Source organism: Burkholderia sp. NRF60-BP8 (assembly GCF_001522585.2).
In the GTDB taxonomy this organism is placed as follows: domain Bacteria; phylum Pseudomonadota; class Gammaproteobacteria; order Burkholderiales; family Burkholderiaceae; genus Burkholderia.
Genome location: NZ_CP013372.1, coordinates 2059003 through 2171550 on the forward strand (window position 1 = coordinate 2059003; position 112548 = coordinate 2171550).

At 66.7% G+C, this 112548-nt stretch carries 104 protein-coding genes, 1 tRNA gene and 4 pseudogenes (1 of these 109 only partly in view); 45 read left to right on the forward strand and 64 right to left on the reverse strand.

What is annotated here, in order from left to right; genetic code table 11:
* Positions 1–276: 276 nt before the first annotated feature.
* A complete protein-coding gene (gene blaPEN-B, locus WS54_RS09560) occupies positions 277–1215 on the reverse strand; it encodes a PEN-B family class A beta-lactamase (protein ID WP_059786019.1) in 939 nt (312 codons plus the stop codon).
* A gap of 135 nt (positions 1216–1350) precedes the next feature.
* Here blaPEN-B and penR point away from each other — a divergent pair, with 135 nt between their 5' ends.
* Positions 1351–2241 (forward strand): beta-lactamase transcriptional regulator PenR, encoded by an 891-nt coding sequence (gene penR / locus WS54_RS09565; protein WP_059786022.1) that lies wholly within the window; start codon positions 1351–1353, stop codon positions 2239–2241.
* A 483-nt stretch (positions 2242–2724) separates the two neighbouring features.
* Here penR and WS54_RS09570 read toward each other — a convergent pair whose 3' ends face one another.
* The 4 genes and pseudogenes from WS54_RS09570 to WS54_RS09585 form a co-directional block, all read right to left on the reverse strand.
* Positions 2725–2976: a hypothetical protein gene (locus tag WS54_RS09570; RefSeq protein WP_006482135.1), complete on the reverse strand. Its 252-nt coding sequence runs from the start codon at positions 2974–2976 to the stop codon at positions 2725–2727.
* Between the two features lie 96 nt (positions 2977–3072).
* On the reverse strand, positions 3073–5295 hold the full coding sequence (locus WS54_RS09575; RefSeq protein WP_059786025.1) for an amylo-alpha-1,6-glucosidase: 2223 nt from the start codon (positions 5293–5295) through the stop codon (positions 3073–3075).
* A 158-nt stretch (positions 5296–5453) separates the two neighbouring features.
* Positions 5454–5811, reverse strand: a pseudogene (locus tag WS54_RS09580) (autotransporter domain-containing protein); the annotation flags it as partial.
* A 94-nt stretch (positions 5812–5905) separates the two neighbouring features.
* On the reverse strand, positions 5906–6940 hold the full coding sequence (locus WS54_RS09585; protein WP_059786030.1) for a rod shape-determining protein: 1035 nt from the start codon (positions 6938–6940) through the stop codon (positions 5906–5908).
* 273 nt (positions 6941–7213) lie between these two features.
* On the opposite strand from WS54_RS09585, the gene WS54_RS09590 reads away from it, so the two are divergent.
* The gene (locus tag WS54_RS09590) at positions 7214–9613 is read left to right on the forward strand and encodes a patatin-like phospholipase family protein (protein WP_059786212.1); all 2400 of its coding nucleotides are present in this window, start codon (positions 7214–7216) and stop codon (positions 9611–9613) included.
* 102 nt (positions 9614–9715) lie between these two features.
* Here WS54_RS09590 and WS54_RS09595 read toward each other — a convergent pair whose 3' ends face one another.
* Together WS54_RS09595 and WS54_RS09600 are read right to left on the reverse strand one after the other, a co-directional pair.
* Positions 9716–10846, reverse strand: coding sequence for an ATP-binding protein (locus WS54_RS09595; RefSeq protein ID WP_034204363.1), 1131 nt, complete (start codon positions 10844–10846; stop codon positions 9716–9718).
* Between the two features lie 64 nt (positions 10847–10910).
* On the reverse strand, positions 10911–11621 hold the full coding sequence (locus WS54_RS09600; RefSeq protein WP_034204362.1) for a response regulator: 711 nt from the start codon (positions 11619–11621) through the stop codon (positions 10911–10913).
* Positions 11622–11842: 221 nt separating this feature from the next.
* Between WS54_RS09600 and WS54_RS09605 the strand changes: the two genes are divergently transcribed.
* From WS54_RS09605 to WS54_RS09615, 3 genes are all read left to right on the forward strand, one after another.
* Positions 11843–12757, forward strand: a complete 915-nt coding sequence (locus tag WS54_RS09605) for a glutaminase (protein WP_059786033.1) — start codon at positions 11843–11845, stop codon at positions 12755–12757.
* 122 nt (positions 12758–12879) lie between these two features.
* Complete coding sequence (locus WS54_RS09610) at positions 12880–13695, forward strand: hypothetical protein (protein ID WP_159086661.1); 816 nt, start codon at positions 12880–12882, stop codon at positions 13693–13695.
* Positions 13696–13887: 192 nt separating this feature from the next.
* The gene (locus WS54_RS09615; protein ID WP_080747633.1) at positions 13888–14262 is read left to right on the forward strand and encodes a cytochrome c; all 375 of its coding nucleotides are present in this window, start codon (positions 13888–13890) and stop codon (positions 14260–14262) included.
* Between the two features lie 134 nt (positions 14263–14396).
* On the opposite strand, the gene WS54_RS09620 is transcribed toward WS54_RS09615, so the two are convergent.
* Positions 14397–14879 carry a cupin domain-containing protein gene (locus tag WS54_RS09620; protein WP_034204359.1) on the reverse strand — a complete coding sequence of 161 codons (483 nt, stop codon included), beginning with the start codon at positions 14877–14879 and terminating at the stop codon, positions 14397–14399.
* Positions 14880–15167: 288 nt separating this feature from the next.
* Here WS54_RS09620 and WS54_RS09625 point away from each other — a divergent pair, with 288 nt between their 5' ends.
* Positions 15168–15803 carry an isochorismatase family cysteine hydrolase gene (locus WS54_RS09625; RefSeq protein WP_059786038.1) on the forward strand — a complete coding sequence of 212 codons (636 nt, stop codon included), beginning with the start codon at positions 15168–15170 and terminating at the stop codon, positions 15801–15803.
* Between the two features lie 265 nt (positions 15804–16068).
* Here the strand turns inward: WS54_RS09625 and WS54_RS09630 are convergent, their stop codons facing one another.
* The 3 genes from WS54_RS09630 to WS54_RS09640 form a co-directional block, all read right to left on the reverse strand.
* A complete protein-coding gene (locus WS54_RS09630) occupies positions 16069–16800 on the reverse strand; it encodes a ribonuclease T2 (RefSeq protein WP_034204357.1) in 732 nt (243 codons plus the stop codon).
* Between the two features lie 126 nt (positions 16801–16926).
* Positions 16927–17499: a hypothetical protein gene (locus WS54_RS09635; protein WP_059786041.1), complete on the reverse strand. Its 573-nt coding sequence runs from the start codon at positions 17497–17499 to the stop codon at positions 16927–16929.
* Between the two features lie 94 nt (positions 17500–17593).
* Positions 17594–18997: an HdeD family acid-resistance protein gene (locus WS54_RS09640; RefSeq protein WP_034204355.1), complete on the reverse strand. Its 1404-nt coding sequence runs from the start codon at positions 18995–18997 to the stop codon at positions 17594–17596.
* A gap of 246 nt (positions 18998–19243) precedes the next feature.
* Between WS54_RS09640 and WS54_RS09645 the strand changes: the two genes are divergently transcribed.
* Positions 19244–19810: a helix-turn-helix domain-containing protein gene (locus WS54_RS09645; RefSeq protein ID WP_059786043.1), complete on the forward strand. Its 567-nt coding sequence runs from the start codon at positions 19244–19246 to the stop codon at positions 19808–19810.
* A gap of 78 nt (positions 19811–19888) precedes the next feature.
* Complete coding sequence (locus WS54_RS09650) at positions 19889–20470, forward strand: HD domain-containing protein (RefSeq protein WP_059786044.1); 582 nt, start codon at positions 19889–19891, stop codon at positions 20468–20470.
* Positions 20471–21264: 794 nt separating this feature from the next.
* Here WS54_RS09650 and WS54_RS33850 read toward each other — a convergent pair.
* Positions 21265–21531, reverse strand: coding sequence for a hypothetical protein (locus WS54_RS33850; RefSeq protein WP_162499606.1), 267 nt, complete (start codon positions 21529–21531; stop codon positions 21265–21267).
* Here WS54_RS33850 and WS54_RS09655 point away from each other — a divergent pair.
* The 5 genes from WS54_RS09655 (at position 21523) to WS54_RS09675 (ending at position 28009) form a co-directional block, all read left to right on the forward strand.
* Entirely contained in the window at positions 21523–22308 is a 786-nt protein-coding gene (locus WS54_RS09655; RefSeq protein WP_236872712.1) for a DUF3658 domain-containing protein, read from the forward strand. The genes WS54_RS33850 and WS54_RS09655 overlap by 9 nt on opposite strands.
* On the forward strand, positions 22298–23056 hold the full coding sequence (locus tag WS54_RS09660) for a DsbC family protein (protein ID WP_082725192.1): 759 nt from the start codon (positions 22298–22300) through the stop codon (positions 23054–23056). The genes WS54_RS09655 and WS54_RS09660 overlap by 11 nt, the downstream gene beginning before the upstream one ends.
* A gap of 328 nt (positions 23057–23384) precedes the next feature.
* Complete coding sequence (locus tag WS54_RS09665; RefSeq protein ID WP_059786050.1) at positions 23385–24575, forward strand: efflux RND transporter periplasmic adaptor subunit; 1191 nt, start codon at positions 23385–23387, stop codon at positions 24573–24575.
* A 2-nt stretch (positions 24576–24577) separates the two neighbouring features.
* Entirely contained in the window at positions 24578–26623 is a 2046-nt protein-coding gene (locus tag WS54_RS09670; protein WP_059786051.1) for a MacB family efflux pump subunit, read from the forward strand.
* Positions 26624–26629: 6 nt separating this feature from the next.
* Positions 26630–28009 (forward strand): efflux transporter outer membrane subunit, encoded by a 1380-nt coding sequence (locus tag WS54_RS09675; RefSeq protein WP_059786054.1) that lies wholly within the window; start codon positions 26630–26632, stop codon positions 28007–28009.
* A 30-nt stretch (positions 28010–28039) separates the two neighbouring features.
* Here WS54_RS09675 and WS54_RS09680 read toward each other — a convergent pair whose 3' ends face one another.
* Entirely contained in the window at positions 28040–29578 is a 1539-nt protein-coding gene (locus WS54_RS09680; protein WP_059786057.1) for an MFS transporter, read from the reverse strand.
* A gap of 179 nt (positions 29579–29757) precedes the next feature.
* Here WS54_RS09680 and WS54_RS09685 point away from each other — a divergent pair, with 179 nt between their 5' ends.
* Positions 29758–30687, forward strand: a complete 930-nt coding sequence (locus WS54_RS09685) for a LysR family transcriptional regulator (protein ID WP_059786059.1) — start codon at positions 29758–29760, stop codon at positions 30685–30687.
* Between the two features lie 37 nt (positions 30688–30724).
* On the opposite strand, the gene WS54_RS09690 is transcribed toward WS54_RS09685, so the two are convergent.
* The 6 genes from WS54_RS09690 to WS54_RS09715 form a co-directional block, all read right to left on the reverse strand.
* Positions 30725–31864, reverse strand: a complete 1140-nt coding sequence (locus WS54_RS09690; protein WP_059786062.1) for an enoyl-CoA hydratase/isomerase family protein — start codon at positions 31862–31864, stop codon at positions 30725–30727.
* Complete coding sequence (locus WS54_RS09695) at positions 31861–32652, reverse strand: enoyl-CoA hydratase (protein ID WP_034204346.1); 792 nt, start codon at positions 32650–32652, stop codon at positions 31861–31863. Before WS54_RS09695 ends, WS54_RS09690 begins: the two co-directional genes overlap by 4 nt.
* On the reverse strand, positions 32652–33551 hold the full coding sequence (mmsB, locus tag WS54_RS09700; RefSeq protein WP_059786065.1) for a 3-hydroxyisobutyrate dehydrogenase: 900 nt from the start codon (positions 33549–33551) through the stop codon (positions 32652–32654). Before mmsB ends, WS54_RS09695 begins: the two co-directional genes overlap by 1 nt.
* Before the next feature lie 18 nt (positions 33552–33569).
* Positions 33570–35099 carry a CoA-acylating methylmalonate-semialdehyde dehydrogenase gene (locus WS54_RS09705; protein ID WP_059786067.1) on the reverse strand — a complete coding sequence of 510 codons (1530 nt, stop codon included), beginning with the start codon at positions 35097–35099 and terminating at the stop codon, positions 33570–33572.
* A 112-nt stretch (positions 35100–35211) separates the two neighbouring features.
* Positions 35212–36918 carry an AMP-binding protein gene (locus tag WS54_RS09710; RefSeq protein ID WP_059786070.1) on the reverse strand — a complete coding sequence of 569 codons (1707 nt, stop codon included), beginning with the start codon at positions 36916–36918 and terminating at the stop codon, positions 35212–35214.
* Between the two features lie 200 nt (positions 36919–37118).
* Positions 37119–38252, reverse strand: coding sequence for an acyl-CoA dehydrogenase family protein (locus WS54_RS09715; protein ID WP_034204342.1), 1134 nt, complete (start codon positions 38250–38252; stop codon positions 37119–37121).
* A gap of 137 nt (positions 38253–38389) precedes the next feature.
* Between WS54_RS09715 and WS54_RS09720 the strand changes: the two genes are divergently transcribed.
* The 8 genes from WS54_RS09720 (at position 38390) to WS54_RS09755 (ending at position 46837) form a co-directional block, all read left to right on the forward strand.
* On the forward strand, positions 38390–39424 hold the full coding sequence (locus tag WS54_RS09720; RefSeq protein WP_034204341.1) for an AraC family transcriptional regulator: 1035 nt from the start codon (positions 38390–38392) through the stop codon (positions 39422–39424).
* Positions 39425–39545: 121 nt separating this feature from the next.
* Positions 39546–41078, forward strand: a complete 1533-nt coding sequence (locus WS54_RS09725) for an NfeD family protein (RefSeq protein WP_059786072.1) — start codon at positions 39546–39548, stop codon at positions 41076–41078.
* Positions 41075–41848: a slipin family protein gene (locus WS54_RS09730; RefSeq protein ID WP_059786075.1), complete on the forward strand. Its 774-nt coding sequence runs from the start codon at positions 41075–41077 to the stop codon at positions 41846–41848. The genes WS54_RS09725 and WS54_RS09730 overlap by 4 nt, the downstream gene beginning before the upstream one ends.
* A 300-nt stretch (positions 41849–42148) precedes the next feature.
* Entirely contained in the window at positions 42149–43048 is a 900-nt protein-coding gene (locus WS54_RS09735) for a M24 family metallopeptidase (RefSeq protein ID WP_059786077.1), read from the forward strand.
* Between the two features lie 44 nt (positions 43049–43092).
* Positions 43093–44880 carry an SDR family oxidoreductase gene (locus WS54_RS09740; protein WP_059786078.1) on the forward strand — a complete coding sequence of 596 codons (1788 nt, stop codon included), beginning with the start codon at positions 43093–43095 and terminating at the stop codon, positions 44878–44880.
* A gap of 35 nt (positions 44881–44915) precedes the next feature.
* Positions 44916–45821, forward strand: a complete 906-nt coding sequence (locus WS54_RS09745; RefSeq protein ID WP_059786214.1) for a metal-dependent hydrolase — start codon at positions 44916–44918, stop codon at positions 45819–45821.
* 102 nt (positions 45822–45923) lie between these two features.
* Positions 45924–46211, forward strand: coding sequence for a hypothetical protein (locus tag WS54_RS09750; protein ID WP_059502430.1), 288 nt, complete (start codon positions 45924–45926; stop codon positions 46209–46211).
* A 251-nt stretch (positions 46212–46462) separates the two neighbouring features.
* A complete protein-coding gene (locus WS54_RS09755) occupies positions 46463–46837 on the forward strand; it encodes a DUF2917 domain-containing protein (RefSeq protein WP_034204333.1) in 375 nt (124 codons plus the stop codon).
* Between the two features lie 170 nt (positions 46838–47007).
* Here the strand turns inward: WS54_RS09755 and WS54_RS09760 are convergent, their stop codons facing one another.
* Positions 47008–47286 carry a hypothetical protein gene (locus WS54_RS09760; RefSeq protein WP_034186190.1) on the reverse strand — a complete coding sequence of 93 codons (279 nt, stop codon included), beginning with the start codon at positions 47284–47286 and terminating at the stop codon, positions 47008–47010.
* A gap of 791 nt (positions 47287–48077) precedes the next feature.
* On the opposite strand from WS54_RS09760, the gene WS54_RS09770 reads away from it, so the two are divergent.
* Positions 48078–49379 (forward strand): NCS2 family permease, encoded by a 1302-nt coding sequence (locus tag WS54_RS09770; RefSeq protein ID WP_034204332.1) that lies wholly within the window; start codon positions 48078–48080, stop codon positions 49377–49379.
* A 244-nt stretch (positions 49380–49623) separates the two neighbouring features.
* Here WS54_RS09770 and WS54_RS09775 read toward each other — a convergent pair whose 3' ends face one another.
* Positions 49624–49911, reverse strand: coding sequence for a DUF1488 domain-containing protein (locus WS54_RS09775; RefSeq protein WP_006480750.1), 288 nt, complete (start codon positions 49909–49911; stop codon positions 49624–49626).
* Positions 49912–50152: 241 nt separating this feature from the next.
* On the reverse strand, positions 50153–50428 hold the full coding sequence (locus WS54_RS09780; protein ID WP_249189237.1) for a DUF2964 family protein: 276 nt from the start codon (positions 50426–50428) through the stop codon (positions 50153–50155).
* A 185-nt stretch (positions 50429–50613) separates the two neighbouring features.
* Here WS54_RS09780 and WS54_RS09785 point away from each other — a divergent pair, with 185 nt between their 5' ends.
* The 8 genes from WS54_RS09785 to WS54_RS09820 all read left to right on the forward strand — a co-directional run bounded on the left by WS54_RS09785 (position 50614) and on the right by WS54_RS09820 (position 56016).
* Complete coding sequence (locus WS54_RS09785) at positions 50614–52509, forward strand: sigma-54-dependent Fis family transcriptional regulator (RefSeq protein ID WP_059786083.1); 1896 nt, start codon at positions 50614–50616, stop codon at positions 52507–52509.
* Positions 52510–52591: 82 nt separating this feature from the next.
* Entirely contained in the window at positions 52592–52894 is a 303-nt protein-coding gene (locus tag WS54_RS09790; RefSeq protein WP_059502422.1) for a 2Fe-2S iron-sulfur cluster-binding protein, read from the forward strand.
* A gap of 59 nt (positions 52895–52953) precedes the next feature.
* Positions 52954–53448 (forward strand): SRPBCC family protein, encoded by a 495-nt coding sequence (locus tag WS54_RS09795; RefSeq protein ID WP_059786217.1) that lies wholly within the window; start codon positions 52954–52956, stop codon positions 53446–53448.
* A 92-nt stretch (positions 53449–53540) separates the two neighbouring features.
* Entirely contained in the window at positions 53541–53918 is a 378-nt protein-coding gene (locus WS54_RS09800; protein WP_059786084.1) for a DUF2946 domain-containing protein, read from the forward strand.
* 299 nt (positions 53919–54217) lie between these two features.
* Positions 54218–54583, forward strand: a complete 366-nt coding sequence (locus WS54_RS09810) for a copper resistance CopC family protein (RefSeq protein ID WP_059786086.1) — start codon at positions 54218–54220, stop codon at positions 54581–54583.
* A gap of 55 nt (positions 54584–54638) precedes the next feature.
* Entirely contained in the window at positions 54639–55082 is a 444-nt protein-coding gene (locus WS54_RS09815) for a copper chaperone PCu(A)C (RefSeq protein WP_059786088.1), read from the forward strand.
* Positions 55083–55114: 32 nt separating this feature from the next.
* Entirely contained in the window at positions 55115–55288 is a 174-nt protein-coding gene (locus WS54_RS33965; protein WP_006486739.1) for a hypothetical protein, read from the forward strand.
* 98 nt (positions 55289–55386) lie between these two features.
* Positions 55387–56016: a LysE family translocator gene (locus WS54_RS09820; RefSeq protein WP_059786092.1), complete on the forward strand. Its 630-nt coding sequence runs from the start codon at positions 55387–55389 to the stop codon at positions 56014–56016.
* 15 nt (positions 56017–56031) lie between these two features.
* Here WS54_RS09820 and WS54_RS09825 read toward each other — a convergent pair whose 3' ends face one another.
* Complete coding sequence (locus WS54_RS09825; RefSeq protein WP_059786218.1) at positions 56032–57345, reverse strand: leucine-rich repeat-containing protein kinase family protein; 1314 nt, start codon at positions 57343–57345, stop codon at positions 56032–56034.
* A 142-nt stretch (positions 57346–57487) separates the two neighbouring features.
* On the opposite strand from WS54_RS09825, the gene WS54_RS09830 reads away from it, so the two are divergent.
* Positions 57488–57572: transfer RNA gene (locus WS54_RS09830), tRNA-Leu, on the forward strand.
* 76 nt (positions 57573–57648) lie between these two features.
* Here WS54_RS09830 and WS54_RS09835 read toward each other — a convergent pair.
* Positions 57649–58521, reverse strand: coding sequence for a LysR family transcriptional regulator (locus tag WS54_RS09835; RefSeq protein ID WP_034204325.1), 873 nt, complete (start codon positions 58519–58521; stop codon positions 57649–57651).
* 139 nt (positions 58522–58660) lie between these two features.
* Here WS54_RS09835 and WS54_RS09840 point away from each other — a divergent pair, with 139 nt between their 5' ends.
* A complete protein-coding gene (locus WS54_RS09840) occupies positions 58661–59902 on the forward strand; it encodes an MFS transporter (RefSeq protein ID WP_059786095.1) in 1242 nt (413 codons plus the stop codon).
* 182 nt (positions 59903–60084) lie between these two features.
* Here the strand turns inward: WS54_RS09840 and WS54_RS09850 are convergent, their stop codons facing one another.
* A complete protein-coding gene (locus tag WS54_RS09850) occupies positions 60085–60969 on the reverse strand; it encodes a LysR family transcriptional regulator (protein WP_059786097.1) in 885 nt (294 codons plus the stop codon).
* A gap of 78 nt (positions 60970–61047) precedes the next feature.
* Here WS54_RS09850 and WS54_RS09855 point away from each other — a divergent pair, with 78 nt between their 5' ends.
* Positions 61048–62349 carry an aspartate aminotransferase family protein gene (locus WS54_RS09855; protein WP_059786099.1) on the forward strand — a complete coding sequence of 434 codons (1302 nt, stop codon included), beginning with the start codon at positions 61048–61050 and terminating at the stop codon, positions 62347–62349.
* A 92-nt stretch (positions 62350–62441) separates the two neighbouring features.
* Here the strand turns inward: WS54_RS09855 and WS54_RS09860 are convergent, their stop codons facing one another.
* A complete protein-coding gene (locus WS54_RS09860) occupies positions 62442–63191 on the reverse strand; it encodes an SDR family oxidoreductase (RefSeq protein ID WP_059786102.1) in 750 nt (249 codons plus the stop codon).
* A gap of 41 nt (positions 63192–63232) precedes the next feature.
* On the opposite strand from WS54_RS09860, the gene WS54_RS09865 reads away from it, so the two are divergent.
* From WS54_RS09865 to WS54_RS09875, 3 genes are all read left to right on the forward strand, one after another.
* Positions 63233–64210, forward strand: a complete 978-nt coding sequence (locus tag WS54_RS09865; protein WP_059786105.1) for an AraC family transcriptional regulator — start codon at positions 63233–63235, stop codon at positions 64208–64210.
* 73 nt (positions 64211–64283) lie between these two features.
* Positions 64284–65141 carry an AraC family transcriptional regulator gene (locus WS54_RS09870; protein WP_059786108.1) on the forward strand — a complete coding sequence of 286 codons (858 nt, stop codon included), beginning with the start codon at positions 64284–64286 and terminating at the stop codon, positions 65139–65141.
* 44 nt (positions 65142–65185) lie between these two features.
* Positions 65186–65593 carry a DUF2000 domain-containing protein gene (locus WS54_RS09875; protein ID WP_034204318.1) on the forward strand — a complete coding sequence of 136 codons (408 nt, stop codon included), beginning with the start codon at positions 65186–65188 and terminating at the stop codon, positions 65591–65593.
* 44 nt (positions 65594–65637) lie between these two features.
* On the opposite strand, the gene WS54_RS09880 is transcribed toward WS54_RS09875, so the two are convergent.
* The gene (locus WS54_RS09880; RefSeq protein WP_059786109.1) at positions 65638–65988 is read right to left on the reverse strand and encodes a VOC family protein; all 351 of its coding nucleotides are present in this window, start codon (positions 65986–65988) and stop codon (positions 65638–65640) included.
* Positions 65989–66059: 71 nt separating this feature from the next.
* Positions 66060–66977, reverse strand: a pseudogene (locus tag WS54_RS09885) (DMT family transporter); the annotation flags it as partial.
* 153 nt (positions 66978–67130) lie between these two features.
* Between WS54_RS09885 and WS54_RS09890 the strand changes: the two are divergent.
* On the forward strand, positions 67131–67982 hold the full coding sequence (locus WS54_RS09890) for a LysR family transcriptional regulator (protein WP_034204316.1): 852 nt from the start codon (positions 67131–67133) through the stop codon (positions 67980–67982).
* A 92-nt stretch (positions 67983–68074) separates the two neighbouring features.
* On the opposite strand, the gene WS54_RS09895 is transcribed toward WS54_RS09890, so the two are convergent.
* From WS54_RS09895 to WS54_RS09915, 5 genes are all read right to left on the reverse strand, one after another.
* A complete protein-coding gene (locus tag WS54_RS09895) occupies positions 68075–68776 on the reverse strand; it encodes an ABC transporter ATP-binding protein (RefSeq protein ID WP_011694813.1) in 702 nt (233 codons plus the stop codon).
* Complete coding sequence (gene livG, locus WS54_RS09900) at positions 68776–69549, reverse strand: high-affinity branched-chain amino acid ABC transporter ATP-binding protein LivG (protein ID WP_034204315.1); 774 nt, start codon at positions 69547–69549, stop codon at positions 68776–68778. Before livG ends, WS54_RS09895 begins: the two co-directional genes overlap by 1 nt.
* Positions 69546–70817 carry a high-affinity branched-chain amino acid ABC transporter permease LivM gene (locus WS54_RS09905; protein WP_034204314.1) on the reverse strand — a complete coding sequence of 424 codons (1272 nt, stop codon included), beginning with the start codon at positions 70815–70817 and terminating at the stop codon, positions 69546–69548. Before WS54_RS09905 ends, livG begins: the two co-directional genes overlap by 4 nt.
* 11 nt (positions 70818–70828) lie before the next feature.
* Entirely contained in the window at positions 70829–71755 is a 927-nt protein-coding gene (gene livH, locus WS54_RS09910) for a high-affinity branched-chain amino acid ABC transporter permease LivH (protein WP_034204313.1), read from the reverse strand.
* A 173-nt stretch (positions 71756–71928) separates the two neighbouring features.
* A complete protein-coding gene (locus tag WS54_RS09915) occupies positions 71929–73047 on the reverse strand; it encodes a branched-chain amino acid ABC transporter substrate-binding protein (RefSeq protein ID WP_034204312.1) in 1119 nt (372 codons plus the stop codon).
* A gap of 812 nt (positions 73048–73859) precedes the next feature.
* Here WS54_RS09915 and WS54_RS34375 point away from each other — a divergent pair.
* Positions 73860–73982 (forward strand): hypothetical protein, encoded by a 123-nt coding sequence (locus tag WS54_RS34375; RefSeq protein ID WP_257792056.1) that lies wholly within the window; start codon positions 73860–73862, stop codon positions 73980–73982.
* Positions 73983–74736: 754 nt separating this feature from the next.
* On the opposite strand, the gene WS54_RS09925 is transcribed toward WS54_RS34375, so the two are convergent.
* The 10 genes and pseudogenes from WS54_RS09925 to WS54_RS09970 all read right to left on the reverse strand — a co-directional run bounded on the left by WS54_RS09925 (position 74737) and on the right by WS54_RS09970 (position 87108).
* Positions 74737–75177, reverse strand: coding sequence for a hypothetical protein (locus tag WS54_RS09925; RefSeq protein WP_236872714.1), 441 nt, complete (start codon positions 75175–75177; stop codon positions 74737–74739).
* A gap of 133 nt (positions 75178–75310) precedes the next feature.
* Positions 75311–75565 (reverse strand): annotated as a pseudogene (locus tag WS54_RS34510) (RHS repeat domain-containing protein); the annotation flags it as partial.
* Between the two features lie 136 nt (positions 75566–75701).
* A complete protein-coding gene (locus WS54_RS09940; protein WP_082725196.1) occupies positions 75702–76184 on the reverse strand; it encodes an immunity 22 family protein in 483 nt (160 codons plus the stop codon).
* A gap of 125 nt (positions 76185–76309) precedes the next feature.
* Positions 76310–77107 (reverse strand): hypothetical protein, encoded by a 798-nt coding sequence (locus tag WS54_RS33625; RefSeq protein WP_159086662.1) that lies wholly within the window; start codon positions 77105–77107, stop codon positions 76310–76312.
* A gap of 6 nt (positions 77108–77113) precedes the next feature.
* The gene (locus WS54_RS09945) at positions 77114–81610 is read right to left on the reverse strand and encodes a DUF6531 domain-containing protein (RefSeq protein WP_059786116.1); all 4497 of its coding nucleotides are present in this window, start codon (positions 81608–81610) and stop codon (positions 77114–77116) included.
* 7 nt (positions 81611–81617) lie between these two features.
* Complete coding sequence (locus WS54_RS09950; protein ID WP_006484761.1) at positions 81618–82040, reverse strand: DcrB-related protein; 423 nt, start codon at positions 82038–82040, stop codon at positions 81618–81620.
* 21 nt (positions 82041–82061) lie between these two features.
* The gene (locus WS54_RS09955) at positions 82062–84182 is read right to left on the reverse strand and encodes a type VI secretion system Vgr family protein (RefSeq protein WP_059786117.1); all 2121 of its coding nucleotides are present in this window, start codon (positions 84180–84182) and stop codon (positions 82062–82064) included.
* Between the two features lie 357 nt (positions 84183–84539).
* Entirely contained in the window at positions 84540–85049 is a 510-nt protein-coding gene (locus tag WS54_RS09960; protein ID WP_034204308.1) for an OmpA family protein, read from the reverse strand.
* A gap of 86 nt (positions 85050–85135) precedes the next feature.
* On the reverse strand, positions 85136–86404 hold the full coding sequence (locus WS54_RS09965) for a diguanylate cyclase domain-containing protein (protein WP_059786119.1): 1269 nt from the start codon (positions 86402–86404) through the stop codon (positions 85136–85138).
* Positions 86401–87108 carry a YfiR family protein gene (locus tag WS54_RS09970; RefSeq protein ID WP_034204306.1) on the reverse strand — a complete coding sequence of 236 codons (708 nt, stop codon included), beginning with the start codon at positions 87106–87108 and terminating at the stop codon, positions 86401–86403. Before WS54_RS09970 ends, WS54_RS09965 begins: the two co-directional genes overlap by 4 nt.
* Positions 87109–87688: 580 nt before the next feature.
* On the opposite strand from WS54_RS09970, the pseudogene WS54_RS34225 reads away from it, so the two are divergent.
* Together WS54_RS34225 and WS54_RS09980 are read left to right on the forward strand one after the other, a co-directional pair.
* A pseudogene (locus WS54_RS34225) lies at positions 87689–87853 on the forward strand (amidase family protein); the annotation flags it as partial.
* A 118-nt stretch (positions 87854–87971) separates the two neighbouring features.
* On the forward strand, positions 87972–89213 hold the full coding sequence (locus tag WS54_RS09980; RefSeq protein ID WP_059786121.1) for an NAD(P)/FAD-dependent oxidoreductase: 1242 nt from the start codon (positions 87972–87974) through the stop codon (positions 89211–89213).
* A gap of 49 nt (positions 89214–89262) precedes the next feature.
* Here WS54_RS09980 and WS54_RS09985 read toward each other — a convergent pair whose 3' ends face one another.
* From WS54_RS09985 to WS54_RS10030, 10 genes are all read right to left on the reverse strand, one after another.
* Positions 89263–90408: an alpha-hydroxy acid oxidase gene (locus WS54_RS09985; RefSeq protein WP_059786124.1), complete on the reverse strand. Its 1146-nt coding sequence runs from the start codon at positions 90406–90408 to the stop codon at positions 89263–89265.
* Positions 90409–90588: 180 nt separating this feature from the next.
* Positions 90589–91362, reverse strand: coding sequence for a FadR/GntR family transcriptional regulator (locus tag WS54_RS09990; protein ID WP_059786127.1), 774 nt, complete (start codon positions 91360–91362; stop codon positions 90589–90591).
* A gap of 67 nt (positions 91363–91429) precedes the next feature.
* Positions 91430–92320 (reverse strand): amidohydrolase family protein, encoded by an 891-nt coding sequence (locus tag WS54_RS09995; protein WP_059786221.1) that lies wholly within the window; start codon positions 92318–92320, stop codon positions 91430–91432.
* Positions 92321–92385: 65 nt separating this feature from the next.
* On the reverse strand, positions 92386–93327 hold the full coding sequence (locus tag WS54_RS10000; RefSeq protein WP_059502372.1) for an ABC transporter substrate-binding protein: 942 nt from the start codon (positions 93325–93327) through the stop codon (positions 92386–92388).
* Positions 93328–93409: 82 nt separating this feature from the next.
* Entirely contained in the window at positions 93410–94447 is a 1038-nt protein-coding gene (locus WS54_RS10005; RefSeq protein ID WP_034204301.1) for an ABC transporter permease, read from the reverse strand.
* A 37-nt stretch (positions 94448–94484) separates the two neighbouring features.
* Positions 94485–96023 carry a sugar ABC transporter ATP-binding protein gene (locus tag WS54_RS10010; RefSeq protein ID WP_059786130.1) on the reverse strand — a complete coding sequence of 513 codons (1539 nt, stop codon included), beginning with the start codon at positions 96021–96023 and terminating at the stop codon, positions 94485–94487.
* Between the two features lie 12 nt (positions 96024–96035).
* Positions 96036–96812 carry an SDR family oxidoreductase gene (locus WS54_RS10015; protein ID WP_059786131.1) on the reverse strand — a complete coding sequence of 259 codons (777 nt, stop codon included), beginning with the start codon at positions 96810–96812 and terminating at the stop codon, positions 96036–96038.
* 70 nt (positions 96813–96882) lie between these two features.
* On the reverse strand, positions 96883–98160 hold the full coding sequence (locus tag WS54_RS10020; RefSeq protein WP_059786142.1) for an L-fuconate dehydratase: 1278 nt from the start codon (positions 98158–98160) through the stop codon (positions 96883–96885).
* Positions 98161–98183: 23 nt separating this feature from the next.
* Positions 98184–99026 carry an ureidoglycolate lyase gene (locus tag WS54_RS10025; RefSeq protein WP_059502362.1) on the reverse strand — a complete coding sequence of 281 codons (843 nt, stop codon included), beginning with the start codon at positions 99024–99026 and terminating at the stop codon, positions 98184–98186.
* Positions 99027–99105: 79 nt separating this feature from the next.
* Positions 99106–99870, reverse strand: a complete 765-nt coding sequence (locus tag WS54_RS10030) for an SDR family oxidoreductase (RefSeq protein ID WP_059786223.1) — start codon at positions 99868–99870, stop codon at positions 99106–99108.
* Positions 99871–100534: 664 nt separating this feature from the next.
* On the opposite strand from WS54_RS10030, the gene WS54_RS10035 reads away from it, so the two are divergent.
* From WS54_RS10035 to WS54_RS10045, 3 genes are all read left to right on the forward strand, one after another.
* Entirely contained in the window at positions 100535–100825 is a 291-nt protein-coding gene (locus WS54_RS10035) for a DUF3331 domain-containing protein (RefSeq protein ID WP_006484717.1), read from the forward strand.
* 165 nt (positions 100826–100990) lie between these two features.
* Positions 100991–101977, forward strand: coding sequence for an oxidoreductase (locus WS54_RS10040; protein ID WP_059786144.1), 987 nt, complete (start codon positions 100991–100993; stop codon positions 101975–101977).
* A 214-nt stretch (positions 101978–102191) separates the two neighbouring features.
* Complete coding sequence (locus WS54_RS10045) at positions 102192–102488, forward strand: DUF4148 domain-containing protein (protein ID WP_034204295.1); 297 nt, start codon at positions 102192–102194, stop codon at positions 102486–102488.
* Positions 102489–102681: 193 nt separating this feature from the next.
* Here the strand turns inward: WS54_RS10045 and WS54_RS10050 are convergent, their stop codons facing one another.
* The 6 genes from WS54_RS10050 to WS54_RS10075 form a co-directional block, all read right to left on the reverse strand.
* Positions 102682–103881 (reverse strand): TauD/TfdA family dioxygenase, encoded by a 1200-nt coding sequence (locus WS54_RS10050; RefSeq protein WP_059786147.1) that lies wholly within the window; start codon positions 103879–103881, stop codon positions 102682–102684.
* 23 nt (positions 103882–103904) lie between these two features.
* Positions 103905–104861: an alpha/beta hydrolase gene (locus WS54_RS10055; RefSeq protein ID WP_059786149.1), complete on the reverse strand. Its 957-nt coding sequence runs from the start codon at positions 104859–104861 to the stop codon at positions 103905–103907.
* 48 nt (positions 104862–104909) lie between these two features.
* The gene (locus tag WS54_RS10060) at positions 104910–105398 is read right to left on the reverse strand and encodes a thioesterase family protein (protein ID WP_059786152.1); all 489 of its coding nucleotides are present in this window, start codon (positions 105396–105398) and stop codon (positions 104910–104912) included.
* 10 nt (positions 105399–105408) lie between these two features.
* Positions 105409–106374, reverse strand: coding sequence for an L-carnitine dehydrogenase (locus tag WS54_RS10065; protein WP_059786155.1), 966 nt, complete (start codon positions 106372–106374; stop codon positions 105409–105411).
* Between the two features lie 86 nt (positions 106375–106460).
* Positions 106461–107390, reverse strand: coding sequence for a 3-keto-5-aminohexanoate cleavage protein (locus WS54_RS10070; RefSeq protein WP_034204290.1), 930 nt, complete (start codon positions 107388–107390; stop codon positions 106461–106463).
* 61 nt (positions 107391–107451) lie between these two features.
* Positions 107452–108405, reverse strand: coding sequence for a choline ABC transporter substrate-binding protein (locus tag WS54_RS10075; RefSeq protein ID WP_034204289.1), 954 nt, complete (start codon positions 108403–108405; stop codon positions 107452–107454).
* A gap of 447 nt (positions 108406–108852) precedes the next feature.
* Between WS54_RS10075 and WS54_RS33970 the strand changes: the two genes are divergently transcribed.
* Complete coding sequence (locus tag WS54_RS33970; protein WP_179955196.1) at positions 108853–109017, forward strand: hypothetical protein; 165 nt, start codon at positions 108853–108855, stop codon at positions 109015–109017.
* Between the two features lie 89 nt (positions 109018–109106).
* Here WS54_RS33970 and WS54_RS10085 read toward each other — a convergent pair whose 3' ends face one another.
* The 5 genes in view from WS54_RS10085 to mauD are tightly spaced (at most 39 nt apart) and all read right to left on the reverse strand, a layout consistent with a single transcriptional unit that may run on beyond the window.
* Positions 109107–110612, reverse strand: coding sequence for an aldehyde dehydrogenase family protein (locus WS54_RS10085; protein ID WP_059786158.1), 1506 nt, complete (start codon positions 110610–110612; stop codon positions 109107–109109).
* A gap of 33 nt (positions 110613–110645) precedes the next feature.
* On the reverse strand, positions 110646–111152 hold the full coding sequence (locus tag WS54_RS10090; protein WP_034204287.1) for a c-type cytochrome: 507 nt from the start codon (positions 111150–111152) through the stop codon (positions 110646–110648).
* Positions 111149–111649, reverse strand: a complete 501-nt coding sequence (locus WS54_RS10095) for a c-type cytochrome (protein ID WP_059786161.1) — start codon at positions 111647–111649, stop codon at positions 111149–111151. The genes WS54_RS10090 and WS54_RS10095 overlap by 4 nt, the downstream gene beginning before the upstream one ends.
* The gene (locus WS54_RS10100) at positions 111646–112191 is read right to left on the reverse strand and encodes a methylamine dehydrogenase light chain (RefSeq protein WP_059786226.1); all 546 of its coding nucleotides are present in this window, start codon (positions 112189–112191) and stop codon (positions 111646–111648) included. Before WS54_RS10100 ends, WS54_RS10095 begins: the two co-directional genes overlap by 4 nt.
* A 39-nt stretch (positions 112192–112230) precedes the next feature.
* Positions 112231–112548: the 3' portion of a methylamine dehydrogenase accessory protein MauD gene (gene mauD, locus WS54_RS10105; RefSeq protein WP_034204284.1), read on the reverse strand. It continues 318 nt past the right edge of the window; 318 of the gene's 636 nt are visible here — the last part of the coding sequence; its start codon lies beyond the right edge, outside the window; the stop codon is at positions 112231–112233.

Sequence of the window (112548 nt, forward strand, 5' to 3'; positions counted from 1 at the left end):
AGATTGTGTTGGCAAGCGTGTGGATAGCCTGCGCATACCGCGATCAAGCGCTTGATCCGAAAGACTTTGTTCGCGCCGACTCAAACGCGGCACGCCGGCCGCGCGTCGCGCCGGGCGCCGCGGCGCGCGGGCTTGTCCACAATTTTTGTTGGCAAGCATGTGGATATCCTGAGCATGCGCGACCTAAGTCGTTGATCGCACAACGTTTGATCGTGCGGATCACGACTGCGGCACGGCGCGCCCGCGGCCCTCGCCACGCGCGCCGTGCCGCGCGGCTCAACCGAACGTCCGCGCGACGATGCGCGCGGCCGACGCGATCACGTCGTCCTTCGCCCGTGCATCGGCTCGCGTCTGCGTGTAGTACACGGCCAGCACGATCGGCGCGCGCGACGTCGGCCAGATGACGCCCGCATCGTTGGTCGTCCCGTAATCGCCGGTACCGGTCTTGTCACCGACCGTCCATCCGGCGGGCACGCCCGCGCGAATTCGCTTGTCGCCGACCTTGTTGCCGCGCAGCCACGCGACGAGCTGCGCACGCTGCGCCGCCGGCAGTGCGTCGCCGAGCGTCAGCACGCGCATGCTGGCGGCCATCGCGGCGGGCGTCGTCGTGTCGCGCGGGTCGCCCGGCAGCGCGGTATTCAGTTCGGTCTCCCATCGATCGAGACGGAACATGTCGTCGCCGATCGAACGCGCGTAGGCCGTTACCGCCGACGGGCCGCCGATCAGCTTCATCAGCAGGTTCGCGGCCGAGTTGTCGCTGTACTGGATCGCGGCCTCGCACAGCGCGGCGACCGTCATGCCCGCGCCGACATGCTTCTCCGACACCGGCGAATAATTGACGAGATCGGCCTTGGTATACGTCACGCGCTGTTGCAGCAGGCCCGGCCGCTCGACGCTCTGCGCGAGCACCGCCGCACTCAGCATCGCCTTGAACGTACTGCAGAACGGGAAGCGCTCGCCCGCGCGATGCTCGATGACGCGGCCGCTCGCCGTGTCGATCGCGCACACGCCGAGACGGCCGCCCGCGTCGCGCTCGAGATCGGCGAGCGTCGTCGCCGCCGCGACGGGCGCGATGGCGTCCGCAGCAGCCGCCGCTGCCGCCGCGGCTGGGTCCGGCGCCGCAGCCTGCCGCGACGCGCACGCGGTGACGGTGAGAACGAGCGGCGCCGTCGCGGCGGCCAGCAACAGGGTTCGACGTTTCGTTGAGTAGGTCATGTCGGTTGTCTCGTGGTGGAATGGCGGCAAAACGGTGTGGCGTGTCGAAAACGGCCGGCCGCCGAGACAGCACTATCGAGACTTTACGGTTGCCTGACAAGCAACGATAATTGAGCGCTGACAAAAGAAATACTTATGACAAAACTCCGTCCTCATCTCCCGCTCAATGCGTTGCGCGCGTTCGAATCGTCGGCGCGCCACCTGAATTTCACGCGCGCCGGCCTCGAGCTGAGCGTGACCCAGGCCGCGGTCAGCCAGCAGGTGCGCTCGCTGGAGGAGCGGCTCGGCTGCACGTTGTTCACGCGGCTGCCGCGCGGTCTCGGGCTGACCGACGAGGGGCGCGCATTGCTGCCGGTGCTGAGCGACGCGTTCAGCCGCATCGAGACGGTGCTCAAGCAGTTCGACGGCGGGCGCTTCCACGAGGTGCTGACGCTCGGCGTCGTCGGCACCTTTGCCCTAGGCTGGCTAATGCCGCGACTGAAGCAGTTCGGCGACACGCACCCGTTCGTCGAGCTGCGGCTGCGGACCAACAACAACGTCGTCGACCTCGCCGCCGAGGGCCTCGATTTCGCGATCCGCTTCGGCGTCGGCAATTGGCCGGCGACGCGCAACGAGCAACTGCTCGATGCGCCGCTCACCGCGCTGTGCACGCCGGACATTGCGCGGCGTCTCGCGCAGCCGGCCGACCTCGCGAACGAAACGCTGCTGCGCTCGTACCGCACCGACGAATGGCTCGGCTGGTTCGACGCCGCGCAGCTCGAGCCGTGGGCCGTCAACGGGCCGGTGTTCGACTCGTCACGGCTGATGGTCGAGGCCGCGATACAAGGTGCGGGCGTCGCGCTCGCGCCCGCCTGCATGTTCGCGCGCGAACTGCAGCTCGGCCAGCTCGCGCGGCCGTTCGACATCGACGTGCGCGCGGGCGGCTACTGGCTCACGTCGCTGAAGTCAAAACCGCTGACGCCCGCGATGACGCTCTTTCGCGACTGGATCGTGGCGGAAGCGGCCGGCGCGGCACCCCTCGAATAACGCGGCCGCGCTTGTCCACAGAATGTGTTGGCAAGGATGTGGATATCCTGGGTATCCGGGGCCTAAGCCTTTGATCGCGCACGCATTCGTGCGCCGATGCGCGGCGCGGGCAGCCTTTGCGCACGGGCTTCGCGCACCCGTCGCATTCCGGCCGGATCCTCAACGCCTGCGACGCAATCGATTGCGAGTTGTCCACAGATTTTGTTGGCAAGCCTGTGGATATCCGCCAGATCGGGCGCGTAACATCTTGATACAGAAGGGGATTCAGTTCACGGACCTTGGCCGGTCAATGGTGTGGCACCGCAACGATTGTCGAACCGCACGCCGCGCACGCGTGGCGCACCCGGCCGATGGCCGGGCGGTTCTCCACAGATTGTGTTGGCAAGCTTGTGGATATCCTGCGTATCGGGCACCTAACTGATTGAGCGCACGGGGTTTTGTGCTGCGTCTGCCGAATCGGGCAGCGCCTGCGCCGCCCGTGCGTCAATGGCGGTCGAGGCCGCCGCGCAATTCGCTCGCCTTGTCGCGCAGCGCTTCGTAGCCCGAACGCGCATGCTCGGGCAGGTCGGGGTCGCCGATCAGTGCGCCGAGCGTTTCGATCAGGCTGAACAGGATGCCCTTCGCCGCGCCGACCGCGATGCTCTGCGATTCGATCGACTTGTGCAGGTGGTCGACCGCCGCTTCCAGATTCTCGAGCTTGTGCTCGCCGTCGTCGGGCCGATTGTCGGTCGTCATCGTCTACCTCCGCCATCGTTCAGGGGTCATGTCACGATTCTATGCCGCCGCGCGCGAACGTGGCGCGACATCGCGCAACGTTCGCGCGGCACGCCGCTACAGCACCGCGACCACCTTCACGCGGCCTGGCTGCTCGGCTGCGGCGACGACCTGGCCGTCGACGCGGCGGAACGTCAGCGACACGGTTTCGTCGCCGACGCGCAGCGCATCGATCCGCAGCCAGTCGACGCCTTCCGGCAATGCCGGACGCTCGACGCGCACCTCGTGGCGCGACGCGTCGATGCTCACGCCGAGGCACGCCTGCAGCATCATGAACGGCGCGCCGGCCGCCCACGCCTGCGGCAGGCAGGCCACCGGATACGCGGTCGGCGGTTCGCCGCGCCGGCGCGGGAATCCGCAGAACAGCTCCGGCAAGCGCATCTCGAAGCTCACCGCCGCCTCGAACAGCGCGCGCAGCAGATTCACCGCCGCCGTCTTGTCGCCGTAGCGCGCCAGGCCGCGCGCGATGAGCGCATTGTCGTGCGGCCACACCGAGCCGTTGTGATAGGCCATCGGATTGAAACGCGGCTGGCCGGCCGCGAGCGTTCGGATGCCCCAGCCCGTCTGGAACAGCGTCGAGCCCAGCACGCCGGCGACCGCCGCGCCGCGCTCGGCGTCGGGCAGCCCGAACGCAAGCAGATGGCCCGCGTTCGACGCGAACACACGGCACAGGTCGCCATGGCCGTCGAGCGCGATCCCGTAGAAATTGCCTTCCGGCATCCAGAACAGCGCGTCGACCTGCTCGCGCAGCGTCTTCGCGCGCAACGCGTAGCGCGTCGCGTCGGCCGCATGGCCGCGCCGGTGCGAACACGCCGACATCGCGTCCAGCGCCGCGCATGCATAGGCCTGCACTTCGACGAGCGCGATCGGCCCGTCCGGGAAACGGCCGTCCGCGTGGAACACCGAATCGTGGCTGTCCTTCCAGCCCTGGTTCGCGAGGCCGCGCTCCGACGTGCGCTGATAATCGAGCAGTCCGTACGGATTGCGGTCGCACTTGTCGATCACCCATTGCGCGGCTCGCTCGAGCGCGGGCCACAGCTCGTCGATCAGCGCATCGTCGCCGGTGCGCTCGACATAGGCGCCGGCGAGCACGATGAACAGCGGGGTCGTATCGACGCCGCCGTAGTACAGCGCGAACGGCACCTCGCCCGTCGCGGCCATCTCGCTGCGGCGGAACTCGTGCATGATCTTGCCGGGCTCCGCGTCGCGGAACGCGGAGGTCTCGCGCGCCTGATGCTCGGCGAGAAAACGCAGCACGCCGCGTGCGAGCGACGGCTGCAGCCACAGCATCTGCAGCGACGTGATGATCGCGTCGCGACCGAACGGCGTCGAGAACCACGGGATGCCCGCATACGGGTACGGCCCCGTGTCGAGCTGCGTGGTGAGCAGCCCGAGATCCGCGAGCGAACGATCGAGCCATGCGTCGAACAGCGGATTGCCGGTGTTGACGCGCGCCATCGACTCGCGCCGTGCCCGCATCTCGCGATGCACGCCGACGAGCGCCGTGCGCAGCGCGACGCGGCCGCATCCGGGCCCTTCGCCCTGCGCGGGCCCGAGCGTCGCGTCGACGGTCAGGTAGATCGACACGCACGCCTGCGCGGCAATCGTCAGCGTGTAGTCGGCGCGGTCGACCGACAGCGCGTCGGGCGCCGGCGAGAAATGCACGGTCACGTTGCGCTCCACGCGGTCGAGGCCGTCGTAGCGCAGCCGCACCGCGCCCGCGTCGACGCGCGGCGCGCCCACCGTGCCGCGCTTCGGCCGCTGCGTGCCGCGCACTTCGAACATGTCCTTGAAATCGGCCGCGAACGACAGCGACAGCGGCACCTCGGCTTCGCTCGCGCCGTAGTTCGTCAGCGTCAGCGCTTCGTACAGCACGTCGCCCGCGAGCACGCGCATCCGCTCGATGTGGATCACGCCCTCGGGTGTCTCGTGGCCGCCGAGCGGCGGCAGCGGGCGGTTCGTCAGGTGCGCGGTGAACGACGCGTTGTCGGCGCTCGTCGCACCCGACAGCAGCGACGGCGCACGGCCGCCGAACGTCAGGCGCCAGGTCGACAGCACGCGCATGTCGTCGACGAACAGGCCGTCGTCATGCCCGCCGATGTCGCCGAGCGCGTCGCTGACCACGAACGCGTCGCCGGATTTCAGCACGTACTGGTTGTTGCGCGCGATCGCCTGCGGATCGGCTTCGGGAGCGATGAAAGCGGGACCCGACGCGGCGGTCGGGGCAATCGGCGCGACTTGCGGCGCCTGCGTCGTCGTGGCTTCGGCGTGATTCGGCATCGATGCTCCTGTGTCGAGGCGCAACGCGCGGCGCGCGTCGCGTGTTTCGCACAGGATAGGCCAGAACGGCGCACGTGCGCAGCGCCGAAACAGCCTCGACGGGATGCGACGAAGCAACGGCGCATGGCGTCGCGTACAGGCACATCGGTTGCCGGTCGGAATGGCCGCAGGATCTTGCCGAGGATCGCGTTGTTGCGCACGCCAGTGTCATACCGGCCGCCGTAACGCGAGGCCGAGCATCAGGCGTTGCGTGACGTTCGCGTCGATGTCGGCTTCGAGCACCGCGCCGTCGCGAGCAATCGGCACGCCCGACAGCCGGAACGATGTGCCGCCGTCCGCGAACGTGAACGCCGACGACGGCCGCACGTTGCCGCACGCATGCCGCCAACCGACGGTGCCGCGCGCGGTGAGCATGCCGCTCGCGATCGCGCCGAGCGGCGACGCCGCGCGCAGCCGGCGCGTCGAGACGCCGACGCGGGTCGTCTCGCCGCCGGCGCGCAGCACCCGCGCCCGTCCGTGCAATGGGCGATGCCGGCCACGCGGGCCGGCAACAGGGAGATCGAAAGAATGTGAAGCCTGCACCGCGGCGCCCGACCGGCACCGCCTCGGCTCAATCGACCGGGCACATCGCGAGCCGCCCCATCGCCTCGCCGGCGCCGCGCACCGCGCAGGTCGCCGGCTCGTCGGCGATCCGCGCGACCAGCCCGGTCTCGTCGTACAGCAGGCGTTCGAGCCCGGCGAGCAGCGCGCCGCCGCCGGTGAGCACCACGCCGCGATTCGCGATATCGGTCACGAGTTCGGCCGGCGCGTTTTCCAGCACCGACTTCACCGCGCCGATCACCTGCTTGAGCGGCGCGGCCAGCGCGTCCGCGACGTCGTGATTGGACAGCTCGACCGAACGCGGCAGGCCGTCGCCGATGCCGCGGCCGACGGCGCGGGTCGACGTGCGCGGCACCGCGCTGGTGGCCGAGCCGATCGTCTTCTTCACGTGCTCCGCCGTCTGCTCGCCGAGCAGCACGCCATACAGGTTGCGGATATGGTTGACGATCGCCGCGTCGAACTGGTTGCCGCCGACGCGAATCGCCTCGCGGTACACGATGCCGCCGAGCGCGATGACGGCGACTTCGGTCGTCCCGCCGCCGATGTCGATGACCATCGAGCCGACCGCCTCGGTCACCGGCAAACCCGCACCGAGCCCGGCCGCGAGCGATTCCTCGATCAGTTCGACCTCCGATACGCCGGCCGCGAACGCGGCCTCGCGGATCGCGCGGCGCTCGACGGCCGTCGCGTCGGACGGCACGCACAACGTGACCTCGACGCGGCGGCCGAAGCGCGAGCGCGTGCGCGACATGTCGATGAAGCTGCGGATCATCTGTTCGGCCGCGTGCGCGTCCGCGATCACGCCGTGCCGCATGGGCCGCACGGATTCGAGATGCCCCGGTTCGCGGCCGAGCAATGCCTTCGCGAGCTCGCCGACGGCCTCGAGCGTCGGCCGCGCGTCGGTTGCGCCGCCCTTGCGGAAGCAGACGACCGACGGCTGGTTCAGCACCACGCCGCGTTCGTGCGTATAGATCCGCGTACTTGCCGTTCCCAGGTCGATCGCAACGGGTTGCGCAAACAACTTTCCGAACAGCGGAGTCGACATATTTCAAACCTTTGTGAGGGAACGGGCCGGGACAGCCGCGCCGCACGTTTTGCCGCGCGTCCATGCCGTCCCATCACGAGCTTAGCGGCAAATCGTTCCGATACTTTAGGCAATTCCGATGATTTTTTCGCGACGAAATTGCCGAATGTGGCGTTTCGGGTACGTCCGGCTACGCAACGGCCTCTCGCGTCGGGCCTGTAAAACACGGTAATCTCTCGGTCTTGCCTGCTCCCGGCAGGCCTCAGACGCACGATCACGCCAGGTATGTTCGCCATGACAGCGACCGTTTTCTTCCGCTGGGCGCCGGTGCGCCCGCTCTGCACGACGCTCGTTGCCTTCTGGTGCTGCACGGTCGCCGCGCAACCGCTGCCGGCCACCGAAGCCGCCGCTGCCCGGACCGCTGCCGCTGCCGCCGACGCGCCGGCCGCCGCATCTGCCGCGTCGGCGCACAGCTGCACGGCCGACGGCGGCCCGGCCGGCCGGCCGTCGATCGGCCTCGTGCTGTCCGGCGGCGGCGCGCGCGGCTACGCACACCTCGGTGTCCTGAAAGTGCTGGCGGACAACCGGATTCCGATCGACTGCATCGCGGGCACCAGCATGGGCGCCGTGGTCGGCGGCCTGTACGCGAGCGGGATGGCGGCCGACGAGATGCAGAAGCGGCTGTCGGAGGTCAATCTGGCGGATATCGCGTTCGACGTGACGGACCGCGCCGACCTGCCGCAAACCAGCCGGGAAGACGAACGCCTGTACATCAATGGGCTGACGCTCGGCTTCGGCAAGAAAGGCGTCAAGGCGCCGGTCGGCCTCGTACAGGGCAACCGGCTGCAGGCACTGCTCGCGGACTGGACGGCCGCCGTGCCGACCAACCAGCCGTTCGACCACCTGCCGATCCCGTACCGCGCGGTCGCGACCGACCTGCAGACGGGCCAGATGGTCGTGCTCGACCACGGCTCGCTGCCGCTCGCGATTCGCGCGAGCATGGCGATGCCGGGCCTGTTCGCACCGGCCGAGATCAACGGGCGCGCGCTGGTGGACGGCGGGCTCGTCAGCAACCTGCCCGTCGACACCGCGCGGCAGATGGGCGCGAACATCGTGATCGCCGTCGACATCGGCTCGCAACTGCGCCCGCTCGACGCGCTCGCGTCGCCTGCCGACGTGATGCAGCAAATGGTCGGCATCCTGATCCGCCAGAACGTGACCGCGCAGCGCAAGCAGCTCGACGCGCAAGACGTGCTGCTCACGCCGGACCTCGGCTCGCTCGCGTTCACCGATTTCCAGAACGCGAAGCAGGCGATTGCCGCCGGTGAAGCCGCCGCGACCGCGGCGCTGCCGAAACTGCGGCGTTTCGCGCTCACGCCGGAACAGTACGCGGCCTACCAGTCCGCGCACGCGCAGCCGCTGCCGCCGCCGATCCGGATCACGCGCATCGACATCAAGACGAGCGGCGGCGTGCCGAAGCGCGTCGTCAGCAACGCGCTGCACGTGAAACCCGGCGACATCTACGATCCGAAGACCGTCAGCCAGGATCTGCTCGGACTCACGACCGGCGGCAACTTCGAGAGCGTCACGCAGCAGATCGTGAGCCGCGGCGACGACAACGTGCTCGAGATCAACGCGCGCGAGAAGTACTGGGGGCCCAACTTCCTGCTGTTCGGGCTCGGCATGTCGAGCAGTTCGACCGACGAAGGCGGCTTCCGCCTGCACGTCGGCTACCGGCGGCCGTGGCTCACCGAATCGGGGCTCGAATTCCGCGCGGACACGACGATCGGCAGCGACCTGCAGTCGGCACGCGTCGAATTGCGCCAGCCGCTGTCGACCGCGTACGGCGTGTACCTGTCGCCGTACGCCGAATACCAGCGTCGCTATGCGAACCTGTACGACAACTCCGGCGACGTGAAGATCACGCAGTACCTGATGCAGACGGCACGCGCGGGAATCGATCTGGGCCTGCCGATCGCGCGGCTCGGCGATTTCCGGATCGGCGTCGGTTACGTGACCGGGCACGGCTCGCCGACCTACAACGTGCCGTTCGACGACGGCAGCGGCCAGACGCTGCTGTGGCCGAGCTTCACGTCCCAGGCGCTGGTCGCGCGGGCGCGGCTCGTGATCGATCAGCTCGACGATCCGATGTTCCCGCGCAAGGGCTATTTCGGCGAACTGCGGGTCGACCGCTCGCTCGTGTCGCGCAACGGCGGCTCGGCGCAGGAATTCGACGACGGGATCAACAACGCGCCCTATACCGAGATCTACGGCAAGGCGATGATTGCGCAGCAGTTCGGCCGACACAGCGTCAGCGCGACGATCGAAGGCGGCAAAAGCATCGGCGGCACCAACCTGATCAACGCGTTCAACTTCACGCTCGGCGGCTTCCAGCATCTGTCCGCCTATGCGGCCGATCAGTTGAACGGCAACGAGCTGGCGTACGGGCAGATCACGTACATGAACCAGCTGATGACGTTCAATGCATCGCCGATCAAGGCGCTGTCGGTGGGCGCCAGCGCGGAAGTCGGCAACGTCTGGTCCAGCGGCCAGCAGATCGGCGGCGGCTCGCTCAAGCAGAGCTACACGTTCTTCACGAGCCTGTCGACCGCGTTCGGGCCCGTCTACATCGGCGTGGCGCTCGCGCCCGGCGGCCGACGCAACTTCTACCTGCAGCTCGGCCGCACCTACTGAGCCTGCGCGGATGCCGCTTCGGCGGCGTCCGTGGCGCGCGTGCGCCCGCCGGCAGCCTGCGTCTTCGCGATTGCCGTCGGTCGGCCCGCGCGCAGCGTGGCGCTAGACCGGCCAGCTGATCTCGAACCGCGCGCCGCCGAGCTCGACCGGATCGACGACAGCGATCCGGCCGTTGTGCGCGTGGAGCACCTGTCGCGTGATCGACAGGCCGAGCCCGTAGCCGCCGGTGCGACGGTCGAGGCGCACGAACGCGTCGAAGATCCGTTCGCGCTCGCTCTCGGGCACCCCTGGACCGTCGTCCTCGACGAAAATCCCGATGTTGCCGTGCAAGAGCGAGATCCCGACGACGATCCGCGATTTCGCGTACTTGCTCGCGTTGCGCAACAGGTTGCGCATCGCATACGACATCAGCCGCCGATCCATCTTCACGCGCAAATCCGGCCCGATCGCGATGCGCGACTCGATCGTGCGATCCGGATACAGCAGTTGCGCGTCGTTCACCTGATGCTCGAACCACGCGACCGGCGCGGTCATCTCGAGGTTCGACTGCAACGAGCTGTACTCGAGCCGGGCATACGTGAGGCTCATGTCGATCAGCTCCTCGAGCTCGGTCACGTCCTGCGCGATGCTCTCGAGCGCGCCCTGGTATTCGGCCGCCGAACCCGGTTCGCGCAGCATTTCGAGCGCGAAGCGCACGCGCGCGAGCGGCGTGCGCAGCTCATGCGAGATCCCGTTCGTCAGATCGCGCTGCGCGGCGATCAGCCGCTCCATGCGCATCGCGAGCGCATTCAGCGTGCGCGCGAGCGGGCCGATGATCACGCTGTGCGATTCGCGCGCGCGCGTGTTGAAGCGCCCGCCGGTGAAGTCGATCGCACGCTCGCGCACCATCACCAGATCCGACCACACCGGCCGCATCCACCGGTACGCGGCGAGCGCGGGCGCCGTGAACACGAACGCCAGCACGATCCAGATGTCGCCCGGCAGCGAGTCGAACGCATGCCACACGACCTGCGGCGACAATTCGACGGACAACGCGAGCGCAGGCACCAGCGCGGTCAGCAAGACGAGGCCGAGCAGATGCACGTAGGTGCGCACGTACAGGCGCGACCAGCTCGGAATGCGGTCGGCGCGCGTGTCGGTCCACGCGCGACGGAAATGCAGCCAGCGCCATTTGACGTAGCGCAGCGTCGGCAGCGGCGGCGCATCGGGGCGAGAACGGGTTCGTCGGATCATCGCGGCTCCCGGCCGGCGGGCGGAATGTCCGCGCGGAACGTGACGGCGTCGCGCGACGGCGGCGTCATTCCCACGCGTGCTTGCTGAATTGATAACCCTTGCTGCGGATCGTCTTGATCCGCTGCGGGTTGCTCGCGTCGTCGCGCAGCTTGCGGCGCAGCTTCGAGATGCGCCCGTCGATCGTGCGGTCGAGACCGTCGAATTCGACGCCGCGCAGCTGCAGCATCAGATCGTCGCGGCTGACGACTTCGCCCGCATGACACACGAGCGCCCACAGCAGGTCGAATTCGGCCGACGTCAGGTCGGGCGTGCTGCCGTCGGGCAGCACGACGGTGCGGTCGGTGCGGTCGATCGAGAACTTGCCGAACGCGTAACGCTCCGGTTGCGGCGCGGCGCTCTCGGCCGCGCGCACGGGCGCGCGGCGCAGTTGCGCCTTGATCCGCGCGAGCAGGATGCGCGGCTCCACCGGCTTGTGCACGTAGTCGTCCGCGCCGAATTCGAGGCCGAGCAGCTCGTCGAACGGCTCGTCGCGAGCCGTCACCATGATGATCACGCCGTCGTACTGCTTGCGCGCCTCGCGGCAGATTTCGAAGCCGTCCTTGCCCGGCAGGTTCACGTCGAGGATGACGAGATCGGGACGAATGGACAGGATCGCCGGCACCGCGGCGTCACCATGCAGCACAGTATCGACTTCGTAGTCGTTCTTGCGCAGGTAGCCGGCGATCAGCGTGGACAGGCGGGTGTCGTCTTCGACGAGCAGGATGCGAAAAGACATGGGCGGCGTTCGGATCATCGGAGAAGCCGCGGCGGCGGCGCCGGCCGGTGCCGGACGCCGGCCAGCGGCCGAAACGTACCGCATGATACTGCGCCCGCCGCTCGCCTGTTTGCCGGTCTTGAAAATAAGGGCGCGATTTCGGCCGCGCTTGACGAATCGGCGCCGGGACGGTTCCATACGGGCTCGCCGGAATCCGGCCTGCCTCTACCCTGCCTGACGCGATGAATTACCAGACGATCCTCGAACGCATCCACGCCGAACTCGCCCCCTGGATTGGCCAGGGACGGGTGGCCGACTACATTCCCGAACTCGCGAAAGTGCCCGCCGACAAGTTCGGGATGGCCGTCGTGACGCTCGACGGAAACGTTTACACCGTCGGCGATGCGCACGAGCGCTTCTCGATCCAGAGCATCTCGAAGCTGTTCGCGTGCACGCTCGCGTTCCAGTTGCTGGGCGACGCGCTGTGGGAACGGGTTGGCCGCGAGCCGTCCGGTACCGCGTTCAATTCGCTGGTCCAGCTCGAAAGCGAGCGCGGCAAGCCGCGCAACCCGTTCATCAACGCGGGCGCACTGGTCGTCACCGACGTGCTGTGCCGCCGCTTCGTGAAGGCCGAGACGGCGCTCGTCGAATTCGTGCGGCGGCTGATCGGCGCGAACGACATCGACTACGACTCGCGCGTCGCGACATCGGAATTGCAGCACGCGGAGCGCAACCGCGCGATGGCGCATTTCATGGCGAGCTTCGGCAACATGCAGATGCCGCCCGACACGGTGATCGACGCGTATTGCCGCCAGTGCGCGATCACGATGAACTGCGTCGAGCTCGCCAGCGCCGCGCTGTTTCTTGCGAACGGCGGCGTCGCGCCGGCGACCGGCGAGCGGATCGTCGATTCGAGTTCCGCGAAGCGGCTGTCGGCGCTGATGCTGACCTGCGGGACGTACGATGCGGCCGGCGATTTCGTGTATCGGGTCGGGCTGCCGGCGAAGAGCGGCGTCGGCGGCGGGATCGTCGCGGTGCTGCCCGGGGAGATGGCGGTGTGCGTGTGGGCGCCGGGGCTGGATGCGAACGGGAATTCGTTGGCGGGGACGCTGGCTTTGGAATGGTTGACGACTTATACGGGCAGGTCGATTTTTTGAGGCGGCGAAGTTAGCCTCGCCTCACCCGGCGCAATGGGCGATATCGGCAGCACGTCAACATGGTTCGCGGCAGAAGCTGATCAAACGGAGACTCGATAATGGCGTTGTACGGGATATCGGCATTGGCGATCCTGCTTTTTTTGACGCTTGCAGTCACCGTACCGATCACGCTAATCGTCGTGGCCTTCGGGTTGAACGGTCGCGTTCGCAAGCATAAGGCCTGGAGATGCGGCGCGGTCTTTCTCGGTGGCCTGGTGTTCGTGCAGGTTGTCGCGCTTTTCAACAATCGTGCAATTGCCGACGGCTATGACCACGCAATAAGCGCCTGGTACACCCACCACCTCACACGGGCAACGGTATTCGACGGAATGACGTTCCCGCCAGGCTCGACGGTTGTCCTGGACGACTACGCGCCACACTCGGTCCGAAGCGGGACCGTCCCGCCGAACACGCCGCTTCTCGGGCTCACCGTGAGTGGAGACTTCGCCGTGTTTCGTGTCGACAACAAGACGCGCTACCTTGCATCGGGAACGCTTGCGAAGCCGGCATCGTTCGCCGGGATCGAGTGCGCACCCGGCCTATTTACGCACAATCAGGAGCGCACTCCCTCCGAATACGTCAACCTTGTGGACACCGTGGACTGCACGCTGGCCTCTGGGCTTCAAGATCATGAGCTCGATCTCCCTGCCGGAACCCATGTCAAGGCGGTCGCTGTCGACGGCGCTGTCGCAGCGCCGATTTCGGGAGAGCTGCCCCGCCCGCGGAAAATTTTCGGTATTGAATGCGACGCAGGGCCATTTGAATTCGACACTTTCGATCGATTCACCTGCATTCTGGCCGTGAACCAACGTGTGGGTGAACACGAACTACGCCGTGGGGAAGAGGTTATGGTATCGAGGAAACAGGACGGCAGTCTCGAGCTCTTTGGGAGACATTGAGGAGACGGCGAGCGGTACCCGTACGTCGGCTCATATTGCCGGTATGCGGGGACGCTGGCGCTGGAGTGGTTGACGACTTATACGGGAAGGTCGATTTTTGAGGCGGCGAAATTGAGCGCGTCTCATTTGGCGCAATGGCGGCAGGTAAATATCGGCATACCCTTCCGAAGGCTCATACAAGAAATTAAGAAAATGAAAATATTGCTCATCGCTTCACTAGGAATTTCGTTGTTTTCTCAAACACCCGCAGCCTTTGCGGATAGTGACAACGGGAAAAAGATCTTCCTGGCGAGATGCGCCATGTGCCATGGAGCAGACGCCCGAGGAACGGGACCGTTGGCCAATAAAAGCAGTCCGCCTACGCCCGATCTTACGACACCCGCTTTCAAAAAACGGCTTAGTGATTATCCGGGCGTTATCGTTTCATCCATCATACTTCGCCCGAACGGAGATCTGATTCCGAAAACCTTGCGTGAAAATGGCATAAAGCTGCCCCCACATTCATGGACGGTTAAAGATTTTCGCGATCTGAATCAATATATGACTGAATTGATTTCAAAGAAATAGCGCGGTGACCCGAGATGGATCGGCCGGGCGATTCATCCATTCGTTGCATCGACGGGCCGAACCCGCACAGTACGGCGGTCGCTCGCCGGGATATCGTGGCTGACAGGTCGTCGGCTGACGCTCACGCGTGAGCATCAGTCCGGCATCCCGTTATGGTCTCCGAGCGGCCGGGTGGGCCAGTCCACCCATCGGTCCGCGCGGGTCAGTTCGTACGCTTCGTTGAGCGGGTACCGGATACGGTTGTCGTCGCGAGGACGTTCGCCGATCACCATCAATCTGACTTCATCCTTCGTATTGTTGATGAAGGTGTGACAAATTCCGGTACCTGCCGGAAACGCGACGGAATCGCCCTCGGCAATGGGGTGAAGCACGCCGTCGATCCATACATCGGGCTTGCCTTCGAGCACGTACACAAACTCCTGCTCGGTACTTTCGGCGTGCGGATATGATGTCCGCCGTCCGGGCAGAAGTCTGACATGATGGATCCCGATACGCGTGATGCCGAGTGCGGCCGAAAGCGGCGCATCGAGCGCCATTGGCTCGGTATCGCCGCGATAGGAATGCGCATCCGGTTCTTCGAGTTCAGTCCAGTGCTTGATGAAATCCGGCCGGCTCATCGGGTGTTCTCCTTTAAGAGGAACGTCCATGATAGCGGCTTGCGGAAACGACAAAAATGCGTTCGTGGCGCGGCATTTCGGATGTTGGGCTGCGACCGTCGCGCGTGGCCGTTTTGCCGATCCCGGCCGTTGGCGGCTGCGCGGCGCCCGCACGGTTCATTCCGAAGGAATCGCACCAGAACTTATATTTCCGCCGGTACGGGGCACGCTGGTGCCGACGTGACTCGCGACATATACCGCACCACCGATTTTCCGACATTCCTAAGCGATTACTGGAGAACCCCACGTATGAATCCGGACAACGCATCAGAAATCGCCGCCTCTGCCCGCGCGGACGCCGGCAGCAGTTCCTCCTCGCCGATCCCGCCCATCGTGCCATCCAAAACCGCGCTGCTGGTCATGCATTACCAGACCGATATCCTCGGGCTCTTCCCGTCGGTCGCGCCCGAGCTGCTCGCCAACACGCGCCGTCTCTGCGACGCGGCGCGAGCCGCCGGCGTCGGCGTCTGGTTCGCGAATCTGCGCTTCAGCCCCGGCTATCCGGAAGTCAGCCCGCGCAACAAGAACGGCCAGGGTATCAAGCAGCTCGGCCTCTTCATCGACGACGCCCCGTGTCCCGAACTGGCCAGGCAGCGCGGCGAACCGTTGATCGTCGCCCATCGCGCGAGCGTATTCTTCGGCACCGATCTGCAGGCGCGGCTCGTCGCACAGGGCGTCGATTCGCTGATCATGGTCGGCATCGCCTCGACCGGCGTGATGCTGTCGTCGATCGCCCACGCGAGCGACGCCGATTTCGGCCTCTACACGGTCAAGGATTGCTGCTACGACCCGGACCCGATCGTCCACGAGCATCTGTTCGCCACCGCGTTCGAATCGCGCACGACGGTGCTGTCGCTCGCGGATGCGCTGCGGCTGCTGGCGTGACGACGGACTCGTCGCACCGCCGTTCGAATCCATGCATCCGACGGCGGGCTCGAGGCTGCGCTGACGGACGTGCCGACGGCCACGCGGTGGTTCGGCGTGCCGTCCGCGGCGCGTTGAGCGTTGAGCACAGCCGCCCGACGCAGGCAGCGGTGGTGTCGGCGCCATCAACGGCACGCGCGACATGCTCGAAGCCCATACCGCCCGTCCCGCCGCAGCCCCGACCGACCGCGACGTGCGCGATATCGCGCACGTCAGCCGCGCCCCGTCACTTCGCGATGAACACACCCGACGTCGGGCACGTGCCCTGCGTATTGCCGTCCGTCACGAGCGATGCCGCGCTCGGAAACTGCGCGGTCGCATTCGTCTTCACCGCGATCCAGGCTTCGGTGAAGTAGCTCACGCCGTTCGTCTTCGTGCACTTCAGCGACACCGCGCTGCGCGTGTTGCTGCCGAACGCGCCTTCGAACGCCGACAGCAACTGGTTACGCGTGACCGTCTTGCCCGCGTTCGCTTGCAGGAACGCGTTGAACGACGTGTTGCCCAACCGGCTGATCATGCCCGACGCCTGATTCCAGTAAGCATCGGGCGTCGCCGAATTCGAACACGTGCCGTGCTTGAACCATTCGTGCTTGTCGAGACACGATGCGACGCCCGGCATGTACGTCGACAGCGTGTTGCGGGTCGCGCTGCTGATCGGGTATGCGTCCATGCTGCACCACTGGTGCGCGTTGTCGAGGTCGATGTCGCTCTGCGGCACGCCGCAATAGAACGGCTGATTGCCGTCGTAGCGGTTCGGCCACAGCCCGTGCAGCGACAGGCTCGTCGCCGCATACGAGCCGGCGAGGTTCGTGCATTCCGGTGTGTCGTGCGACGCGCAGAAACCCGGCTCCCACGACGCGGCGAGCAACAGGTAGTCGTAGCTGGTCTGCGCGGCGGCGTGCAGTGAAACGGAAGCGACGGCGAGTGCGGCAGCGGCGCGGGCGAGCGTCTTGAGCATGGCGTGTTTCCTCGGAAAGGGCTTGCGGTCGCGGGATGCGCCGCAAGGTTGTCGAATGTCTGCCCGCGATTGTTGCCGAAGCAACATGGCACGAATGTGAAGGTGGACGAAAGAATGCGCGATCGCTCACGTGCCGAGCTGCGTGCACGCGCGCGCCGACGCTTCGGGGCCCTCGAGCGCGAGAATCTGCCACACGCCGATGCTGACGCGCTGGCGCGCCGCCGTCGACGCATCGGCCAGCAACGCCTCGACACGCGGCGCGGCGTCGGGCGCCTTCTGCTTCAGCGCCGCGTGGTGCCGCGCACGCGACGCCGGTTCAGGCTCGTACACGTCGCAGAGGCGCACCATGCCGGCGAGGCCGGCCAGATCGTCGTCCGTGTCGATCGCGGCCGGCTCGACGGGCGCGAGCCCCTTGCGCTCTTCCGGCGGCAGCTTATTGCGCGCGCCTTCGTCGATCGTCGTGGCGGAAGCCGGCGGCAGGCCGCCGAGCGCCGCGACGATCCGGCTGCCCGCGGCGATCATGTCGCCCTGGCACGCGATCTTCTCGGCGGCCGCGACGTTCGAGCAGAACGACACCGACGTCCGGTACACGTCGTTGCTCATGCGCGGCACTTCGTCCGTGTCCGCCTGCGCGAGGCCGGCGCTCGCCAGCGTCAGCGCGGCGGGAATCAGGATGCGGAACGCTCTCGTGTTGTTCATTGTCGTCGTCCGTGGGGGCTGATGGCAGGCAATATCGCCGCGCCGCGCGAAGGCGCGCCTCGTGACGCCGGGCCTGCGTCCGGCGCCACGCGTTTCACTTCATCGACGCCGCCTCCGATCCGCCGGGCGACAGCGCCGCGCTGTCCTGCTCGCGCCACGCGCGGCGCGACGCCATGATCGCGCTCACGGCCGAGCGCGCCACCTTCCACCACGCGAACGGACGCGGATCGGCGAGCATGCTGAGCGCGCGCGCATAGTCGAGCGTGAGCCCGGGCGTCCACGCCATCGTCACCGCACGCTTGCGGATCTGCGCGGCCACCCACAGCTCGGGCGTGAGCAGCAGCCGCACGAACGCGCCCCACCCGGCCCGCGCGCCCTTCAGCCGCCACACCGCGCCGTCGAGCGCGGCTTCGAGCGCATTCGACACGGAGCTCGAGCAGTTGCGGTGCGTGAGGTTGTACGTCGTGTTCTGCCGGTACGACGACCAGAACGCATCGAGCTTGGCCGGATCGTAGTTGCGGATGCGCACGCGCACCGTCGACGGACACCACGCTTTCGACTCGGTCGCATAGTCGGGCTGGAACAGGCCCGGCACGTCGTTCTCGCGCGTCGCACGCAGGATGCGCGTGAATTCGTCCGGAGAACGATCGATTTCGACGGCCGGATACAGGCTGATATAGATGCCCTCCGGCGACTCCAGCGCCGCATGGCCGGTCGAGATCACGCCGTTGACATCCACCGCCGCGATGTAGCGGTCGATCACCGGATAACGCTGCGCTTCGGCCTTCGACGTGCCGGTCGGCGTCCACACGTGCACGGTGAGCGCCCGCTCGCCGTCGGCCGGCGGGCCGTCCCATTCGGATTGCGCGAACTGCGGCAGGTCCGGCGCATCGTCGAGATCCGGCGCCAGCGCCGGCGCGGGCGACGTCGCGAACGCCGGGTTGCGTGTCAGCCGCCGCACGCGTGCGGCAAGGCTCAGCATGTGCATCCCGCCGAACGTCAGCAACAGGCCGAGGCAGTACGGCACGGTGCCCGCGTAGTGCGTCGGGTACGGCTGGAAGAAGAAGATCGCCAGCAGGATCTCGACGACGCCCCACGCGAACGCGACGTGCCAGCGGCGATAGCGCACCATCCATGCGGACGTGCATTGCAACAGCCCGTCGACGAGAAACAGCGTGCCGAAGATCATCGACAGCAGGAAATGGCCGTGATGATGGCCGGCAAACACGAGCCCCGCGGCCACCACGACCGCGATGCCCTTCACGTAGCGCAGGATGCGCTGCCCGCCGACCCCGCTGCCGGCCACCGCGAGCGTCGCGAGTCCCTCGATCAGGAACAGCCATGCGAACAGTTCGATCGGAAAATGCAGCGCGCCGTCGAGCGCATCGACGAAAATGCCGACGCCCGCGACGACCCACAGCCAGCCCAGCACGGTCAACCCGCGCCAGCGGGTTCGCAGATATTCGATGCCCAGCAGCAGCAACACCAGTCGTACCATTGCGCCCTCGTATCTTTTTCGGGAAACGCGCGGCCTCGCGCTCCCTGTCGTTGCGGCCGCGCGTCGGGCGACGCACCGGCCGGAAGGCGGTCACCGTTGCCGGCGCGTCGTGTCGTCCACACGATCGATGGCAGCCGGCACGCGCCGCTCTGGCCGAATAATAAGATATGGTGAGACCTGTTGAAAGCCTCGCGAAAACGATTCCGCCGGGGCGCGCACCGCAAGTGCTGTCACAGGAGCATCGTCATGAATGCCTCACCGCTTCATCCGTCCTCGCTCGGCCCGCAACTCAAACGCTGGCGCGCGCTGCACCGCGTAAAGCAAAGCCACGCGGCCGAGCTGTTCGGCGTCGCGCAATCGACGATCTCGCGCTGGGAGGCCGGCCTCCAGCAGATGTCGCCCGACGAGCGCGCGACGGCCGAACGGCTGCTCGCCGCGCGCCTCGATTCCGCCGGCGACCACGCACTCGCGCGGCTGATCGCCGGTAGCGCGGGCCGCATGCATCTCGTGTGCGATCTCACGCACCGTCTGCTTGCCAGCTCGCCGGCGCGCGCGGCCGAGTTCTCGCAGCCGCTTTCGACGCTGCTCGACACGTCGCTGTGGCGCTACGCGACGCCGGAAATCGTTCGCATGGAAGCCGCGCTCGCCCCGCTCGGCTGGCACGACCGCGCGGGGCCGCCGAGCGTCGAGTTCGACACCGGCGCGAACGCGTCGCGCGTCGTGCCGATTCGCGGTAGCCGGTGCCGGTGGACACGGATGACGTTGTCGGACGGCTCGGCCGTGCGGCTCGTGGAAACGCTCGACGCGCACTGACGCCCACGCATATTTCATGCGTGGACGAAGCGCGGCCGGCCGGCGTACGCTTGACGGCTCATCGCAAGGACGCCGACCATGAATCCCGAGACGATCCACGCGCGGCTCGCTTTCCTGCGCGAAGCCGAACGCCTGAAGGACGTGCTGCGCAGCGGCTACACGTCGGCCGGACGCCCCGAAAGCACGGCAGAGCACAGTTGGCGGCTGTGCCTGATGGCGCTCGTGTTCGCCGACGCGCTGCCCGGCGTCGACACGCTGAAGCTGCTGAAACTGTGCGTCGTCCACGACCTCGGCGAGGCGCTGCACGGCGACATCCCCGCGGTCGAGCAGGACGCACACCCCGACAAGAGCGCGCACGAACGCGACGACCTGCTGACGCTGACCGCGCCGCTCGATCGCGCGGTGCGCGACGAGATCGTCGCGCTATGGGATGAATACGAGGCAGCCGCCTCGCCGGAAGCCCGCGCGGCGAAGGCGCTCGACAAGCTCGAAACGATCCTGCAGCACAACCAGGGCAGCAATCCGCCCGATTTCGACTATGCGTTCAATCTCGGCTACGGGCGTCGCCACACCGACGCCGCGCCGCTGTTCCGCGCGATCCGCGAGATCGTCGATGCCGACACGCAGCGCAGGATCGACGCGGGTGGATGCCGCGCGTAAGCGCGCGGCACGGCGGTAGCACAAGACACCCTGTTGCCGTACCCGTCGCCGACTGTTCGGTGCGTCCCTGGTCACTAGCGGCGCGCGAACCTCTCCACCCAGAAGCCATTTCCGACTGACACGACGGGCAAAGCCGCCGCGCGTCGCATTCGGTACCGGCACGGACGGGCTACATATCTGCCCGCCTTCTCTACCGTGCACCCCACGCGAAGGCCATCTGTTCAATGCCTTCGCCTCCATCCGGGCAGTCCGCCCGCTGCTTTTGCCGGACTGGACACACCATCCACGCCATTCTCCAGCGGCGCTCCAATTTCCTGCCCGGATAAGCGAGACCCTTGGCCCTGCCGCTCGCGAGGATTCCGAATCAACCCTCATTGCAATCGGAAAACGTCGACCAGTCCGATTTGACAAATTTAACAAAAATAACAATCGGCAACAATTTGATTATCTCTAAAAAATAAATCCTTGAAAAAACAACACCATAAAAATTAACCTATAAAAACACAGGAATACTAAATTGAAATTTGTTAATAAATATTAAAGCTATATCCGCGACATCAAACAATCGCTATCTTTCCTCAACCCGTCACAAAGGAGGTTTCGATGCATTCCAAACAAAGTTTCTCCACTCGGAAGGCCACCAGATTGGCTGCAGTCACCTTTGGCATCGTCATTGCCTTGCTTCATCCTGGCAGTGCTGCAGCCGACGGCCTTGCGAGCAAAATCCTCGAAGGTCCGAACACTTCCAATCAACGAGCATTCACAAGTTGCTCCGTTTTCTACACAATGTGCATTCAGCGATACGGTAGCAGACCCGGCAGCACGGCTGGCATGACACGATGCGCAGATTGCTTGAATAACTGCAATCGCTCGAATGGATGGTGGCCGATGATCAGCGGTTGCGCCGTATAACGACAGTGATGTGCTTCGTCGCGATTAGTTGTGTCGATAGCGCTCAACCGCACAAAAATCCGTCGTTCGCTCGCGACGAGGTTGAAATTTCTACCCAAGATCAAGGCGTACCAATGCTCCGAAACAAAGATCACCAAAATATGATCCATGCATCATTCTCGGACATCACGTCCAATGTCATCGCATCTGCAATTTCGGAAGGGAGGTTGATGGGGTCACATGTTCTTATTGGCGGAAACTGGCACCTCGGCCCTCTCAAAGAACGCGACGTCTCGACCCTGTCGGCGTGGTTTTACGATAATTTCGGATATATCCCAAGCGACTTGACCATCGACACCCCTATCATCCCCACCAACGAGTTGATCAAAGTGTGTGCATGGGTAAATCCATTATCATCAATCGAATATGCGAATTTCATGCACTGGATAAGCCATGATCCTCCACGGGATTTCCTGTTGATTTCGATCCAGAAAGAGAGTGCCCACCCTGCTGCGGAGAACTTCCTCGATCTCACCAAGCTTCTCGACAATGCAGTTGAAATAAAATCGATCGACGTCAGTTCCTATATCACAGAATGGAGCTCCCTCGTCGAGGAAAACGCCGATTTCAGAATGGTCAACGGAATTGGAAAAATTCAATCATTCCGATCAACGGATTTCGACGCATACATCATCAACTCCATAGCCAGGAAGTGGGAGCCCACACCGATAGTAGTATTGCGCATAATAGAAATAATCCAATCGGAAAGACGTGATTTTCCGGGAGATATTTTCCTCTATCATCGACTCGAGAAATTCTTCTTGAGTGGCATCATCGAGAAGCAAGCCGAAGTCAGCATCACACAAACACAGATACGGATTGCGAGTTCCTGGCATCTCCGTTCATCAGCCATGCAAATTTCAGACTCCATACGCCATGCCGAATAATATAAAGCTCCTTCCAACATCACTCTTTACACTTGCGCTCGCCACAGCGCACACCGAAGCAGCTTCCGCCGATGTAGAAGCGAACTTGCAACGGGAATTGCAAGCCAAACTGCCCGAACTGAAGATAGAGCAAGTTATCCCGTCAAAAATCGACGGACTATATGAGGTCACCGCAAATTCACGAATTTTCTACAGCAATTCATCGGCATCGCACGTTATCATCGGCAACCTGTTCGACACCAATAGTCAGGAAAACATAACAGAAACACAACTCAATAAGATTAACAGCATAAACATCAATGACCTTCCATTCCAATATGCCATCAAACATAAAAATGGAACCGGAGAGCGCGTGATCGCTACATTCTTCGATCCGAACTGCTCGTTTTGCAAGAAAATGAGTCCCGAGCTAGGCAAGATCCCCAACGTGACCGTATACATTTTCCTGTACCCAGTTCTTTCTACCGACTCCGTCACCAAATCTGAAATCATTCTGTGCACCGACAATCGACTCCAAGCATGGAAGCAATGGATCGAAAGAGGGAAAACCACCGCCCCCCGCAAGCGTTGCCAGCCCACCATCACGAAAGAACTCCTTTCGCTGGGAAAGAAGCTCAATATCAGGGGAACGCCCACCACGTTCCTGCCTTCCGGAGAAAGAGTCGCGGGATTTATTTCCGGGAAAGATTTGGCTGACAAGATTGATCGCAATAACCGCGTGGAGCTTAGAACCCCACCCCGCCCCTGAAGTTTGAAGGGGCATTCCGCGATCACGGTAGCACGGATCGAATCCGGGTGACGATCCTCTCCGCATCCTTGTATTGACCTGTCACTCCATGAATTGAAACACAGACAAAGTCGACAGATACGCCGCAGAACTTCCGGCACAATTCAGCACAATTCCTACACGGATTCACGAAACTACCTCGATTATCATGGCCGCCTGACTCGAACCAGCATCGCCGCGCCGTATCCATCCGACTCCTCTATCGATCTGCACTGCATGCCACGATTGCAGGACCATCCCGATTAGCCATCCACGCCGCCGACGCCCGACTCATCAACGCCGTATTCTCATGAATAAGAAGATCCGCCGCCGGCTCACCATACTGGTCATCAGCGGTGCAGCCATTGCCACTGCCGTCGTAGCAATAATGATCGCCACGCCCGACAAACATCCGCAGTACCTGTCCGCGCCCGTCACGCGCGGCGATCTCGAGAACGCGGTGCTCGCGACCGGCGCGCTGCAGGCGTTCAGGCAAGTCGACGTCGGCGCGCAGGTGTCGGGGCAGTTGAAGACGCTGAAGGTCAAGCTCGGCGACAAGGTCACGAAAGGCCAGTGGCTCGCCGAAATCGATCCCGTGATCTCGGAAAACGCGCTGCGCCAGGCGCGCGCCAGCGAAGAAAGCCTGCGGGCGCAGCAGCAATCGACCGCCGCGCAACTGACACAGGCCGAGCTCGCGTTCCGTCGCCAGCAGGCGATGCTGCCCGACGATGCGACGTCGCGCGAAGCGTTCGAGGCCGCGCGCGCGGCGCTCGACGTGCAGCGCGCCACCCTCGCATCGCTCGCCGCGCAGATCCGTTCGGCCCGCATCCAGATCGAGACCGCGCAGGCCAACCTCGGCTACACGCGCATCGTCGCGCCGATCGACGGCGAGGTCGTCGCGATCGTCACGCAGGAAGGCCAGACCGTGATCGCGCAACAGCAGGCGCCGGTGATCCTGAAGCTCGCGAATCTCGACACGATGACCGTGAAGGCGCAGGTATCGGAAGCCGACGTGATTCGCGTGAGCGCCGGCCAGACCGCCTATTTCACGATCCTCGGCGAACCGGACAAGCGTCACTACGGCAAGCTGCGCGCGATCGAACCGGCGCCGCAGAACTACGCCGACGCGCAAAGCGCGCTCGGCGGCGGCGCGGGCGGCGGCGCGAAGCCGAACAGCGCGGTGTTCTACAACGCGCTGTTCGACGTGCCGAATCCCGAGCACCGGCTGCGCATCGCGATGACCGCGCAGGTCAACATCGTGCTCGGCAACGCCCGCAACGCGCTGATCATTCCGGCCGCCGCGCTCGGCGAGAAGCGCAAGGACGGCACCGTCGCGGTACGCGTGCTGCGCGCCGACGGCAGCACGGAAACGCGCCATGTCCGCATCGGCATCAACAACAACGTGCGCGTCGAGGTGCTGGCCGGCCTGAAGGACGGCGAGCGCGTCGTGATCGGCGAAGCGTCGGCGGACGAGCGCGCGCCATTGTCGGACGTGGTGTAACGATGCGCCAGCCTCTGCTGAAACTCGCCGCCGTCACACGACGCTTTCCGGCCGGCGACAAGGACGTCGTCGTCCTGAACAACGTCAACCTGTCGATCGACGCGGGCGAGATCGTCGCGATCGTCGGCGCGTCGGGGTCCGGCAAGTCGACGCTGATGAACATCCTCGGCTGCCTCGATCATCCGAGCGAAGGCACGTACATGGTCGGCGGACGCGACACGCACATGCTCGACAGCGACGAGCTCGCGCAGTTGCGCCGCGAGCACTTCGGCTTCGTGTTTCAGCGCTATCACCTGCTGCCGCACGTCGACGCGGTCGCGAACCTCGAAATGCCGGCGATCTATGCGGGCACCCCGCGCGCCGAGCGGCACGCCCGCGCCCGCGCATTGCTCGCGTGCCTCGGGCTCGCCGATCGCGCGCATCACCGGCCCGGGCAACTGTCCGGCGGCCAGCAGCAGCGCGTGAGCATTGCACGCGCGCTGATGAACGGCGGCCAGGTGATCCTCGCGGACGAACCGACCGGCGCGCTCGACACGAAAAGCGGCCAGGACGTGATCCGCATCCTGCACGAACTGAACGCGCTCGGTCATACGATCGTGATCGTCACGCACGACAAGGCCGTGGCGCGCCATGCGCGGCGCATCATCGAAATCAGCGACGGCGAGATCGTCGCCGACCGGCCGAACCGCCACTACGCGGAAGCGCTCGCGGAATCCGGCGTCGGAGCAGCCGCAACGGCCGAAGCGGCACCCGACGGGCGGTCCGCACCGGCTTCCGCGGATGCCCCGCCGGCCGCCGAAACCGAAACCGACGCCGCTCCCGCCCCGCGCACCCGACGCTTCGCCGCCGGCACCGGCCGCTTCGGCGAGGCGTGCCGGATGGCCTGGATCGCGCTCGTGTCGCACCGGCTGCGCACGCTGCTGACGATGCTCGGCATCATCATCGGCATCACGTCGGTCGTGTCGATCGTCGCGGTCGGCGAAGGCGCGAAGCGTTACATGCTCGACGAGATCGGCAGCATCGGCACCAATACGATCAGTCTTTATCCGGGCACCGACTGGGGCGACAGCCGCGCGGACGCAATCCAGACGCTCGTGCCCGACGACGTCGCCGCGCTCGCGGAGCAGCCGTACATCGACAGCGCGACACCCGAGACGTCGCGCACGCTGCTGCTGCGTTATCGCAACATCAATGTGAATGCGCTCGTCAGCGGCGTCGGCGAGCGCTACTTCCAGGCGCGCGGGATGCGCTTCGCGCTCGGCGTCGCGTTCGACGACGACGCGGTGCGCCGCCAGGCGCAGGTGGTCGTGATCGACCAGAATACGCGCCGCAAGCTGTTCGGCGCGGCGCGCAATCCGGTCGGCGAAGTGATCCTCGTCGACAACGTGCCGTGCGTCGTGATCGGCGTGACCGCCGACAAGAAAAGCGCGTTCGGCAGCGTGAAGAGCCTGAACGTGTGGGTGCCGTACACGACCGCGAGCGGGCGCCTGTTCGGCCAGCGCTATCTCGACAGCATCACCGTGCGCGTGCGCGACGGGCAGCCGAGCGCCGCCGCCGAGAAAAGCCTCGAGAAACTGATGATCCAGCGCCACGGCCGCAAGGACTTCTTCACGTACAACATGGACAGCGTGGTCAAGACCGTCGAGAAGACCGGCCAGTCGCTGACGCTGCTGCTCTCGCTGATCGCGGTGATCTCGCTCGTCGTCGGCGGGATCGGCGTGATGAACATCATGCTGGTGTCGGTCACCGAGCGTACGCGCGAGATCGGCATCCGGATGGCGGTCGGCGCGCGCCAGTCCGACATCCTGCAGCAGTTCCTGGTCGAGGCCGTGCTCGTGTGCCTGCTCGGCGGCACGATCGGCATCGCGCTGTCGTTCGGGCTCGGCGCGCTGTTCTCGATGTTCGTCGCGCAGTGGAAGATGGTGTTCTCGGCCGGCGCGATCGCGACCGCGTTCGTGTGCTCGACGCTCACCGGTGTGATTTTCGGGTTCATGCCCGCGCGCAACGCGTCGCGGCTCGATCCGATCGATGCGCTCGCGCGCGACTGACGCAACATGGCCATCACGCATTCCTCCCCGCTTCACCGTCTCGGCGCATTCGCGTGCGCGGCCGCGCTGCTCGCCGGCTGCGCGGGCGTGCGCCACGATCCGCTGCCGGCCGTCGCGATGCCCGCGAACTGGGCCGCGCCGGTCGCGGTCGACGCGCCGGCCGCCGCGCGCGACTGGTGGCACAGCTTCGGCGATCCGCAACTCGATGCGCTGATCGACGACGCGCTGCGCGCCAACGGCGATCTCGCGATCGCGGCGATCCGCGTGTATCGCGCACGGTTGCAGGCAGGGCTCGTCGATACGAACCTGACGCCCAACGTGACGCTCGGCGCGAACGGCGCCGTGTCGCGCACGCTCGATACCCACCGAACGAGCCGGTCGAGCGGCCTCGCCGGTTCGCTCAGCTACGAAATCGACCTGTGGGGCCGGCTGGCCGCGCTGCGCGATGCCGCGCGCTGGGAAGCCGACGCGACGGCCGCCGATCTCGAAGCCGCGCGACTGTCGCTGATCGGCACGACCGCGGCGCTGTACTGGCAGATCGGCTATCTGAACCGGCAGATCGCGCTCGGCGACGCGAACATCGCGTATGCGGCGCGCACGCTCGCGCTCGTCCGGTCGCGGCACACGGCCGGCGCCGTGTCGGGGCTCGATCTCGCGCAGGCCGAGCAGAGCCTCGCCGCGCAACGCGCGGCGCAAACGCAACTGATCCAGCAGCGCACCGAGAACCGGCACGCGCTCGCGATCCTGTTCGACCGGCCGCCGCAGCAACTCGCCGCCGAGCCGGCCGCGCTGCCCGACGCCCCGCCGCCCGACGTGGCGGCCGGCCTGCCCGCGAGCCTGCTCGGCCGGCGTCCCGACCTGCGTGCGGCGGAATTCCGGCTGCGCGAGTCGCTCGCGCAGGTCGACGCGACGCGCACGAGCTTCTACCCGACCTTCACGCTGACCGGCAGCGCCGGCACGACGAGCACGAGCCTCGAGCGCGTGCTGACGAACCCGGTCGGCACGCTCGGGCTCGGCCTCGCGCTGCCGTTTATCCAGTGGAACACGATGCAGTTGCAGATCAAGGTGTCGAAGTCGCAGTACGAGGAAGCGGTGGTCGGGTTCCGCCAGCGGCTCCATACGGCGCTCGCGGAAGTCGAGAACGCGCTGTCCGCACGCGTGCAGCTCGAACGCGAGGCCGAACAGCGTGCGCTGTCGCTCGCCCAGGCACAGCGCGCCGAGCGGCTGGCCGCCGCGCGCTTCGCGGCCGGCGCGACCGCCGTGCAACCGTGGCTCGACCAGCAGCAGGTCCTGAGGAACGCGCAGAGCGCCGACGAACTGACGCGCCTGAACCGGCTCAACAACCAGATGAAGCTCTACCGCGCGCTCGGCGGCGGGACGTCCTGACCGGCCGTCCTGTGCCGACCGCCGGCCGCGTCATTCGCACACGGCCGCCCCGCGCCGCGCCGGCGCGAACGCCACCATGCTCGCGGTCGCGAGCACGGCCACGCCCGCCGCGCCGTACACCATCACCCAGCCGAACCCATGCACGAGCGCAGCGTGCAGCGCCGCGCCGGTCGGGTCGGCCTGCGCGAGCGCCGGCGCGACGGCCTGCAGCCCGTCGGTGCGACCCGACGCGATTTCCTGCGCGAGCCGGCGCAGCGCCGCATCGCCGATCGCGCCGGCCGGCCCGCGCTTCAGGCTCGCGACGATCCCCGCCACCAGCACGAAGCCCATCGCCGCGATGTTCAGCGCGAGCGAGATCATCCGCGCGCTCATGTCGATGCCCGACGCCATCCCGGCCCGCGCACTCGGCACCGCGCCCGTCGTCGTGTTGGTGACGGGCGTATTGGTCAGCCCGAGCCCGATGCCGGCGATCGCGCAGCCCGGCAGCATCGTCAGCCAGCTCGCATGATCGGCCGCGCTGCCCAGCCGCATCAGCACGAAACCGGCCGCGATCGTGAACAGGCCGCCCGGAATCACGACGCCCGGGCCGTAGCGCAGGGCGAGCCGTTCGCCGAACGGCGGTGCGATCAGCGTCGGCAGCGTGTACGCGAGCAACGCGAGGCCGGCCGTCACGCTGTCGTAGCCGAGCGCGACCTGGAACCAGATCGGCAGGTAGATCATGAACGGCCAGAAGCTGAAGTTCATCCCCATCGAGCCGAAGATCGCGCCGGTGAACGCGCGAATCCGGAACACCGAGAAGTCGAACATCGGCCGCGCGCTGCCGCGCTCCGCGGCGACGAAGCCGGCCAGCGCGAGCACGGTCGCGCCGAGCACGCCGAGGCCGGTCCTGCTCGTCAATCCGAGTTCGGCGCTTTGGGTGATGTAGAACGCGAGACCGAGCACCCCGAGCGACAACGTGACGATGCCCGCGACGTCGAGCGAGCCCGCATGCGGATCGCGCGATTCGCGCACCGCGCCGCCGATCAGCGCGAGCGCGACCGCCGCGAGCGGCGCATGCACGAGGAACACCCACGGCCAGCTCGCCAGCGCGACGATCGCGCCGCCGACGATCGGCCCGAACCCGAGCCCGATGCCGAACACGATCCCCCAGATCCCGAATGCACGACCGCGCTCGCGCCCTTCGCGGAACTGGTGCGACAGCACGGCGATCTGGCAGATCAGCATCGCGCCGCCGCTCGCGCCCTGCAACAGCCGGCCCGCGACGAGCACCGGCACGTTCGGCGCGAGCCCGCACAGCAACGACGTCGCGCCGAACAGCACGGTGCCGATCACGTACACGCGCTTGCGGCCGAACCGGTCCGCGAGCGTACCGGCCGCCATCAGCACCGTCGTACACGCGATCGTGTACGCGTTCATGATCCACTGCATGCCGTTGAAATCGCCATGCAGCACGTGTTCGAGCGTCGGCAGGATCACCGGCACGCTCGAGATTTCGAGGCCGAACATCAGCGACGTGAGACAGACGGCCGCGAGCGCGACCGCATTCCTGCGAGAGTCGGATAGCGTCATGCGTATTGCGCGGCGGCCCGACGACGGGCCGCGCGCCTCCAGGTCAGTAGGATTCGCCGCGTGCGGCCGGCGACGCACGCTGAACGGGAATCGGTACTATAGTGAGAATTCACCTCCCCATTGAAGCGTCCATTTCCATGCACTGGGGAATCTCAGGACCCAATCGACTCACACCCGCCATGACCGACAGACTCGACGGCGTAACGACCTTCGTCCAGGTCGTGGAATCGGGCAGCTTCGCGCTGGCCGCGGAGCGGCTCGACATGACGCGGTCCGCGGTCGGCAAGGCGATCGCGCGGCTCGAGAAGCGGCTCGGCGCACGGCTGCTGCAGCGCACGACGCGCAGCCAGAGCCTGACCGACGACGGCCAGGCGTACTACGACCGCTGCGTGCGCGCGCTGGCCGAACTCGAAGCGGCGGAAGCCGATCTCGACTGCGGCCGCCACGAGGCGCGCGGCAAGCTGCGGCTGAGCGTGCCGCTCGCGTTCGGGCACCACTGCGTGACGCCGATCGTGCTCGACCTCGCGCGCACTTACCCGCACCTGCGAATCGACGTGTCGATCACCGACCGCTTCGTCGATCTCGTCGAGGAAGGGATCGACCTCGCGGTGCGGATCGGTACGCTCGCGGACAGCACGAGCCTCGCGGTGCGGCGGCTCGGCACGCAATACGGCAGCCTCGGCGCGGCGCCGTCGTATCTCGCGCGCTACGGAACGCCGAAGACGCTCGACGACCTGAAGCACCACCGGACGATCGCCTATTCGCGGTCGGGCGTGGTGCAGCCGTGGGACTTGCGCGCGCCGGACGGCTCGACGGTGCGGATCGACATGCCGCATCAACTGAGTTTCGACGACGTGCAGGCGATCGCCGCGGCCGGTGCGTCGGGGTTCGGGATCGCGTGGCTGCCGAGCTGGCTGCTCGACCATTACGTGAAGCGCGGGGAGATGGCGGTCGTGCTGGATCGCTGCTTCGTCTGCGAAGGGGACATTCACGCGATCTGGCCGAAGACGCGCTACCTGCCGCGCAAGACGCGCTGCGTGATCGATGCGCTCGCGCAGGCGATTCCGCCGATGATCGAGCGCGCGGACGAAGCGCGACGAGACGCGTGAAAGCCGACGCGCCGCACGGCGCGTCGGCGCATGCGCATCACGCCGCGCCGAGATCGGCGAGTGGATGCGCGAACAGCTTCCACGGCGACGTCAGGAAATGCCGCACGCGCTCGGCGCGCAACTCGACGAGCGACGCGGGCGCCCAGCGCGGCTTGCGATCCTTGTCGACGAGATGCGCGCGCACGCCTTCGCAGAAGTCGCCTTCCTCGATCGCGCGCGCCACGATGCCGAGCTCCATCCGGAACGATTCCGCGAGCGTCATCTGCCGGCCGCGCAGCAGCGCCTCTCGCGTCACGGCGAGCATCGTCGGCGAATGGCTCGCGAGCGCATCGAGCGTCGCCTGCAACCATTGACGGTGCTCGCGCGCCAGCTCGTCGCGCGCCAGGTCCTGCGTGAGCGTCGCGACGATCCGCTCGACGGTCGAGCGCTTGTCGAAGTGGCGGACGATCCACGGCATCTGGCCGTCGAGCGCCGCATGCGGCACCACGTTGCACGGCGGCTCGAACACCTTGCGCAACAACGGCAGCGCATCGCCATCCCATTTCACGCTTTCGATGCGCGTCTCGAACGTGTCGAGCCACGCGGACGGCACGCACAGGTCCGCGAGCTTCGCGCTCAGCGCGTCTGCGCCCGACAGCATCGCGCCGGTCAGCCCCACGTACAGTTCGAGTTCGGCCGGCATGCGCGACAGGAAATGCGTCGCCCCCACGTCGGGCACGAGGCCGATGCGCGTTTCCGGCATCGCGATCTTGCTGCGCTCGGTCGCGACACGCAGCGCCGCGCCCTGCGCGAGCCCCATGCCGCCGCCCATCGTCACGCCGTCCATCAGCGCGACCACCGGCTTCGGGAACGTGTGGATCGCGTAGTCGAGCCGGTATTCGTCGACGAAGAACGGCAGCCAGGTCTCGCGCTGCGCGACCATCCTGTACAGCGCGCGCACGTCGCCGCCTGCGCAGAAGCCCTTCTCGCCCGCGCCGCGCAGCACGACCGCGACGATCTGGTCGTCGTGGCGGCAGCGCTCGAACAGCGCGGTCAGCTCGCCGATCATTGCGTACGACAGCGCGTTGAGCGCGGCCGGCCGGTTCAGCGTGATCAGCGCTACGCGGTTCACCACGCGAAACAGCACCTCGGGCGCATGCTCCGCGAATGCGTCGTGATTCGTCACCGGCGTGCTCATCGTTGCGACTCCCCATCGGTGCGCCACTGCGGCGCGCGCTTGCCGAGGAACGCCGCCACGCCTTCGCGCGGATCGGCCGTGTCGAACAGGTCGACGAAGCGCTCGCGCTCGACCGCGAGCGCCGCGCCGCGCGGCACGCCGCGACGGGCGAGGCCGATCAGCTCCTTGCTGTAGCCGACCGCATGCGGGCTTTGCCGTGCGACGTTGCGCGCCAGCGCGAGCGCCGCGTCGCGCGCGGCGCCGCTTTCCACCACGTCCTCGACGAGGCCGATCCGCAGCGCGGTGGCCGCATCGACGCGCGCGCCGGTCAGGATGATCTTCTTCGCCCAGCCTTCGCCGACGAGCCAGGGCAGCGTCTGCGTGCCGAGCCCGCACGGCAGCAGGCCGACCGACGGTTCGGGCAGCGCCATCTGCGCATGCGCCTCCGCGATCCGCAGGTCGCACGCGAGCGCGCATTCGAGGCCGCCGCCCATCGCATAGCCGTTGATCGCCGCGATCGTCACGACGCGCGCATCGTGCAGCGCCTCGAACGCCGCGCCGAAGCGCGACGCCATCGCGCGCGCGACCGCGCGGTCGCCGTCGGCGAACGTGTTGAGATCGGCGCCCGCGCTGAAGAACTTCGGGCCGTCGCCGGTAATCACCAGCGCGCGCACGCGCGGGTTCGCATTCAGTTCGGCGACGGTGGCCTGCAACTGCTGCAGCCCGTCGGCGGTAAAGGCGTTCGCGGGCGGACGCTTGAGCGTCGCGCACGCGATCGCGCCGTCGTCGACGTAGTCGAGTTCGATCATCACGCGTCCTTCTTCGTGGCCGGTTGGTACAGGCGGATCACCGCCGAGAAATCGAGCTGGCCGTCGCCGCGGCTGCTCATCGTCTGGTACAGCTGCTGCGCGAGCGCGCCGAGATAGACGGGCTGGCGCGCCTGCTTCGCCGCATCGTTCGCGAGGCCGAGATCCTTCAGCATCAGGTCGGTGCCGAAGCCGCCGGAGTAGCCGCGCGACGCCGGCGCGGTCTCGATCACGCCCGGATACGGGTTGTAGGTGTCCGAACTCCAGCAGCGGCCCGTCGACGTGTTGACGATGCCGGCCAACACCTTCGGGTCGATGCCGAGCGCGACGCCGAGCGACATCGCCTCCGACACCGCCGCCATCGAGATGCCGAGCACGAGGTTGTTGCAGACCTTCGCGACCTGCCCCATGCCCGTCGCGCCGCAGTGGACGATGTTCTTGCCCATGCCGGCGAGCACGGGCTTCACGCGCTCGAAATCCGCATCGCTGCCGCCGACCATGAAGGTCAGCGTGCCGGCCGCCGCGCCGCCGGTGCCGCCCGACACCGGCGCATCGACGAACGCGCCGCCGTGCTCGCGCACCAGTGCGCCGAACGCCTGCGCGCTCGCCGGGTCGATCGTGCTCGAATCGATCACCGTCGCGCCCGCGCCGAGGCCGGCCAGCACGCCGTTCTCGCCGGACAGCACCGAGCGCACGTGCGGCGCGGCCGGCAGCATCGTGATCACGAACGTCGCGCCCGACGCCGCATCGCGCGGCGACGCGGCCGCCTGCGCGCCGGCGTCCTGCAGCGCGCGCAACGCGTCGGCGCTCAGGTCGAACGCGTGCACGTCATGGCCGGCTTTCAGCAGGTTCAGCGCCATCGGCGCACCCATGTGGCCGAGGCCGATGAATCCGATTTTCATGTTTGTTTCCTCCACCGCTCAATGCAGCCGGATCGTCGTATTCACCGGGCCGGCCGTCGTGTCGTCGTCGAACCAGCGCGCGGTGACCGTCTTGGTCTGCGTGTAGAACTGCACGACCTGCTTGCCGTACGGGCCGAGATCGCCGAGCTTCGAGCCGCGCGAACCGGTGAAGCTGAAGAACGGCACCGGCACCGGAATCGGGATGTTGATGCCGACCTGGCCGACGTCGATCTCGCTCTGGAACTTGCGCGCCGCCGCGCCGCTCTGCGTGAAGATGCCCACGCCGTTGCCCATCGGATTCGCGTTGACGAGCGCGATCGCGTCGTCGAGCGTGTCGACCTCCATCACGACCAGCACCGGCCCGAAGATTTCATGCGTGTAGATCGACATGTCGGTCGTCACGCCGGAGAAGATCGTCGGGCCGATGAAGTTGCCGTCCTCGTAGCCGGGCACCTTCACGTCGCGACCGTCGAGTTCGAGCTTCGCGCCTTCCTTGATGCCCGCATCGATCAGCGTCAGGATCCGGGCCTTCGCGCCGCGCGACACGACCGGGCCGACGTCGGTGCCCGCTTCGGCACCTGCATTGACCTTCAGCGCCTTCGCCTTCGCGACGATGTCGGGCAGCCACTCGCGCGCCTTGCCCACCAGCACCGCGACGGAGGTCGCCATGCAGCGCTGGCCGGCCGCGCCGAAGCCCGCGCCGACGAGCGCGTTGATCGTCTGCTCGCGGTTCGCGTCGGGCAGCACGATCGCGTGGTTCTTCGCGCCCATCATCGACTGCACGCGCTTGCCGTGCTGGCCGCCGAGGTTGTAGACGTGCGTGCCGACCGCCGTCGAACCGACGAACGAGATCGCCTTCACGAGCGGATGCGTGCAGATCGCGTCGACGACTTCCTTGCCGCCGTGCACGACGTTCAGCACGCCTTTCGGTATGCCGGCCTCGAGCGCGAGTTCGACGAGTTCCATCGTCGACATCGGGTCCTGCTCCGACGGCTTCAGCACGAACGTGTTGCCGCACACGATCGCCATCGGGAACATCCACAGCGGAATCATCGCGGGGAAATTGAACGGCGTGATGCCCGCGCACACGCCGAGCGGCTGGCGCAGCGTGTAGGTATCGACGCCGCCCGCGACGTTCTCGGCGAATTCGCCCAGTTGCAGCGTGCCGATCGAGCATGCGTGCTCGACCACTTCGAGGCCGCGGAAGATGTCGCCTTCGGCGTCGGGAATCGTCTTGCCCTGCTCGGCCGTCAGCGTCTTCGCGATGCGCTGCTGGTTCGCGCGCACCAGATCCTGGAACTTCAGCATGATGCGCATGCGCGCGGCGATCGGCGTGTTCTTCCACGTCGCATACGCGGCGTGCGCGGCCTGCACGGCCGCGTCGACCTCCGCGACGGTCGCGAACGGCACGCGCGCGAGCACCTGCTGCGTCGCCGGGTTGACGACGTCGCGCCACTCGTCGGTGGCGGACTCGACGAAAGCGCCGTCGATCAGCAGCTTGACCGTCGGCACGTCTTGCCCCGTACGGGGCGTCGGATTCGCGTTCATCAGAGCACTCTCCTTGCAGTGGGTCGCGGCGTGGCGGCATGCCGCCGCGCGACCGGTTCGATTCGGCTGCGGGCGGCCGCGGCGGCATGCGGCGCGCGCGGCCCGCGGCCGGTCATTTCAGTTCGGCGGCGAAATCCTCTTCCCAGTATTCGCCGGGCATGCGCGCGGTCGCGTCGTCGCCGCGCTCGATCTCGCGGCGGCGCAGCTCGACGCGGCGGATCTTCCCCGAGATCGTCTTCGGCAGCTCCGCGAATTGCAGGCGGCGAATGCGCTTGTACGGCGCGAGCTTCTCGCGCGAAAAACGGAAGATCTCCAGCGCGAGCGCGGGGCTTTCCTCGTAGCCCTGGCGCAGCGTGATGAACGTCTTCGGCACCGACAGCCGCACCGGGTCCGGGCTCGGCACGACGGCCGCTTCCGCGATCGCCGGATGCTCGATCAGCACGCTTTCCAGTTCGAACGGGCTCAGCCGGTAGTCGGACGACTTGAACACGTCGTCCGCGCGGCCGACGTACACGTAGTAGCCGTCGTCGCGACGCATCGCGATGTCCGACGTGCGGTAGTGGCCGTCGCGCATCGCATGGGCCGTCGCGTCGGGATTGTTCGCATAGCCGTTCATCAGCCCGACCGGGCGCGCGGCGCCATCGCCGAGCGGCAGCGCGACCTCGCCTTCGCTGACGGGCGCGCCGTCCGGATCGAGCAGCGCGATCCGGTAGCCGGGCAGCGGCCGGCCCATCGAGCCCGCGACCACCGGCTGACCCGGCGAGTTGCCGATCAGGCAGGTCGTCTCGGTCTGGCCGTAGCCGTCGCGGATCGAGATGTTCCACGCCTTCTTCACGCGCTCGATGATCTCGGGATTCAGCGGCTCGCCCGCGCCGACGATCTCGCGCAGCTTCACGTCGAACGACGCAAGCGGCTGCTGCACGAGCATGCGCCACACGGTCGGCGGCGCGCACAGCGTGGTCACCCGGTATTTGACGAGCGCATCGAGCACGAGCTTCGGCTCGAAGCGCGCATAGTTGAACGCGAACACACACGCCTGCGCATTCCACGGCGCGAAGAAGCAGCTCCACGCATGCTTCGCCCAGCCGGGCGAGCTGATGTTCCAGTGGATGTCGCCCGGCTGCAGGCCGACCCAGTACATCGTCGTCAGATGGCCGACCGGATACGTGCGGTGCGTATGCTCGACGAGCTTCGGCTTGGACGTCGTGCCCGACGTGAAGTACAGCAGCATCGGATCGTTCGCGTGCGTGACGGCGTCCGGCTCGAACGCGGCGCTCGCCGCATAGCCGTCGTTCATCGCGAGCCAGCCCGCGCGCGGCGCGCCGGCGACGATCTTTTGCGCGAGGCCGAGATCGGGCTGCTCGAACTTCGCGGTTTCGTTCTCGTCGACGATCGCGTATTTCGCGCCGCCGATGCGCACGCGGTCGCGCACGTCGTCGGGCGACAGTTGCGTCGTGGCGGGCAGCACGATCGCGCCGAGCTTCATCGCGGCCAGCATCGCGTCCCACAGCTCGACGCGGTTGGGCAGCATCAGCAGGATGCGGTCGCCGCGCACGACGCCGATCGAGCGCAGCCAGTTCGCGATCCGCGACGAACGCTCGGACATCTGCGCGAACGAATACGGATCGCCCGTGCCGGTCGCCGCATCGACGATCCACAGCGCGGGCTCGTCGTTGCCGCGCGCCATCGGGTCGAAGTAATCGAGCGCCCAGTTGAACGCGTCGAGCACCGGCCATTCGAACTCGCGGTACGCGGTCTCGTAGTCGGTGCGATGGCGCAGCAGAAAATCGCGTGCGTCCAGGAATGCCTGTACCGTCATGTGTCGTCTCCGTCCAGTCTCCATGCCCAGCGGTCAACCGGCGCACGTGCTGCAGCACCTGCCCGGCTCCGTGTTGCACGGCGCACGGTCACGTCGTTGCGTGCCGCGTTCGCCGCGCTGCCCTCGTGCTTGCGTTGTATGCCTGCTTGTTCGACCGTTTGTTCGACTGCGTGATACCCCGGATGAGCGCGCGCCGCGACTCAAAGCTGTCGCGCGATCACCATCCGCTGCACTTCGCTGGTGCCTTCGTAAATCTGCGTGATGCGCGCGTCGCGATAGTGACGCTCGACCTCGTAATCGACCAGATAGCCGTAGCCGCCGTGAATCTGGATCGCGTCCGAGCACACGCGCTCCGCCATCTCGGACGCGAACAGCTTCGCCTGCGACGCTTCCGACAGGCACGGCAGCCCGGCCGTGCGCAGCTTCGCCGCGTGATGCACGAGCAGGCGCGCGGCGTTGATCTGCACGGCCATGTCGGCGAGCTTCTGCTGGATCGCCTGGTGCTCGGCGATCGGCTTGCCGAACTGCACGCGCTCGCCCGCATAGCGGCGCGCCTTGTCGAATGCGGCGCGCGCGATGCCGAGCGCCTGTGCGGCGATGCCGATGCGCCCGCCTTCGAGGTTCGACAACGCGATCTTCAGCCCTTCGCCGCGATTGCCGAGCAGGTTTTCCTCGGGAATCGCGCAGTTCTCGAACGTGATCGGGCAGGTGTCGGACGCGCGGATGCCCATCTTCTTCTCGGGCTTGCCGACGATGAAACCCGGCGTGTCGGTCGGCACCAGGAACGCGGAAATGCCGCGCTTGCCGGCTTCCGGATCGGTCATGGCAAAAACGATCGCGACGCCCGCGCGCTGGCCATTGGTCACGAACTGCTTCGCGCCGTTCAGCACCCACTTGCCGTCGCGCAACTCGGCGCGCGTGCGCAGGTTGTTCGCCTCGGAGCCGGCCTGCGGCTCGGTCAGGCAGAATGCGCCGATCACGCGGCCGGCCGCCATGTCGGCCAGCCAGCGATCCTTCTGCGCGGGCGTGCCGAAGCCGAGGATCGGCCCGCAGCCGACCGAGTTGTGCACGCTCATCATCGTCGCGCACGCGGCGTCGCCGGCCGCCACTTCCTCCATCGCCAGCGCATAGGCCACGTAATCCGTATACGAGCCGCCCAGTTCCTGCGGCACGATCATCCCGAGCAGGCCCAGTTCGCCGAGCTGCGCGACGATCGCGTCGGGCAGGTGCGCGTCGCGGTCCCACTGCGCGGCGTTCGGCGCCAGCACCTCGGTGGCAAAAGCGCGCGCGGCATCGCGGATCATCCGCTGGTCTTCGGTGTAAAGCTCGTCCATGGTGCTGCAGTCTCCCGCGGCCGCCGGGCGCGACCGTCCTTGCGTTTCGATGCAACAAGTGTAGGCAAGCACGCGCGACTGTTCGATGCTCGCGTCGCTCATTTACACTGAGCGTTTTTGCCATACCGGCGACACCGATGAAGCAGGAAGACAAGGGAACCGTCGCGATCGGCCTCGTCGCGTACAGCGTCGCGCTGGCCACGCGGCGCGGCGTCGCGGCCGAGCCGCTGCTCGCGCAGGCCGGCATCGCGCCTGCGCTGCTCGAGCAGCCGCGCGCACGCGTGTCCGCGCAGCAATATGGCGCGTTGTGGAACGCGATCGCGCGCACGCTCGACGACGAGTTTTTCGGGCAGGATCGTCACCCGATGCGCAGCGGCAGCTTCATCGCGATGAGCCAGGCCGCGCTGTCCGCGCGCGACGGGCTGCACGCGATGGCGCGCGCGGTGAACTTCATGCACTGCGTGCTCGACGACTTGCACGCGGAGCTCGACGCAAACCCGCAACGCGTGCGGCTGCGTTTCGTGCACCGCAACAACGGCGCGACGCCCGCGATGTTCACGTACGCGACCTATTTCATCATCGTCTACGGCCTCACCTGCTGGCTGATCGGCCGGCGCATTCCGCTGCTGCATGCGAGCTTCCGTTGCGACACGCCGCCCGCCGATCACGAATATCCGTCGATGTTCTGCGACGACATGCGTTTCAACGAGCCCGATTCGTATGTCGATTTCGATCCCGAATTCGCGACGCTGCCGGTCGTGCAGAACGCGAAGACGCTGAAAACGTTTCTGCGCAACGCGCCGGCCAGCTTCATCGTCAAGTACCGCAACCCGAACGCGCTCGCGCAGCGCGTGCGCGCGGTGCTGCGCGGGATGCCGCCCGCCGCGTGGCCGGGTGCGGGCGGGATGGCCGCGCGGCTGCACGTGGCCGAGGCCACGCTGCGCCGCAAGCTGCACCAGGAAGGCCACGCGTACCAGTCGATCAAGGACACGCTGCGGCGCGATCTCGCGTTCGAGGCGCTGGCCGACCCCGCACGCACGATCGCCGACGTCGCGGCCGCGACCGGATTCGCGGAGCCGAGCGCGTTCTACCGCGCGTTCCGCAAATGGAGCGGACGCAGTCCGGCCGACTATCGCGACGAAGTGCTCGCGCGCGGCGGCGGCGCCAGCTGAATCCGGCCGGCGCGGCCGCACCTTCGCGCTTTCCGCCGAAACCGCCTAATCTTCAGGTATCGGGCCCACGCCCTTTCCGCAAGCCGGACGGCACGCGGTCGTGCGCCGCCCGGACGTCCCGATGCGCTTTCACCGTCATGGGCCGCCGCCGGCCTCTGCCGCGCCCGACGGCCGCCCCCGTCACCCGCTGTCCGCGCGGGTCGCGCGCGCCGCGCTGTTCGCGGCGCTGCTCGTCGTATGCGCCGCGCTCGCCGCACCGCCATCGGCCGACGCGCCGGCCGCGCGTCCGGTCGTCGTGATTCCCGTCAATGGCGCGATCGGCCCGGCCAGTGCCGATTTCATCGTGCGTTCGCTCGAGCGCGCGGCCCGCGAGCACGCGCCGCTCGCGATCCTGCAGCTCGACACGCCCGGCGGCCTCGATACGTCGATGCGGCAGATCATCAAGGCCATTCTCGGCTCGCCGGTGCCGGTCGCCGCGTTCGTCGCGCCGGGCGGCGCGCGGGCGGCGAGCGCGGGCACCTACATCGTCTATGCGAGCCACTTCGCGGCGATGGCGCCCGGCACCAATCTCGGCGCGGCGTCGCCCGTGCAGTTCGGCATCGGCGGCGCCGCGCCGCCGGGTGCGCCACCCGGTGCATCGGGCGCATCGGGCGCATCCGCCACCGCCGCCGCGCTGCCGACCGACACGCAATCGACCGAGATCCGCAAGGCGATGCAGGACGCGTCCGCGTACATCCGCGGCCTCGCGCAGTTGCGCGGGCGCAATGCGCAATGGGCCGAGCGCGCGGTGCGCGAGGCCGTGAGCCTGTCGGCGAACGAGGCGCGCATGCAGCACGTCGTCGACCTGATCGCGCAGGATCCGGCCGATCTCGCGCGCCAGCTCGACGGCCGCGCCGCGACGACCACCGCCGGCACGCTGCATCTCGCGACCGCGCACGCCCCGCTCGTCGTGCTCGCGCCGGACTGGCGCAGCCGCTTCCTGGCGATCATCGCCGATCCGAACGTCGCGCTGATCCTGCTGACCATCGGCATCTACGGCCTCTTCTTCGAATTCGCGAACCCCGGCTTCGTGCTGCCGGGCGTCGCCGGCACGATCTGCCTGCTGGTCGGGCTGTTCGCGATGCAGTTGCTGCCGGTCAGCTATGCGGGCCTCGGCCTCGTGCTGCTCGGGCTCGGCTGCCTCGTCGCCGAGGCATTCCTGCCGACCTTCGGCGTGCTCGGGTTCGGCGGAATCGTCGCGTTCACGATCGGCGCGCTGATGCTGATCGACACCGACGTGCCCGGCTACGGAATTCCGTGGCCCGTGATCGCGAGCCTCGCGCTCGGCGGCGGGCTGCTCGTCGCGGGCGTGTCGAGCGTCGCGCTGCGCGCGCGGCGCCGCCCGGTCGTGACGGGCGCCGAGGCGATGCTCGGCAGCATCGGCGAAGTGCTCGACGACGGCCTGCATCCGGACCAGCCGAACGACGCGGCCGGCGCCCCGCCGTCGGCCGCCGGCTGGGCGCTCGTGCACGGCGAGCGCTGGCGCGTGGCCAGCCGCACGCCGCTGGCCGCCGGCTGCCGCGTGCGCGTCACCGGCCGCCACGGGCTGACGCTGACGGTCGCGCCGCTCTACGACGTGCCCGCCCCCGCCCATCCCCAGGGAGAACCTTCATGATCGGTTACACGTTCGGCTTCAGCAGCGTCCTGATCGTCTTCGTCGTGGTGCTCGTCGCGTCGTCGATCCGCATCTTTCGCGAATACGAGCGCGGCGTCGTGTTCATGCTCGGCCGGTTCTGGAAAGTGAAGGGGCCGGGGCTCGTGCTGATCATCCCGATCGTCCAGCAGGTCGTGCGGATCGACCTGCGCACCGTCGTGTTCGACGTGCCGCCGCAGGACGTGATCACGCGCGACAACGTGTCGGTGAAGGTCAACGCGGTCGTGTATTTCCGTGTCGTCGATCCGGAGAAGGCCGTGATCCAGGTCGCGCGCTTCTTCGACGCGACGAGCCAGCTCTCGCAGACGACGTTGCGTTCGGTACTCGGCAAGCACGACCTCGACGCACTGCTGGCCGAGCGCGAGCAGCTGAACGCCGACATCCAGAAGACGCTCGACGCGCAGACGGACGCGTGGGGAATCAAGGTGTCGACGGTCGAGATCAAGCACGTCGACCTGAACGAGACGATGATCCGCGCGATCGCGCGGCAGGCCGAAGCCGAGCGCGAGCGGCGCGCGAAAGTGATTCATGCGGAAGGCGAATTGCAGGCGTCGGAGAAGCTGCTGCAGGCCGCGCAGCGGCTCGCGCAGCAGCCGCAGGCGATGCAGCTGCGCTATCTGCAGACGTTGACGACGATCGCCGCGGACAAGAATTCGACGATCGTGTTCCCGCTGCCGATCGATCTGCTGGGGGCGTTGCTGGAGCGGTTGGGTTCAAAACCCGCACCGTGACGCACCGGCCGCGCTTTCCGAATAACCGAACCGGCAGTCCGGCTCGTCGCCGGCCGGGACACGTGCCGCCCGGCCCTCTAGAGCCCTCCCTCCATTTCCCCGTTCCATTAGGACAAATCCTCACGTCCCGCCCAGTGGAACCGTCTATTATCGTTACATTGATCAATGATACATTAAATGCTGACTGAATAACGCGTGACGGCGGATGCCGGCGCGCGCATTCCGGATCGGCACCCCGCGAAGAACAGGACTCGAGTAAGCGCCGATGCGCCAACTCCGGTCGACCCATGGAGACGCATCATGACCGCCCACCACCCGCTGCCGGAAGTCCATCTCGACGAACTGCCGCAATTCCGCGCGGTCCAGCAGCTGGCGTACCGCTGCGTCGAAACCGTCGGCGCGATGCTGTACCCCGGCATCACCGAGAAGGAAGCCGCGCGCCTCCTGACCGAATGGCTGCAGGACAACGGCGTGCACGACTGGCTGCACAAGCCGTTCGCGTGGTTCGGCGACCGCACCGCGTTCGAGGGCTTCTCCGGCCTCAAGCACATGGGCGGCTTCAATCTCGCGTTCTTCCCGAGCAACCGCCAGCTCGAAACCGACATGCCGGTGATCCTCGACGTCGCGCCGGTGCTCGACGGCATCGTCGCCGATGTCGGCTACGCGCACTGCCTAGGCCGCAACCCGATCCTCGAGCAGTTGCAGGACGACCTGATGGACCATCGCGACATGATCGTGCGGCTCGTGAAGGCGCGCCGGCCGATGGCGGAAGTCGCGCAGGAAGTCGACGCGCTGTGCCGCCGCCAGGGCGTCGAGCCGCGCCACAAGGCCTACCCGTTCAAGGTGCTCGCGCATCGTGTCGCGAAGATCCACAAGCTGTCGAAGCCGCGCTTCGTCGCCCGCTTCGGACTGAACGCGACGCGCAACCTGCTGCTCGACCAGGGCCGCGCGGCGAAGCAGCAAGGCTGGTCGCCGCTGTGGTCGGTCGACCGCCGCTCCGAGCATGCGCCCGTGCCGGGCCTGTGGGCCGTCGAGCCGCATCTCGGCTTCGCCGGCGTCGGCGCGAAATTCGAGGAGCTGCTGGTGATCACCGACGACGACGCGTACTGGCTCGACGACGATCTGCCGCACGTGCGCCGCTGGCGCCGCCGCCAGGCCGAGCGCGCGCAGGCCGCGGCGAACGTGCCGGCCGCCGCCTGACCCACCCGCCCCCGCCTTCCGACTCCCTGAACGACGGACTCACGATGCAGCCTCTTTCCGACGAAGCGCCGCTGGCCCTGTTCGAATCGGTTCACGCCGAAACGGCGGTCGCCTCCGGCGACCTGACGCTCGCGGTCAGGACCTGGGGCGACCCGGCCCGCTCGCCGGTCGTGCTCGTGCACGGCTATCCCGACGACAGCAGCGTCTGGCAGCACGTCGCGCCGCTGCTCGCGCGCCGGCACTACGTGATCGCGTACGACGTGCGCGGCGCGGGCCTGTCCGGCGCACCGAGGCGCACGGCCGACTACCATCTCGCGAAGCTGACCGACGATTTCGTCGCGGTGATCGATGCGCTCTGCCCGGGCCGCGCCGTGCACCTCGTCGCACACGACTGGGGCTCGATCCAGGGCTGGGAATTCGTCACCGATCCGCGCCTCGCCGGCCGCATCGCGTCGTACACGTCGTGCTCGGGGCCATGCCTCGACCATGTCGGCTACTGGCTGCGCGAACGCGTCTTGCGCCCGACGCCCGCGTCGCTGGCCACGCTCGGCGGCCAGCTCGTGCGCTCGTGGTACGTGTATCTGTTCCACGTGCCGTTCATTCCCGAGCTCGGCTGGCGGCTGTGGCTCGGCCGCGCGTGGCCGGGCCTGCTGCGCCGGCTCGAGAAAACGCCCGCCGCGCCGCGCCCGACCCAGGCCGACGACGGCGCGCGCGGCGTACGCCTCTATCGCGCGAACTTCATCCGCTGCCTGTTCGCGCCGCGCGAGCGCCATGCGCACGCGCCGGTGCAGACGATCGTGCCGCTCGGCGACAAATACGTGAGCCCCGCGCTGTCCGAAAACCTGTCGCGCTGGGTGCCGCAGTACTACCGCCGCGAAGTCGCTGCCGGCCACTGGCTGCCGCTCGCCGATCCCGCGCGCTTCGCGGATCTCGCCGGGCAATTGATCGACGCGGTCGAATCCGGCAACGAGCCGCCAGCGCTCGCGAACGCGCGCCGCCGCGCAACCAGCGGGCGCTTCGACGGCAAGGTCGCGGTCGTCACCGGCGCGGGCAGCGGGATCGGCCGCTGCGCGGCGCTGGCCTTCGCTCGCGAAGGCGCGACGGTCGTCGCATGCGACATCGATCTCGCGAGCGCCGAGCGCACCGCGCTGCTCATCGGGCTGACCGGCGCGCACGCGCATGCGAAGCGTGTCGACGTCGGGTCCGCGGACGAAATGGAAGCGCTCGCGACCTGGGTCGGCGGCGAACTCGGCGGCGCGAACATCGTGATCAACAACGCGGGCATCGGCATGGCCGGCGGCATCCTCGACACGGACACGCGGGACTGGGAGCGCATCCTGCACGTGAACCTGTGGGGCGTGATCCACGGCTCGCGGCTGTTCGCTCGGCAGATGGCCGCGCGCGGCACCGGCGGGCACATCGTCAATACCGCGTCGGCCGCCGCGTTCGGCCCGTCGCGCGACCTGCCCGCCTATGCGACGACGAAAGCCGCGGTGCTGATGCTCAGCGAATGCATGCGCGCGGAACTGGCGGGGAAAGGCATCGGCGTGACGGCCGTGTGCCCCGGCTTCGCGGAGACCGGGATCATGGCGTCGACGCACTACGCAGGCGCCAGCGCACAGGACGAAGCGCGGCTGCGCAAGCGCGCGACCAGGCTGTACCAGATGCGCGGCCTGAAACCCGAAACCGTCGCGCGGGCGATGGTCGACGGCGTGCTGCGCAACCGCCCGGTCGTGGCGGTCGGCGGCGAAGCGCACGCGATGCGTTTCGTCGGCCGCTTCATGCCGTGGCTGGGCCGGATGCTCGCGCGCATCAGCATGGCATCGCATTGACGGCGCACGACGCCGCACAGGGACAGGGAGACGACATGACCGATACCGCCGACTACCACAAGATCAAGGCCCGGCACGTGAAGTTCGACTTCAGCGATACGCCGATCACCTGGGTACCGAACGATCCGGGCAGCACGCACATCATCAACACGCTGAACCTGCTGTTCCCGGAAGGCGAACTGTGGTTCTGCCGCGTGTACAACAAGGCGCTGCCGCTGATCGCCGATGCACGCCTGCGCGACGAAGCCGAAGGCTTCCTGCGGCAGGAGGCCGTGCATTCGCGTTCGCACGGCAGCGTGCTCAAGCACTACTACGAGCGCCACGGCATCGACACGAAGCCGTTCACGCAGAAGCTCAACCGGTTGTTCACGCGCGTGCTCGGCGAGCAGCCGCTGGGGCTGAAGATCGGCCATACGCGCTTCTGGCTACGGCAGCAACTGGCCGTGATCGCGTCGCTCGAGCATTTCTTCGGCTATCTCGGCAACTGGGTGCTCAACGCGCACGGCCTCGACGAAGGCCGCGCCGACCCCACGATGGTCGACCTGCTGCGCTGGCACGGCGCCGAGGAAGTGGAGCACCGCACCGTCGCGTTCGACATCTACCGGCACATGGGCGGCACCTATCCGGAGCGCTGCGTGCACATGGCGTTCGTGATCGTGCTGCTGCTCTACTACATCACGACCGGCGCGAAGTTCATGTACCGGCGCGATCCGGACGCCGGCCGTTACCCCGGCTTCGCGCGCGCGTGGCGGCAGGGTTCGCGGCGCGGGCACCTGCCGTCGTTCTGGAAGGTGATCGGCGCGGCGCTGCGCTATTTCAAGCCGGGCTATACGCCGCACCACGAAGGCTCGACCGAGCAGGCGCTCGCCTACCTCGCGCGCTCCCCTGCCGCGCAGGCGGCCGCGCACGGCGGCAACTGGGGCACGACGAAAGGCGCGTGAGCGGATGCGCGGGCGGCGTCGCAAGCGGGGGCGCGATGGCGCCGCCGGGCGGCGTCCGCCGAAATGCGTACAATCGCGGCTTCAATTCCCGGAGGTGCCGCGATGGCCATGAAGAAAACCGATCTAGAAAAGAACAAGGCGCTCAAGCTGACGCACGCGATGAAGCAGTCGAGCTCCGCGCGTTTCGGCAAGGGCGCCGAAGAAGCGGCGAAGCTGGACCGCCGCGCACAGCGCAAGCTCGACCAGGAACAGGGCCTCGTGCCGTTCGCGTGCAAGCTCAACGCCGAGCTCGTCGAGCAGCTGAAGGCGCGCGCCGCCGACCACCCGAACGGGATGACGGGCCTGCTGTCCGAACTGCTCGTGAACGGGCTCGCGCAACGCGACGCGTGATCGCCGCCCATCTCGAAAATAGTCGTTGACAACGCCGCGCGCCGACAACAGAATCGTTCGCATGCCTACGTTCAAGCTCATCGCCATCGCGAATCATTGCCCGGTGAACATTCGAAAGAATGGATCACGGGAGGCGCTTGTGCGTTAGCAATCGAGCAGTACCGCATGTCACACAAGGCCTCGCCGGAAACGGATGAGGCCTTTTTGTTCTGGTGCACGTCATCCGTCCGGCTCACTGAATGGAGAAGACGATGGACCAGGCAAGCCCGCTGTTCGAACGCCGCGATCGGCGCCACGCCGGCACGATCGCGTTACCGACCGTCGTGATCCGCTTCGCGGTCGCGCCGCGCACGACACTGACCTGGCGCGCGCCCAGCGATGCGGAAATTCGTGCGCACGGCGCGCCGCTGTGGATCACGCGCCCACCGAGCATCGACGACTACTGGGTACGCCCCGGCGACGTGCTGCGCATCGCACGCGGCGATCGCATCTGGCTCGGCACCGACGATGACGCGGCGGCCGAAGCGTCGATCACGACGGCCTACGTGCGGCGCGGCGAGCGGCTGAGACGCGCGCTCGCGCCACTACAACGTTTGCTCGTCGGACGATGGCGAAGAAGGGATTGACGACGTGAGCGCGCGCGCAACGGCAAACCGTGGCGTGCGGAATCACGGTATCCGGAAACGGACGCACCCGCGGCGCAACGCGCCGCAGGTGCGCATCGAAGGACGCGGCACGCCGGTGCGTGCCGCGCGCGATCGCGCGCCGTGCGCAGCGAGGGGATGCAGCGGGTGCATCAGGTGCTGGCGGCGAGACGCGGACCCGTGCTTCGGGGCGTGGAATCGACGTCGGGACGTTGCGCGGCCTGCGAGGTCACCCACGGATCGATGCCCTGCTTCTGCACCTCTTCGAGGAATGACACACGTGTGCGCCAGTAATCCGCCTGTAATTTCGCATCGATGACGCGCTGTTCGGCTGCGAACAGTTCCATGCGCGCCGTCACGAGCATCGACGCGGCGGTTTTTTCCGGCGTGGGGGCGTGTCGCATCGCCCAGCGGCTGATCCAGTTCAACATGCTGACCTCCGTGATTACGGACGAACCCGCATCGGGCAATCGCAACCGGCCGTGCCTAACCGGCCGTGCCTGCCCAAACGCGCAACGGCCTTGACCGCCATTCACCGCCTGGCCTGCACGGACTGCGACTCCCCCGCGTCGGCAATGACCGGCCGCGTGTGCATGCGCGGTGTATCTATCCTAGAAAGACTTGCCGGTTTACGCGATGGGGTCTTGCAATCTTTTACACAGAAACCACAGTCGCCCCCGCATCGCGAAATGACAGTTGCGGACGGGACGGCTTCGGCGCACGATTGCCCGATACCTTCAATCGCCTGGACTGACGAATGGCCGCCGCACGCGGCCGCCGCGCGAACGCACCGGCCGCGCACGCACGTTTGCGTGCACGCGCCGCATGCACCGCGTTCGTGCAGCATGCGAGCGCCCCGTTTCAGTCGCATGTCATCGCGCCGGCCGCGTGCGGCGCTGCCGGCGTGCCGTTGCGCACGCATCGGCTGGCGTCGTGCGCCGGCCCGTGCCCCTTCCACTCGTTTCCCCCGTTTCAGCCATTTCTGCCGGCCCGTGGCCCGCGAACCGGTAAAATGCGCGCCTTCGTCGCGCGGGCGGGCTGCCCGACCGTTCGCGCGCAGGCAATCGATCGTGCCCTCCAACTATATCGTCCGAGCTATCCGCGCTATTACAATCCGCCGATAGCCGGACAATAGTGGCTGGTTACAGTGAGCCGGCCGCGCTGCCTGTACAACAAATCGGCACAACAATCAACACGACAACCCGACCGGAGAAACGCCTTCATGGAATCCATCAAGCGGTATTTCGGCTTCGCTGAAGCCGGCACCGACTTCCGCACCGAAATACTCGCGGGCGTCACCACGTTCCTGACGATGGCCTACATCATCTTCGTCAACCCCGCGATCCTCGGCGACGCCGGCATGCCGAAGGAATCCGTGTTCGTCGCGACCTGCCTCGTCGCGGCGCTGGCGTCGATCATCATGGGGCTGTACGCGAACTACCCGATCGCCTGCGCGCCCGGCATGGGCCTGAACGCGTATTTCGCGTACACGGTCGTCAAGGGAATGGGCTTCACGTGGCAGGCCGCGCTCGGCGCGGTGTTCATTTCCGGCTGCCTGTTCCTGCTCGTCACGCTGTTCCGCGTGCGCGAGGCGATCGTCAACGGCATTCCGAAATCGCTGCGGATTTCCATTACCGCCGGCATCGGCCTGTTCCTCGGCATCATCTCGCTGAAGACGTCGGGCGTGATCGTCGGCAACCCGGCCACGCTCGTCACGCTCGGCGATCTGCACAAGCCCACGACGATCCTCGCGATCGTCGGCTTCTTCACGATCGTCACGCTCGACCACCTGCGCGTGCGCGGCGCGATCCTGATCGGCATCATCGGCGTGACGATCCTGTCGTTCTTCTTCGGCGACAACCAGTTCCACGGCGTGTTCTCCGCGCCGCCGTCGATCGATGCGACGCTGTTCAAGCTCGACATCCGCGCCGCGCTGTCGACCGGCATCATCAACGTGATCCTCGTGTTCTTCCTCGTCGAGCTGTTCGACGCGACGGGCACGCTGATGGGCGTCGCGAATCGCGCGGGCCTGCTCGTCGAAGGCAAGATGCACCGCCTGAACAAGGCGCTGCTCGCCGACAGCACGGCGATCGTCGCGGGCTCGGTGCTCGGCACGTCGTCGACCACCGCGTATATCGAAAGCGCGTCGGGCGTGCAGGCCGGCGGCCGCACCGGCGTGACGGCCATCACCGTCGCGGTGCTGTTCCTCGCGTGCCTGTTCATCGCGCCGCTCGCCGGCGTCGTGCCGGCCTACGCGACCGCGCCCGCGCTGCTGTACGTGTCGTGCCTGATGCTGCGCGAGATGGTCGAGGTGCCGTGGGACGACGCGACGGAAGCCGTGCCGGCCGCGCTGACCGCGCTGCTGATGCCGTTCACGTACTCGATCGCGAACGGTGTCGCGTTCGGCTTCATCGCGTACGGCGGCCTCAAGCTGCTGACGGGCCAGGGCCGCACGGTCAAGCCGATCGTGTGGATCATCGCGGCCGTGTTCCTGTTTCGCTTCTTCTATCTCGGCAGCGAGTAAGCGAAGCGCATCGCTGCACTGCGCGATGAAATGAAAGAACGCCACCTTCGGGTGGCGTTTTTCGTTTTCGCACGATTCGTCTGCGATCCTGACGAACCCGCGCGCACGCTCCTATCGACGCTCCATCATCCCGCACGGCCCGCATACGAAAATGCCGCCCGGCCCCGCCGAACGGCATCACGTGAACGCAACGTCTTCGCGTGCGCCGCCCGGAGGCGCGCGCCGCCGGACGTGCGTCGTGTCGTCAGCGCCAGTTGGCCTCGTAGAAACGCACGTAGCCGCTGCGCAGCGTCACGCATTGCGCGCGCGTTTCCGACAGCAGGCGCCGCGCGGCCGCCTCGATGCGCTCGCGGTGCTGGTCGAATGCGCCGACCATGTCCTCGAAGCGCGGCGATGCCGCGCCGAAGTGGTCTTCCAGCGCTTCGGCGGTGATCTGACATTGGACGCGCTCGCCATTGACCAGAGCCGTGAACGCCAGCATCAGGTCACGCCCCGAATACTCAGGCTTCTCGTTCGTGAAATGGATCTGCATGGAAGCCGCCTCGACCGGTAGAAAACGAATGACCGCGTCCGTCGTCCGCCACCGGCCGGACGAAATGGACACGGGCTCGCCGGCGGAGGCCCCGACCGCGGGGTGTGGCGCGGTCGATGCATGCCGGTTGAATTCCACTTTAGACGGTTTCGCGCGGGAGACAAAAATTTCGGTGTGCGTCGTTCCGACGCGCATTTCGTCTGATCTGCGCGGCATCCGGCACCGTTTCGCAAACCGACCGTCAGTGCGGATCGGTCGGCCAGACGTTGAGCGCGATCGCGGCGGTCGTGACGCCCACCGCAATCGCGGCGGCTCCGTATCTCACCGCGTCGGTCAGGTCGAACAGCAATCCGTGGATCGCCACGGCAATGCCGCCCAGCATGATGAAGGTGGCGATGGCCGCCAGCACGACTCTCAGTTCCGCCCGAACCATGATGCGTCTCCCGAACGGATGCATGTCGCGTCGCATGCTTGTTGCAGTGCGGAACACGGCGCGTGCGTGCTCCATTTCCATCATTGCAGGCGGGCGCTTAAAAGCAAGGGGATTTTGTTCGCGGTCGCACATCGCACGTGGCGCTTGTATGATGATGCGTACCCGGACGGACGACTGTCGCGCCGAATGGTGCACCGCGAGCGGAGCCGCACTCCGCCGCCGATTCCGATCCGATCGGCCCCGACGGCCCCGGGAACAGGAGACAAACCATGCCGCAACCCTTCGTGCTGCCCGCCGCCGCGGGGCGTACCGACCTGCTCGCGCAGGCGCATGCGCGTTCGACCGCGGTCGGCCTGCGCGCGCACGAACGCCCCGATTTCTCGCCGCTGTCGCGCGTCGCGCTGCGCGAACTGCTCGACACGAACCACACGCTGTTCTCGCATGCCCGCCCGGTGATGGAGGATCTCCACGCACAGATCGCCGAGACGCAAAGCCTGGTGCTGCTGACCGACGCCGACGGCGTGATCCTGCACAGCATCGGCGACGCGGACTTCATCGAGAAAGCCAACCGCGTCGCGCTGTGCAACGGCGTGTCGTGGGCCGAAGGCGCGCGCGGCACCAACGCGATCGGCACCGCGCTCGCGTCGGGCCAGGCCGTCGTCGTGCACGGGTCCGAACATTTCCTGCGCGCGAACCACATCCTCACCTGCGCGTGCGCGCCGATCGCCGATCCGTTCGGCCGCACGCTCGGCACGCTCGACGTGAGCGGCGACCCGCGCGGCGCCAGCCCGCATACGCTCGCGCTCGTGCGGATGTCCGCGCAACTGATCGAGAACCACCTGTTCGCGAACCAGTGCGGCGAAGCGCTGCGGCTGCGCTTTCACGCACACGAGGATTGCGTCGATTCGCTGTTCGCGGGGCTCGTCGCGTTCGGCCCCGACGGCGGGCTGATCGCCGCGAACCGCAGCGCCCAGTTCCAGCTCGGCGCGTCGTTCGACGCACTGCAGCACCAGGCCAGCGACGCGTTGTTCGGCATGCGCTTCGGCCAGCTCGCGCAGCAAGCCGCGCGCGCACCGGGCGCCACGTTCCGCCTCACGCTGTCGACCGGCGTGCGCGTGCTCGCGCGCTGCGAATTCCCCGAATCGCATAAAACGACCGTCGCCGTCAGGCCACCCGCGCCGGCTGCGCGCGTGCGGGCGCCGGACCCCGACGCGATCACGTTCGCGACGCTCGACACCGGCGACGCGCGCATGGCCGCCGTGCTCGAACGCGTCGCGAAGATCCGCGGGCGCGACCTGCCGCTGCTGATCCTCGGCCAGACCGGCACCGGCAAGGAATGGCTCGCCCGCGCGCTGCACCAGGCGTCGCCGCGCGCGGACGGCCCGTTCGTCGCGGTCAACTGCGCGGCGCTGCCCGATTCGCTGATCGAGGCCGAGCTGTTCGGCTATGAAGACGGCGCGTTCACGGGCGCGCGCAAGCGCGGCAGCCCCGGCAAGATCGCGCAGGCCGACGGCGGCACGCTGTTTCTCGACGAAATCGGCGACATGCCGCTCGCGCAGCAGGTGCGGCTGATGCGCGTGCTGCAGGAGCGCGCGGTGATGCCGCTCGGCGGCGCACGCGCGGTGCCGGTCGACGTGCGCGTGGTCTGCGCGACGCACCGCGACCTGCGCGCGATGATCGCGGACGGCACGTTCCGCGAAGACCTGTTCTACCGGATCAACGGGCTCGCGGTCACGCTGCCGGCGCTCGCCACGCGCACCGATCTGCCGGCGCTCGTCGAGCGGATCCTCGCGCGGCTCGCGCGCAGCGAGCCGATGCCGCGCCGCCTCGCGGCCGACGTGCTGGACGCGTTCGCTCGCCACCGCTGGCCCGGCAATCTGCGGCAGATGACCAACGTGCTGCGCACGGCCGGCATGCTCGCCGAGGACGAAGACGAGATCACGCTCGCGCATTTGCCCGACGATTTCTGGCTCGACTGCGACGCCGCCGCGGCTGCGCCAGAAGCAGCCGCGCCGGCCGGCAAGCGCGAAGGCACGACGCTGCAAAGCCACCAGGCCGCGATGATCGATGCGGTGCTCGCGCGGCATGGCGGCAACGTATCGGCGGCCGCGCGCGAACTCGGTCTCGCCCGCAATACCGTGTATCGGTATCTACGACGGCACTGACGCCCACGACGGGCGGCCGCCGGCCGCCGGCGGGTTCGGGTATGCTTGGCGCGTCGCCGCCGAACCGCCGCCCGCTTCAGTCATGACCGATCCAGAACATCCGTCCCTCGTGCGCATCGAGCCGCTCGGCGCAACCTTCGACGCACCCGATTCGCTGACGGTGCTCGAAGCCGCCGCGTTCGCCCGCGTGTCGCTGCCGCGCTCCTGTCGCAACGGCACGTGCCGAAGCTGCCTTTGCCGGATCGTCAGCGGCAGCGTACGCTACACGATCGAATGGCCGGGGCTGAGCCGCGAGGAAAAGGCGGACGGCTATACGCTGCCGTGCGTGGCCGTTGCCACGTCGGACCTCGTGCTCGACGTGCCCGACGCGGCCATGCTCGACTAGACGCGGCGCGCAAGCGCGCGCGTCGCCCCTGCAACGCTCGATCCTGCATGGAGAACACGATGATCCAGCAAACCGATCGCATCGAGAAACAGGCGCTACTCGGCGCATCGCCCGACCGCGTCTGGGCAGCCGTCGGCAATTCCGGCGAATTCGGGCAATGGTTCGGCGTCTCGTTCGACGGCCCGTTCGAGGCCGGCCAGCCGCTGTTCGGCCGCATCACGCCCACCCGCGTCGACGAGGACGTCGCGAAAGCGCAGGAGCCCTATGCGGGCACCGTGTTCGAAATCGTCGTCGATCGCATCGAGCCGCAACGACTGCTCTCGTTCCGCTGGCATCCGTTCGCGATCGACCCGCACGTCGATTACGCGTCCGAGCCGATGACGCTCGTCACGTTCACGCTCGCGGCGCAGGCCGGCGGCACGCTGCTCACGGTCACCGAAACGGGTTTCGACCAGTTGATCGAAGCGCGTCGCGCGACGGCGCGCGCCATGAACGACCAGGGCTGGGCCGCGCAGATGACGCTGATCGCGAAATATCTGGCGCTGCACGCGTAGCGCGCCGCTACGCCGCACGTTCGGGCCGGCCGACGCATCGACGTGCGTGGCATAATCGGCGGCATCGTCGTCCACCCGCCGCCGCGCATCGCATGCTGAATCGTCGTCTCCGGAAGATCGGCAGTCTGCTCGGGATGCTCGCCATCCTGATGACGGCGCTCGCACCGACGATCTCGCAGGCGCTGACCACGCAGGGCCGCGTCGACGCGCTGCTGGCCGGCTACTGTTCGGCCGCGCCGGCCGCCGGCGACCGCTCCGCCGATGCGTCGACGAAAAGCCTGCAGGCGCATCTCCACGCATGCGGCTACTGCAGCCTGCTTGCTCATACTCCCGCGCTGCCCGCCCCCGAACTGACGTTCGCGGCCCACGTGCACGCGATCGAGCATCGCGCGGCGACCCGCTTCGAAAGCCTGCGCCGCGCGCTGCCGCTTACGGCCGCGCAACCGCGCGCCCCGCCGCTCGCGTCCTGATCCGTCGTCATTGCGCGCGATGCCGTCGTGCATCGCGCAGCCTGCGCACGCCGCCCGCGTGCGCGACGTGTCACGTTTCGAAGGACGATCATGTCTCACCATGCTGCGCGCGGCGTCGTGCCGTGCGCGCGGTTGGCCGTCGCCGATTCGAATGACCGCGATGACCGCGCCTGCATTCGCCCGCATGCGCATGTCCGACCGCGCACGGCCGCGCCAATCGTCGCCGACATCGACGCCGCTCGCGCAGCCGTCCGTCGAATCCGTCTTTTCCATCCGATTCGTCACTCGCTCATCCAGCCATGAAAACCACCCCTTTCGTTCGCGGCGCACTCGCCGCACTCGGCTTCGTCGCCATCCAGGCCGCCCATGCGCATGCGCTCCCGAAAATGCAGGACCCGGCCCCCGACGCCACGCTGTCGAGCGCGCCGCACGCAGTCACGATCGACTTCGGCGAGGCGCTCGAGCCGGCGTTCAGCTCGATCGCCGTGACCGACAGCCACGGGCAGTCGGTCGTCGACGGGAAGTCGGCCGTCGACGCCGGCAACCGGAAGCGGATGCGCGTCGCACTGGCCGATCTGAAGGCCGGCACGTACACGGTCGCGTGGATCGCGGTGGCCAGCGACGGCCATCGCACGCACGGCCGCTATGCATTCACGCTGAAGTAACGCACGCGATGCGCATCGATGCCCTCGGCATCGCACTCGATCAGGAGAACACACGATGAAACGCACGATTTCGACCGGCCTGCTCACGGCGCTGGCGCTGCACGTGTCCGCTACGTTCGCCGCGCCGGCCCTGCAGGCCGATGCGTGCTGGATCCGCACGATGCCGGCGACGGTGCCGTCCTCCGGCTACTTCACGCTGAAGAACGACGGCGACGCACCCGCGACGCTCGTCGGTATCGACACGCCCGCCTACGGGATGGCGATGATGCATGAAACGCAGACGAACGGCAGCACCGCGAAGATGGTCCACATCGACTCGGTCGTCGTGCCGGCGCACGGCACGGTCGCCTTCAAGCCGAAGGGCTATCACGCGATGCTCGAAGCGCCGCGCCAGGCCGTCGCGCCCGGCGCGAAGGTGCCGCTCCGGCTGCATTTCGCGGACGGCTCGATCGTGTCCGTGACCTGCGACGCGAAGGCGCCGACCTACGCCGGCCAGTAACGCCGCCTGCCCCTCGACCGAAGGAGACGCACATGAAAGACCGCCTGCCGCTCGCCGACCTGATCGTCCGCTACCGGACGCCGCTGAATGTCGCGGTACTGATCGTCTGCGGCTTATGGGCCGCGTGGATCGCGTGGATGACGCGGCCTGCCGCCATCGATACGCCGCCGTCGATTCCCGCGTACTGCATGCGCGACGCGCGCTGACGCGCCGAGACGGCACGGTTGCGGCGGCGGCCCGCGCCATTATTGGCGTGGCATCATCGCTTCATCCCGACCGCCGCAACCGCCTTTCGGAGCGCCGCATGTCCATTCAGACCTGGATGCTGTTTGCCGCAGCCTATCTCGCCACGACGTTGTCGCCGGGGCCCAACGTGCTGCTCGTGATCCGCAACACGGTACGCTACGGCACGCACGGCACCGTCGCGACGATCGTCGGCAACCTCGTCGCGCAGGGCGTGGTCGTGCTGCTGGTCGCGCTCGGCGTCGGCGCGGTGCTGGCGGCGATGCCGCCGCTGTTCGTCGCGATGAAGGTGATCGGCGCCGCGTATCTGATGGTCCTGGGTGTCCGGCAGTTGCGCGGCGATAGCAAGACCGCCGCATCGAGCGGCGCGGCGGCGATCGTCGCGCCCGATCGCCGAAAGCTGTTCCGCGAAGCGCTGTTCGTGTCGGGCAGCAATCCGAAGACGATGATCTTCCTGTCCGCGTTCATGCCGCAGTTCATCGTGCACGATCGCCCGCTCGCGCTGCAGTTCGTCGTGATGTACGCGACGATCGCCTGCACGGTCGTGATCGTTCACGGCGTCTATTCGGCCGGCGTGCGCCGCCTGCATCGCGGCTTCGGCATGAGCCGCGCGGTGCGCGCGCTCAAGCGCGCGAGCGGGCTGCTGTTCGTCGGGCTCGGCATCAAGCTGCTGACCGCGCGGCAGGCGTAGGCCGGCCCGATCCCGTCAGCGCATGCGCGCGGCCAGTGCGGCCGCGATCTCGTCGAACGACGGCCGTGCATCGACGTCCTCGTTCACGCACGCCGCCGCAAGCGCATCGAGCGCGCCGGCATGCGGTTCGCATCGCTCGAGCAATTCGCCGAGCAGATAGCCGAACGCGCGCACTTCGAGCCGCTCGAACCGGGCGCCGCGTGTGCGCTCGTTCACGTCGTACGGCGACGCCGCCCCGAAATCCCCGAGCAACGCGCCGCCTGCGCCGTCGTGCAGGATGTTGTGCGCGTACAGATCGCCGTGCATGATGCCGCGCGCGTGCAGATGGCCGGCCGCCGATGCGATGCCGTGCGCGATCCGCAGCGCCTGCGCCGGATCGAATCTCGCATCGGCGGCGTAGACGTCGCGCGTGCAGGACGCGAAGCTCGGCGGCCCGGCGAGATTCGTCAGCGCGGGATCGACCAGCTCCATCACGAGGCCGTGCGTGCCGTCCGGATGCCCGCGCACCTTGCCGATCACCGGGATCAGATGCGGATGGCGGCCGGCATGCAGGCACGCGGCCATTTCGCAATCGGGCAGGCCGTCGCTCGTGACCGCGCCCTTGAACAGCTTGACCGCGACCGTCCGCGGCGAATCGCCGTTCGCCCGCCATTGCGCGCGATAAATGACACCCGACGCGCCCTCGCCCAGTTTCCGTTCACATGAAAGCGCTGCCCAGTCGATCTCCGCGACGTCCGGCCCGGCAGACGCCGCAGCCTCCGGCGCCGCGCCGAACGGATTGCCGGCCACCGCGAGCCATGCGAGACGCGGCAGGTGCAGCAGCCAGTCGGGCAGCGCATCAAGCCGGTTCGCCGACAGGCGCACCAGTTCCAGCGCGCGGCAGGCGGCCATTTCCGCGGGCAGCGTCCGCAACCGGTTGCCGGCAAGCATGAGCTTTTGCAACCGCGCACAGTCGCCGATGTCGGCCGGCAGTTCGTCGATGGCATTGTCGGTCAGGATCAGCCAGCGCAGCGCACGCGGCAGCGCGCCGCGCGGCACGGTGCGGATCCGGTTCGCCTTGAAGCCGATCATGTCGAGCCGATCGCACGCGCCGAGCACGTCGGGGAACGCGGTGAAGCGGTTGCCCGACGCGAACAGGATGCGCAGACGATGCAGCCGCGGCAGATCGTCCGGCAGCGCCGACAACGCATTGCCGGTCAGGTCGAGCACTTCGAGCGTGTCGGCCAGATCGAAGATCTCGCGCGGAAATTCGGTCAGTCCGCACGCGAGCTTGAGTTGCCGCGCGCCCGACAGTTGTCCGGCCTGCAGCTGTTCGAGGGTGTGTATCACGGGGAAAAAACGGGTGGCGGTTACGGTGATCGTCGAGTCGATCGGACGAATTCTACCGGGATCGATCGCGTGCACGCACACGACCTCGTCACACCCCCTTCACAAACGCGCGATGTGACGTTAGAATTGCGCCCCTTGCAGTGCCGACGTGGTGAAATTGGTAGACACGCTATCTTGAGGGGGTAGTGGCGAAAGCTGTGCGAGTTCGAGTCTCGCCGTCGGCACCAGATGCGCTTCCAGCGCATTCCGCGCATGATCCGAAACCCGCGACAGCACATGGCTTCGCGGGTTTTTTGTTGTCGGCTACGCCAGCAACAGAAAATTGCGCACCACCGCCGACGGCTCGTCGCAGCGCGACGCAATGGCGAGCCTGGCGCGGAACCGGTTACCGGCGAACGGCCGGTACACGACCCCGGGCACCTGCACCTGCGTAATCGCTTTCGGCACGACCGACACGCCGAGCCCGGCCGCCACCAGCGTCACCGCGGACGCGATCTGCGGCGCCGGTTGCCCCATGCGCGGCTCGAACCCGGCGGCCTGGCACGCGGCGACGATATCGTCGAACAGCGCGGCGCCGGCCGCGCGCGGCACCTGCACGAACGACTCGTCGGCCAGCTCGGCCAGATCGATGCGCCGGCGCTGTGCCAGCCGGTGCGCGACGGGCAGCGCGACGAACATCGGCTCCTCGTCCCAGTCGGATACCCGCAGCGCCGCGGCGACGCGGCGCTCGGGCCGTACGATCGCGACGTCGAGACGCCCGGCCTCCAGCGCCTCCAGCAGGACGCCCGACGTCGCTTCCTGCAACGTCAGTTCCGCATCCGGATATGCCTCGCGAAAACGGCGAATCAGATCCGACACTTTCGGATTGAACGCGGCCGTGCCGGTGAAGCCCACCCGCAAATGGCCGGTTTCCCCGCGTGCGGCGCGCCTCGCCGCCCGCGCCGCGCGCTCGGCATCGTCCAGCACGCGGCGCGCCTCTTCCGCGAAGACCTCGCCCGCCAGCGTCAGCTCGGCGCCGCGCGCGGTGCGTTTGAACAGCTCCACGCCGAGTTCGCTCTCGAGCGCCTTGATCTGCTGGCTCAACGGCGGCTGGCCGATGCCGAGCGTTTCGGCGGCCTTCGTGAAATTCGACGCGGCCGCGACGGCCAGAAAGTAGCGCAGATGCCGGAGTTCCATGTGTGACGTGATCTCGCGGTGAGTCGGGCTGGCCTGTCAGCCAGTGTTGAAACATATTGCTGCGGTTCATTTCATATATTGGACATATACATGACCGTGCGCAAGAATTCGTGTATTCCGTCGCACATCGAGTGCCCTCATGTCCTCCGCTTCGATTTCCCGATCCGTGCCCGGCACGCAACCCTCCGCGCCCGATGGGCTGCCGGCCGGCGTGTCCCCGCGCTCGGCCGCGTACAAGCGCATCGCGTTCGCGCTTTTCCTCGCCGGCTTTTCCACTTTCTCGCTGCTGTACTGCGTGCAGCCGCTGCTTCCCGCGTTCGCACGCGAGTTCGACGTCGGCGCGGCGTCGAGTTCGCTGTCGCTGTCGCTGTCGACCGGGATGCTCGCGGTGTCGATCCTGTGTGCCGGCGCGCTGTCCGAACGGGTCGGGCGGCGCGGGCTGATGTTCGCGTCGATGACGTTGGCCGCGGTGTTCAACCTGCTCGCCGCGCTGTCGCCGAACTGGCACCTGCTGCTGGTCTGTCGTGCGCTCGAAGGCTTCGCGCTGGGCGGCGTGCCGGCGGTGGCGATGGCCTATCTCGCGGAAGAAATCGCCGCCGACGGGCTCGGCTTCTCGATGGGACTCTATGTCGGCGGGACCGCGTTCGGCGGCATGATCGGACGGATCGGGATGAGCGCGCTCGAGGAGCACTTCTCGTGGCGCACGGCGATGCTGTCGATCGGCGTCGTCGACCTGCTCGCGGCGCTCGCGTTCGTGATGCTGCTGCCGGCCTCGCGACGCTTCGTGAAGCGCACCGACCTGACGCTGCGTCACCACCTGCGGCTGTGGCACGCGCAACTGCGTCATGCGCGCCTGCCGTTCGTGTTCGCGATCGGCTTCCTGATGATGGGCGCGTTCGTGACGATCTACAACTACGCCGGGTTCCGGCTCATGGCGGCGCCGTTCAACCTGAGCCCGACCGCATGCGGGCTGATCTTCGGCGCGTACCTGTTCGGGATGGTGTCGTCATCGAGCGCCGGCGCGCTCGCCGATCGTCTCGGGCGGGGGCCGGTTCTGGTCAGCGGCATCGTCGTCTTCGCGGTGGGTCTCGCACTGACGCTGTCGCACTCGCTCGCCGCGATCGTCGTCGGCATCGTGCTCGTGACGATCGGCTTCTTCGTCGCCCATTCGGTCGCGAGCGGCTGGGTCGGCGCGCTCGCGGGCGCCGCGAAAGGGCATGCGGCCTCGCTATATCTGCTCGCCTACTATGTCGGGTCGAGCGTGCTCGGCTCGGTCGGCGGCGCGTTCTGGCAACGCGGCGCGTGGGCGAGCGTCGCCGCTTATGTCGCGGTGCTGCTCGTCGTCGCAGTGCTGGCGGCGCGGCGCTTGAGCCGCGCGTGATACGACGCCCGACGACAATCGCGGCATCGTCGCCGGTTCCGAACCGGCCAGTGAATATCAGGAAACCGAACTGAAGCTGTCGGGCATGCAGGCGGCGATCCGCGTGCGCGATGCGACGGCAGAGATGCCCGGCTCCAGGCAGGTGTCGGCCTCGTCGATGGTCGACTGATTCGCGTCGCCCGTCACAGCAACGGCAGCGTTTGCCGGATATGGTCGGCGAATGCCGCCGTCAGGTGCGACGGCCGCTTCCGGTCGAACCTCAACGTGACACCCACGGCCGGCAACGGCGGCAAATGCGGATCGCCGTTGACGATCGCGAGGTCGGCCGGCACCGCCGTCTGCGTCATCACCGCGAACGCCTGCCCCGAGCGCACCAGCGCGATCAACCCGGCGAGGCTACTGCTCGCATACGCGACGCGATAGTCGCGGCCGGCGCGGTCCAGCACGTCGCGGGCCGCGAGATGATCGAGCGTGTCGCGGTCGGACAGCGCGAGCGGCAGCGGATCGAAATGCGCGGGTTCGAGCCCCGGATAGCCGATCCAGACCAGTTGCTCGCGGCGAACGATGTCGTCGGTCGTGCCGTCGTCCGGCACGGAAATCATCGCCAGATCGACCGCACGCTTCTCCAGGTGTTCGACGAGCCGCGGCGTGGGCGCGCAGACGACTTCGACGATCGCCTGCGGATGCTGGCTCGAGAACTGCCGCAGCAGCGACGGCAGCCACACCTCGGCGTAATCGTCCGGGCAGCCGAACCGGATGGTCCCCGACAACCCCGTGCCGCACAGGTCGGCCATCGCCTCGTCGTGCAGTCGCAGGATGCGCTGCGCGTGCACGAGCAGCCGCTCGCCCGGATGCGTGAGCACCACGCCACGGCCGGTGCGCTGGAACAGCGGCTGATCGACGGCCGCTTCGAGCCGCTTCATCTGCTGGCTGAGCGCGGATTGCGTGCGGCCCACGCGCGCGGCCGCGCGGCTCAACGCGCGCACCTCGGCGATCGCGACGAACGAGCGCAGCAGGTCGATTTCGAGCGAAAGCGCCAAGGTATTAGCCCCTTTTCTAGCTTGCATTAGCACTATTCGTTTCCATCAAACCAGACGCGCGCCTAGACTGCAAGCGATCCCCGCCCTTTTGCCCGGAGCCGCCCGATGTCCCTGAACGACGACGCAACCTTCTGGCGCAACGCCAGGCAGCATCTGGTCCGCTACGGCGGCACGTTCGAGCCGATGATCGTCGAGCGCGCGAAAGGCAGCTTCGTCTACGACGCCGACGGCCGCGCGATCCTCGACTTCACGTCGGGCCAGATGAGCGCGGTGCTCGGCCACAGCCATCCGGAGATCGTGTCCGTGATCGGCGAATACGCGGGCAAGCTCGACCATCTGTTCAGCGGCATGCTGTCGCGGCCGGTCGTCGATCTCGCGACGCGCCTGGCCGACATCACGCCCGCCGGGCTCGACCGCGCGTTGCTGCTCAGCACCGGCGCGGAATCGAACGAGGCGGCGATCCGGATGGCGAAGCTCGTCACGGGCAAGTACGAGATCGTCGGGTTCGCGCAGTCGTGGCACGGGATGACGGGCGCCGCCGCGTCGGCTACGTACAGCGCCGGCCGCAAGGGCGTCGGCCCGGCGTCGGTCGGCTCGTTCGCGATTCCCGCGCCGTTCGCGTACCGGCCGCGCTTCGAGCGCAACGGCGCCTACGACCCGCTCGCCGAACTCGACTACGCGTTCGACCTGATCGATCGCCAGTCGAGCGGCAACCTCGCCGCATTCATCGCGGAGCCGATCCTCAGTTCGGGCGGGATCATCGAATTGCCGGAAGGCTATATGGCCGCGCTCAAGCGCAAGTGCGAGGAACGCGGCATGCTGCTGATCCTCGACGAAGCGCAAACGGGCGTCGGTCGCACCGGCACGATGTTCGCGTGCCAGCGCGACGGCGTGACGCCCGACATCCTGACGCTGTCGAAGACGCTCGGCGCGGGGCTGCCGCTCGCGGCCCTCGTGACGTCCGCGGCCATCGAGGAACGCGCGCACGAACTCGGCTATCTGTTCTATACGACGCACGTGTCCGACCCGCTGCCGGCGGCCGTCGGCCTGCGCGTGCTCGACGTCGTGCAGCGCGACGGCCTCGTCGCGCGCGCGAACACGATGGGCGAGCGGCTGCGGCGCGGCCTGCTCGACCTGATGGAACGCTTCGACTGCATCGGCGACGTGCGGGGGCGCGGGCTACTGCTCGGCGTCGAAATCGTCAAGGATCGCCGCACCAAGGAGCCGGCGGACGGGCTCGGCGCGAAGATCACGCGCGAGTGCATGAACCTCGGGCTCAGCATGAACATCGTGCAGTTGCCCGGCATGGGCGGCGTGTTCCGGATCGCGCCGCCGCTGACCGTCAGCGACGACGAGATCGATCTCGGCTTGTCGTTGCTGGAGCAGGCGATCGCGCGCGCGCTGTAACGGCACGCGACAGCCTCGCTTTTTGCAGGGCGATCCGTCGCGCCGGCTCGACCGACCGGCGCAACGCGTTCATGTTTCGCATTCCAGATCGATCAGCGGGCTTCGGCGGCCCATGCTTCGGCATCGGCGCCGGCCGGGATATGCATCGGGCTCGACGGATCGGTTGCCGCGCGCCACACGGCTTCGGCGACGTCCTGCGCATGGGTGATCGGCCCCGATGCATCGAGCATCCGCGCCACGGCCTTGCCGGCGAAGTCCGCATACGCTTCGTGCTCGAAGCCGTGCATGTTGGCCCGTGCGTTGTCGGCGAACCGCGTGCCGGGCGCGCGGCCCGGCAGCACGAGGTGCGCGCGCACACCGAACGGCGCGAGTTCGAGCGCCATCGATTCGGTGAACGCATTCACCGCCGCCTTGCTTGCGCGATACGCGCTGACCAGCGGCAATACCTTCAGCGTGACGCTCGACGTGACGTTCACGATCACGCCGGCGCCCCGCGCGCGAAATTGCGGCAGCACGGCCTGCGTCACCGCGATCGTGCCGATCGTGTTGGTGTCGAACAGCGCGCGCACCGTGTCGAGCGGCGTGAGTTCGGCCGGTGCGGCCGCGCCGAAGCCCGCGTTGTTGACGAGCACGTCGATCGGGCCGGCGGCATCGATCGCGACGCGAATGCTGTCCGCGTTCGTCACGTCCAGCGGCAGCACGCGCAAGCGCTCCGACGGCGGCAGCACGTCGCCGTCGGGCTTACGCATCGTCGCGACGACCTGCCAGTCGCGCGCCAGAAAATGGCGGGCGATTTCGAGGCCGAAGCCGGAAGAACAGCCGGTAATCAGTACGGTCTTCATGCGAACTCCTGGGATGTGTTGAGCACCTGTCCGTACGATAGATGGCCGCCGCCGTATTCGCTACAATCGACAATCCGCTTTTCTTTTGCGAGAGTCCGGCGATGATCGACCCGCTGACCGAAGTCGTGACGCTGCTGCAACCCGGCGCGCGGCATTCGAAGTACGTGCGCGGCGCGAGCCCGTGGGCGATCAATCGTACGGTCGCCGGCGAGCCGTTCTATTGCGCGATCCTCGACGGCGGGTGCCGGATCGCGATCGACGGGCACGCACCGATCGAACTGCTGCCCGGCGATTTCATGCTGATTCCGGCGGCCTACGGCGTCGCGATGTCGAGCCTCGAACCGCCGCCGCCGGGCGTCGACACCGCGCCGCCGGTCATGCTCGATCACGGCGAATACCGGATCGGCGATCCCGCGAACCCGGTCGACATGCGAATGATGGCCGGCAACTGCAGCTTCGGTTCGCCCGATGCGTCGCTGCTGGTGTCGCTGCTGCCCCGCTTCGTGCACGTACGCGGCGAGCCGCGGCTGACCACGCTCGTGCAACTGGTGCGCGACGAATCGCGCGCGCAGCGGCCCGCCCGCGAGATCGTGCTGGCGCGCCTGCTGGAAGTGCTGCTGATCGAGGCGATGCGGTTCACGACCGGCACGCACGCGTCGCCCGGGCTCGTGCGCGGGCTCGCCGACAGCCGCCTCGCGGCCGCGCTGCGCCGGATGCACGAACGCCCGGCGCATCCGTGGACGATCGTCGAACTCGCGAAGGAAGCCGCGCTGTCGCGCTCGACGTTCTTCGAGCGCTTCAGCCGCGCGGTCGGCGTCGCGCCGATGGAATACCTGCTCACATGGCGCATGGCGCTCGCGAAGGATCTGCTCCGCCGCAACGAAGGCCGCATCGCGGAGATTGCGGCGCGCGTCGGCTACAGTTCCGCGAGCACCTTCAGCGTCGCGTTCGCGCGGCACGTCGGTCGGCCGCCCGCGCAATATGCACGCGACGAACAGGCGGCGACGAACGAACCATGAACCGCACCCGCCTTCCCTGTTCCGCCGCCGGCAACTCCGCTCCGTCACGCCACGACGACGTGCGAGGCGCGCGATGACGACCGACGCAAAGACCGGCGGCACGACCGACCACTGGCTCGTCGCGCGCCGCGATGCGGAAACCGGCATCGAAAGCCTGCACGCCCATTTCAACGGTCACGCGTACGATGCGCACGATCACGACGACATGCTGGTCGGCTTCACCGAACAGGGCGTGCAACGCTTCCAGTGTCACCGGTCGCTGCATACCAGCGTGCCGGGCCGCGCGATCCTGATCGAGCCGGGCGCGATGCACGACGGCCACGCGCCCGAAGTCGGCGGGTTCACGTACGGGATGCTGTACCTGCCGCAGGCGTGGGTCGAGCGCGCCGCGCGCCGGCTGGACCTGCCGGGCCTCGGCAGCGTCGAAGCCACGTTCGGTCATACGCTCGTCGACGATCGCGGCCTCGTCGACGCGATCCGGAACGCCTTCTTCGCGATCCACGACAACGAAGGCCGGCTTGCGCGCGACCAGACGCTCGACCGCCTGCTGATGCGCCTCGGCAGCCAGCTGGGCAGCCCGCTCGCGCTGGAGAGCAGCGCCGTGCCGCCCGCAATCGCGCGCGTGCGCGACCTGCTGCACGCGCACATGGACGGCAACATCGGCCTCGACGAACTCGCGAGCGTCGCCGGCATCGACCGGTTCCGGCTCACGCGGATGTTCCAGCGCGCGTTCGGCACGTCGCCGCACGCTTACCTCGTGCGCTTGCGGCTGCGTGCCGCGCGCAAGCTGCTGGCCGCCGGCCGTACGCCCGCGCAGGCGGCCGCCGACGTCGGCTTCGCCGACCAGAGCCACCTCGGCCGCTGGTTCCGCCGCGCATACCGGATCACGCCGGCCGCGTACCGGCAACTCTGCACAAACGTTCCAGACTGATCGCGCACGATGTCCGATCATGGATGCTCCAACCGGGAGCAAGCATGTTCGATACCAAAGTAGCGCTGATCGTGCGCGACGATCTCGCCGCGTGGCAGAAACTCAACGTGGTCGCGTTTCTCGCGACGGGCGTCGCGGCCGGCGCGCCCGACGCACTGGGCGAGCCTTACGAGGATGCGGCCGGGCGCCGCTACGGCCGGATGCTCGGCCAGCCGATGCTGGTGTTCGCCGCCGATTTGAACGGATTGCAGGCCGCGCACCGTCAGGCGCTGTCGCGCGAGTTGACGATCGTGCCGTACGTGCGGGCGATGTTTTCGACCGGGCACGATGCGGCCAACCGCGCGGCGTTTCGCGCCGAGGACGCTGAGCATCCCGATCTGGTCGGCCTGGCGTTGCACGGGCCGAAGAAGGCCGTCGACAAGGCGGTGAAGGGGCTGGCGTTGCATGCGTGAACGCCGACATGCCCCGCCCGCCGCCTGCCGGCCGCCGTCGCCGCTCAGCGATGCGCGAGCACGTTGACGAGTTTGCCGAACGGATCGCGCACGTAAAACCGCCGCACACCCCACGGCTCGTCGGTCGGGCCGTATTCGACGGGCACGCCGGCCGCACGAACGCGCGCGAGCGCTTCATCGACATCGTCGACCTCGATCGACAGATCGGGCGTCGGCGTGCCCGACCCGCCCTGCGACGCGAAGCTGATCTGCACGTCCATCTGCTCGGTATTGCCGTAGGTCGCGATCCAACCGTGGTCCATCAGCAGGTCGAGGCCGAAGATGTGCTGATAGAAGCGCTTGGCGTCGTCGACGGACCGCGTGTCGACGTTGGCGACGATTCGTTTGACTTTCATCGGATTCCTTGACGATTCGGGCAGTCTCGCGAAGCTACACCGGAATCATTCGCGCGACCAGCGCGTCGGCAGCCGGCCGTCTTCATGTCCGCGCAGCGCGGCCGCGCAGGCCGTGCGCCGGGCTTGCCGGCCAGCCAGACACCGATCGCGACGACGACGATGCCGACGTAGGTCGTCGCGTCGATCCGGTCGCCGAACATCCATGCGGCCCATATCAGCGTTACCGGCGGTTCGAGATAGACGAGCGTCGCCACGCGCGTCGCCGGCATCCGCCCGAGCAGCGCCCACAACGACAGATAAGCGATGAAAGTCGAGAACACCGTCAGCCACACGACCGACAACCACACGTTCGGCTGCGTCGGCACGTGCAGGTCGCCCGTGGCGATCCCGCACGCCGCGAACAGCACGAGGCTCACGCAGCCCTGCACGAACAACGGTAGGACCAGCCCGTCCTCGTTCCCGCGCGTGGCCATCGACGCGCGGCGGCGCTGATAGATCGTCGCGATCGACAGCCCGAACGCGGACACCAGCGGCAGCAGGTACATCACGATCCCGACCGACCCGGCCGGCAGCGCGTATTGCCCGCCGATCACGATGCCCACGCCGACGAACCCGACGACGAGCCCGGCCCACTGGCGCGCTCCGCTGCGCTCGCTGCCGCCGAACGACGCCATCGCCGCCGTGATCAGCGGCTGCAACGCCGCGACGATCGCCGCGATGCCCGGCGGCAGCCCATGCTGGATCGGGGTGTACACGCAGGCCAGATAAAGAAACTGCGACAGGAAGCCGATCACCGCGTGATAGCGGATTTTTTCGAGCGTCAGGCGCCCGATCCGCCGATTGACGACGATCGCGACGCACAGCGTGACGAGCAGAAACCGCCAGAACAGCAGGTTGAACGCGCCGGCCGTCTCCGCGCCGAGCTTGGCGCCGATGAACCCGGAACTCCACGACAGGACGAAAACGAGTTGAAGCAGGAATAGCTGCATGGAGCGACGATTCTCGGAAAGTGGCCGGGGACAGGCGCGGGTCGCGCAGATCCTCCGGGCGAATCGGTTCGAGCCGTTGACCCGAGAATATGGGGCGCTCAATAATTCCGTCAATCGACATTACATGAATCATCGATTCGGAAAAACCAAATCATGCCGCGTACCCTGGACGTCGACCTGCTGCGCACCTTCCACGCCGTCGCGAAGCTCGGCCGCTTCAAGGATGCGGCCGTTCATGTGAACCGCAGCCCGTCGTCGGTCACCGCGCAGATTCAGAAGCTGGAAGAAATGGTCGCGCAGCGGCTGTTTACGCGAAACAATCAGGCGGTCGAGCTCACCCAGTTTGGTCACAAGCTGCTGAGCGACACCACCGAGTTTCTGCTGAGCCACGACCGGCTCGTCGAATCGCTGTCGCCGCAGATGCTGACCGGCAAGCTGCGGCTCGGCATCCCCGATTCCTATGCGGCGCACTTCATGGCGGAATTCCTGCCGCGCTTCGCCGCCGACCGGCCGCTGCTCGAACTGACGGTCGAAGCGCGCTCCAGCGACGAGTTGCAGCAGCTGTTCGCGCGCGGCCAGCTCGACATCACGATCGCCGTGGTACCGAAAGCGCCGCCGCACGCCGAGCTGCTCGGCAAGACCCATCCGGTGTGGGTCGCCGCGCGCACGTTCAAGTTCGATCCCGACGCGCCGCTGCCGATCGCGGTGCAACTACAGGGCTGCCCGTACCGCGACGTCGCATTGAGTGCACTGAAGAAGGCGAAGATCGCACACCGGCTGCTGCTCGAAAGCGCCAGTTCGCCGGCGGTCGAAGCGTGCATCGCGAACGGCCTCGCGGTCGGCCTGATCGAGCATGAGCGCGTGTCGGGCAACCTGACGAGCCGCGTCGCCGGCATCGTGCTGCCCGATCTGCCGCCGCACCTGGTCACGGTGCTGACCGACGACAGCAATCGCGCCGCGCGGCATCTGCGCGACGTGCTGAAAAGCACGTTCAGGATCGGATAGGGAAGACGAGGCCGGGAACCGGCCTCGCCAGCGGACGCGAACAGCCAGGCAAAACTGCCGCCGGCCCGTTGCAGGCCGGCGGCTTTCTCTCGTCAACCGCCCAGATACGCCTGCTTGATCCGGTCGTTCGCGAGCAGGTTCGCGCCCGTGTCGGCCAGCACCACGCGCCCCGTTTCGAGCACGTAGCCGCGATCGGCCACGCCGAGCGCCTTGTTCGCGTTCTGCTCGACCAGGAACACCGTGACGCCTTCGTCGCGGATCGTCCGGATGATGTCGAAGATCTGCGCGATCACGAGCGGCGCGAGGCCGAGTGTCGGCTCGTCGAGCAGCAGCAAACGCGGCTTGCTCATCAGCGCGCGGCCGATCGCCAGCATCTGCTGCTCACCGCCCGACATCGTGCCGGCTCGCTGCGTCGCGCGTTCCTTCAGGCGCGGAAACAGCTTGAACACGTGCTCGATGCCGTCGTCGATCTCGTGACGGCTCGCGAAGAAGCCGCCCATCTTCAGGTTCTCGAGCACCGTCAGGCTCGGGAACACGCGCCGCCCTTCGGGCGAGATCGCCATCCCCTGCCGCATGATCTGGTGCGTCGACATCGCAGTGATGTCGTTGCCTTCGAACAGCACGCGGCCCGACGACGCGCGCGGCGTGCCGCACACCGTCATCATCAGCGTCGTCTTGCCGGCGCCGTTGCTGCCGATCAGCGTGACGATCTCGCCCTTGTTCACCTCGATCGACACGCCCGCGAGCGCCTCGACCGCGCCGTAGTGCGTATGGACCTGTTCCAGCTTCAGCATCACTCTTCCCCCAGATACGCCTTGATCACGCGCGGGTCGTTGCGGACCGCTTCCGGCGTGCCGATCACGATCGGCCGGCCGTGCTCCATCACGAGGATGCGGTCCGACACGCCCATCACGAGGCTCATGTCGTGCTCGATCAGCAGCACCGATACGCCGAACTCGCGGCGCAGCTTGTCGATCAGATGCTGCAGCTCGATCTTTTCCTGCGGGTTGAGACCGGCCGCCGGCTCGTCCAGCATCAACAGGCGCGGCTCGGTGATCATGCAGCGCGCGATTTCCAGGCGCCGCTGGTGCCCGTACGACAGCGTGCCCGCCGGCCGGTTGGCGACCGACGTCAGCCCCATCCGGTCGAGCCACACGGCCGCGCGTTCGAGCGCTTCCTTCTCGGCGTGACGATACGCGGGCGTCGCGAACAGCCCGTGCAGCAGCCCCGCCTTCACCTTGCGGTGCTGCGCGACGAGCAGGTTCTCGACGACGGTCAGCGACTTGAACAGGCGGATGTTCTGGAACGTCCGCACGAGGCCCTTCAACGCGATCTTGTGGCTCGGCAGCCCCGCGATCGCGTGGCCGTCGAGCACGACGTCGCCGCCGGTCGGCTTGTAGAAGCCGCCGACGCAGTTGAACACCGTGGTCTTGCCCGCGCCGTTCGGCCCGATGATCGCGAACACCTCGTCGCGGCGCACGTCGAAATCGATGCCGTCCACCGCGAGCAACCCGCCGAAGCGCATCTGCAGCCCGGCGACCTTCAACAGTTCTGCATTCGCGCTCATTGCGGCAGCTCCACGTGGGGACGGCTCGCGGGCAGCAGGCCCTGCGGACGCCACATCATCATCAACACCATCACCAGACCGAAGATCAGCATCCGGTACTCGGCGAACCCGCGCGCGACTTCCGGCAGCACGGTCAGCAAGATCGCCGCAAGAATCACGCCGAGCTGCGAGCCCATCCCGCCGAGCACGACGATCGCGAGGATCAGCGCCGATTCGATGAAGGTGAACGATTCGGGATTCACGAGGCCCTGACGCGCCGCGAAGAACGCGCCGCCGATACCCGCGAACGCCGCGCCGAGCGTGAACGCCGACAGCTTGATGCGCGTCGGGTTCAGGCCGAGCGAACGGCACGCGATCTCGTCGTCGCGCAGCGCTTCCCACGCGCGGCCCATCGGCATGCGGATCAGGCGGCTCGTGACGAACAGCGTGAAGCCCACCAGCAGCAGCGCGATCAGGTACAGGAAGATCACCATGTGCTCGCCGCTGTATTCCAGCCCGATCAGTTCATGGAAGGTCTTCGCCCCTTCGACGCTCGCCGAGCGCGCCATCTCGAAGCCGAATACCGTCGGCTTCGGAATGCTCGAGATGCCGTCCGGGCCGCCGGTGAGGCTCGTCAGGTTGTTCGCGAGCAGGCGAATGATTTCGCCGAAGCCGAGCGTGACGATCGCGAGATAGTCGCCGCGCAGGCGCAGCACCGGGAAGCCGAGCAGGAAGCCGAACGTCGCCGCGGCGATCGCCGCGATCGGCAGACACTCCCAGAACGACAACCCGAAATACTGGTTCAGCATCGCGTACGTATAGCCGCCGACCGCATAGAACCCGACATAGCCGAGATCGAGCAGCCCTGCGAAACCGACCACGATGTTCAGCCCGAGGCCGAGGATCACGTAGATCAGCGCGAGCGTCGCGACGTCCACCGCGCCGCGCGAGCCGAAGAACGGCCACACGAGCCCCACCGCGAGCAGCACCCAGATGATCGCGCGCTGCTGCCGCGCGCCCATCGCAGGCGCCGCCGGCAGCTTCACGGCCGCTTTCGCGCGCATCAGCCACGGCTTGAACAACTGGAACAGGAATACCGCCGCCACGGCGATCCACACCGGGCGCCAGTGCGGCGTCAGCACGACCTGGTAGCCGTCGAGCTTCAGTTGCAGCCCGAGCACCGGAATCGTGAGGATCGCCGTCAGGATCGCGGCAGCCACCGCATTCTTCAGCGCCTGGCCGATCGAAGCATCGGCGGCCGGGCGGCGAACGGAAATGACTTGACTCATCTGCGTCTCCCTCAAACCTTTTCGATGTCCGACTTGCCGAGCAGGCCGGTCGGGCGGAAGAGCAGGATCAGCACGAGCAGGCCGAACGCGACGACGTCCTTGTACTCGGCCGGCATGTAGCCCGCGGCGAAGGTTTCCGCCAGGCCGAGCAGCACGCCGCCGAGCATCGCGCCGGGGATGCTGCCGATCCCGCCGAGCACCGCGGCGGTGAACGCCTTGATGCCCGCGACGAAGCCGATATACGGATTCAGCTTGCCGATCGTCAGCCCGATCAGCACGCCGCCGACGGCCGCCAGCATCGCGCCGAGCACGAACGTGAACGAGATCACGCGGTTCGTGTCGATGCCGAGCAGGTTCGCCATCTTCATGTCCTCGGCGCATGCGCGGCACGCACGGCCCATCCGCGAATGCGAGATGAACAGTGTGAGCGCGATCATCAGCACGAGCGTCACGCAGACGATCAACAGGCGCGCATACGGAATCGTCACGTCGTAGTCGCCGCCGAGATGGATGTCGAATGCGCCGGAGATCAGCACCGGCACGGACACGTCGCGCGCGCCCTGGCCGATCTGCACGTAGTTCTGCAGAAAGATCGACATGCCGATCGCCGAGATCAGCGGCACGAGGCGCGGGCCGCCGCGCAGCGGCCGATACGCGACGCGCTCGACCGCGAAGCCGTACAGGCCCGTGACGATCACCGACACGATCAGCGCGGCGCCGAGCACGAGCGGCAGCGGATAGCCGGCGGAGATGCCGATTGCGGTCAGGGTCACGAGGCCCACGTAGGCGCCGATCATGTAGATCTCGCCGTGAGCGAAGTTGATCATGCCGATGATGCCGTAGACCATCGAGTAGCCGATGGCGATCAACGCATAGATCGCACCCAGCGTCAGGCCGTTGACCAGTTGCTGGGCGAATTGAGGAAAGAAGTCAGTCATGTGCGGGAAGCTCCCGTTGGCATTGGGTCGCATGCCTGCGCCGGATCACGGCGATCGGCCGCGCGCAACGCACGGTGTCGTCTCGGGCCGCCCGTCGGCCGCGGAACGGCCAAATGCGCACGCGCTCCGCCCGGGTGACGGGCAGAGCGCGTGTGCGGGGCGGGTACTCCGTATTACTTGGCGGCGGTCTTCGTCGCGTCCTTGTGCCACGTGTAGACGACGAACTTGAACGCCTTCAGGTCGCCCTGTGCGTCATACGCGACCTTGCCGATCGGCGTATCGAACGTCGTCTTGTGCATGTACGCGGCGACCTTCGTCGGGTCCGTCGTCTTCGCGCCCGCGATCGCGTCGGCGATGATCTTCACCGCGGCGTACGACGGCATCTGGAACGGGCCGTTCGGATCGCGCTTCTTGTCCGCGAACGCCTTCACGAGCGCCGCGTTGGCCGGATCGGCCGAGAAGTCGGCCGGCAGCGTGACCAGCATGCCTTCCGACGCCGGGCCGGCGATCGCCGTCACGTCCTTGTTGCCGACACCTTCAGGCCCCATGAACGTCGCCTTCACGCCCTGCTCGCGCGCCTGGCGCATCAGCAGGCCCATTTCCGGGTGGTAGCCGCCGAAGTAGACGAAATCGACGCCTTGCGACTTCAGCTTCGTGATGATCGCCGAGTAGTCCGAATCGCCGGCGTTGATGCCTTCGAACAGCACGACCGGGATCTTCGCGGCTTCGAGGTCCTTCTTCACCGACGACGCGATGCCCTGGCCGTACGACTGCTTGTCGTGCAGGACCGCGACCTTCTTCGGCTTCACGTTGTTGATGATGTAGTGCGCGGCGGCCGGGCCTTGCTGGTCGTCACGGCCGATCGTGCGGAAGATGAAGTGACGCTTCTTGCCTTCGGTCAGCTGCGGCGCGGTGGCCGACGGCGTGACCATCACGATGCCTTCGTTCTCGTAGATGTCCGACGCGGGAATCGTCGAACCCGAGCACACGTGACCGATCACGTACTTGATCTTCTGGCTGACGATCTTGTTGGCGACGGCGACGGCCTGCTTCGGTTCGCACGCGTCGTCCATCAGCACGACTTCGAACTTGTTGCCGCCCGCACCGCCTGCCGCGTTGATCTGTTCGATCGCGGTCAGCGCGCCGGCCTTCACCATGTCGCCGTATTGGGCGACCGAGCCGCTCATCGGACCAGCGATGGCGATCTTCACGGTTTCCGCTTGCGCGGCGGCGGCGCCCGCGGCGAACAGCACGGCGGCGACGGAAATGGACGTAAGACGGGACAGCGTCATCTGGGAGCTCCTCGATGTTGTTTAGTCATACGGGCAAAGGCGGCATGACTTGCGCAATCGAACAGCACCCGGGGCGAGGACATGGGACACGCCCGAGACACATAGAAGACGGAACTCCGGCGGAATGTTGCGTAGCGGGGCCCGGCTCTTGCAGTCCCCAAAGGGGACGTCTGGTTCGGAAAGACATCGTGATGCGTCTTGCATTGCGCAAGCGTTTCGCCTGCCCCGCTTGCCAAATCGCTGGTTCGGAGGGATGGTCCGACAGCTGTTGGCAAGGCAGCCGAAATTATATGGGCGTTTTTCAATCGTCTGTCAAAAATGCCTGTCGATTGAGGGAAAACACGTATGTTTTCGAGATGGGTGGGTAGCGACTGCGGCGCAACCTCGGCGGGGCGAGAACGTTTGCTTCGAGTGCAATTCGGGTTGCTATTCGGTACGGGGATCGGGGCGGATTCCTTGCTGGGCGGGGTGTTCGGCGATGGGGGATTCGCGCCGGCGCATTTTTCGAGCTGCCGGCGGCCCGGGCGCTGGAAATCAATCGACTGATGATTGTGGGCGTGCGCACCAGGACGGGGCGCTGCGCGAGGCGGGAAAAATTTCCGTTTAGCGGGGAAACTAAACAAGCTGAAAGCTTTTTGATATATCCGTGAAATAATGCGAACTCGTTTCTGCAATCCAGCCAGCCTTCGTGCAAGTCGCGCCCGCCGCGCCTCGCAATCGCCCCAGGGCCGCGTCGACACCCGCTCGTCGCTCAGCCGCCAGCCAGTGATCTGCCGTTTTGTTCAATGCACATCACCTGCTTCGGATCGCCCATGAATTACTCCGTCCGCCTCTCTTCCGCCGCCGCGATCGCGTGCGCGCTTTCTGTTTCGACTGCCCATGCTTCGGGACGCGATGCGCTGACCGATCGGTCGGCCGGTGCCAATGTATTTTGATCGGAGCGGCGTGCTGCTGCTCGGGAGGATGGGCACGCGGCACGGATGAACCGCCGACGTGTGCAGTTCGCTGCGCCTGCCGAACGTAGCCCGTTCGATACGCCGGATACGCGGCCGTTGCGGGTGACGAGCGATGCGCTCGTGGCATCGCCGCCCTCCTTTAAACACGAACCCGATTTTGTCTCGGCTCCGAACCGTATCGCGCTTGGCGCGGGCGGGAGCGATAGTTTGGGTCGCGTAGGGCCCGGGTATGTGCAGCGCGAACAGAACTGGAATGAATACCTGCGCGCGAACGGCTCTCGGTCAGTTGGAGGTAGGGGTGCGTATGCGCCCCAGCGGCCGTACGATGCGCCGCGCGGTCCGCACGGCGTGCCGAATCCGTTCGATCCGTCGGTGCCGCAACCGGAGACGCGAACGTTCTATGACAACGGATCGGGGACGAAATGCACGGCTACCGGCGGTGCGGGGACGTCACGATCGTCTTGCGATATCGCTTGGTGATGCGGGGTTTAGGGTGGCTGCCGCTTGCGGCTGCTCTACCCTGTCCGGCGCGCTGCGTGATGTCGCGCAGCGCGGCCGCATCTCGCGGCGTTGCGCTTACAGCTGCGTGATGATCAGCCTACCTGGCTCAATCTCGATCCTCGCCTTGCGGGGCAACGACGCCCAATTACAGTCTTGCATATCCAGCACCACAGGCACATGACTGCCCTTGGTCACCACGCCCTTTTTGCCGACGGGCCATATGGAATTTAATTTAAATAACTCTATTCCATGATCCATTTTCCGCCCTCTCAGGTTCCACGAATACCCAAATCGAATGACACTGAGCGCAACGATAGTACATTGCAGAACCTGCCGAGCCTGGGCCCTCGGAATCAAAAAGCGGCGGAACGATTTCCGTAAGAATTCCGTTTGCAACAGTAGCATCACGGCGTTGTGAATATTGCTGATACTCCATGCGCGACACGAACTGCTTGGGCAACCCGATACCACGGCAGTGCGTGCACGCGGGCAGCAACTGAGCGATCGCTCCGTTGCTCTGGGCTTCGCTTCCCCGCCGAAGTTTCAGCAACTGACCTCGTGGAATTTGTGCTTCGACGCGTGCTCCTTGGTTATCTAACCATGCGCGTAGCTGTTGCAAATCAACACCTCGATCGCGGTAGCGCCGAAACATATCTTGAATATCTTGATCCATGACGGTCACATTGATTTGTCGACCGGAATAATCCAGTCGTCAGACCACGATTTCGTTGTTCCCATGAACTGATTCTGTCCACCGGATCCTGCTGCCGGATAGAACGACGTTTCTGGTTCCCATCCAACCGAATGTAGCTGAGCCCGGTCTCATCGTCTGCCCATTGACCAGGGAAGCGTAGCGTCGTGTCGATCGGCGTGTTCTGTATGTTGTTCGCTGCTCGCCTAACCGGCAGCAGTTTTCCCCACAACGAATACGCGGCCCTCCACATCGGCTGGCCTTGTTCGTCGAGCACTGCTCTCGGCAGGCCGATCTGGTCGGTCAGGATCGGATATAGACCATCCTCGGTCTCCTGCGCGAGAGACGAGAAACTGCCCGGCTCGATATGGATGATGGATATGCGGCGCGGATGAGCCGCCGACGCGTGCAGTTCGCTGCGCCTGACGAACGTAGCGCGTTCGATACGCCGGATACGCGGCCGTTGCAGGTGACGAGCGATGCGCTCGTGGCATCCCCGCCTTCTTTTAAACACGAACCCGATTTTGTCTCGGCTCCGAACCGCGTCGCGCTCGGTGCGGGTGGGAGCGATAGTTTCGGTCGCGCAGTGCCTGGGTATGAGCAGCGCGAGCAGAACCGGAATGAATACCTGCGCGCGAACGGTTCCCGGTCAGCCGGAAGTGGCGGCTCGTATGCGCCCTCGTATTCGAAGTTATAAAGTAGATCAGACCATTGTCATCAACACCGCGCATAGCTTCGAGCTCGGGAATCAGCACGTCAGCAAAACTATCGATCCAAGAAAATCCTACAAGATTCTTTCGGAGGCTTAGATCCGGTTGCAGCATGCCCGCTTCACGGAAGTCATCGTCAATCCAGTCAATTCCGGTATCGTCTCGAAACTGATTGGAAGCGTCACCTTTCTCGTCGCAAGCGTTCTCGATGTAGTCCGTAAGATCATCGTCGTCAGCGAACTTTCCAACCCAGACAGATACTTTGTTAGCTTTTTCCATTCCTCCCTACTCCGTCGGCGGCGGAAGACCCACGGACAGGTCGTCGACGCCATTAGCGAGACGATAATTTCCCCAGATCCGCAAACGTGTAATTTAGTTACGATTCACGCCTTCCGAAAATGACCTCAGGGCAATTTCCGCGCCGGCTTATTCGCAGGTGCCTTTTGCCAAGCGAGCAATATCCCTGCTTCTCCACAAGCGTTGTTTACTGCGGTCAAATCTGCATCCTCAACGGCCCAGAGCCACATATTGTTTGGAATACTTTTCAAGGAGCCTCGAGATGAATCAGACATAATCCACTCCCTCAATGAAATATCATCGATTCGAATCTCCATGTGATTCTCGTTGAGTACGTTCAAAGGATAAATCATCCTGAGCTTTTCTCGTTCATAACTCGCCGAGCCCGGCACCCTACCGGGAAGTTCTCGCGTGAAAAGTGCCGTATTCTCAAAAGGGAAAATCCTAACCAAATTCACCCCGGTCGAGTATTTATACGCAATCGACGACTTTTCCGCATCGTACACAATGGCATATTTGCAACTCAAGTGCACCACAACGTCCTCAAGAAATTTTTCTATCTCTTTATTTATCTCACCCACCGACCTCTCGATCTGAACATCGACAAATGATAGCCCCCCAAATTCCGGGACATTGCAACCAAACGAAATAGCCGGAACGTCAACTTTTTTTCCGTCATTAAATACCTGAAATGCGGAAACTTCCCCATTCGATATTTTTGACCTCAGATCAGGGAGAGATGTTTCTTGATCGTCAACAGTTCTCTCCCCGCCTCGAACGACGAATTTAAAAAACATCGCCCTGGTTGCCTCCGAGCCTAGTTGACGAAATAGATCTTCAGCCACCTCTAGAGTGGAGATGACCTGAGTCTGACTAGTCCCATAAATTACGATTCCCGTACTCATATCCTCTCAAATCCCTGATATCAAATTATCCAAATCCGCCTTTATCATCTGCGCATCATAAGGATGCTCAAACACGAGTATATCCCCGCGCGCATTTGGTGGAAGATTTTGCATTGCATCATAGTTACGCGTAGTTAGCGTTCGCAACTTTGTCCCCATGTCGGTCCGGGAAGCCATTTCGATCGCATGCACCCTACCATTAACATCTACCGCCATAATGTCGGGGCGTCGCGCTGAAACGGCATTATCAGTAGCAAAATTGTAGGATCGATTCAGATAAATTTCCTTGAATTTCCCACTCATCGCAAGTTTGTTGGCAATCACCTCTGAGAACTGATCGTGCCCCGGTGTTCCGTCCTTCTGCCCCTTGCCGTATATCTTCGTTCCATTGACTTCCCGTTCTGGGCATTGCTGTAACCCGAACGGATCAACCCACTCGCTGGGTTCATGAACGTAGCCCTGGGTCCGGAATCCGCCCGCAAGCCCGAGCGGATCAACGCTCAGATACTGGGCTGAGTCCGGGTCGTAATAGCGATGCAGGTTGTAGTGCAGCCCCAATTCTTCGTCGAACCATTGTCCCGGGAACCGCAGCGTCGCATCGATGGGCGCAACATCGCCATCGTTAGCTGCGCCTCGTATCGGCAACACTTTCCCCCAGAGTGTATGGGAGGCCTTGAAGATTGTCTTGCCGCGTACGTCGAACACCGCCTTCGGCTGGCCAATCTGATCGGTCACGATAGGGTACAGACCATCGTCAGTCTCCTGCGCCAGTGGCGACAAGGTCTCTGGCTCGATATGCCACGTCACCACCTGTCCCGTCGTACCGTCCCGCTGCTCGATCCAGCGCTCAGCCAGCGTCGAACCGTCCCAAACGTACTTCACTGCTTCGCGACCGCCAACTTGCTGCTTCTCGATCCGGCGGTTGAAAGCATCGTATTGGTACAGCCAGACACCTCGTTCAGGTGTCTTGACCTTTACGATCCGGTTAAGGCCGTCCCACGTGTATTGCCATGTCTGCGGCCGAAACCCCGGCTGTTCGACCGTTTTCTCGATTGTGCGGCCACGCGCGTCGTACCGGTAGCGTGCATAGCCGATTCGTTCCGGCAGGCCGCCCCGACCATAATGATGAGCATCCACAGGAGCTTGACGCCCATGCGCAGCAATGTTCATCACCGCGTCATAGCGGAAGTGTTCGGCAGTCTGAAGCAGACTATCCACGGAGACGATCTGGCCGCGTGCGTCACGCCGGTACTTGAGCGTATCGGCGTCAGTGTCGACCCGCTCAAGTTGTCCGGCAGCGTCGTAGTGATAGACGTGCCTCGTCAATTGCTCGAACGCGCGGGCTGGGTCGGTTTGTAAGGCATCGAACGCTGCCGCAGGACCCGCGATTTGTCGGTGAATGCGGCCAAGCATGTCGTAGGTTTGCTGCGCAACGAACTCCCCCGCTTGCCGACCGATCTCGCGTCCCACGCCGTCGCGCCGGATCGTTAGCCCGCTCACCTGGATCAGTGCACCCAACGCATCATATGCATAGACCGTTTCCCGCCGAGGCGTCATCCGCAGGCGTCGCTGACCATTAGCGTCGTAGACGTGCCGCAACAGTTCGCCATGCTGATCCTCACCGATCACGCGTCCGTTCCTGTCGTAAGCAAAGCGCGTCACGTGAGAGCGCTCACCCTGCACCTCCGCCGATGCCAGTCTTCCGACTGCATCGTAACGATAGGCCAGTCGCACGTCACCCGCGTCGACCTCGATGAGCCGGTCGTATGTATCGTACGAATAGCGCCACTGCCCACCGTCCGGCAACGTCTTGCTTATCAGGCGACCGGCAGGATCGCGCTCGTATCGAGTCTCGCGCCCTCCCCAGTCGATCTCGGCCGTGAGACGTCCAGCCGCGTCGTAGCGGTACGTATAGGACTCGCCCAGCGCGTTGATGACCTTCGTCAACCTAGTCGCATGGTCATACTCGAAGCGTGTGGCATGACCAGCGGCATCGATAGACGCCGTCAGCAAATCGAATGGGCCATAGGTTCGCTGGATCATGCGACCGAGCGGATCGATCCATTCGACTGGGAGGCCCTCGCTGTTGTATCGCGTCCGCGACACGGATCCATCAGGGCGCGTAACCGCACTCAGCAGACCGCGTGGATTTGCCGGGCCGTCAGCATAGTCGTAACGCGTCACATGCCCATCGGGCGACGTTTCCTCCAACAGCCGGCCCAGCACGTCAATCTTGCGCCTAAAGCGCGCCCCCGTCGGCAATTCGATGTCGGTCAGCCGCAGCCGGTCATCGTAGTCCAGGCGCGTCTCGCGATCACCTTGAACCACTCGCAGCAGTTCGCCACGGGGCCCATAGCGATAGGTCGTTTTGTTGCCGTCAGGCTCGGTCCGTGCAATCAACCGATACAGATGGTCGTACTCGAGCTTGATCGTGCCGCCGTTCGGCAAGCGCACCCCGGTTAGGCGCTGCTCATCGTCATAATCGAAGTCAACTGTCCTTCCCGAGCTTTCGACGACCGAAGTCAGTTGGCCTCGCTCGTCGTATCGATAGTCCGTCCGTCGACCAAGCGGATCGATCCGAGCCATCAAACGACCAAGTTCCCATTCGGAGCAAGTGCAATGGCCGAGCGGATCAGTTTCGGCCGTTACAAGACCTTCGTCGTTATAGGCGTAGGTCCATTCGCCGTCGACGTCAATCACGCGTGTGCAGCCGGCTTCGTAGATGAATCGGCCCGTGTGATAGCCCTGCCGTGTACCTGTCTCGACTACACGACCAGCGGTGTCGTACCGATATCGAACATCGGTCTGATCTGTATCCCGCCATTGGGTCATCCAGCCGTGTTCGTCGTACGCGTAATAGAACTGCCCAAACTGGAAGCTCGCCACATGGGTAAGCATGCCGTTCTGGTAGTCGTAGCCCACAAGCGTTCTGGAACCACCGTCCGCCTCATGGAGAACGATCCGTTGCAGCTGACGGTCGCGGCCAGGATAGGCAATCTCGAGCCGATAGCCATCGCTATGGACCATGCCGCTCAAACGGCCAGCAGTATCGTAGGAAAGAACGATCGCGTTGCCGTCGAGGTCCTCGATCCGTTCGAGGCGAGACGAGCGCCCGTCGACGAGCGGCGCGAAAATACGCAGTTGCCGAGTGTCACGATCGAAGATGCGCGGTTCGAGTCGGCTTCCGACCAGCCGATAACGCGGCTCACGCAGGTTAATGCCGTTGAGCGCCATATCCGGCGCGTCAAAACCGATCACCAGACCTGCGCCATCGTGGAATCGCACGAAGCGGCCACCATCGAACGCCAATCGCTGCGACCAGTTGTCCGACCAGCGGTGACCGAGCAATCCATGATCGTCCGATCGAGTCCGATAGCGTCGTTTGAACTCAAGAGGCAGGATTCCAGGAATGGTCAGATCCGTGCGGATCTCCAGCATTTCTCCGGATACCGGATCAACCGGGTCCTTGCACTTCGGTCGATTCTCGTCCTTGATACCCCTCTGCTCTGCCGACCGGGTGGGCTCGGGCCGGAATTTTTCGCGCACCGCCCGCAGCCCCTTGCCGCCAACTTTTCCAACTCCGCCGCCTACAATCCCGCCGATCAAACCCGCCAGGAATTCCTGCGTCGCGGACAGCTCCGGGTTCTTCGGGCCATAATTTCCGGTCGTCTTGTCGATCCAGATGCTGTTGCGCCCCGAATTGACTTTACCGCTACAGTGGGTCTCGTGGCCGATCCGCACCAGCGGCAGCCCGTTGACGAACACGGTTTTGCTGCCGTCGACGAGCGCCTGCGGTGCGCTCGAATGGTGATCACACTTCACCAGATCCGTGACACGCGCGACCTTTTTGCCCTCGAAGTACACATTGTCCGATCCAGTCTTGATCTCCCCACAGTTGCTGCCCATGCTCTGACTGGCCGACGCAAGCGCACCACCAAGCGTCAGGCCGCCCGCCAGGCACGCCCCGACGATCAACCCGCCGACGAGTCCGCCAGTCGCCACAGTAGCCGCCACCGCAACACCGATCGCCACCCCGACGGCAATGCCGGTGAGGATTCCCATAAACCCCGACGAATGCGCGATGCGATCGCCTACGCAGGCGGGATGCGGATCGCCGTGGCCGATCGTCAGGCCCAGTGCATCGCCGACCCGCGTGAATTGCCCGGAGAGCCATCCAGTGAAACCAACCTTGTCGAGTGCCCAGGCGCCACCGACTGCAATCGCGAGCGGGAGCATGACAGTGCCCGCCGCGACCGCGCCCGCACCCAGTGCCGCCCCGCCGGTCGCGCCACCAGCCAGCGCTGTACCGGCCGCACTCAGCCCGGCGGCCGTCCCCTCAACGGCGGTCAGGCCCGCATCGGCGCCAAGCATCCCGTAGTTGAGGTGCTCGTAAAACGGCTGCTCGGCCGCTTTCGCGGCTTCACCGTCCTCCAACCTGGCGATCTGATCGAGACGTTCCTGTGGGCTGCCGCTCGGCTCGTCGTAATTCGGCGTGTCCGACATTGCAGCCTCAGATCGGATCGCGCAACTGAAGGCTCTGAATCACCGCCCGGATTTGTTCGCGCTGTGTGTCACTCAGCGTGCCGGGCGCAGTAAAGGTGAGCATCAGGACAACCTGCCCGTATTCCACCATCGTCAGCCGCTGGTGAATGGGCGCCTGGTTGTTCGTCCACGTAAACTCGTGCACATGCGCGGCGCGCCCGGATACGGTGGCGTCTTCATTTGCCACCTCGGCATAGTCTGGAACCTGCTTCGCCACCTTCCGGATTTCGCTTGACACATATTCGGCGAACTTCATGCCCCACGGCAGTCGCTCGCGCGTGATCACGAAACTCACGCCTTCCGTGCCAGTCGCTGCCGACACAAATACGTTCATCGTTTTGTCCTGCCACTCCACGGGCAGCGCCAACGTGCCTTCCTGCATCTGGTACATGCTTTGTTATCCTTATTGGTGTTAGCCGTTCTTCGGATTGATGTCGGTTCGAGCAGCCTGGATATTGATGTTGCTGTCGTCCAGGTGGATCACCGACTCGCCCTTGTAGATATCGATCGAGTCCGCCGTCATGTGGATACGCGTGCCGCCGTCGCCGCCGATCTTGATCCAGAGTTCCTTGGCTTCCAGTGTGTGCACACCCTGCGGAGTCTGATGCAGCGTATTACCTTGCACGACAACGTCCGACAGGTTGCCAACCGCGACAGCCGTCGTATGGTTGCCCTTGCCGACCTCGACGGTCCGGTCGCCTTTGAGAACTTGAGTCCATTGCGCGTCCTCGACAACGGTATGCATGTCTTTCTGCGCATGCATGTAGAACATCTGTGCACCATTGACGTCGCTCATCAGCAACTCGTTCGACCCCTGCCCCTTGTGCGTCTGGCTCTTGATCCCCATCGTCTGGCCGGCCGCGCCGTGATACGGGTTGCCCTGCTCGCCGTTGAACACGCGGCCGACGATCACCGGGTTATCCGGATCGCCCTGATTGAACGCCACCAGCACTTCCTGCTTGATCCGCGGAATCGCGGCCGCGCCCCAGCCGTCGCCCGCCCACGGTTGCGACACGCGCACCCACATCGAATCGGAGCCGTCCTTCTTGCCGCGCCGGTCCCACGGGAAATGCACCTTCACCGCGCTGCCGTTCGTATAGATTTCCTCGCCCTTCGGCCCGACGACGATCGCCGACTGCGTGCCGTGAATCACCGGCTTCGGCGTCGCGCGCGGCGCGCGGTACGGGATCTTCTTCGGCAGCAGCGAGAAGCTGTTGCGGTACGGCAGCTTCGCACTGTGCTGCGTATAGTCGTTCACGGCCTCGTGACGCACGTGCAGAATCACGTACTCCTGGTTGTTTTCGAGGACGGGGTGGTTCGCGACGGTCACGGTGCCCGCCGTCGTCATGCGCCACGCATAACCGCCGCCGGTATAACGATGGGCTTGCGCCTCCTCGGCCTCCATCGCGTAACGCGCGTAGCGGTTGCCGTCGTCGCCGTGGTCGTACAGCGACTGGTGCTCGAACCGCTCGGTCGCATCGAGCCGCGCATGCTTGAGGTTTTGCGGCCCGGCCTCCACCAGCATCAGCGGCGACGACGGATTCTGGTAATTGAAGTCGCGGAACGTGACCTTGCCGACGCCGAAACGCCGGCCTTCGTGCAACTGGTCGATGCCGCCGCCTTCGCTGGCCTCGGTCGCGGCGAACGGCACGGTGGCGAGCCCCTCGATCGGGCGGAACAGCAGGTTCGTGTCGCCGATCACGAGAAAGTGCTTGTCCTTCTCGTAGCGGTGCGTCCACACGAGCCCCTCCTGCTCCATCAGCCGCGCGCAGAAGTTGTAGTAGCTCTCCTGGTACATCACGACGTACTCGAGCGGCTTCTGGCTCGTCCGGATGTCGAACACGAAATCGGAAAAACCGTGTTCCTGGAAGATCTCGGTGAGGATGTCCTGCGCGGTCTTGTTCTGGAAGATCCGGCAGTCGGTCGAGCGTGTCAGGAACCAGAGCCACGGCACGGCCGTCAGGTGGTATTGCGTGACGTTCCCGGGGTTGCCGGCGCGGTCGAACGACGCGACGTAGCCGTCGAAATAGCGGTCGTTGTCGCCGGTGCCCGACGCCACGACGCGTTCGAGCGTCGACAGGCGCGCCTGCTGGTCGAAGCGGATCTTGACCTGCTGGCCGATCAGATCCTCCGGGCGCAGATCGTGGCGATGCGACAGCAGGTCGAGGTGGATTTCCGGCAACCGGTTCACGTGCTCGTCGACGACGGCCGCGCTGACCAGCAGCACATCCGGGCCGAGCGGCGTGTCGAGCGTCACATAGCGGTTGAGCTGGGTCAGGCGTGCCGGGTTGGCAGCGCCGTTGATCGCCTCGGCAATCGCGCCGGGCGTCTTGTCCATCAGCGAGAAGCCGGTCTGCGCGAGTTGCATCGCGCGCTGCACGGTGTCGACGTGCCCGGCCAGGCCGGCGAGCGGCCCGAGGCTGCCGGCCACACTCGACGCCACCGGGCCGGCGAGGCCCCCGAGCGCGCTCAACGAGCCGAGCGCACTGCCGCCCAATCCACTGGGAATACCCCCGTTCGGAGCGAAACTCATTCTTGTTCCTTGCGTGTGATCTCAGGTTCCATGAGCCGGCTCGCCGGCCCGCAGCCCCGATAATGTAGGGTAAAACCCGACTGCTTGAAAGACGTCCGCAAACGTTTTCGTTCGAGCCCTGAAAATCCGAAAAAGAGACCACCGGCTGGGCCCCGGAGGCGGCACGCCGCGCCGACGCAGCGCGACGGCCTGCAATGAAAACCGTGACACTGCATCCTCAGGCGTCTGCGTGACAATGGCAGGAAACAGTTGAAACGAACTGACCGCTCCAGGACATTCCGGCGGCAGTGTTTGAGCAACCATACTAGACAGCCTACTGGTCGGCAGGTGTGCAATCGATATCGCGGCGCACCTTCCTCACCGCGGCGAAACCACGATCGCCGCCCGCCGATTCTGCGCCCGCCCTGCCGGCGTCTTGTTGTCCCCTACCGGATCGCGCTTCCCTTTCCCGACGATCGCGATCCGCTTCGCATCGAGTCCGACGTCGACCAGTTCGACAGCAACGACTTCGGCCCGCCGTCTCGACAACTCCAAATCGTAAGCCGCCTCCCCTTCATCGTCCGAGTATCCATAAACCCGCACCCCGTTGATCCCCGCCGACTGCAACGTCCGACCGATCCGTTCGACGATCCGCCGCACATCCGGCTTGAGGTTGTACCGATCGAAATCGAACAGGATCGGCCCGGTCGAACCGAACTCGAACCCCTGCCCGGTCTCCTGGAACCCGGCCGACTTCAGCGCCGTGACCTGCGTCTGCGTCAGCCCGCGATGAAGCGGCGGCGTCTTGCAGCCCCCCAGCAGCATGCCCAGCAGCAGCGCACTCCCGACGCACATCCGCCCCATGCTCAAAGGAAACGAGTGGTTCATTTCGCATCCCCTTCTATCGCGCCCGCTCTGCAAGCGCTTCTTTTAACCGCCGCTGCGGCCTCGCCCGCAGCGCGAGTCGATCAACGTCACACCGGCCCTGCAACGCTCTCCGCCAACCGCCACGATCCCGGCCGCGCGCGCTTGGCGCGGTACATCGCGATATCCGCCGCCCGCAGCAAGCCGCTCGCGTCCGACGCGTGATCGGGATACAGCGCAATGCCGGCACTCATCATGGTGGCCACCACGCGGCCGTCGGACAGCTCGATCGACGGCGCCATGCCGGACAAAATCTCGTCGGCGATCCGGCCCACGCTACCCGCCTCGGGCACCGACGCCAGCATCACCGCAAATTCGTCGCCGCCCAGGCGCGCGACGAGATCGGCCTCGCGCACCCGCGTGCGCAGCCGCGACGCGATGCCGATCAGCACCGCGTCGCCGGCGTCGTGGCCGAGACAATCGTTGATCTCCTTGAAGCGGTCGCAGTCGAGATAAAGAACGGCGACTCGCTGCCCCGTCAACGTGGCATCGCAAAGCGCAAGCGCGAGGCGCGATTCGAACTGCACGCGATTGGGCAACCCCGTGAGTGCATCGTGCGTCGCCTTGTGCTCGAGCGACGCGTTCTCGTCGCGCAGCGTGTTCTGCCAGTCTTCGAATTCGTCGAGCAGCGCGTTGAAGTCGTCGCCGAGCTGATTGAGTTCGGCGATCGCCGCGGGCTCGACGCGCCGCCCGAACGCACGCTCGCGCCGCACCGCGTGCGCAACGCCAGCCAGCGCGCGCAGCGGCGAAACGATGTTGTGCAGCAAGCGCTTCGAGCTGACGTACGCACCGAACACGCTGAAGGCGAGGCAGCCGAGAATGCCGCCGACGCCGCCGAGCAGGAAGCCGAAGAACTGGTGCCCGCGGCCGCGCACGACGACGTGGCCGACGATGATGCCGTCATGCATCACCGGGGCGGTAACCGGCCCAGGCAGCGCCACGTCGGCGACGGCGCGCTCGAGCCGCACGATCCCGTTTCCGGCCGGCAACTGCCACGTCGCGAACAGCTGTCCCTTGCTGTCGGTGACGACTACCTGCGCGACGTCCTCCTCGCCGGCGATCATCCCGATCGCTTCGTTCGCCGCGATGCGATCGCCGAACACGAGTGCCGCCTCGACCGTATAGCCGAGCGAGCGCGCCAGCAGGTTCAGGTTGTTGCCGGCATAGGCTCGCAACGCGATCACGGCGACGACGATCAACGACACCGCGGCCATCGTCACGGCGACGAACGCGAGACGCAGGTGCGCGCGGCGCAACACGCTTTGCAGCGTCGGGCGCGGCGGGCGCGAAGCGGAAACGGAAGGTGCGGACCGTGTCATGGCGTCACCGGCCGTCGTGCGAGATTGAGGACGTTCGGATGCACGCGCACGCCGCTGCGCGCGACGGCGTCGAGATTGATGTCGAACGACACGCGTTCGCCGTCGACGTTGAGACAGAACATGCCGCCTGCGGTGCACGACGGATCGTGCTCCGAGATCGTCAGGACAGGATGGCCGGCCACTGCTGCCCTCACCCGTGTTTTCTCGTCTTCGCTCAGGGTGCCGAGATAGACGACGTCGCAGACCATGCCGAGCGCGGGATCGTCGAAGCGCACGCGCTGCACGTCGAGCAGCGTCGAGCCTGCCTGCAGCGTGTCGGTCAGACCGCGTGCGTAGTCGGGCCGGCCCGTCACGCACAAATGCAGGCGAACGGGGGTCGTCGGCCAGCGCGTGAAGCTGATGATGCCGAGCACGACCTGACGCACGGCCGTGTCGTGTGACGAAATGGCGGGATCGCGGGAATCGGCGGGGCTCGCGGCGGCGGCGATGCGCACGGTGTCGGGCGTATCGTCGGCATCGGCGGGAACCCCGGCTAGCACGGCGGGAGCAGCACTCAGAACGCAAACGATTGCGAGAAACGCGTGGCGCAGCGAAGCGATTCGGCCAAGGCGGCCGGACGCCGTCCGCGCGGCCATTGCCGCCGCGCCCGTTGGCGCCGCTGCAGTCGCAAAACCGGCAGCGGACGCGCTCACTTTCGCATCCATGACGGGAACATCCGCTGGCGTCGGTCCCGACGCTGCCTACTGCCTCCCTCCATGCGCGTGCAGGTACCGAATTAACGCGCACGATTCCTTCATCTTAGGTAGAAAGTCGCGTGGACAACCAGTGGGATACACCCGGGAGAAATCGTGGGAAGTATGGGGAATTGGGGCTGTTTCGGTGATTTGGGCGAGTGTGGCATCCATCGTTGGTTCAGTGCCAACGCCTCAGGATCGATCAGCGGATTGGATGCGGGGCTGCCTCAAAATTCATATGGTCTTACTTGGTGAGTCAGAACGTTTTCCAGTGCATGGGGCCGCCGTCTGCAACTACCTCCACGGTCGGCTCGACAAACTGCACAGTCGATTGACGAATCACGGCATCGCAATGCTGACGCTCGACTGCAGATAGCCGTTGTCACACGATCTGCCCACGCACCGGACGCGAATGCATTCTCGCGTTCGGTTGCGCGAACAACCGCGATACCTCTGAGCCACCCACCGCCGACAAATCAGCCGACGTCTCCCCTAGCCGCCTCCCCGCCAACTTGAACACCCGCATTCGCGATCACCGGCGTCGCGACAGACCGAGCCGATCTCATTCGCCGGACTGCCGGTCGTCAGCGCGCCGTGCTTCGCATCGGGCGAACTGCCGGTCGGCGTGCAGTTGATCGGTGCGCCCGGCGGCGACGCGGTGTGCTTCGACGCCGCGCGTCGGCTTTCGGCCGCGTGGCGCGACCTGCCCCGCTAGCGACGCGCCCCTTGGTGCCGCGCGCCGCCGCGAGTATGCTTGCAGCTCGAACACTCTCCAACCCGGGCGCGCGCACCGTACCGCGGGCAGGCGCCCCGCCAACCGTCACTCACCATCGATGGATTTCGACGTCATCGTTCTCGGCGCCGGCATCGTCGGCGTCTCCGCCGCGCTGCACCTGCAGGATCGCGGCCGCAAGGTTGCCCTCGTCGATCGCGGCGCGCCCGGCGAAGGCACGAGCTTCGGCAATGCGGGGCTGATCGAGCGCTCGTCGGTCGAACCGTATCCGTTCCCGCGCAGCCCGTTCACGCTGATGCGCTATGCGCTGAACCGCTCGACCGACCTCTACTGGCACAGTGCGTCGCTGCCCGCGTTCGCGCCGTGGCTCGCACGGTTCTGGTGGGAATCGGCGCCGCTGCGCCACGCGGCGGCCTCGCGCGACATGCTGCCGCTGATCGAACGCTGCATCGTCGAACACGACGCGCTGATCGCGCGGGCCGGCGCCGGCGAACTGATCCGCGCGAGCGGCTGGCTGGAGGCGTTCCGCACGCCGGCGGCGTTCGAACGCGGCGTGGCCGAGGCCGGCCTCACCGCGCGCCGCCACGGGCTCGGCATCACGCCGCTCGACGCGGCCGCGCTGCTCGCGCACGAACCGAGCCTCGCACCGGGCTTTTGCGGCGCACTGCACTGGCTCGACCCGAAAAGCGTCGTCGATCCGGCCGCGCTCGTCAAAGCGTATGCGCAACTGTTCGTGCAAGGCGGCGGCACGCTGCTGACCGGCGACGCCGCGAGCCTCGACGCGTTGTCGCCCGGCTGGCAGGTGACGACCGACGACGGCCCGGCGGCCGCGCCGGCCGTCGTCGTCGCGCTCGGCCCGTGGTCCGATACCGTGTTCGGCAAGTTCGGCTACAAGATCCCGTTGCGCGAGAAACGCGGCTATCACATGCACTACGCGCCGTCCGCGCGCGGCGTGCCGTCGGCGCCGATCGTCGATCGCGAATACGGTTACGTGATCGCGCCGATGCGGCGCGGGCTGCGGCTGACGACGGGCGTCGAGATCGCGCGGCGCGGGCTTCCGCCGACGGGCGTGCAGCTCGAGCGCGCGGAACGCGTCGCGCGGCCGGTGTTCGGGTTCGGCGAGCGGCTCGACCCGCAGCCGTGGCTCGGCTTCCGGCCGTGCACGCCCGACATGCGCCCGGTGATCGGCCCCGCGCCCGCGCATCGCGGGCTGTGGTTCGCGTTCGGGCACAACCATCACGGGCTGACGCTCGGCCCCGTCACCGGGCGGCTGCTGGCCGAGATGATGACCGGCGAGGCGCCGTTCACCGATCCGGCGCCGTATCGCGCGGATCGCTTCTGAGCGCGCGATACCGGCCGGCGCGCGGGCCCGAACGGCGCCGCACCCGCCGTCAGCGAAAGCGAAGCTGATTTCGCCCGAGCTGCGCAACGGACGCGCAGCCCATCAGCCGCATGTCCCGTTCGATCTCCGCCCGCATCAGCTGCAACGCGCGCTCGACGCCGGGCTGGCCTGCGGCGGCGAGCGGGAACAGGTAGTAACGCCCGAGGCCGACCGCCTTCGCACCCAGCGCCAGCGCTTTCAGTACGTGCGAACCCCGCTGCACGCCGCCGTCCATCATCACGTCGATCCGGTCGCCCACTGCGTCGACGATCTCGGCAAGCTGATCGAACGCGGCGCGCGAACCGTCCAGTTGCCGGCCGCCGTGGTTCGACAACACGATGCCGGTACAGCCGATGTCCACCGCCCTGTGCGCGTCGTCGACCGACATCACGCCTTTCAGGCAAAACTGTCCGTTCCACTCTCGCACCATCGCGGCGACGTCGTCCCATGACATCGACGGATCGAGCATGTCCGTGAAGTAGCGGCTGATCGACATCGCGCCGCCGCCCATGTCGACATGCCGGTCGAGTTGCGGCAATCGGAACCGCTCGTGGGTCAGATAGTTGAATGCCCAGGCCGGCTTCAACGCGAACTCGGTCAGCCCCGCGAGCGTCAGCCGGAACGGAATCGAGAAGCCCGTGCGCTTGTCGCGCTCGCGATTGCCGCCGGTGATGCTGTCCACGGTCAGCATCATCACGTTCACGCCGGCCTGCCTCGAACGGTTCATCATCTCGCGGTTGAGGCCGCGATCCTTGTGAAAGTAGAACTGGTACACCTGCGGGCCCTGGCTGATCGCACGGGCTTCTTCCAGGCTCACGGTGCCGAGCGACGACACCCCGAACATCGTGTCGAACTTCGCGGCCGCGGCGGCGACCGCGCGCTCGCCGTCATGATGAAACAGGCGTTGCAGCGCCGTCGGCGAACAATAAACCGGCATGCCGAGCTTCTGCCCCATGACCGTCACCGACAGGTCGACATCGCGCACGCCGCGCAACACGTTCGGCACCAGATCGCAACTCTCGAACGCGCTCGTGTTGCGTCGATACGTGGTTTCATCGTCGGCCGCACCGTCGATGTAATTGAAGATCGGTCCCGGCAACCGCCGCCGAGCCAGCTCGCGGAAGTCGTGGAAATTGTGGCAATCGTTCACGCGCATTCGTCACACTCCATTCGGCGCGAGCGGCGTGCCGGTGGGCCGGCGCGCGGCGCTCGCATCGCGGCGTTCGTTCGGTCCCGGCGGCCGGCGTCCTCGTGCGGAACGGAGGCCGCGTCGGCAGCCGGAAGGGGGCGCGTCGCGTCCGCCGCTTCCGAACCTGCAGGGAATCGACGCGCGCACTCAGTCGAGCGCGCGGCCGAAGATGCGGATCACTTCGTCGAGATGCTCGGCCATCGCGCGGCGCGCGGCATCGGGGTCGCGCGCGCGGATCGCGTCGAGGATCGCGCGATGCTCGCGCTCCGACCGGTGCGGCATGTCGTTCGGCATGTACAGCGACTGCAGCCGCTGGAACATCGGATCGTACTTGTGCGCGAGCAACTGCTTGATCATCAGCGCATATGCCGGATTGTCGCTCGCTTCCGCGATGCGGATATGGAAAAGCCGGTCGCCCGGGTGCGTGAGCGAGCCGCTGCGGTTGTCGTCCTGATTGCGCAGGAACGCTTCGTGAATGCCTTCGATCTGCGCGTCCGAGCCGTGCTGCGCGGCCAGCGACGCCGCTTCCGGCTCGATCAGCCGGCGCGCCTGCAGCAGCGCGAACGGCGGGATTTCCGTGTCGAGATCGAGCGCGATGCCGAGCTCCGGATCGATCTCGACGATCGAGAACGGCGCGACCGTTACCGTCGCAGCGGGCGCCGACGCGGGTTCGGGCGCGGCGGCCGCTTCGGGCTGGCGCACCTTCACGCCGTCGCCGACGCGCACGCTGACGAGCCCGTTCACTTCGAGCGCGATCAGCGCCTCGCGCACCGACGTGCGCGACACGCCGAACCGTTCGGCGAGTTCGCGCTCGGGCGGCAGATAGCTGCCCGGCGGGAAATCGCCCGACTCGATCATCGCACTGAGCTTGTCGGCGATCTGCTGGTAGAGGCGGCGGTTCTGAATCGGCTGGATGGACATACGTTGACGCTGGTAATCGGTTTCGTTCCGGACGGCCCGACGAATCGTCGGACCGTTCGCGCCTATTTTATATGCCGCGCTTCACATCGCCCGGCACCGCGTAGCAACGCGCGGCCGTGCCGCCCCACAGCGCGCCGCGTTCGGCCGCCGACAGCCGCGACTCGGCCCAGCGCTCGACCAGCGACGCCACTTCGTCGTACGACGCCGCGAGCAGGCATACGGGCCAGTCCGATCCGAACATCAGCCGCTGCGGGCCGAACGCGTCGAGCGCCGCGTCGAGGCACTGCTCGATGTGCCGGATGTCCTGCGCGCGCAGGCCGCGCCGCCAGTCGGCTTCGGTCACGAGCCCCGACAGCTTGCACGCGACGTGCGGCAGCGCGCCGAGTTCGCGCAGCGACGCGCGCCAGCGCGCGAACGCCGTGTCGTCGCGTTCGAACTCGGCGAGCGCCGGCTTGCCGACGTGGTCGAGCACGAGCCAGTGCGCGTCGTGCCGCGCGCAGAACGCACGCACGTCAGGCAACTGGCGCTCGAACACGAGCACGTCGTACACGTAGCCGTTCGCCTGCAGCCACGCGACGCCGCGATTGAAGCCGGGATCGGCGACGAACGCGCCGACGTCGGCTTCGTCCTGCACCTGATGACGAAAACCGCGCAGCTTCGGACTGCGCCACTCGGCGACACGGTCGGCCAGCGCCGGCGCACCGAGATCCTCCCAGCCGACCACTGCGGCGATGCGCGCATCGTCGCGCGCCAGATCGAGCAGGAACGCCGTCTCGTCGCGCCCGGCGCGCGCCTGCACCGCGATCGACGCGCCGAGCGCCTGCGCATGCATCTGCGGCCACAGCGCGTCGGGCAGGTAGTCGCGTGCGAGCACGCCCATGCCGGGGCCGATCCACGGATAGTCGGCCGCGCGGTAACGCCAGAAGTGCTGATGCGAATCGATACGCACTGCGCCCATGATGCCCTCGTGTTCGATCGTCGCGGCGGCGGCGGCCCCCATCGTCGCCCGCCCATTCGCCACGTTCAGTCGTACAGCACCGCCGCGATCTTCGGATCGTCGATATTGGTCTTGTCGTACCAGTAGAAGCCGGTATCGATGACCTTCGGCAGCTTCTCGCCCTTGATCGCCTTCACGGCCGCCTCGACCGTCTTGTAGCCGATGCCGATCGGGTTCTGCGTGATCGCGCCGGCCATCAGCCCGCTGCGGATCGCGTCCTTCTGCTGCTTGCCGGAATCGTAGCCGACGATCACGACCTTGCGCTTCATCTCGCGCACGCCGTTGACCACGCCGATCGCCGAGCCTTCGTTGGTGCCGAACAGCCCCTTGAGCTTGGGATACGCCTGCAGGATCGACTTCGTCACTTCGGTCGATTTCAGCTGATCGCCTTCGCCGTACTGCACGGTCACGACCTGCACCTTCGGGTGCGCCGACTTCATCCGTTCGAGAAAGCCGTCGCGGCGGTCGATGCCGGTGCGGCTCGTCTGGTCGTGCGCGACCACGGCCACCTGCCCTTCGTCGCCGATCAGCGCGGCGAGCTTGTCGGCGGCGAGCGCGGCAGCCGCCTTGTTGTTGGTCGCGGCCGTCGTCACGGGAATGTCGCTATCCACCCCCGAGTCGAATGCGATCACCGGAATCTTCTCGGCCTGCGCCTTCTTCAGCAGCGGCAGCGCGGCCTTGCTGTCGAGCGCCGCGAAGCCGAGCGCGGCCGGCTTCTTCGCGATCGCGGCCGACAGCATGTCGATCTGCTTGTCGACCATCGCTTCGGTTTCGGGCCCTTCGAACGTCACCTTCACCTTGTAGTCCTTCGCGGCCTGCGTCGCGCCCGATTTCACGGCCTGCCAGAACTGATGCTGAAAGCCCTTCGAGATCAGCGGGATATAGGTTTCCTGTGCCTGCGCGCCGGCCGTGACGCCGACGGCGAACGTCAGTCCGACGATCGCGTTCAACACCTTGCTCCTGATCACTTCGCGTCTCCTTGGTTGGTATCGACTGAAATGCCGGCCCGGCCGGCGGTGAAGCTCATGCGTGTTCGCGTCCGTGTCTGCGTCAGCGGCGGCGCCGTCGCAGGATGTCCACGTAGACGGCGAGGATGATGATCACGCCCGTCACGACCGTCTGCCATTCCTGCGCGACCGACATGATGCGCAGGCCGTTGGTCAGCACGCTCATGATGAACGCGCCGATGATGGTGCCGACGATGCTGCCCGCGCCGCCGGACAGCGACGTGCCGCCGATCACGACGGCCGCGATCGCATCGAGCTCGTAGCCCTGCCCGAGCGCCGGCTGCGCGGAGTTCAGCCGCGACGCGATCAGCAGGCCGGCGATCCCGCACACCGCGCCGCTGAACGTGTAGACCGCGATCTTCCATGCGTCGACGTTCACGCCGGAGAGCCGCAGCGCCTCCTCGTTGCTGCCGAGCGCGAACGTGTAGCGGCCGAAGATGGTGCGGTTCAGCACGATCGACGCGCCGACCGCGACGAGGAACAGGATCAGCACCGCGTTCGGGATCGGCAGCGCGGGGACCAGGCTGCCGATCAGCGAATCCTGCGCGATCGACGTGAAGCCCGGCGTGTCGTTGAAGTAGATCGGCCGCGTGCCCGAGATCACGAGCGACAGCCCCTTGAGCAGCATCATCATGCCGAGCGTCGCGATGAACGGCGGCACCTTCATCTTCGCGATCACGAAGCCCGACACGCAGCCCGACAGCGCGCCGAAGCACAACGCGGCCAGGATCCCGAGCGGCAGCGGCATCCCCCATTTCGTCAGCACGACGCCGGCCATCACCGCGCAGAACGTCATCAGCGTGCCGACCGACAGATCGATGCCGGACGTGATGATCACGTACGTACAGGCGACGGCCAGCACGCCGTTCACGGCGGTCGCCTGCAGGATCGACACGAGGTTGTCGACTTCGAGGAAGTTCGACGACGCGAAGCTGAAGAACACGATCAGCAGCACGAGGCTCGCGAACGCGAGCAGCTTCTGCCGCGCGGCCGGGTTGAAGAAGCGCGATTTCAGGCGCGATGCGGCGGCCGGCGTGTCGCCGGTGGCAAGGGGCGGAACGGGATGCGTATCGTTGGACATGATCGGGTAGGCGTCTGAATCGGGACAATCGAGGCAATCAGGGCAACACGGTCGACTCGCGCTGCGTCGCGAGCTGCATGATCCTTTCCTGCGTGGCGTCGGCCGCGCGCAATTCGCCGGTCACGCGGCCTTCGCACATCACGAGAATCCGGTGGCTCATGCGCAGCACCTCGGGCAGCTCCGACGAGATCATCACGATCGCCTTGCCGTCGGCGGCGAGCGCATCGAGCAGCTTGTAGATCTCGCTTTTCGCGCCGACGTCGATGCCGCGCGTCGGCTCGTCGAAGAACAGGATGTCGCAGTCGCGCAGCAACCACTTCGCGATCACGATCTTCTGCTGGTTGCCGCCCGACAGCAGCCGCGCGGGCTGCGCGACCGACGGCGTGCGGATCGCGAGCTGCCGCACGTACGACTGCGCGGCCTCGCGCATCCCGCGCGCATCGAGGAACATGCCGCGGCGCACGAAGCGGCGCATGCTCGACAGCGCGATGTTGTTCTGCACGTCCATCCCGACCGCGAGCCCGAAGTGCTTGCGATCCTCGGACAGATAGCCGATGCCGGCCTTCACCGCGTCGGCGGGCGTGCGGATCGTCACGGTCCTGCCGTGCACGCGGATCTCGCCCGCATCGACCGGGTCCGCGCCGAACACCGCGCGCGCGACCTCGGTGCGGCCCGCGCCCATCAGCCCGGCGAAGCCGAGGATCTCGCCGCGCCGCAGCGTGAAGCCGACGTCGCGGATCGCGCGGCCGCGCGACAGCCCGCGCACTTCGAGCGCGATATCGTTCGCGGACGTATCAGGCGGCGTGCGGGTGTCCGTATCGAGCTGGCGGCCGACCATCATCGAAATGATCGCCTCCATCGACGTATCCGCCATCGGCACGGTCGCGACGTACTTGCCGTCGCGCATCACGGTCACGCGATCGGCGATCTGGCGCAGCTCGTCCATCTTGTGCGAGATGTAGACGATGCCGACCCCGTTCGCGCGCAGGTCGCGGATGATGCGAAACAGTTCGGCGATCTCCGCGTTGTTCAGCGCGGCGGTCGGCTCGTCCATGATCAGCGCGCGCGAGTCGAACGACAGCGCCTTCGCGATCTCGACCATCTGCTGCTTCGCGACCGTCAGCCTGCCCACGGGCGTGCGCGGATCGAGATCGAGCCGCATCCGCTGGAAAATCGCGGCCGCGTCGCGGTTCAGCCGGTCTTCGTCGACGAACACGCCGAAGCGCCCGCGCGGCTCGCGGCCGATGAAGATGTTCTGCGCGACGCTCAGGTGGTTCATCAGGTTCAGTTCCTGATGGATGATGCCGATGCCGAGCGCCTGCGCGGCACGGGGATCGGCGATCTCCACCGGGCGGCCGTCCATCCGGATTTCGCCGGCGTCGCGCTGATAGACGCCCGCGAGAATCTTCATCAGCGTCGACTTGCCGGCGCCGTTCTCGCCCATCAGCGCATGCACTTCGCCCGCGCGCAGGTCGAAACGGCAATCGTCGAGCGCCTGCACGCCCGGAAAGCGCTTGCCGATGCCGGCCAGCGCGATCAGCGGCGGCGCGGTGTTCGGGGTCGGGTCGGGTTGCATGAATCGCGGCCCTCAGCTGATCGCACGGTCGAGATGCGTATAGCCGCCGTCGACGAACAGCCACTGGCCCGTCGTGTGCGACGCGCGATCCGACAGCAGGAACACGACCGTATCGGCTATCTCGTCGGCCGTCGTGAAGCGCCGGCCGAGCGGCACCTTGCCCGCGATGCCGGCGAGCTTCGCGTCCGGATCGTCGAAACCCGCCAGCCAGTTCCGGTACAGCGGCGTCATCACTTCGGCGGGGATCACCGCGTTCACGCGCACGCCGTCATCGCGCAACGCGACGGCCCATTCGCGCGTCAGCGCGAGCTGCCCGCCCTTCGACGCGCAATAGCCGCTCGTGTTGCCCTGCCCGGTCACGGCCGTCTTCGACGAGATGTTGACGATCGCGCCGCGCGCCGCCCTCAGGTGCGGCACGCAGTAGTGCGCCATCACGTAGTAGTGGATCAGATTGCGTTCGAGCGACGCGACGAACGCGTCGCGCCCGGCGTCGAGCCCGATGCTGTCGTTGACGCCCGCGTTGTTGACGAGGCCGTCGATGCGGCCGAAACGCGCGACGGTCTGCGCAACGGCGTCGCGGCACTGCGCGTCGTCCTGCAGCTCGACGGTCACGCACGCGGCGCGCGGCTGTTTCCGTGCGAGTGCTTGCCAGAACGCGTCGTCGGGCGCGTGGCGCGCGAACACCACCGGGATCGCGCCTTCGTCGGCCAGCCGCATCGAGATCGCGGCGCCGATGCCCGACGCGCCGCCGGTCACGATCACGACCTTGTCTTGCAGATTCAAATCCACTTCGCGTCTCCGTCGTTCATGTTGTCGCCGCGCACGACACGCGTGGCGCGCCGTCGTGCGCGGCCATGCGTCAGCCGCGGAACCGGTACTGCTCCAGCGATTCGGGCTTCATCTCGATCGAGAAACCGGGCGCCGTCGGCGGCATGTACGCCGCGCCGCGCACCACGCACGGTTCGACGAAATGCTCGTGCAGATGATCGACGTACTCGGTCACGCGCCCTTCCTTCGTGCCGGAAATGCACACGTAGTCGATCATCGACAGATGCTGCACGTATTCGCACAGCCCGACGCCGCCCGCGTGCGGGCACACCGGCAGCCCGTATTTCGCGGCCATCAGCATCACCGCGAGAATCTCGTTCACGCCGCCGAGCCGGCACGCGTCGATCTGCACGACGTCGATCGCGCCGCGCGCGATGAACTGCTTGAACAGCACGCGGTTCTGGCACATCTCGCCGGTCGCGACCTGCACCGGCGCGATCGCCTTGCGGATCTTGCGATGTCCTTCGACGTCGTCGGGGCTCGTCGGCTCCTCGATGAACCACGGCCGCGCGAATGCGAGCTCGCGCACCCAGTCGATCGCCTCGTCGACTTCCCACACCTGGTTCGCGTCGATCATCAGCTTGCGGTCGGGGCCGATCACCTCGCGCGCGATCGTCACGCGGCGGATGTCGTCCTCGAGGTTCGCGCCGACTTTCAGCTTCACGTAGTCGAACCCTTCTTCCACCGCCTCGCGGCACAGCCGGCGCAGCTTGTCGTCGCTGTAGCCGAGCCAGCCAGCCGACGTCGTGTAGCACGGGTAGCCGTCGCGCTCCAGCGCGGCGATCCGCGCGGCCTTGCCGGGCGCCTGCCGGCGCAGCAGGTCGAGCGCTTCGTCCGGGCTCAGGCAGTCGGTCAGGTAGCGGAAGTCGATCGCTCGCACCAGCTCCTCCGGGCTCATGTCGGCGACGAGCTGCCACAGCGGCTTGCCGACGGCCTTCGCCCACAAATCCCACACCGCATTGACGACGGCGCCCGTCGCCAGATGGATCGCGCCCTTGTCGGGGCCGATCCAGCGCAACTGGCTGTCCGACGTGACGTGCCGCCAGAACCGGCCCATGTCCTCGCGGATCCAGTCGAGGTCGAGGCCGACGACGAGGTGGCGCATCGCGTCGATCGCCGCGCAGCAGATTTCGTTGCCGCGCCCGATGGTGAACGTGAGCCCGTGACCTTCGAGGCCGTCGCGGTCGGTTTCGAGCACGACGTAGGCCGCCGAATAATCGGGGTCCGGATTCATCGCGTCGGAGCCGTCGAGCTGGCGCGAGGTCGGAAAGCGCACGTCGAGGACGCGCATCGATCGAATGATAGGCATGACGAACCGTCCGTTGAAGGAAATCAGGCCTGCACGGTGCGCTGGCGTTGCTCGCCGAGCCCGTCGATGCCGAGCGTGATCACCTGTCCGGCGCGCAGATAGACGGGCGGCTTCTGTCCGAGGCCGACGCCCGGCGGCGTGCCGGTCGAGATCACGTCGCCCGGCTGCAGGCTCATGAAGCGACTCAGGTAGCTGATCAGGTGCGGCACGCGGAACACCATCGTCGCGGTCGTGCCGTTCTGGTAACGGTGGCCGTCCACTTCCAGCCACAGCCGCAGCGCGTGCGGATCGGGCACTTCGTCGGCCGTCACGAGCCACGGGCCCAGCGGGCCGAACGTGTCGTTGCCCTTGCCCTTGTCCCACGTGCCGCCGCGCTCGAGCTGGTATTCGCGCTCCGACACGTCGTTTACGACGCAGTAACCCGCGACGTGCGACAGCGCATCGGCTTCGTCGATATAGCGGCCGCCCTGGCCGATCACCACGCCGAGCTCGACTTCCCAGTCGGTCTTCTCCGAGCCGCGCGGGATCTCGACGTCGTCGTTCGGGCCCGAGATCGCGCTCGTCCACTTGCCGAACACGACGGGCTCCTTCGGGACTTCCATCCCCGATTCGGCCGCGTGATCCGAGTAGTTGAGCCCGATGCAGATGAACTTGCCGACGCGGCCGACGCACGCGCCGAGCCGCGGCGTGCCCTCGACGAGCGGCAGCGACGACGGCGGGATGTCGCGCAGCCGCGCGAGCGACGCGGGGGTCAGCACGTCGCCGGCGATGTCGTCGATCACGCCGGACAGGTCGCGAATGTGGCCCTGCGCATCCAGCAGGCCCGGTTTTTCATGATGTTTGTCGCCAAATCTCAGCAGTTTCATAGCGTCGTGTAAGCGGAAAGTGAATGGGGAGGCGCGGTCGGTTAGACACGGTCAGTTGGACACGGTCGGTTAGACACGGTCAGTTAGACCAGCCGCCGTCGATCAGATGAATCGTGCCGGTGGTGAACGACGCTTCGTCGGACGCCAGATACAGCGCGAGCGCGGCGACTTCGTCCGCGGTGCCGATGCGGCCGATCGGCTGACGCGCGACGAACGCCTGGCGCACCTCGTCGGCGGACACGTGGCGCGTGCGCGCCTGGTCCTCGATCCGCTGCGCCAGCGACGGCGATTCGATCGTGCCCGGGCAGATCGCGTTGCATCGGATGCCCCGCTCGACGAAATCGGCCGCCACCGCCTTGGTCAGCCCGATCACGGCCGCCTTGGTGGTGCCGTACACGAAGCGGTTCGGCACGCCCTTCACGCTCGACGCCGCCGACGCCATGTTGACGATCGACGCGCCGCCCGCTTCGAGCATCGCCGGCAACAGCGCGCGGATCAGCCGGTACATCGACGTGACGTTCAGGTTCAGCGAGAACGCCCACGCGTCTTCGTCGCACTCGAGGATCGAACCGTGGTGCACGTAGCCCGCGCAGTTGAACAGCACGTCGAACGCGCGTTCGCTCGCGGCGAGCACGGCGATGTCGTGCGCGTCGGTGACGTCGAGCCGCCGCGTGACCAGCCGGCCGCCCGCGCGTTCGGCGTCGGCTTCGAGCCGCACCAGCGCGGCCTCGTTGATGTCGGTCGCCAGCACGTCGGCGCCCTCGCTCGCGAACCGCAGCGCGGTCGCGCGGCCGATGCCCTGCCCGGCCGCCGTCACCAGCGCGCGTTTGCCCTGCAATCTCATGAGCATCTCTCCGAAAAAGCCGGCCAGCCGTCGGCCGATTGGCACAAAGGACTAAAGGTCCAACCAATCATAGGAACGGATCGCGCGTTTGTCACGAAATTGGGATTCAGTATTTACCCGGGGCCGAAGAATCCGTCCGGCGCACGAAATTCGGCGCGAAAGTAGCGTCGAGGCGTCGCCTCGCGATCCGCTCGAACCCAATACCGGCGGGCGTTCCAGCCGCTTCTTCCCGCGACGTTCGGCGCGGCGGACAGGAAAACTGACAAAAAAGTCATGTTCGCGTCAGGGTGTCAACGGGTGGCGCGCGCCATCATGGCGTTGCCGGACCGCGCTTCCGGTACATCGCCTCCCCCGCCCGCGCCGGATCTCTGCGGGCACCTCCGTCCCTGGCGATGTATCCCGTGACTGGGCGAGCAGACACGGCGCGCGGGCCGATTTTCGCCCCGGACTTCGCGTCCGGGGCCTTTTGTCGTTGGTTTTTCAAGAAAATAAGCGTGGATTGTTTCTAAATCGGCAAAAGGTAATTTGAGCCAGACAGGATGTTTTTTCCGGTCACAGACGCTTACATTTAGCGCACCACTCATGGAAACCGCTACGGATTCGCCATCGGGTAGTGACATCCACTGCCACGGCCGAACCCGCACGAGCTTTAGGAAACGGCAAAATGAAGGCCTCCAAATCCCTGCCTGCGCTCGATCCCGCCGACGTCCACGTCGAAATCCTCGAACGTTCCGATACGCTGCTCGTCGTCCGCTGGGTCGAACCCGGCCGCTGCCACTACGGTGAGCAGCGCTGGCGACGCCGCTTCGCGCAGCGCACCGGGACCTGCGCGCTGTCGCGCCAGGTCATCCACCGCGGCGACGAAGTATTCCGTCCGGCCGAACGCCCGGCTCCCGCGAACGCCGCCGCCATGATCTCCGCCGCCGAAGTGCTCGCGCTGGCCGGCAGCAGGTAAAACCCGCCCGCCGTGCGCCGGCCGGCGGCGCCACGCCATCCGCCCGCCCTAGAAGCGCCGGTCTAATTCCTCCGCTTGTCTGCAACGTCCGCCCGCACTATCGTTACATCATTCAATGTAACGATTAGGCGCCGCAGCCGATCGGCCGCGCCGATGGAGGCAGACATGCATGCATGGAGCGCGCGCCACGTCCCGGCGCAAGGCGGGAAGGTCGCGGTCGTGACCGGCGCCAACAGCGGTCTCGGCTGGCAGCTCGCGGAAACGCTGGCCGCGAAAGGCGCGACGGTCGTGATGGGCTGCCGCGACGCCGCCCGCGGCGCGCAGGCCGCCGACGCGATCCGCCGGTTTCATCCTCATGCACGCGTCGAAGTCGATCCGCTCGACCTCGCCGATCTCGCGTCGATCGCCCGCTTCGCGGCCGACGTCGGCGAACGCCACGGCCGCGTCGACATCCTCTGCAACAACGCCGGCGTGATGTTTCTGCCGCTGCGGCACACGCGCGACGGCTTCGAGATGCAGTTCGGCACCAACCATCTCGGCCATTTCGCGCTGACGGGCCATCTGCTGCCGGCGCTGCGCGCGGCGCGCCGAGCGCGCGTCGTCACGATGTCGAGCGGTTTCAACCGCGCCGGCCGGATTCGTGTCGACGACCTGCGCGCCGCACGACGCTACAACCGTTATCTCGCCTATTGCGACAGCAAGCTCGCAAACCTCGTGTTCGCGATCGAGTTGCAGCGCCGTTTCGAGCGCGCGGCGTTCGCCGGCATCAGCGTCGCCGCGCACCCCGGCTACGCGGCGACCAACCTGCAGTTCGCGGGCCCGGCGATGGACCGCTCGCCGGCCCGCGCCGCGCTGATGCGCGCCGCGAACCGGTATCTCGCACAGCCGGCCGCTCAGGGCGCGCTGCCCGCGATTCATGCGGCGACGTCGCCCGATCTGGCCGGCGGCGCGTACATCGGTCCGTCCGGCTGGTTCGAATCGCGCGGGCTGCCGGCACCGGCAAGCGTGCCGCGCGCGGCGCGCAGCGCGGCGTCGGCGGCATTGCTGTGGGAAGCATCGGAAGCCGCGACGGGCGTGCGCTTCCTCAGCGCCGGCGCGCCCGCCGGACGCGCGCCGGGCCGGCCGTTCGACACGACGGCCGAAGCGCGCTGAATCGCGTGCCGGCGCGCACGATATTCTTCATACTTATTGCATCAACCGAAAAGAAAGCCCGTTGAAAGACTGATTCGGCGTCGCACTGTTACCGGTCAGGAAACAATTTATCGTCAAAATCAGCGTTTACCCTGAACATGCCGGTGACTAAGATTTGATCAATCGCTCAAGACATGGTGTCGAGAGCGAACTCAATAAAACACCGGAGGTCACCATGAAATCGCTCGTTTCCGCAGTCGTTGCCGCTGCCGCCCTGTCCGCTTCGTTCGGCGCATTCGCGCAAAGCACCGTGACGCGCGCTCAAGTGCGCAACGAACTGGTCCAGCTCGAACAAGCCGGCTACAAGCCGGGCGTGTCGAGCCCGTACTACCCGAACGACATCCAGAGCGCCGAAGCGCGTGTTCATGGTGCCGACACCAGCGGCTACGGCGCGCAACCGGCTCCGCTCGTCCACTCGGGCGCGCCGGCTGCGTCGTCGAACGCACGCGATTCGATCTTCTTCGGCCAGTAAGCCGACGCGCCCGCGGCGGGCGCCGCGCATCGCGCGATGAAGTCACGCAGTCCGGACGAGCCCCCTTCGCGGGGCTCGTCTTTTTTGTGAAACGCATACCTCCGCCGCCCGGCAGCGGGTGGCTTCGCCCGGACGCGTGGCGTCCGGGCGCTTTTTCCCGGCGAGGTGTGCGTGAATGCGTCGTGTGCGCCGGTCAGCGCGCCACGGCCCCGGCCGGCGCCGATCGCGACAGCACGCGCCACCGCGACAGCAGTTCGTCGCGATCGACGTAGCAGCCCTGCAAGTGCCGGCGGCCCGTCGACGGGTCGAACTCGGTGCGCGCATGCAGCACGCGCCGGTTGTCGAACGCCCACATGTCGCCCGCCCGCAGCCGGCGCTGCACGCGAAAACGCGGCTCGCGCGCAAGCGCGAGGAATCGTCGGTACGCGCGATAGACCGCTGCAACCGAGCCGGCCGGCGCATCGAGCGGCCCGCGCAGGAAGTTCGCGACGCGCACTTCCGTGACGTTGCCGCGCGCATCGAGCCCGATCACCGGCGCCGAACAGCGGTAGTCGCTGTTCGCGCTCTTGTTCCAGAACTCGAACGGCGTCGACGCGAGTCGTTCGAAATCGTCCGGATGTTCGCGCCGCAGCGCATCCGCGAGCGCGAAGCCGTCGAGGAAGATGCTGTCGCCGCCCGTCGCGTCGTTCGCGAGGCAGTGCAGGAACTGCACGCCGGGCTGCAGTTCGCGGGTCGGCAGGTCGGTGTGCGGCGGAAGATTCAGCGACGTATACGCATTGCTGTCCGGGCGCGGCTTCGATTCGACGTCGAACAGCACGCCGAAATTGCTTTCGCGGATCAGGCCGATGCGGCGCGCGATCCCGTCGACGCGGCCGCGCTCGGCCGGCACGCCCTCGACGAGCGTCAGCCCCGTGCGCTGCAAGGCGCCGAGCCATGCCAGCAGCGCGCGGTCGTCCTCCATCACGTCGCGCCACGCGAACCCGCCGATCGCCGTCGCATCGTCGCCGGTCCATACGTGGCGCTCGTGCGCGGCCAGGCGCTCCGCGCGCGACGCATCGTCGTATGCATGCGCACGCAACCAGCCCGGCGACCACGCGCTGCGGTGCCCGTCGTTCCATTCCACATGCAGCGCACCGTCGGTTTCGACATGCACGGCGAGCGCGGACAGATCCTCGCGCGCATCGGCGATCTCGAACACCTGTTCGCGCGTGATCGCATGCACGCACGCGGCACACGCGCAGTTGTCGCGCAGCCAGTCGAAATGGAACGGCGATCGTCGCGCGTCGCTCCACTCGATATTCACCGCGTCATCGCCGATCGTCGCCGTCGCGATGGCCGCGTCGGCCGAAAACGTCCGCCAGTCCTCGATACGGTGTTGCGCCGCTGCCTGCATCGTTGCCTCCCGGAAAACGCTCGCTACGCGTGCGGTGCGAGCAAGAACCCGCCGACCATCCGGTGCATCCGTGCGGCCTGCGGGCTCGTCCCGAGCGCGCGCCAGCAGCCGTGCACCAGCCCCTCTCCCATCCAGTGGCGCGCGACCCCGCCGGCCGCGCGAATCCGTTCGACGTACACGCGCGCATCGTCGCGCAGCGGATCGTGCTCCGCGCCGATCGCGAGCACCGGCGGCAAGCCGTCGAAGCGCGCCGCGTTGAGCGGCGCCGACGCGCGCAGCAGCGGGTTGCCGCTCCGCAACGCGTCGGACGAGTCACTGCCCCAGTACAGCGCGCGATAACGATGCACGTCGTCGAGCGTCAGCATCGGCGCGTGCGCTTCCGTTTCGCGCGCGGGCGATTGCGGTTCGAAACCGAGCATCGGATAAACGAGCGCGATGCCGTCCACGCTCGCTTCGCCCGCATCGCGCAGCGCGGTCGCCACCGCCGCCGCGAGCATCCCGCCCGCGCTGTCGCCCGCGAGCGTCAACGGGTGCGCGCACGGCCCGAACGGCCAGCGCGCATCGCGCGCGGCGCGCGTCACCGCCACGCAATCGTCGAGTGCGGCTGGCGCGCGGTGTTCGGGCGCCAGCCGGTAGTCGACGGCGATCACGTCGAGGCCCGTATCGGCCGCCAGCTGCGCGGTGATCAGCGCATGACTGTCGAGCGAGCCGACGACGAAACCGCCGCCATGAAAAAACAGCACCGTGCCGCGCGGCGCACCGTGCGCGGACGTATAGCGCCGCAGCGCGATCGTGCGGCCGTCCGGCGCGCGCCACACGGCGTCGTGCTGCACGATGCCGGCCGGCAGCGCGGCCGGCGTCCATTCGGCCGCGAAGCGGTCGTAGAGGCGGCGCTGCTCGTCGGGCGAGCGCAGCGCCGCATCGGCCGGATACCACGCGTCGACAGCCGCGACGAACGCCGCGATTTCCGGTTCGAGCATCGTGTGCGCTCCGCGGTCGAAGGGGGGATCGGAAGGCGAAGCGCGCCGCTAGCGGCGCGGCGGCAGCCCGATCACGCGGCCCGCATACGCGGGCGCCGCGCAATCGCGCTGCAATGCGTGCAGCTCGGTCACGCGCGCGGCCACGTCGTCGTCGAACGGCGCCGATTTCGCGCCGTCGCGCGTATCGACGTGCAGCAGCATCTGCTCGCTCGCCGATACCGCGTCGCCATGCCCGTCGGCGAACAGTTCGAGATACAGGTGCAGCCGCTTCGCGTCGTGCGCGAGCACGCGCGCATCGACGCGCACGGCCGTGCCTTCCTTGATCTCGTGCAGGTAGTTCACGTGCGCTTCGAGCGTGTAGACCGAGCGCCCCCGCTCGCGACGCGCGGCGTCGTCGAGGCCGATGCGATCCAGCAACGCATCGGTCGCGAAGCTGAAGATCAGCAGGTAGAACGCATCGCGCAGGTGGCCGTTGTAGTCGACCCATTCGGGCCGCACCACGTCGCGGTAAATCGTCAGCGGGGTATCGCCCGTCATCGCCTGTCCTTTATTCCTCGAATCGCATCCCGTGCCGCGCCTTCACCGCGGCGATCGATTTCAGCACCTCGGTGATGCACTCGTCGCGATAGCGCTCGAGCTCCTTGATGCTGCGCGTGCCCTGCTGTTCGGTCGTGCCTTCGACGACGCGGTCGATCAGCGCATCGGTCAACGTCGGCGCGACCAGTTTCGTCCACGGCAGTTCGAGCGCGGGGCCGAATTGCTGCATGAAGTGTCGCATGCCCGCATCGCCGCCGGCCAATGTGTAGGTCAGGAACGTGCCCATGAACGACCAGCGGATACCCGCACCGAAGCGGATCGCGTCGTCGATCTCGCCGGTCGTCGCGACGCCTTCGTTGACGAGATGCAGCGCCTCACGCCACAACGCCTCGAGCAGACGATCCGCGATGAAGCCCGGCACTTCCTTGCGCACGTGCAGCGGCCGCATGCCGAGCTTGCGATAGACCTCCATCGCGCCTTCGACCGCTTCCGGCGACGTGCGCGCACCGCCGAGCACCTCGACGAGCGGCAGCAGGTAGACGGGGTTGAACGGATGGCCGACCACGCAGCGCTCCGGATGCGTCGCCCGCGCGTAGAAGTCGGTCGGCAACAGCCCCGACGTCGACGACGCGATGATCGCATCGGGCTTCGCCGCGCGGCTGATCTGCTCGTGCAGCTCGAGCTTCAGCGCCTCGCGCTCGGGCGCGCTTTCCTGGATGAAATCGGCGTCGGCTACGCATTCGTCGATCGTCGACACGAACCGCAGCCGCGCGGGATCGGCGCCCGGCGCGAGGCCGACGCGTTCGAGCGCGGGCCACGCATTCGCGACGTTCGCGCGCAGCCGCGCTTCGGCGCCCGGCGCCGGGTCCCACACGACCACGTCGAGACCGTGCGCGAGCGCGCGGGAAATCCATCCGCTGCCGATCACGCCGGTGCCGATGGCGGCAAACGTCTTGATGTCGGTCTTCACTGCCATGTCGATACATCCTTCAATTCAGGGGAAATCGGTGGGCGGCCGCGCATCGACGCATACCGCCATGCAATGTCGGTCAGTGAAAAAGCTCACGCGAATTCGGCGATCGCGCGACGCTCCAGCGCACGTTCGCCGCGCGCCGGCAGACCGAGCTTGCGGCGGCCTTCGGCCGGCGTCAGCACGCGGCCGCCGAGGCGTTCGACGATCTCGCGAGCGCGCTCGACGAGCGTGCCGTTGGTCGCATGCACGCCGCGATCGAGCCAGATGTTGTCTTCGAGGCCGACGCGGACGTGACCGCCGAGCAGCATCGCCTGCGCGACCATCGGCATCTGCATGCGGCCGATCCCGAAGCCGGCCCAGTGCGCGCCCGGCGGCAGGTTGTCGACCATCGCCTTCATCGTGCCCGTATCGGCCGGTGCGCCCCACGGAATGCCCAGGCACAGCTGGAACAGCGGCGGATCGTCGAGCAGCCCTTCCTTCAGCAACTGCTTCGCGAACCACAGATGGCCCGTATCGAAGATCTCCAGTTCCGGCTTCACGCCGAGTTCCTGGATGCGCTTCGCGCCGGCGCGCAACTGTGCGGGTGTCGACACGTAGATGTAATCGCCGTCGCCGAAATTCAGCGTGCCGCAGTCGAGCGTGCAGATTTCCGGCAGCAGTTCCTCGACGTGTACGAGGCGTGTGAGGCCGCCGACCAGGTCGGTGCCCTTGCCGAAGCGCATCGGATCCTCGCCGGGGCCGATCTCGAGATCGCCGCCCATGCCGGCCGTCAGGTTGATGATCACGTCGACGTCGGCCGAGCGGATGCGGTCGACCACTTCGCGATACAGGTTCGGGTCGCGGCTGCCGCGCCCCGTCTGCGGATCGCGCACGTGGCAGTGGGCGACCGTCGCGCCTGCCTTCGCGGCTTCGATCGCGGCGGCCGCGATCTCCTTCGGCGTGACCGGAATCGCCGGATGCTTGCCGACCGTATCGCCCGCGCCCGTGACGGCGCAGGTGATGATGACTTCGTGGTTCATGCTGGATGCCTCGCTTGATTCGGGTTGTGTCGCATTGCGGGTAGCGCGCGGGCGCAGGCCGTTACAGGCCGAGATACGCCTTCACGGCAGGCAGGCCGTCCTTGCCGTCGAACGTCTTGACGCCCGCGAGCCAGGGATCGAGCACCTGCGGGTTCTTCTTCAGGTACGCCTTCGCGGCCTCGGCCGGCTTGGTCTTGTTCATCACCGACTGCATCAGCTGGTTCTCGAGCTGGGTCGAGAAGCGCAGGTTCGTCACGAGTTTGCCCGCGTTCGGGCAGCGCGCGATGAAGTCGGGCGCGGTCAGCGTGTACACGCGCGCTTCGCCGTAGTTCGGCCCGAACGCCGCGTCGCCGCCGGACAGGTAGTTCATGCTGAGCTGGATGTTCATCGGATGCGGCTCCCAGCCGAGAAACACCACCCACTTCTTCTCGCGGACCGCGCGCTCGACCGTCACCAGCATCCCGGCCTCGCTCGATTCGACGAGCTTGAAGCCGCCGAGCCCGTACTGGTTCGTGTCGATCATCTTCTGGATCGTCGCGTTCGCGCTGCTGCCCGGCTCGATCCCGTAGATCTTGCCGTCGAGTTCCGCTCGGTGTTTCGCGATGTCGTCGAAGGTTTTCAGGCCGGCCTGGTATTCGTAGCTCGGCACCGCGAGCGTCGCCTTCGCGCCGGACAGGTTCGGCGGCTCGACGACGTTGATCGACTTGCTGTCGAGGAACGGCTGCAACTGCTTTTGCTGCACGGGCCACCAGTAGCCGAGCGACACGTCGAGCTGCTTGCTCTTGAGACCGGCGAACGAGATCGGCACCGACGCGATCGTCGTGGTCGGCTTGTAGCCGAGCGCCTCGAACACGGTCGACGCGAGCGCCGTGGTCGACGTGATGTCGGTCCAGCCGATATCCGCGAAACGCACGGTGCGGCAGGTCGCGGCCTCCGTCTCGGCATGCGCGGCGTGCGTGAACGCACCGGTCGCCAGCACGGCCGCGGTGAGCGCGGCGATCTTCGTCGACTTCATGGTTCGATTCCTCCCGGTTGATCTCGCGGCAGCCGGTGCGCGGAGTGTGCGCCGGCCTGCATCGTGGGAGTAAAAGTAACGAGCCATATTCGCGCCGAGAAGACCGGCGGCGACCTGTTCTTGCCTGTTTGCGACTATGAGTGGAAACCACTAGATTCTGCGGGAGGCTTGCCGGATGGGGATTTGGGGTTTTTCTGGCGGGCGACGGGATTGCCCGGATACGGCGTGCGCCTTTCGATTCCGCCACGGCCTTGCTGACAGATTTCCGACACGTCGCCGAATACCGCGGGCCGGCCCTATGCTGGGCGTCGCCGGGCGATCGCGCGCCGCCCGCCGGTTACCGTGCCGCTTCGGGCCCGGATGTTGCGCGTCATTGGAACGGATGCCGACGGACACGGCCGGCCGTCGCGGTGCCCGCCTCCAGCCTCTCCAGCCAGGAGCCATACGATGCTCGTCGCTTGCTTCGTCGTCGCCCTTTTCGCCATCGTCGCGATCATGCACCGCGGCGTGACGGGCGACGCAGACGCGAACCTTCGCGCGCGCTTCGACGCGGAAGGCCCGCGCGGCGACGTGGCGCGCCGCTTGATGCGCGACGCGGGATACGGCGTGTGAGTCCCGACGTCGGTCCGGCCGAACACGCTGGCCCGGTAGCGACGCGGCGCGGTCGGCGCGCCGTCACCGCGCGCAACCCGCCGCGACGCTCACGCGTAGTTCATCATCACCGACTTGCTTTCCATGTACTGGTCGATCACCGCGCGGCCGAGTTCGCGGCCGAAGCCCGACTGCTTCATCCCGCCGAACGGCAATGCATTGTCGAGCAGCGAGTGGCAGTTGACCCACACGGTGCCCGCCGCGATACGCGGCACCAGCTTGTGGATCGCCGCAAGATCGTTCGACCAGATGCTCGCGCCGAGACCGTACGGCGTATCGTTCGCGAGCCGCACGGCCGTATCGGGATCGTCGAACGGCATCGCGACGAGCACCGGCCCGAAGATTTCCTCGCGCACCACGCGCATCGCCTGCGTCGTATCGACCAGCACCGTCGGTTCGACGAAGAAGCCGGGGCCGTCGATCGCACGGCCGCCGGCGGCGGCGCGCGCGCCTTCGCCGAACCCCGAGTCGATGTATCCGCACACGCGCTCGCGCTGCTTCGCCGATACGAGCGGCCCGATCTGCGTCGACGGATCCATCCCCGGGCCGATCTTCAGGCTCGTCGCGATCTTCGCGACGCGTTCGATCACGTCGTCGAAGACCGTCGAATGGATGTACGCGCGCGAACCGGCCGTGCACACCTGCCCCTGGTTGAAGAAAATCGCGTTCGCGACGCCCAGCGCCGCCTTGTCGAGATCGACGTCGGGCAGCACGATCACCGGCGACTTGCCGCCGAGTTCCAGCGACATCCGCGTCATGTTGTCGAGCGCCGCGTGACCGATCGTCTTGCCCGTTAGCGTCGACCCGGTGAATGCGATCTTGTCGATGCGCGGATCGCGCGACAGCGCCGCGCCGGCCGTGTGACCGTAACCGGTGACGATATTGACGACACCGTCCGGGAACCCGGCCGCCTGGATCAGCTCGCCGAGCCGCAACGCGCTCAGCGGCGTGTCTTCGGCAGGCTTCAGCACGACGGTGCAGCCGGTCGCGAGCGCCGGCGCGATTTTCCACGCGGCCATCAGCAGCGGGAAATTCCACGGAATGATCGCGCCGACCACGCCGACGGGTTCCTTGCGCGTATAGGCGAAGATCTCGCTGTCCGGTAGATACGGCACGCCGGCGTCGATCACGCTGCCTTCGATCTTCGTCGCCCAGCCGGCCATGTAGCGAAAACACTGCGCGGCCATCGCGACGTCGAGCCCTTGCGCGACCGCCACCGGCTTGCCGTTGTCGAGCGATTCGATTTCGGCGAGCTCGCGCGCGTTGGCTTCGATCAGGTCGGCGAGCCCCAGCATCAGGCGCTCGCGATCGGTGGTCTTCGCGCGGCGCCACGGGCCCGCATCGAATGCCTGGCGCGCGGCGGCGACGGCCTGCTGCACGTCGCGTTCGTCCGCTTCGGGCACGCGAGCGAGCACGGTGCCGTCGGCCGGGTTCACGACCTCGATCTGGCGGCCCGACGCGGCGTCGCTCCACTCGGCGCCGATCAGCATCTTCTTCGGCTTCGCGAGAAACGCGCGGGTTGCGTCGAGCAGCGGAAAGGTTTCGTTCGTCTCCATGTTCACGTTTCCCTGATTCGTTGAGTCAGTCGGTCAATAGCGATCCGCGACACCGTCGATCCCGCGCGCCTGCAACGCGCGGACGAGGCCGGCGCGCACGGTCGCGACGTCCGACAGCGCGGGACGGCGGTGCGCGGCAACTTCGGCGGCCGTATACGGTTTGAAGTCGCGTGGCAGCGCATCGCGGTTCGTCGTCGTGAGCAGCCAGTTCAGCACGTCGGCCAGTTCCCGATCCGACAGCGCCGAATTCGACGCGCCGGGCACGCGCATCAGGTACTCGCGCCCGGCCGGCAGATGCGTGAAATAGCCGAGCGAATTCGCGAGCGGCGGCACCTTGCCGGGAATGCCGCCGCCCGTCGCCGTGTGGCAGCCCATGCAGTTGAGCACCCAATGCTGTCGTGCCAGCGCCGCATCGGCTGCGCCGTCCGCATGGGCAGGCCCGGCAAACGCGCAAGCCGCGGCACCCGCCAGCAGCAGCCTGGACGACAGGCGACGCGACAGGCCGCCGAACCGCGACGACGGCGCGCAAGCGCCGTTCACAGGCCGAGCCCCTTGATCACCGCCGCGCGCTGCGCGTGCACGGCCGTGCCGTCCATCGGCTTCGCGCGCGCCGCGCGGATCTCGGCCGCCGTGAACGGCTTCGCATCGCCATGCTGCGCGTTGAGGTCGAATACGACGTAATTGAGCACGTGCGCGATGTCGTCGTCGCTCGCGCTCGCGAACGACGGCATCTTGAAGTTGTAGCGCTTGTCGTGCACCGCGATCTCGCCGAACATCCCGTGCAGCAGCGTCGCGATCAACTGCGCACGCCCGGCTTCCGCCGCCGCGTACTTGCCCGGATACTCGGTCAGCGGCGGCGCAAGGCCGTCCTGCCCTTTCCCGCCCGCCTGGTGACACACCGCGCACTGCGTGTCGAACACGCCTTTCCCGGCCGGGTAACGCACGGTGTCCTGTGCGCCGGCCGCGTCGGGTAACGCGATGGCCGCAATGGCCGTCATGCATGCCACGACGATTTTTCCCGCCTGCTTCACGCTCATTGTCTTGCCGCTCCCAGCAGAACCGAAACCGAACAGTGGTAATTCGAATTACCGTTCGCCATGCACCAGTTGATGTCGTTGTTCAGCGACAGCTTGTACAGCGGCTTCTCGCGCTCGTTGCGGTTGCAGAAGCACTTGCCGCACGAGGTCTTGCCGCAGCAATCGTTGTACGAAACGATGTAGTCCGAACCGTCGTGCGGATTGCGGCAGGTGCCGATCCACGTGATCGGCGAAGGCGTCGTGCCCGGCGGGCAACTGCTCGACGTGCCGCCGCAGCAACTGCACAGCCAGCCGTCGATCGCGCAGTATTTCCAGTAGTCGCAGCTCGTCGGGTCGTCGCTTGCGCCCGATGCGGCCGCGCCGGATGCGCCCGACGCCGCGGATGCCGCGTCGGCCGCGTACGCGGTGCGATCGACGGGCAGCAGCGGCAGCAGCGCCGAACCCACCAGCACCTTGCCGAGCTTCGCCATCGCGCTGCGCCGCGAACTGTGCTGCGCGACGCCGCGCGCCGACCGCTCGAACCATGAATCAAACACGCCCATGTCGTCGTTCTCCAATGACGTTGAAAAAGGTTCGGCCGGTCATGCGTGCTGCGCGTGCCCGTCGTGGGCATCGTGGCGCGGCGCGCCGTGCACGTACTGCTGCAGCGACGCGACGCCGCGCTCCTTCGCCTCGAACAGGCTCTCGAGATGCTCGCGCGTGTTGACGAGCCCCTTCGCGCGCACGGTGCCCGTTTCGTCGAGCAGCACCGCATACGGCAGCTTGCCGATCTGATACGCGAGGCCGAGCTCCTGCGACAGCACGTACGGGAAGCGCCCGAGATCGTGCTTTCGCGCGAAGCGCACGTGCTCGTCGGCATCGCCGTCGCTCGCGAGCACGATGTTCACCGGCGTCGCTTC

Excerpts from the sequence above, each read along its gene's own strand:
- WS54_RS09950 (WP_006484761.1), bottom strand. The coding sequence starts at position 82,040 with ATGTACCAGATGCAGGAAGGCACGTTGGCGCTGCCCGTGGAGTGGCAG.
- WS54_RS10095 (WP_059786161.1), bottom strand. The coding sequence starts at position 111,649 with ATGAGCGTGAAGCAGGCGGGAAAAATCGTCGTGGCATGCATGACGGCC.
- WS54_RS09680 (WP_059786057.1), bottom strand. The coding sequence starts at position 29,578 with ATGACGCTATCCGACTCTCGCAGGAATGCGGTCGCGCTCGCGGCCGTC.
- WS54_RS09970 (WP_034204306.1), bottom strand. The coding sequence starts at position 87,108 with ATGGATGCGAAAGTGAGCGCGTCCGCTGCCGGTTTTGCGACTGCAGCG.
- WS54_RS09600 (WP_034204362.1), bottom strand. The coding sequence starts at position 11,621 with ATGTCTTTTCGCATCCTGCTCGTCGAAGACGACACCCGCCTGTCCACG.
- WS54_RS10025 (WP_059502362.1), bottom strand. The coding sequence starts at position 99,026 with ATGAAACTGCTGAGATTTGGCGACAAACATCATGAAAAACCGGGCCTG.
- WS54_RS09820 (WP_059786092.1), top strand. The coding sequence starts at position 55,387 with ATGTCCATTCAGACCTGGATGCTGTTTGCCGCAGCCTATCTCGCCACG.
- WS54_RS09675 (WP_059786054.1), top strand. The coding sequence starts at position 26,630 with ATGGCCATCACGCATTCCTCCCCGCTTCACCGTCTCGGCGCATTCGCG.
- WS54_RS10030 (WP_059786223.1), bottom strand. The coding sequence starts at position 99,870 with ATGAGATTGCAGGGCAAACGCGCGCTGGTGACGGCGGCCGGGCAGGGC.
- WS54_RS09590 (WP_059786212.1), top strand. The coding sequence starts at position 7,214 with ATGACAGCGACCGTTTTCTTCCGCTGGGCGCCGGTGCGCCCGCTCTGC.
- WS54_RS09940 (WP_082725196.1), bottom strand. The coding sequence starts at position 76,184 with ATGGAAAAAGCTAACAAAGTATCTGTCTGGGTTGGAAAGTTCGCTGAC.
- WS54_RS09770 (WP_034204332.1), top strand. The coding sequence starts at position 48,078 with ATGGAATCCATCAAGCGGTATTTCGGCTTCGCTGAAGCCGGCACCGAC.
- WS54_RS09670 (WP_059786051.1), top strand. The coding sequence starts at position 24,578 with ATGCGCCAGCCTCTGCTGAAACTCGCCGCCGTCACACGACGCTTTCCG.
- WS54_RS09810 (WP_059786086.1), top strand. The coding sequence starts at position 54,218 with ATGAAAACCACCCCTTTCGTTCGCGGCGCACTCGCCGCACTCGGCTTC.
- WS54_RS09620 (WP_034204359.1), bottom strand. The coding sequence starts at position 14,879 with ATGAGCCGGCCGGATTTCATCAAGCACTGGACTGAACTCGAAGAACCG.
- livG (WP_034204315.1), bottom strand. The coding sequence starts at position 69,549 with ATGAGCGCGAATGCAGAACTGTTGAAGGTCGCCGGGCTGCAGATGCGC.
- WS54_RS09780 (WP_249189237.1), bottom strand. The coding sequence starts at position 50,428 with ATGATGGAAATGGAGCACGCACGCGCCGTGTTCCGCACTGCAACAAGC.
- WS54_RS09720 (WP_034204341.1), top strand. The coding sequence starts at position 38,390 with ATGAAGCAGGAAGACAAGGGAACCGTCGCGATCGGCCTCGTCGCGTAC.
- WS54_RS09800 (WP_059786084.1), top strand. The coding sequence starts at position 53,541 with ATGCTGAATCGTCGTCTCCGGAAGATCGGCAGTCTGCTCGGGATGCTC.
- WS54_RS33970 (WP_179955196.1), top strand. The coding sequence starts at position 108,853 with ATGCTCGTCGCTTGCTTCGTCGTCGCCCTTTTCGCCATCGTCGCGATC.
- WS54_RS09595 (WP_034204363.1), bottom strand. The coding sequence starts at position 10,846 with ATGATCCGACGAACCCGTTCTCGCCCCGATGCGCCGCCGCTGCCGACG.
- WS54_RS09925 (WP_236872714.1), bottom strand. The coding sequence starts at position 75,177 with ATGGATCAAGATATTCAAGATATGTTTCGGCGCTACCGCGATCGAGGT.
- WS54_RS10010 (WP_059786130.1), bottom strand. The coding sequence starts at position 96,023 with ATGCAACCCGACCCGACCCCGAACACCGCGCCGCCGCTGATCGCGCTG.
- WS54_RS09775 (WP_006480750.1), bottom strand. The coding sequence starts at position 49,911 with ATGCAGATCCATTTCACGAACGAGAAGCCTGAGTATTCGGGGCGTGAC.
- WS54_RS09840 (WP_059786095.1), top strand. The coding sequence starts at position 58,661 with ATGTCCTCCGCTTCGATTTCCCGATCCGTGCCCGGCACGCAACCCTCC.
- WS54_RS09895 (WP_011694813.1), bottom strand. The coding sequence starts at position 68,776 with ATGCTGAAGCTGGAACAGGTCCATACGCACTACGGCGCGGTCGAGGCG.
- WS54_RS09890 (WP_034204316.1), top strand. The coding sequence starts at position 67,131 with ATGCCGCGTACCCTGGACGTCGACCTGCTGCGCACCTTCCACGCCGTC.
- WS54_RS09695 (WP_034204346.1), bottom strand. The coding sequence starts at position 32,652 with ATGATCGAACTCGACTACGTCGACGACGGCGCGATCGCGTGCGCGACG.
- WS54_RS09785 (WP_059786083.1), top strand. The coding sequence starts at position 50,614 with ATGCCGCAACCCTTCGTGCTGCCCGCCGCCGCGGGGCGTACCGACCTG.
- WS54_RS09640 (WP_034204355.1), bottom strand. The coding sequence starts at position 18,997 with ATGGTACGACTGGTGTTGCTGCTGCTGGGCATCGAATATCTGCGAACC.
- WS54_RS09880 (WP_059786109.1), bottom strand. The coding sequence starts at position 65,988 with ATGAAAGTCAAACGAATCGTCGCCAACGTCGACACGCGGTCCGTCGAC.
- WS54_RS34375 (WP_257792056.1), top strand. The coding sequence starts at position 73,860 with ATGAATTACTCCGTCCGCCTCTCTTCCGCCGCCGCGATCGCGTGCGCG.
- WS54_RS09905 (WP_034204314.1), bottom strand. The coding sequence starts at position 70,817 with ATGAGTCAAGTCATTTCCGTTCGCCGCCCGGCCGCCGATGCTTCGATC.
- WS54_RS09660 (WP_082725192.1), top strand. The coding sequence starts at position 22,298 with ATGCCGAATAATATAAAGCTCCTTCCAACATCACTCTTTACACTTGCG.
- WS54_RS09995 (WP_059786221.1), bottom strand. The coding sequence starts at position 92,320 with ATGGGCGCAGTGCGTATCGATTCGCATCAGCACTTCTGGCGTTACCGC.
- WS54_RS10045 (WP_034204295.1), top strand. The coding sequence starts at position 102,192 with ATGAAATCGCTCGTTTCCGCAGTCGTTGCCGCTGCCGCCCTGTCCGCT.
- WS54_RS09575 (WP_059786025.1), bottom strand. The coding sequence starts at position 5,295 with ATGCCGAATCACGCCGAAGCCACGACGACGCAGGCGCCGCAAGTCGCG.
- WS54_RS09795 (WP_059786217.1), top strand. The coding sequence starts at position 52,954 with ATGATCCAGCAAACCGATCGCATCGAGAAACAGGCGCTACTCGGCGCA.
- WS54_RS33965 (WP_006486739.1), top strand. The coding sequence starts at position 55,115 with ATGAAAGACCGCCTGCCGCTCGCCGACCTGATCGTCCGCTACCGGACG.
- WS54_RS09860 (WP_059786102.1), bottom strand. The coding sequence starts at position 63,191 with ATGAAGACCGTACTGATTACCGGCTGTTCTTCCGGCTTCGGCCTCGAA.
- WS54_RS09965 (WP_059786119.1), bottom strand. The coding sequence starts at position 86,404 with ATGACACGGTCCGCACCTTCCGTTTCCGCTTCGCGCCCGCCGCGCCCG.
- WS54_RS10035 (WP_006484717.1), top strand. The coding sequence starts at position 100,535 with ATGAAGGCCTCCAAATCCCTGCCTGCGCTCGATCCCGCCGACGTCCAC.
- WS54_RS33850 (WP_162499606.1), bottom strand. The coding sequence starts at position 21,531 with ATGGATCATATTTTGGTGATCTTTGTTTCGGAGCATTGGTACGCCTTG.
- WS54_RS09790 (WP_059502422.1), top strand. The coding sequence starts at position 52,592 with ATGACCGATCCAGAACATCCGTCCCTCGTGCGCATCGAGCCGCTCGGC.
- livH (WP_034204313.1), bottom strand. The coding sequence starts at position 71,755 with ATGACTGACTTCTTTCCTCAATTCGCCCAGCAACTGGTCAACGGCCTG.
- WS54_RS10065 (WP_059786155.1), bottom strand. The coding sequence starts at position 106,374 with ATGGCAGTGAAGACCGACATCAAGACGTTTGCCGCCATCGGCACCGGC.
- WS54_RS10070 (WP_034204290.1), bottom strand. The coding sequence starts at position 107,390 with ATGAACCACGAAGTCATCATCACCTGCGCCGTCACGGGCGCGGGCGAT.
- WS54_RS09570 (WP_006482135.1), bottom strand. The coding sequence starts at position 2,976 with ATGACGACCGACAATCGGCCCGACGACGGCGAGCACAAGCTCGAGAAT.
- WS54_RS09980 (WP_059786121.1), top strand. The coding sequence starts at position 87,972 with ATGGATTTCGACGTCATCGTTCTCGGCGCCGGCATCGTCGGCGTCTCC.
- WS54_RS10005 (WP_034204301.1), bottom strand. The coding sequence starts at position 94,447 with ATGTCCAACGATACGCATCCCGTTCCGCCCCTTGCCACCGGCGACACG.
- WS54_RS09635 (WP_059786041.1), bottom strand. The coding sequence starts at position 17,499 with ATGAACAACACGAGAGCGTTCCGCATCCTGATTCCCGCCGCGCTGACG.
- WS54_RS10050 (WP_059786147.1), bottom strand. The coding sequence starts at position 103,881 with ATGCAGGCAGCGGCGCAACACCGTATCGAGGACTGGCGGACGTTTTCG.
- WS54_RS09715 (WP_034204342.1), bottom strand. The coding sequence starts at position 38,252 with ATGGACGAGCTTTACACCGAAGACCAGCGGATGATCCGCGATGCCGCG.
- WS54_RS09865 (WP_059786105.1), top strand. The coding sequence starts at position 63,233 with ATGGCCGCCGCCGTATTCGCTACAATCGACAATCCGCTTTTCTTTTGC.
- WS54_RS09645 (WP_059786043.1), top strand. The coding sequence starts at position 19,244 with ATGAATGCCTCACCGCTTCATCCGTCCTCGCTCGGCCCGCAACTCAAA.
- WS54_RS09690 (WP_059786062.1), bottom strand. The coding sequence starts at position 31,864 with ATGAGCACGCCGGTGACGAATCACGACGCATTCGCGGAGCATGCGCCC.
- WS54_RS09915 (WP_034204312.1), bottom strand. The coding sequence starts at position 73,047 with ATGACGCTGTCCCGTCTTACGTCCATTTCCGTCGCCGCCGTGCTGTTC.
- WS54_RS09870 (WP_059786108.1), top strand. The coding sequence starts at position 64,284 with ATGACGACCGACGCAAAGACCGGCGGCACGACCGACCACTGGCTCGTC.
- WS54_RS09760 (WP_034186190.1), bottom strand. The coding sequence starts at position 47,286 with ATGTTGAACTGGATCAGCCGCTGGGCGATGCGACACGCCCCCACGCCG.
- WS54_RS10055 (WP_059786149.1), bottom strand. The coding sequence starts at position 104,861 with ATGCTCGAACCGGAAATCGCGGCGTTCGTCGCGGCTGTCGACGCGTGG.
- WS54_RS33625 (WP_159086662.1), bottom strand. The coding sequence starts at position 77,107 with ATGAGTACGGGAATCGTAATTTATGGGACTAGTCAGACTCAGGTCATC.
- WS54_RS09665 (WP_059786050.1), top strand. The coding sequence starts at position 23,385 with ATGAATAAGAAGATCCGCCGCCGGCTCACCATACTGGTCATCAGCGGT.
- mmsB (WP_059786065.1), bottom strand. The coding sequence starts at position 33,551 with ATGAAAATCGGATTCATCGGCCTCGGCCACATGGGTGCGCCGATGGCG.
- WS54_RS09705 (WP_059786067.1), bottom strand. The coding sequence starts at position 35,099 with ATGAACGCGAATCCGACGCCCCGTACGGGGCAAGACGTGCCGACGGTC.
- WS54_RS10085 (WP_059786158.1), bottom strand. The coding sequence starts at position 110,612 with ATGGAGACGAACGAAACCTTTCCGCTGCTCGACGCAACCCGCGCGTTT.
- WS54_RS09630 (WP_034204357.1), bottom strand. The coding sequence starts at position 16,800 with ATGCTCAAGACGCTCGCCCGCGCCGCTGCCGCACTCGCCGTCGCTTCC.
- WS54_RS09725 (WP_059786072.1), top strand. The coding sequence starts at position 39,546 with ATGCGCTTTCACCGTCATGGGCCGCCGCCGGCCTCTGCCGCGCCCGAC.
- penR (WP_059786022.1), top strand. The coding sequence starts at position 1,351 with ATGACAAAACTCCGTCCTCATCTCCCGCTCAATGCGTTGCGCGCGTTC.
- WS54_RS09755 (WP_034204333.1), top strand. The coding sequence starts at position 46,463 with ATGGACCAGGCAAGCCCGCTGTTCGAACGCCGCGATCGGCGCCACGCC.
- blaPEN-B (WP_059786019.1), bottom strand. The coding sequence starts at position 1,215 with ATGACCTACTCAACGAAACGTCGAACCCTGTTGCTGGCCGCCGCGACG.
- WS54_RS09835 (WP_034204325.1), bottom strand. The coding sequence starts at position 58,521 with ATGGAACTCCGGCATCTGCGCTACTTTCTGGCCGTCGCGGCCGCGTCG.
- WS54_RS09625 (WP_059786038.1), top strand. The coding sequence starts at position 15,168 with ATGAATCCGGACAACGCATCAGAAATCGCCGCCTCTGCCCGCGCGGAC.
- WS54_RS09650 (WP_059786044.1), top strand. The coding sequence starts at position 19,889 with ATGAATCCCGAGACGATCCACGCGCGGCTCGCTTTCCTGCGCGAAGCC.
- WS54_RS09985 (WP_059786124.1), bottom strand. The coding sequence starts at position 90,408 with ATGCGCGTGAACGATTGCCACAATTTCCACGACTTCCGCGAGCTGGCT.
- WS54_RS09855 (WP_059786099.1), top strand. The coding sequence starts at position 61,048 with ATGTCCCTGAACGACGACGCAACCTTCTGGCGCAACGCCAGGCAGCAT.
- WS54_RS09740 (WP_059786078.1), top strand. The coding sequence starts at position 43,093 with ATGCAGCCTCTTTCCGACGAAGCGCCGCTGGCCCTGTTCGAATCGGTT.
- WS54_RS10075 (WP_034204289.1), bottom strand. The coding sequence starts at position 108,405 with ATGAAGTCGACGAAGATCGCCGCGCTCACCGCGGCCGTGCTGGCGACC.
- WS54_RS09990 (WP_059786127.1), bottom strand. The coding sequence starts at position 91,362 with ATGTCCATCCAGCCGATTCAGAACCGCCGCCTCTACCAGCAGATCGCC.
- WS54_RS10040 (WP_059786144.1), top strand. The coding sequence starts at position 100,991 with ATGCATGCATGGAGCGCGCGCCACGTCCCGGCGCAAGGCGGGAAGGTC.
- WS54_RS10060 (WP_059786152.1), bottom strand. The coding sequence starts at position 105,398 with ATGACGGGCGATACCCCGCTGACGATTTACCGCGACGTGGTGCGGCCC.
- WS54_RS09710 (WP_059786070.1), bottom strand. The coding sequence starts at position 36,918 with ATGACGGTACAGGCATTCCTGGACGCACGCGATTTTCTGCTGCGCCAT.
- WS54_RS10100 (WP_059786226.1), bottom strand. The coding sequence starts at position 112,191 with ATGGGCGTGTTTGATTCATGGTTCGAGCGGTCGGCGCGCGGCGTCGCG.
- WS54_RS09955 (WP_059786117.1), bottom strand. The coding sequence starts at position 84,182 with ATGAGTTTCGCTCCGAACGGGGGTATTCCCAGTGGATTGGGCGGCAGT.
- WS54_RS09875 (WP_034204318.1), top strand. The coding sequence starts at position 65,186 with ATGTTCGATACCAAAGTAGCGCTGATCGTGCGCGACGATCTCGCCGCG.
- WS54_RS09605 (WP_059786033.1), top strand. The coding sequence starts at position 11,843 with ATGAATTACCAGACGATCCTCGAACGCATCCACGCCGAACTCGCCCCC.
- WS54_RS09730 (WP_059786075.1), top strand. The coding sequence starts at position 41,075 with ATGATCGGTTACACGTTCGGCTTCAGCAGCGTCCTGATCGTCTTCGTC.
- WS54_RS10020 (WP_059786142.1), bottom strand. The coding sequence starts at position 98,160 with ATGCCTATCATTCGATCGATGCGCGTCCTCGACGTGCGCTTTCCGACC.
- WS54_RS09735 (WP_059786077.1), top strand. The coding sequence starts at position 42,149 with ATGACCGCCCACCACCCGCTGCCGGAAGTCCATCTCGACGAACTGCCG.
- WS54_RS09750 (WP_059502430.1), top strand. The coding sequence starts at position 45,924 with ATGGCCATGAAGAAAACCGATCTAGAAAAGAACAAGGCGCTCAAGCTG.
- WS54_RS09945 (WP_059786116.1), bottom strand. The coding sequence starts at position 81,610 with ATGTCGGACACGCCGAATTACGACGAGCCGAGCGGCAGCCCACAGGAA.
- WS54_RS09850 (WP_059786097.1), bottom strand. The coding sequence starts at position 60,969 with ATGCAAGCTAGAAAAGGGGCTAATACCTTGGCGCTTTCGCTCGAAATC.
- WS54_RS09815 (WP_059786088.1), top strand. The coding sequence starts at position 54,639 with ATGAAACGCACGATTTCGACCGGCCTGCTCACGGCGCTGGCGCTGCAC.
- WS54_RS09745 (WP_059786214.1), top strand. The coding sequence starts at position 44,916 with ATGACCGATACCGCCGACTACCACAAGATCAAGGCCCGGCACGTGAAG.
- WS54_RS09655 (WP_236872712.1), top strand. The coding sequence starts at position 21,523 with ATGATCCATGCATCATTCTCGGACATCACGTCCAATGTCATCGCATCT.
- WS54_RS09685 (WP_059786059.1), top strand. The coding sequence starts at position 29,758 with ATGACCGACAGACTCGACGGCGTAACGACCTTCGTCCAGGTCGTGGAA.
- WS54_RS09960 (WP_034204308.1), bottom strand. The coding sequence starts at position 85,049 with ATGAACCACTCGTTTCCTTTGAGCATGGGGCGGATGTGCGTCGGGAGT.
- WS54_RS09615 (WP_080747633.1), top strand. The coding sequence starts at position 13,888 with ATGAAAATATTGCTCATCGCTTCACTAGGAATTTCGTTGTTTTCTCAA.
- WS54_RS09585 (WP_059786030.1), bottom strand. The coding sequence starts at position 6,940 with ATGTCGACTCCGCTGTTCGGAAAGTTGTTTGCGCAACCCGTTGCGATC.